We start from the raw sequence: 111666 nt of genomic DNA on the forward strand, positions 1-111666 counted from the left end.
ATGCGGCTCCCTGCTTGCCCCCAGAAAAGCGAGCTGTGCCCGGTCGGGCAAATAAAAAAGACTGCAGACAATGTTTTGTCTACAGTCTGAAACCACGAGTCGCCTCGTGGTTCCCCATAATTATTTTTTCTCGGCGAGCCAAGCCGCGACAGCCGTGATCTCTTCTTCGTCCTCAATCACGTTCGCAGGCATGGCGCCTTTCCCGTTCTTGATGACTTCTTCGATTTCACTCGCCGATAGACGTGAACCGACGTCCGAAAGTTTCGGACCGCTCATGCCTTCTAGGTTTGCACCGTGGCAGGCCGCACAGTTTTGTGCGTAGACCGCTTCCGCGTCGACCGACGCCGTGTTCGCGCCGTCCCCGTTGCTCGTCGACTCTTCTTCATCGCCACCGCCGCACGCACCGAGCGTGAGCATGGCGCCAAGTCCAATCGCCATCATCCATTTCTTCATAATCAGGCTCCCCTCCTATGTCGTAGAAATAACCTACTTTTACCATTATAGCCGTTATGAACCGCTTTCTAACCTAACTCACGAAAAATACACAAAGATTCCACATGTTAGGGAACGTTGATATAGCGCTTATCGGACGTGAACCCTTGGCCCATCACCTCATGCGCCTCACTGAAGATGAGGAACGCGTCGGGATCGATACGGCGAATGATCTCTTTCAAACGACTCACCTCGTTCTGACGGACGACGACGAGCAACATCGGGCGGTCGAGACGCGAATACGCCCCGATCGCTTGAATCTCTGTCGCGCCGCGGTCGAGCTCATCGAAGACGGCGCGCGTGATGATGTCCCGCTTCTCCGAGATGACGTATGCCATCTTGTCCTGCGTGAAGCCGAGCTGGACGAAGTCGATCATCTTGATCGTGATGAACAGCGCGATGAGGGCGTACAGCCCCGTCGTGAACGAGAACGTAACCGCAGCGACGAGGACGACCGCCCCATCGAGGATGGCGATACAGAGATAGAGCGGGATGTGGGTGAACTTATGTAGGATCTGCGCGAGCAAATCCATTCCTCCGGTCGAGGCCCGTCCCCGGAAGATGAGGCCGAGACCGATCCCGACGCCGGCCCCGCCGAAGATGGCTGCGAGCAGCGTGTCATTGACGGCCGCTCCCGCGTCAATCGCTTCATAAAACAAGATCACGCCCGGCAAAAAGATCGACCCGACGAGCGACTTGACGCCGAAGCCGAGCCCGAGGATCATCCAGCCGACGAGGAGGAGCAACACGTTCGACACGAGCTGGAACGCCCCTGGCGAGATGTTGAACAGCTCGTACGTGATGATCGAGATCCCGCTGACGCCGCCCGAGGCGAGGTTGTTCGGCAATAGGAACAAGCTGAACGCCGAGGCGACGAAGACGGACCCGGTCAGTAAATAGATGTAGTCTTTGACGATTTGCTTCATTAAAGGTTTTCTCCTCTACATACAATGTGGCCCAAAGACGTCAGTCCTTGAGCCACTTGCATCACATATTTGTCTTGCGGAGGTAAGCGTCGACGAAGCCCATGATGTCCCCATCCATGACGCCGCCCGTGTTCCCGACCTCATAGCTCGTGCGGTGGTCTTTGACCATCGCGTACGGGTGGAAGACGTACGAGCGGATTTGGCTGCCCCAGCCGATGTCTGTTTTCTCGCCGCGGATTTCATCGAGCTTGCGTTGCTGCTCGTCGAGTTCGCGTTGATACAGTTTCGCTTTGAGCATCTTCATCGCCGCTTCGCGGTTCTTGATTTGCGAACGTTCAGCCTGACACGAGACGACGACACCTGTCGGCACGTGCGTGATCCGGACGGCCGAATCGGTCGTGTTGATGTGCTGACCGCCGGCACCTGACGCGCGGTACGTGTCGATGCGGAGGTCTTCCGTCTTCACTTCGATTTCAATGTCGTCATTGAACTCCGGCATGACATCGCACGAGACGAACGACGTATGACGGCGGCCTGACGAGTCGAACGGCGAGATGCGGACCAATCGGTGAATCCCTTTCTCCGCCTTCAAATAGCCGTAGGCGTTATGCCCGACGATACGGAGCGTGACCGACTTGACGCCGGCCTCTTCGCCCGCAAGGTAGTCGACCGTCTCGACTTTCCAGCCTTGCTTGTCAGCGAAACGTTGATACATGCGCAGCAGCATCGACGCCCAGTCTTGCGACTCGGTACCGCCCGCCCCCGGGTGCAACTCGAGGATGGCGTTGTTGGCGTCATACGGTCCGTTCAAGAGGATCTCAAGTTCGAACGCGTCGAAGTCGGCTTTGAGCGCCGTCACCATTTCCGCGAGTTCTTCTTGCATCTCGGCGTCCGGCTCTTCTTTGATGAGTTCGAGCGTGACTTCGCCGTCCTCATGGCCGTCCGCAAGCTGTTGATACTTGTCGACCATCGCTTTGAGCGCGTTCGACTCGTCGATGACTTTTTGCGCCTTCTCTTGGCTGTCCCAGAAGTCTGGGTACGTCATCTCGTTCTCAAGCTCGGCGATGCGGGCCTGCTTCTCTGTCAGGTTGAGCGATTGGCGATAATTCTCGAGGCGTTTCGCCATCGCCTCGAGTTCGTTACGAATATCTGAAATTTCCATAGTGTAGGTCACCTTTCCGTAGGAAAGAGGCGAGCGGGCTCGCCTCTTTCAAAATTAAGCCTGTTGTTTGCCGTGGCAGTTTTTGAACTTCTTGCCTGAACCACACCAGCACGGGTCGTTGCGCCCGAGCCGTTGGTCTTCAGAGCGACGGACCGGCTTTTTCTTCACCGGCGTGTCGTCCTTGCCAGACACCGCCACTTCCTCCTCGACGACTTTCTCGCGTCGGAGGTTGTCGCCGACTTCGGCACGGAGCACGAAGCCGGTCACTTCTTCGGAGATGGCCACGTTCATCGCATCGAACATGTTGATCCCTTCCGCCTGATACTCACGGAGCGGGTCGTTCTGCCCGTAAGCGCGCAAGTGAATCCCTTGACGAAGCTGGTCCATATGGTCGATGTGCGCCATCCAGTGCGAATCGACGGCCCGGAGAACGATGATCTTCTCGAACTCGTTGAAGCGTTCCGGCGGCGCGAGTTGGCGTTTCGCCTCATACTGCGCGTTCGTACGTTCGCTCAACAGCTCGATGATCTCTTCGCGCTCTTTGCCGAAGAAGTCCTTGCCTTCGACCGGTTGCTCGAGGGCGAGCGTCTGGTTGGCCCAGTGCGCGAGTTCCTCGATGTTCCACTCTTCCGGCACGAGTTCGAGCGGCGTATATTGCGCCACGCCCGTCTCGACCGTCTCTTGAATCATCGAACGGACGATGTCCGTGACCGATTCGTTCTCGAGGATGCTGGCCCGGTCTTTGTACATGACTTTCCGTTGGTCGGCCATGACGTTATCGTAGCCGAGGAGCTGCTTCCGTGCGTCATAGTTGTTGCCTTCGACACGTTTTTGAGCCGACTCGACCGCTTTCGAGACCATGCGGCTCTCGATCGGTTGCGTGTCGTCCATGCCGAGGCGCTCCATCATGCTCTGGAGGCTGTCAGTACCGAAGCGGCGCATAAGCTCGTCTTCGAGTGACAAGTAGAACTGGGATTTACCCGGGTCCCCTTGTCGTCCGGCCCGTCCACGGAGCTGGTTGTCGATCCGGCGCGATTCGTGGCGCTCGGTCCCGACGATGTATAATCCGCCGAGCTCGATGACGCCTTCGCCGAGCTTGATGTCGGTACCGCGTCCGGCCATGTTCGTCGCAATCGTGACCGCACCTTTTTGTCCGGCGTTCTCGACGATTTCGGCCTCACGAGCGTGGTTCTTCGCGTTCAACACTTCGTGTTTGACCTTCTTCTTCGAGAGGAGCTTGCTCAAATACTCCGACGTCTCGACGGCGACCGTCCCGACGAGGACCGGTTGTCCCGTCGCGTGGGCTGCCATGATTTCGTCGACGACGGCTTTGAACTTGCCTTCCATCGATTTGAAGATGAGGTCCGAACGGTCTTCCCGAAGGATTGGTTTGTTCGTCGGGATCGTCACGACCTGCATGTTGTAGATGTTACGGAACTCTTCTTCCTCCGTCTTCGCCGTCCCGGTCATCCCGGCCAGCTTCTCATACATGCGGAAGTAGTTCTGATACGTGATCGTCGCGAGCGTCATCGATTCGCGTTGAATCTCGACGCCTTCTTTCGCCTCGATCGCCTGGTGCAACCCTTCCGAGTAGCGACGTCCGTCCATGACCCGACCCGTGAACTGGTCGATGATCATGACTTGGCCGTCGCGGACCATATAGTCGACGTCATGATGCATGACGGCGTTGGCACGAAGGGCGAGCCCGACGTGGTGGTTGACCGAGACGTGCTCGATCGCGAACAAGTTGTCGATGCCGAAGAACTTCTCGGCGAGGTCGACCCCTTTGTCCGTCAAGAGGACCGATTTCGTCTTCACGTCGACCGTGTAGTCGTCCTCGATCTTGAGCGTCCGCACGAACGCGTCGGCCCGTGTATAGAGTTCTGTCGATTTTTGAGCCGAGCCCGAGATGATGAGCGGGGTCCGCGCCTCATCGACGAGAATCGAGTCGACTTCATCGACGATCGTGAAGTAGAGCTCGCGTTGGACACGGTCTTCTTTATAAAGGACCATGTTGTCACGCAAATAATCGAAACCGAGCTCGTTGTTCGTCGAGTACGTGATGTCACAGTTGTATGCCGCCTGCTTCTCGACGCGGTCCATGTTCGACACGTTGAGGCCGACCGAGAGACCGAGCGCGAAGTAGAGCGGTTCCATGAGTTCTTTGTCACGGCGGGCCAAGTATTCGTTGACCGTCACGACGTGGACGCCGCGGCCCGTGAGCGCGTTCAAGTACACCGGGAGGGTCGCGACGAGCGTCTTCCCTTCCCCAGTCTTCATCTCGGCGATGTCGCCGTTATGGAGCACGTAGCCCCCGATGAGCTGGACACGATAGTGGCGCATGCCGAGCACGCGCTCGGACGCCTCGCGGCAGACCGCGAACGCTTCTGGCAAAATATCGTCAAGCGTCTCGCCCTTGTCCAAACGCTCCCGGAACTCAATCGACTTCGCCTGAAGTGCTTCATCAGACAATGCCTTGATTGGTTCGGCGAACGACTCGACGAGGTCGGCCGCTTTTTCTGCTTTTTTCAATACTCGTTTCTGTGGAGCAAATAAATCTTTCAAAAAGTTCGCCATACGCTTTATCTCCTCTGCATTCACTGAAAAAATGCATGTTTTTTCCCTAATGTACAGTTTAACCGAAGTGACCCTTGCTTTCAAGGAAAGGCAAAAGGAAACGGCCCTCCGAGTCGGAGGGCCGTGTGGTTTCAAGGTTGAATTATTCAGGTTCGATCAAGCCGTATTTGCCGTCTTTACGACGGTAGACGACGTTCGTGTTGCCCGTCTCTGCGTCTGAGAAGACGAAGAAGCTGTGTCCGAGCATGTCCATCTGAAGAATCGCTTCTTCCGTGTCCATCGGTTTGAGCGTGAAACGCTTCGTCCGCACGAGTTCGAGTTCTGCCTCGTCCTCGTCATAGACGACCACGTCTTCGGGACCTTCGAGTGATTTGAAGTACTCGCCGATACCGCCATCTTTGGCACGCGATTTACGGTTGAGTTTCGTTTTGTGTTTACGGATTTGACGTTCCAATTTGTCGACGACGAGGTCGATTGCCGCGTACATGTCGAGGTTGGTCTCCTCAGCACGGAGCAACAAGTTCGGCATCGGGATCGTCACTTCCACTTTTTGTTTCTCATTGTACACTTTCAAGTTGACGTAAGCCGTCTGTGCATCCGTAGGAGTTGTGAAATACCGAGTCAATTTGTCCAGCTTTTTCTCGACATAGTCTTGGATGGCTGGTGTGACTTCAATGTTTTCGCCGCGAATGTTATAAATCATCTGAACTCCTCCTTAAAATAACCGCTTGACCCAATGATTCGTCAGATTGGACCGAATCTCCTGCTTCATTTCTGAAAAGAAAGTGGAACCAGGTGGCTCATATATAGTATACCCCGAATCCGAATCGTTTGAAAACGTTATCATCAGAAAATAATGACAATTTTGTTCCGACAGGTCCGTCTCTCACGTGAATCAGTGGTATAGAAACAAACTACCCGTTCTGTCCGTTCTTAAACGCGATTTTGATTGGGAAGGACATTATGTGAGAAAAACAAAAAAGTCGGCCCCGTTAGGAGCCGACTCGTGGTTCGAAATTATAATTTTGTAACGTTAGCCGCTTGTGGGCCACGCTCGCCATCAACGATTTCAAACTCTACCTCTTGACCTTCGTCAAGTGATTTGTAGCCGTCAGTTTGGATTGCTGAGAAGTGTACGAATACGTCTTTGCCGCCTTCTACTTCGATGAATCCAAAACCTTTTTCTGAGTTAAACCATTTTACTTTACCTACCATGTGTAAATCCATTCCTTTCACCATTGAAGAATACAGAGGCTTTCCCTCTATCGGTAATCTTACCACCTTCTTGCAGGCGTGACAAACACTTTCTCAAATTTTTGTAAACGAATTCTCATATGGCTTACATTGGAATTATATTTCCCTACTTTTCATATCGCCTTATTGAATTTACATATTTTGTGATATATCATGGAAGGGATGATTTAGGTTTGTGTTCCATCTGTTATGGCCGAGCCTGAAAATCCAATACGAAAAGGACGGTGCAGCTGTATGCGCCCCTACCATTCCGAGGAGAAATACCGTATCACGAAACGGACGGTGGCGATTTTGCCATGTCGAGACATGACGATGCAATCGCGGATCATTCTCGAGGACGGATCTGAGATCATGACGCCGCTCCGGCCCTACCAGCTGTTGCAGCTCTCGTGCCGCCAGTACAGCAGTTCGATCGAGGAACGCATCTTCGTTGCCAAGCGCGTCGCCGGTGTCAAAGGCAAAGTGCCTGTCGTCATCGAACCGACGTCCGGGCTCGTCTTCTTCCCGACGAAGTCCCCGAAGCGCCCTGATTGCGAATGGTACGCCTGGTCCCACATCCGTGACATCTCGAGTGACTCGCTAGAGCCGAACGGCTCGGTCGTCACCCAGGACGGTCACCGAATTCAAACGAACGCGACCGCGTACGTCCTCCGCAACCAGCTGAAAGCGACGGGCGAACTCGTCGCCCGGTTTCAACAATTGAACCAGAACGCCTTGCTCGAATCCTGACCCTTCCGTCGTCCGACGGGAGGTTTTTTTCTGTCGGTTTCGCTTCACTTTTTGAAAAAGAGGTCGATATATTGGTCGAGGTGACAACTATGCAAATCCAAGCCCCATTGACCGCGGCCGTCGCGGTCACGGCCGGTATCCAAACGAACCGGGTCTATAAGGCCGAACTCGTCAAACAGACCGGACCCGACTCCGGCATCGTTAAAATCAACGGCGAGCACGTCGAGGTCACGTTCGAAGGCGGGCTCCCGAAGACGAACCCGTTCCAATTGACGCTCGCCGAACAAGACGGCCAGCTGATCGGGACGATCGTCGTCAAGCCTGAGCCGGAGACGCCGGAGACTTCGAGCGGCCAACCGGTGAAACTCGATACAAAAATCCAAGCGTTGCTCGCGTCGCTACCGCCCGAGGTGCGGAGCGCCGTCAGCCGCCTGCTCCAATCAGGACGGTTACCGATGAACGAGGACACGGTGCGACTGCTCGAAACCGTCTTTAAAGGCGACCTGCGCGATGCCGTCCTTTGGCTAAAGACGATCGAGGCACCGACGCTCCCGCGTGACGTCGTCCGCGACATCGCCGTCGCGTCATTAGATGAAGCGAGACAACTGGTGACTCGTCCGGCGCCCGACGCCCCCTACCCGCAGAAAGAACGCTTCATCGAGCACGTCAACTTGTCGCGTCCCGTCAGCGAGCGTTTGACACCGACACCGGAGACGGTCGACCGACTCATCAATGAATTGCCGGAGCCGCGCCCGACGCGAATCGAGCCGCGCGAGGCGTTACCGCCCGTTCTCGGCCGACCGGTGCTCGTCAAAGAAGTGACGACACATCTCGCGACCGTGACGAACACGTTCCGAAACGAGCAAGTGACGGTCACGAAACAGCTCGGCCAAGTCGCCGCCCTCGTCGAGACGAACCCGCATCAGGCGCGCCCCGCGCTCGAGACGGTGTCGACCCGGCTGACACAACTTATCCAAAAGACGGACGCCTTGCTACATACGAGCGCGACCCAAGAGAAGGCGCTCGTCGCGATGACGGCGAAGCTCGACGTCGCCCTCGGGTTGCTGTCGACGAAACCGGCCGAGAGCGCCGCGCTCATTAAAGAAGTTCGCGCCAGCTTGAACGAGTTCCGCTACGTGCCGAACCATGTCCGGCTCGAATACATCCCGCACCAGGCGACCCGCGCCGGCGAACTGCCGCGCGTCACGCCGTTCAAGGTCGACCCGAACTTATCCGGCCGCGTCATCCAAGAGACGGCGCAGCGCGTCCAGGCGTCAACATTGTCATTGAAAGCTGACGCGGCGACACCTGAAGCACAGCGGCTCGCCTCGTTCTTCCAAGTCCAACAGACGCTGAATCGGCTCGACGGCGGACAGCTACAGCAGCTCATCCTCGCCTTGCCGGCGAAAGTCCAAGAGATCGACACCGGCATCCACGTCCATATCCAAAACCGTGAGGCCGGGGACGTCGTCGACTGGGAGAACAGCGTGCTCTATATCCGACTCGAGACACCACGTCTCGGAGAGATCGGCGTCAAGCTCGAGGCGATCGACCGGAATCTTCGGCTCACGCTCGAACACGATGACCCGGTCGTCGAGACGCTCGCCAAGCCGCTTCTCGGCAAAATCGAGACGACGCTCGAAGCGATCGGTTACCGGAGCGTGACGACCCAGTTCCGCCCACTGACGAAGACGGACCGACCGGAGACCGAGCGTCCGACGCTCGAGACGACCGGCTATGATTTCCGCATCTAGGAGGCTGTTATGTATCAACGTATGGATTTGACGAAACGCAAGACGGCCGCCGTCGTCCGCTATGACGAGACGATCGACCGGGCCCCGGTCATCGTCGCCCGCGGCACCGGCGCCGTCGCCGATAAAATCTTAGACGAGGCGAGATCACGCGGCGTCGCCATCGAGCATGACCACTCGCTCCTTGGCCACCTGCTCGACCTCGACCTCGGGGACGCGATTCCGCCCCAACTGTATGACGTCATGGCCGAAGTGCTACTACTGATCGAAGAACTCGACACCATCAAAGGAGACCCATCATGAACCCGAACCGACTATACGAAATGAGCCCGCAAGAGCTGACCCAAGCGATGCTCCACGCGCTCGTCTACCACTATGAACAAGCCGGGACGGCGACGATCGCCGAACGCAACCGCCACTTGCGTCAAGCACGCGAACTGCTCGCGAAGCTCCATCAAGGACTTCACGACGGCGGCGGCATCATCTCGGCTCAACTTGACGAGCTTTATCTCTATATGGCGAAATCGAGCCTCGAGGCGTTGATCGAACAAGATATGGACAAGATCGAGGAGCTTCACGGCCTCGCGACCGAGCTTGACAAGACGTGGGGCGAGGCGATTGAGAATGCCCGACTTCAACCCGTACCTGCAGGAGGAAACCGTTATGAAAATTACCAATAACGTGCAAGCACTCAAAGCGTACTCGTCGCTCACGCTCAACCAGGCGACGATGAAAAAGACGATGGACCGCCTCTCGAGCGGTGTTCGCATCAACAAGGCGTCCGACGACGCGGCCGGGCTCGCCATCTCCGAGAAGATGCGCATCCGTCTCGACTCGCTGTCGATGGCCGAACGCAACACGCTTGACGGCATCTCGCTCACGCAGACGCTCGAAGGCGGGATGAGCGAGACCCATTCCCTCCTGCAACGGATGCGCGAACTTTCGGTCCAAGCGTCGAACGGTACACTGAGTGGCGATGACGCCAAAGCGATTCAAGACGAGATCACGGCGCTCACGGATGAAGTGACCCGGATCGCCGAGACGACCGAGTTCAACTCGAAGAAGATCATGAACGGGGACTTTATCGCCGGCAATGAGACGCTCTTCTTCCAACTCGGGGCCGGTAGCGGCGAGGGCGTCGTCTTGAACGTCGACGACATGCGCGCCGCCGCGCTCGGGATCGACGGACTGAACGTGACGACGCAAGGTGGCGCCAATGACGCCATCGCCAAGTTCGACGCCGCCATCCAAAAAGTGTCGCTCGAACGCTCGAAGCTCGGTGCCATCCAGAACCGGCTCGAGGCGAACGTGAGCGTCGTGACGATCGGTTCCGAGAACTTGACGGCGTCCGAGTCACGCATCCGCGACGCCGACATGGCGCGCGAGATGATGGACTTCGCCCGCCTCAACATCTTGAACCAGTCCGGCATGGCGATGATTGCCCAATCGAACGCATTGCCGCAAGGCGTGCTACAATTGTTGAACTAACTTAAGGAAGGACGGATCCTATGGACATTCGTCGCATCATGGAGACACAGTCGCTTCACGGCGCCGGCAAGGCGAAACGCCCCGAGGCCGAGCCTGGCGTCTCGTTCCAGAACGTCATCGGTCAAAAACGGGAAGACCGCGAGCACGAGCGTTTCCAGCGCCAAATCGCGGCCATCCACGAGAAAGGCGAGCTCCTCGCCGAGAGCCAGACGGTCGAGTCGCTCGCCGAATATAAACAGCTCATCAAAGACTTTATGAAAGACGCCGTCGATGCGGCGCTCCGCCTCGAGGACAAACGCGGCTTCAACCGCCGCGGTCGCGCCAAGATTTATAAGATCGTCGAACAAGTCGACCAGAAGCTGCTCGCCTTGACCGATCAAGTCATCTCGGGTGAGGCGTCTCGTTTGTCGCTCCTCGACCAAGTCGGTGAGATTCGCGGCCTGCTCGTCAACGTATACGTGTGAGGTGAGATGATGGCAGAACATATCTTTTCAAAAAAAGTGAAATGCCCGTATTGTTTGAAACAGAGCGAGACGCCACGTGTCTTGTCGCGCCACATCCGGCCACAGGAAGTCGCGAAGGACGGATATACGACATACGATGGCGCCAACCCGTACTTTTATGAGCCGACTGTTTGCAGTCATTGTCACCTCGTCTTCCACGATTCGTTTGACAAGGTGCGAAAGACGCATCGCGAGGCGCTCGAGACGGGCTACTTCGACCGGGTCAACGCCGAGGCGCTCACCGGCGACCGTTCGGCCGAACACGTCATCCGGCTCTACAAGTTCGCCGTCGTGACGGCCCAGCTGAGCGGCCAGAAACCGTCCGTCGTCGCTATGCTCGGTATGCGGCTCGTCTGGATGTATCGCCTAACGGGGAATGAGGCGTCTGAGAAGGAATGGATGAAACGGACGCTCGACAAGTACAACGAGGTGCAGGAGGCGTACACGGATCAAATCCGGACCGGCCTCCCGTACGACCAGCTCATGTTGCGGATCGCCGACTTGTCGGCCGCACTCGGTCTGTATGAGGACGCAAGGCGTTGGTACGGAATTTTGCTCGGCAGCAAGGAAGTGTCGGAGCGGATCAGGACCCAGGCCCGGTCACACTGGGAAGATTTTAGAATCGAGCACGCCTAAAAGGGAGAGCCACGGCTCTCCCTCAGCTTGTTGACTAACATGATTGATATCGCTCGTCCTTCCGGTGCCCACGCTTTCCGCAGGCAATCCCGGAGCCGCATCGCGACTAGCGTCGCTGCTGGGTCTCCGTTGGATTGCTCTCCTGCGGGAGTCGGGGCGCCATCGGACGAGCAACGCAAACGGTCGCCATCTGGCGGCCGTTTGTCTTTTTCTGAGGCCTCGATGGCCGAAGAAAAAGCCCTGATATGTTCTTCGAACCGATGAAAACGGGAAACGGTATGTATGGACCGTCACCGCCTCCGAACAGGAAGGGGAATCAATCATGTACCGAGCCCACATCGCCAAACGCCATGAACCGATCCACACCGCGGCCTCGTTGGACCAGTTGGTCCCGAAAGACCATCTCGTCCGCAAGATCGACCGCCATGTCGACTTCTCCATCGTCCATCGTCTGTGCGCACCACTCTATTCGAACACCGGGCAGCCCGGCATCGATCCGGAGATCCTCATCAAAATCATCCTCCTCGGCCCTTTGTTCAACATCCGATCCGTCCGCCAAACCATCAAAGAAATCGAGACAAACCTGGCGTACCGATGGTTCCTCGGGCTCGGAATGGACGAGAAAGTCCCTGACCATTCGACGATCAGCCAAGCCTACCGGCGACGGTTCGCCGGGACGGACGTCTTTCAACAAATTTTTGACGACATCATCCATCAGGCGGAGGCGCATAACCTCGTCTCGGGACGGATCCTCCTCACGGATTCGACACATATCCGGGCGAACGCCAGCAAGAAGAAGTTCGACAAGACCGAGGTCGACGCGGTCGTCACCGCGGTCGAGGATGAACTGTTGGCGCGCGTGAACGAGGATCGGTCCGCGCACGGAAAAAAGCGCTAGAGCCCGCCGAGCCCGGCGAACCTAAAAAGAAGGTGAGCAAGGTGAGCCGTACCGATCCCGAGGCGGGCTACATGTATCGGACCCGGAAGCCGGAAGGCTTCTTTTGGCTCGTCCACCGAACGGTCGACGCAAAGTATAACTTCATCGTCGATGCCTACGTCACGCCGGGGAACGTGCATGACAGCAGCGTCTATCTAGAGCGTCTGGACTACATTCTTCAGCATTTCGCCTTCCCGCTCGAGGCGGTGGCGCTCGACGCGGGCTATTTCTCAACGGAGATCGCCAAGTCGCTCGTCAATCGTGGCATCTATAGCGTCATCTCGCGACGCCGCTTCGGCGGCAAGAAAGGGAAGTTCCGAAAGTCCAAATTCACCTACCTCCCAGATGAGGACGCCTATCGCTGCCCGGCCCGCCAAATCCTCCGTTACAGCACGACGACCCGCCAAGGATACCGCCAATACGTGTCCGACCCGAAAGTCTGTCAAGACTGCCCGCTCCTCGAAAAATGCATGGAGAACGAGACGAACCGTCGGATCATAACGCGCCATTTGGACGAGCCGTTCCTCGAAGCGGTGAACAGGAATCGATTGACCGCATCCGGTCAATACCTATACCGTCTCCGGCCACAGACGGTGGAGCGCTCGTTCGCCGACGCGAAGGAGCTTCATGGGCTCCGCTTCACGTTCTACCGGGGCCGTGAGGCGGTCCAGCGCGCCAACCTGGTGGCAGCCACCGCACAAAACATGAAGAAGCTGGCCAACCTGTTGGCCTGGAGAGACCGTATACATACCAGTTTTTCAATCTTGTGCCGGGCAGAGCGCCTCAAGCTCATCGAACCTAAAAAAAGACGAACCAATTCGCTTTTTGCGAATTGGTTCGTCAACAGCCTGAGGGAGAGCCACGGCTCTCCCTTTTCGCATACAAAAAACCGCGCTCATCTACTCACGGACAAACGCGGTCGGTTCTCTTCACGGGTGAACCCCCAAACCGAAAGGAGATATACGCGACATGACTCACGTCAAAGCCTAAACAGGGCACCCAAGAACCGATCGCGCGGTTTATTCTCAACTATTTTTATCACGTTCAGATTGGGGTATGCTTAGTAGGAATCCAAAGGAGGTCATTCCATGTTTGAAACCCGCTATATCGAAACGGTACGCTCGATTTTCCAAGAACAGAAACAACTTGCCGAGAACGCGTTGAAGCAAGTGAACGATGAGGACATGCACCGCGTGCTCGCGAAGGACACGCTCTCGCTCACGGTCATCGTGCAACACATCTCGAACAACATGAAGTCACGCTGGACCGACTTTTTGACGACGGACGGCGAAAAGCCGGACCGGAACCGTGACGCCGAGTTCGAGGACCAACAACAGTCTCGCGCTGAACTGATGGCGACATGGGATGAGCGTTGGCAGCTGTTGGACGATGTCTTGGCGAGCCTCACGCCGAAAGACCTCGGCAAGACCGTCTTCATCCGCGGCGAGGAGAAGACCGTCATCTGGGCGATCGAGAAGCAAGTGTCGCACTATAGCTATCACGTCGGACAGATCGTCTTTCTCGCGAAAGTTTTCGCCGGTGAGAACTGGAACGTGCTGACAATCCCGTTGCCGCATCAACGGAATGACTGACGTCTCGTAAGCAATACTTAGAGCACAAACTCGCCCGCTCCTGGCAGACGTTGTCGACGCTTGGAGCGGGTTTTCTAACGGTTAAACAACAGGACTGCTTTCCTGGTCAAGTAGATGGAGACCAGGACGATTGTTCCTTGGCGAGTGTCAGAAGCCGTCGTTCAAGTGACCCGTCGAACGGAAACGCACCCGAATCGATTCGCCGTTTCACGTCTGCGATCGTGTTCCAAACATGTGCCACGACATCGTCCGGATAGCCGAACCGGACCCGATTGACGGCAAACTCATCTTCATCGACAAGCCGCCATTCGCCTCCTCTGTCAGCCACGAGGTCGAGGTCTAAATCAATGAACGTGATGACGTCTTCGTTTAGTCGAGGAACGAGCCCGATGTTGCAGTAATGACGAATCGACCCGTCCTTCTCTAAATCGAGTTGGACCGTGAATCCGTCTCGGCGCATGAAACATTCGAGCGAATGTGATTCATACGTATAACAAGCTTGGCGGGTATGGTGTTGCAACGTCCGCCCTGGTCCAGCGTATAGCAGGATGCGTTCGTCATCCTCGTCGATGAGTCGGCTTGTCCATTCGTAATGCAGGCTTCCATCATACTTTTCCACTTGAACGGTGCGTGTTTCACTCATCCCAATTTCCCCTTTTGCGATATCGATTACTTTCATCATGTCTGAAGCTGAAGAGAGAGACAACTCATTTATGGATGATCCATACAAGAACGGCCGCACCAGTTCCCTGGAGCGGCCATTGCTTATTTCTCGACGTTGATTGTATATTCGTAACGGGATTCCCCGATCGACTGATAGTTCTCGTCAGATGGGCCGTCGATGACGACTTTCACGTCTGCCAGTTCGTCCGGCATCGCCTTGACGAAGAAGAGGACGTTCCCTTCCTTCTTCACTTTGCCCAGGAACTCCCCACCGACGTCATCCGAGAACCATAAGTCGGCTGATACTTGTTCCCCCGTGTTCGTCACGAGCGTCGCTTGATTCGGGTGGAAACTAATCGTGGCGTCAATCGTGTTTTCGACGATGACATTCATCGCAACGACCGTCACTTCTTCTTGTCCGTCGAATGAATCGCGATACATCTCGTTCACAGTGAGCCGTGACGTCTGGACCTTATCGATGGCGAAGTTGACGGAGCCGATCGTCTCTTTGATGTCGAGCGCCTTGTTCTTCATGTAGATGTGGTTCGAGCCGAGTTCACTCTCCTGTACTTCTGCTTCTTCTGTTTTGTCTGCCGCCGGTTCTTCCGTCGTTTCGGCCTCGACGACTTCCTCCATGTCGGTCGCCGTCGTCTTCAGTTCATCCGCTTCCCCGCAGCCGACAAGTAGCGTCAATGGTAAGGCTAGCAACAATCCGTATCGTTTCATGTTCATCTTCATTCTCTCCCTTTTCGTATGAGTGGTGGTTGATAAGATGAGCATACTGGATTGTCTAGCCTGACCGGTGTAAGAAAACGTATAGGGTCGTCACCCTAAACAAATAAAAGCCAAGGTCATAGAAACGACCTTGACTTCGACTGATTTATCCTCGTGATTTGAGCTCTTCTTCTTCATACGGATCGGGACCGTCTTCGAGCGGCGCATCGTCTTCGACATACGCCTCAATTTTCGGGTCGCGTTCCACATACTCATCGTACGCCCCTTCTGGACCGTAGACGAAGTAACGACGGTCTTTCGCTGACTCAGGTTTCACTTTTTTCTCATTCATCTCGTTTCCCTCCCCTTTCCAGAAAAGAAGCAACGGTTACAGTGGTATTTACCCGGTTTTCTACCGGTTTAAATGGTATTGAGTCGATTGTAAATGAAATCAGACGTCTTTGCATCCCTATCAAATGGAATGAAACTTTATCGGAGTTGGGTCGTAAATGATGATAACGAATAAATGAGGGGACGATATGGATGAGTTTATTGAAAACAGGATTCGTTCGTGGCGTGAAGTGGTTCGCGCTATTCGGATTGCTGGTGACGTATCAGTGGTGGAACGAAAATGTGGAAGGTGTACATAATATGTTCGTCTATGGCGGGATGGCGTTCTTCCTCGGTCTGACGAGCGTCATCTATGAAGTGAGACGGTGGTCATTCCCGAAACAGATTCTGATTCATTGGGCCACGATGCATGTGACAATTCTACCGCTCGTCATATTCAGTGGCTTTCTGCCGGTGACGTCGCTTTAAGATGCCTTGATGGTTTATTTGAAGTTTAATATGAGCGGGCTGGTGTTGTTCACGCTATCAAGAATGCTTTTGAAAGTGCGACAACAAATCAAAATCTCATAAATAAAAACAGCTCGAAGGCGCGCCTTCGAGCTGTTTCATGTCTGTTGATCGAATAATCCCGAGAAGTTCGAATCGACGTCTTCGTACGGATCGACATACGACTTGACCGTCTTTCGTTCTTGCCGTGCCGTCCCGAGCGTCATCCCGAGTCGTTGATGTTCGGCTTCGATTAAGCGGGCAATCTGTTGGCTGTCATCGACGAGCTGACGAATCACCGTCTGGTCGGCGTCCTTTAAGTCCGGTCCGTGCGCCGCAAGCAACTGCTCGCGGTCGTCGAGCAACTCATGGATTTGATCCATCCACGTGTCATAAGTCGGCTCTTCCGGTACTTTCGCCAATAGGTCTTTTAATCGCTGTGTTTTGAAGATGATCTCATCGATGGGTCTCATGCTTGCTTCGCGAGTTTCATCGCTTCCTTCCACGTGTCGCGGAGTTCCGTTGTGAAATCGAGTACTTCGTCGAGGATGGTCGTGTCGTTTTTGACGTTCGCATCGACGAGACGGCGCCACATGTATTCGTACAGCGAGTCCAAGTTCGCTGAGATGGCAACGTCCTTATTCAACGTCAAGCGCATTTCTTGAAAGATGGCTTGCGTCTTTTGGATGTTCGTGTTCTTCAAATCTGGATTTCCTTGCTCAATGGCGAGTTTGGCGAGGCGCATGAACTTGAGCGCACCATCGTAAAGCATGAGCGTCAGTTCCTGTGGGTTCGCGGTCGTGACCGCGTTGTTTTGATATGCTGCATATGGGTTGGCTACCATTTAATTTCCTCCTCTTACATGCCTCCGCCTAAGAACTGTTGCAGTGAGGCGGCTTGCGAGTTCGCCTGGTTCATTGCCGTCTCCATCGCTGCGAAGCGACGGTAGTAGGCGTTTTCTTTATCAACAAGTAGTGCATTTAATCGCTGGATACGGGTATCGATAGCTGTCATTTCTTTCCCCATCGAGTGTGAATGTGAACCCGATCCATCAGCACCGGCAATACGCGTAATCGTCTCACGTGAGTCGGTTGAAGCATCACGAATCTTTGGAAGAAGGCCAGTGTCAGCATCCGTGAACAGTTTGTACACTTGTTCTGGGTCTTTCTCGATGGCGGCTTTCAACTTTTCTTCATCGATTTCGATTTTACCGCCGTTCGTGAAGTCGGACCCGGTAGAGAGACCGATTTGGAACAAGCGATCCATATCTTTGTCGACGGTCACTACCGTCGTACTCGACCATTTGCCACGCAAGGTGTCCATCGCGCCACGCAAGATGTTGTCACCGCGCAGCATTCCGCTCATCGCCTTCTCTTCCCATTTCTTGATTTCGTCTTCAGACAATTCATCACGTTGCGCTTTCGTCAGTGGTTCGAATGAACGGAACTTATCTTCACGAACCTTCTTGTTCATCAGGTCAATGGTTTCATTATATTTGTCAACGAATCCTTTGATGTTGTCAAATATTTTTTGTGTATCGGTGGCAGCTGAGAGCGTGACAGGACCTGTTAAAAATTCAGATTTTAACGTGAGGGTCATATTATCAATTGTGACAGTATTTGAACTTTGCTCCATGTCAATGCCGTTTACAATGAATTTTGCATTTTTCCCCTCTACAGGAAGATCCGTTTCTAAAAGGCCAAACACTTGTTTCGTAGTCGCATCAAACTCAATAATTTCATTTTTACCAGTCTGTTTTTGCGTAATTGACATTTTGCCTGAAACTGGTTCGAAGAAAGCAGAGATGCCTGTATCTTTCCCATTCAAGGCAGTGACTAAGTTCTCCATCGTGGCGTCTGTTGCAACTTTAACAGTTTTAAAGTTGCCCCCCACCGTCGTTCGAACTTGGACTTCGTATCCTGATTTATACGTTGCAGTCGTACCTGCTGCAATGTCAGACCCATCGTTCATTGTCACTTTTCCGGTCGTCTCATTGTACGTATATAAGTCTGAAGTAATCGTAGCCCCACCAGATGTTTTTAAGACGATACTTTCTGTCGTATTCGGTTCCGGCGTAATTGTCCATTCCTTAGCAACCGTCTCTAATTTTATTTCTTGTGTCGTAGCTCGGAAATTCATGTCGGCGACTTTCGTCGCTTTCGTTACGTTATTTCCATTTTTATCTTTAGGTATAACGACTTGCGTGGCGGCTGTTGCGAGATCTGATACAGATTCAATCTTAATTGCTGTATTCCCACTAGATGGTCCTGCCACGACCGAAACACGTGATTCATCAGATGAACTTGACGTCTTCGCATAGAAGTTACGACTGAACATAAGATCGACTGCACTATTACGAAGCGTCATAAGGGAGCGGTTAATCTCACGGTAAGCGTCACGCTTCCATTCGGTCATTTGCTTTTTTTGCTCTAATTTATCAACGGGTGCTCGTTCAACTTGCATTAATTGTTTAATGATTGTATCGGTATCAATTCCACTGGCGAGTCCGCCAAATCGGATTGGTGATGTCATAGTTAGCCTCCTTTAAACACGTTCATCGAATAGTTGATTGAACTCCATGAACGCGGCGAAAAAGTCGAGTGACTTCTTGCTTGGGATTTCGCGAATGACTTCGTTGTTCGTATCCACGATTTGAATATAGAAGTCGTTCAGTTTCTCATGTTTCATGAACTTCAAACCGGTACGTTGTCGCTCGAGTACCAGATTCGCCTTCTCGACGGCTGCCTCTAATTTTGTCACGTGTTGAGGCGTCGGGAGAATAACGATGCCTTCGTCAGCGAGGGCATTTTGATTCGCTTCGACGAACACGTTTTTCGTTTGTTCATACGGCAAGACGGAAGAAGGTAGGTGAAGCCGGACTTCAGAAATGGTCGGGTTCATATGCGTCTACTCCTCTACTCATTGTTCTCATGGATTATATCGGTCGAAAGCAGTTCAGTTTGTAGTGCTTTGGCGAAATGATTGATGTTTCTTTACTTCTAAATAGTTGACCTAGGCTTATAGATTTTGAAATTGTTCCTGCAACTGTACTCTTTTTTCGGCTTCACAAGTCGTTACTTCAATCGCGATGGATTACATATTATCATCAAAAACTCTTCTAATTTGTCCAATCGCTTTTCTTCAGTGTAGACAGCTTTGAGCCCCTTTAACAAATCGTTGACCGTTCAAGCACCTTTTTTCTTCCTATATATCGACTTGTCAATCAAAAACTTTAGATAAGCTAACAAATTATTGAATCAGGTCATTAAGATAAATCGGGGATTACTTCTATAAGAAGATTACTATGTAAAGGAGAGAATTGAGATGGACTGGGAAGGATTATCCGACGAACAAGTAGCGATTCTAGTTGCTAGTATTTTGGGGGATGGAGAAATCACGAAGTGCTATCCGTATGATCGACGGGTGAACAACAGTTACCGGGAGCATTTCGGGATGGGACAGTTAAGTTACCGCCAATGGAAACAACAAAAGCTATCTAATTTATTGTACTTACGGGGAAACAATCTCGTGTCGCGCTCAATTCCTCTGATGACGAAAATCTTCCCACTTTTTTATCCGAACAACAAAAAACACATTCCATTCGAGTTGCTTAAAGATATCCATCATCCTTCATTTCTGCTCACACTCTACTTAGACGATGGATCCCTTCTCCTCAGTAAGCGTTTCAATCATGATAAGAAGGAAATTCAATTCACTCCTCATATCGCTTTCTACTTACAAGCCTTTTCAAGACACCAGTTGGAACAGTTAGCCACCTGGATGAAAGCGCGCTACGACATTAACGTTCGAACATCAGGCACGCCGAGCGGCACCGGCTACTATTTGAAAACGACAAAAGTGACTGACACGTTCGACATTTTAAATTTATTCGAGCCTTACATTGCCGAACTACCTGACTTCATATATAAACTGTCATGGGGAACACGTCTACAGACCGAAGTAGAGACGTATAAACAAACACATCCGGACTACAAGATTCGTGTCTCCATCCCCGCTAGACCGTATAGTGACGAAGACATCGCTTTACTCATCAATTGGAAACAACAAGGAGTCACGGACAAAGAGATTGCCCGACGATTAAATCGAACATACTGGTCGGTCGTTTATAAATGGCAAGACGTGAAAAACCGTGAAGCATAAGCTCCACGGTTTTTAATATAATGTTCAGATAGTCAATTGCTATATTAACGGAGCAATTGAAGTACAGCTTGCGGCTGTTGGTTTGCTTGCAGATACCCATATCTTTCAATATGGTCTAGACTATATCTTCACCCTTTTACAATTTTTATATAATATCAAATATTATTGTAAAGTAGGGGCTGGGCACTTCCCTCGCCGTTGCCGAGGTACGGATCTCATAACCATGGACGTGAAGTCGGTAGGTCGTTCATCCTAGTCGTTGAACCTTCATCACAGTTTCCTGACAGATGCTTGGCTGCTGATTGTCCAATCCCTTCCTTTTTTCATAACGCTCACGCTCACCGTTTCCAGTCACGTTGTCGTAAGGAGGGCTCTAAGGAGTCCCAGCAATTCACCCAGTGGTACTCTTATCCGTTACCAGATAAGACGCCCGTAAATCTTACCGAAGAAGTTGAAGGACCGCTTCTGGCTGAGATTTCGATTGAGCTAACATTGCTTGCGCAGCTTGGTTAAGAATGTTGTTCTTCGTGAAATTCATCATTTCTTTCGCCATGTCAACGTCACGAATGCGCGATTCAGCCGCTGTTAGGTTTTCAGCAGATGTTTTAAGGTTGTTGATTGTGTGCTCGAGGCGGTTTTGGCTCGCACCAAGTTTAGAGCGTTGTTCCGAAACTGTCTTGATTGCATCTTCAACAGAAGTAACGGCATTTTGTGCGTTAGTTGTATTACTTACATCCAATGAGTCTACTCCAAGAGCAGTAGCTCGCATATCATCTACACCAATAGTCATGTTCTGACCAGCGTTAGCACCAATCATTAAATTAATCGATCCACCACCTGCAACCTCAAATGTATTCGTTGCAGCAATATCAGCTGTTAATCCTTCATTGATTTCTAATGAAATTCCTAACTCAGTGAAGTTAATTTCTTTAGACTCCATTGACCCAGCAGCAGGAACATCTCCTGATACATTGATAGTCGAAGATTTACCAAGAGTCGTACTTGAAACAGTAAGGTCACCTGTAGCTGCATCGAATGCTACTGTATAGTCAGTTGCTGCTTCAGCACCAGAAGAACTAATTTTTGAAATACCTGCACCTGGTCCGATACCAGCACCAACAGCAGTAATACTTGAAGCTAAATCACCATTTAAGAGTTTTTGTTTGTTGAACTCTGTGTTATTTCCAATTCTTGTGATTTCAGTTGACAATGCATTGATTTCCTCTTGAATTGCATCGCGGTCTGCGACAACGTTAGTATCGTTTGCACCTTGAACCGCAAGTTCACGCATGCGTTGAAGGATTGAATGTGTCTCATTCAATGCACCTTCAGCCGTTTGAATCATAGAAATACCGTCTTGTGAGTTACGTGTCGCTTGGTCTAAACCGCGAATTTGTCCGCGCATTTTTTCAGAGATTGCAAGACCAGCAGCATCGTCCCCCGCACGGTTGATGCGAAGACCTGAAGATAATTTCTCCATCGCTTTACCAGTATTCGAAGTGTTGAACGACATATTACGATGTGCGTTCATTGCGTTTAAGTTGTTATTGATAATCATTGTAATTTCCCTCCATAGGTTTAAGTTTTTTCCGCTCTTCCAAATCCATTTGTCCGAGCATACAAGGTTTAGGCCGGCCCCTCACCTTGTATTAGTTGGAACGTTTTATCGTTTCCATACTCTATATCGGAGCCATCTCGCATCTGTTTAGTCTTTTTCAAAAATAATTACACATTTTGACTACTTCTTTTTAAATCGCATAGAAAAACGACCCATCGCTGGGTCGCTCCTCCTTACACCTCTACCTTCACTTGCTCCGTCTCGTTCTGCAAACTCTCCGCGACCCGGACAAGCTCCGTCATCGCACCATTCACTTCACCGAGACTCGCCGCTTGTTGGCTCGCCGCTGACGTGACTTCTGTCGCATAGCGTGACGCCTCTTCGACCATGCCGACGATGCCGGCCGAGTTCGTGACGACCGAGTCAATCTGTCCGCGCGACTCATCCAAGAGCGCATCGACCGAATGGACGTAGCTGTACACTTCGTTCGCCGAGTTGTGAATCGACGCGAACGCACCGCCCGCCTTCTCGACGAGACCGACGCCCGTCTCCACTTCCGCTTTCACGTTCGCCATCGATGACGACGTGTCGCCGACGAGACGTTTGACGTCGACAATCAAATCCGTGATCTCTTGCGTCGAGTTCGCCGTCTGTTCGGCAAGCTTCTTGACCTCGGCCGCGACGACCGCGAAGCCACGTCCATGTTCGCCAGCCCGAGCCGCTTCAATTGACGCGTTCAAGGCGAGCAAGTTCGTCTGCGCCGAGATGTCGCTGATGACGTCCGTGATGCGCGAGATTTCGCCTGTCATCTCTGTCAACTTGCTGTTGAGCGTCGACGACTGCTCAACTTTGCCGGCAATCGCATGCATCGCATCGACCGACGACGAGGCAAGGCCTTTGCCGCTCTCGGCCTCTTGTTGCATCTCACTCGCTGATTCAAGCGCCGAGCCCATTTCTTGACGAATGTTCTCCATCGTCCGAGCGACGGCACCGAGTAGGTCCATCGAGCTGTACGTCGCGTTGACGTTGTCTTCAAGCATCTTGTTCAAGGCGTCCATCGCTTGGCGGATATTCTCGCCGGCGATATTCCCTTCTTGGACCGCTGCCGCGATCTCTTGCGCCGAACCGGTGAGCTGGTCCGCCGTGTAGCGCATGTTCGTCCCTTGTTCCCGAAGATGTCCGACCATATTGTCCATCGACAGAAGCAGACGCCCCATCTCCGAACGGTCTGTCGTCGTTTCGCTCGCAAACACGACCGTCAAATCGCCATTGCCGACCTCGACTGCCTTATCTGACGCCGATTCGATCGCCTTGAGCGGGCGACGGGCGATCAAGTAGATGACAGCTCCACCTAAACCTGAAATGAGCAACGCCACGGCCGTCCCGACGAGCATGACCTGACCTTTCGCCATCTCAAGCTCCGTGAGCAATAAGAGCGTGATCCAGCCGACCGCTCCGCCCGTGATAAAGGATGTGACCAAAATCCAAGCGAGCAGTTGGGTCGTAAAGTTTTTGAATAGCTTCACTATGAGTTCCTCCTCTGTGTAATTCATCACCTACTATATCGTCCGATTGCCAGCTTTTGTATAGCGTTTTCAGTTGAAGTTTTGGTCAATGAAAAAACGCCCCCGTCTCCGAGAGCGTTCATTTCAAAATCGGTCTTCTTCTTTTGTCATGTGTACCTGTTCGCGCGGTGTCAAAAGCGCATCGATTGCGAGCGCGAGCGCGGCCGCCCAGTGCAACATCATGCCGAGGAACGGGATGAACCCGAGCACCGACGCCGTGATGCCGACGATCGGTCCAACCGAAATCCGCTTCAGCCGCGTGATCGACAAGACGAGCACCACGATGTGGAACACGAGCATGAACCCGAGCGGTGTGTAGCCCATGCTGATGATGAACAGCCCACCGAGCGCCGGGATGCCGAGGAGCGCCTCAAAGGCGGCACCCATCCATTTTAAATTTCGAACCATTTGTCTCACCTCACAGTTCTAACAAATAAAACTCATAGCCGCCGTTTTCAGCGAACCCAGCCCGCTTGTAAATCTCGAGCGCGGCCTTGTTTTCCGTCTCGACGTCGAGCTCGAGTTTCGTCCGTCCCATGCGGAACAGTTGCTGGACCATCTGTTTCAACATCTTCGTGCCGTATCCCTTCCCTTGCTCGTTCGCCTTGACGCCGAACGCGTGAATGCTGCCGGCATCGTCGCCTGACAGGAGCGCACGGATGATTCCGACCGGACGACCGTCGACTTCACCGATGTACGTCACACGGTCCGGTGTGTCGATCTGTTGATAGATGTTCTCTGTCACGTCGACCGGGTCACCGAACGCTTCAGAGAGCGTCTCGATGATGAGCGAACGGTCCGCTTCGGTCGCCTCGCGGAGCGACACCTCGTCCGGCTTCAAGAACAGCTCGGCTTTTTTCAGTACCAAGTTGTACTCCGAAAACTGATACGCCGCGCCAAGACGATCAATGACCGCCTTGCCGTCTTTCGACTTCCGGTCGATGACGAACGTGAACGCCTCACAACCGTTCTGTTTCGCATCCTGTTTCGCCGTTTCAAAGAGTGCCGTGAAGACACCTTGCTTCCGGTAGTCCGGATGCACGAGCGCATTCACTTCATACTCGTTCGGGAGATATGGGAAAAGCACCATATACCCGACGAGCGTATCATTGTCATAGACGGCGTAGTCGTTCTGACCGACCGCCACATGTCCGAGTTTCACGTCAATCTTGTCAAATGCATTGACCGCTGCCTCGAGCGCCGCCACCTGTTCTGCTTGTCTCACTTCTTCTACTGTCCAATTCATGTGATCACCTCACGTCATATTGTAGCATAACCGAAAAAGCCCGCCGTAGCGGGCAGGCTCATAACGTACGGAACTCGAGCTCCGGAAGCGTCTCAAGCAGCTCCGCGATCTCATCCGTGTGCGCCTCGGCACCCGGGACGGCCTCGGTCGGTTCGACCCAGAAGAACGTCTTGTCGCTCGCTCCGAGGTAGTTGCCGTAGCCGACTTCCTCCGCGAACGCCGCTTCCGATAGTTCACGGTCAATCAAGTCCAAATGGAACAACAACTGGTCGTCGCCGTCCTCGACGTTATAGTAGAGATCGAACGTGCCGTAGCTATTCTTGTCGCCGACATCGACGACGTCCTGCGCCTTCTCGATATAGACGTCCCCACGCTCAATCGCCTCGACGATTTTCGACGGGAGAATGATCTCATAACCGAGCTCACGGTCACGGATCGTCTGCGTCGTATCGTCAGTCCGTCCCCGGGACGAGACGACACCTACCGTTGCGACGAGGGCACCCGTCACGCCGAGCGCGACGGCCCATTTCATTGTTTTGTTCATGTGGATTCACTCCTCTTTAGTCTTGCCATGAGACGATTATCGCACAAAATGTCCTTAAATCATTAAATATTCTGAAAAAATGTTTAGCGATGCGTTGACGCACGTTCCGCAATCCCATACGATAAAAGTATCGCATTATAGAAAAGAGGAACCGACATGTCAAACGAACAACAATTGTCACGCGCACAGCTCGACGCGCTCTTGAAAAACGTCTTCGCCCTTCAAATCCCGGTCATCGAGAAGTTCATGACCGACCTATTTAAAAAGTACGTCTCGACGGCGTCCACGTTCAAGCAGGACATGGACACGATGAAAGCGACGGAGTGGCATAAGCAGTTCTTCGGCCAAAAAGTGATGCCGCACTTGTTCATCGAGAACCTCGGCTTCGGCGCCTCGTTCCGTCACCAGGAACAAGACAAAGTCGTCAAAATCCCGGACAACATGACGGTCGTGAAACCGGACTCGGACGACCAAATCGAAGAGATCCTTCAAAACCTCGACAAGACGCTCGCGTCGATGGACGGGATCAAAAACAAAGGACTCGTCAAAAAGTTTTATAAAGAGACACTCGAACTCATCTGCCAGCTCGGTAGCCGTACCGGGATGATGGACGAGTTTTATGAGAAAGTCAAAGGCAGTTTGACGAAAGCTTGACCCGCCATCCACGTCCTCGGACGTGGATTTTTTAATTTTTGCTTCTCGGCTCGAACACGGCCAAGCGTTCGATGTTGGCCAAAATCGGCTTCGCCCGTCCAATCAACGTCTGCGTCGTCTCAAGCGACAGCGACTGTTGATGCGCCTCGACACTCTCCCATACCTCATAGACGACGACCGACTCGTCGTCGAGCGACGCCGCGACTTGATACACGCAACACGTCGCCTCTCGTTCCATCGCCTCGGCCGCCTCGAGCAAGATGGCGAGAAGCATCTCGTGCTCGCCCGGAACGGCCGTCAATTTGCCGAACAATCCATACGGTTTCATCTTCATCCCTCCTTGTCGTATCGATTCGCCGCCGGCACCGTCTTCTCCTTTACACGAAACTGGCTACGGCTGTGGAAGACGACCCCAATCATGACGAGCGAGATGCCGACGAGCGACAGCCCGGACGGCAGATGTGCCCCGAGGAAAATCAATTCCCCGATAAGCGCGAACAACACCTCGAGCGCCTGCGTCGCCTCGACCGTCGCCAGTCTCCCCATGTCGTGTTTGACGAGGTCGGTCGCCTTGAAGAAGAGTACCGTCGCGACGACGCCCGACAAGAGTGCGACGAGGAGCGTCTGCGTCAGTTGCGAACCCGTGGGCGCACCGGTCGTCAACCCGTAACCGAACAAGAGGAGCCAGACCGGGAGTGAACCGATACACATACCGAGGATGCGCTCGAACACGTCGAGGTCGGTGTGGGCCATCATCTTCCGATTGCCGAGCGGATAGGCGAACGCAGCAATCAGTACCGGAAGCACACCCACCGCCAAGAAACGTGGCTCGAAGTCGGCGAGGAACTCGACTTGCATCAAGACGACGCCGAACAGGATAAGCCCCGAGAAGCGGAGCGCCGTCCACGGAATCCGTTCCCGCGTCCCGTCACCACGACGGAAGAGGGGCGACAACAGCGCCCCGGCGATAATCGTCACTTGCCACGTGCCCGCGATGAGCCAAGGCGGGGCGACCTCGGCGGCGAGACAAATCGGTACGTAAAACAGACCAAAGCCGACCGTTCCCCAGACGAGCCACGGCCACGGCTGTTCGACGAGCGCCTGGCGCACCCGGGTCATCCCGCCCCGGACGTAGACGACGAAAACGAGGAGCGGGATCATGAACAGGAAGCGGAGCGAGGCACTGTACGCCCAGTGACCACCTCCGACTTGCATCGATTCGTTCAACACGAACGTGCTCGCAAAAAACAAGGCGGCGAATACACCTAACAGAAGCGGACGCATATGTACTCTCCTTTCCGAATCCTCATGTGTTCCATAACTTGTGTCAGATTTCCTGCCTCATACACTAAATTCCGTGTGAGGTTTGCTATACTAAAAAGAAAAAAGGGAGTGAACCCCGATGCAGCGTCCACCGATGCCTTCCCCGACCCCGGAGGAAGTGCTCCGTTTGAAACGTGTCCACAATCCGATCAAACCAACCGAACTCCTCGCCAAGGGGCTGCTCCTGTTGCTCGGCGCCTTCATCTTCGCGGTCGGGCTCGAGGCATTCCTCGTCCCGAACCAGATCATCGACGGCGGCATCGTCGGCGTCTCGATCATCACGTCGTATTTGACCGACACGAAGCTCGCCATCTGGCTCGTCTTGTTCAACATCCCGTTCATCTTCTTCGGCTATCGCCAAATCGGGAAGACGTTCGCCGTCGTCACGTTGTTGGCGATCACGCTCATGTCCGGCTTCACGATCTTGCTCCATTCGGTCGAGCCGTTCACTGACGATTTGCTGTTGTCGACCGTGTTCGGCGGCTTCTTGCTCGGCGCCGGGGTCGGGCTCGTCATCCGGGCCGGTGGGTCGCTCGACGGGACCGAGATTTTGGCCGTATCGTTCACGGACCGGTTGCCGTTCTCCGTCGGTGAGATCGTCATGTTCTTCAACATCTTCATCCTCGGAATGGCCGGGTTCATCTTCAGCTGGGACCGGGCCATGTACTCGCTCCTCACGTATTTCATCGCCTTCAAGACGATCGATATCGTGCTCGAAGGAATCGATCAGTCGAAGGCCGCGTGGATCATCACCACCTCACCCGATGACGTCGGTCAAGCCATCATGGACCGACTCGGCCGGGGTGTGACGTATTTGCACGGGGAAGGGGCCTATACGGGCGACGGCAAGAAAGTCGTCTTCACCGTCATCAGCCGACTTGAAGAGACGAAACTGAAAGACATCCTCGACGACTATGACGAGAAGGCGTTCCTCGCTATCGGCAATATCCATGACGTTCGAGGTGGCCAGTTCAAAAAGAAAAATATCCACTAAAAAAATCGGCCTCCCTCGGACCGATTTTTTATTTATCCAATTTTCGCTTGATCGCGCCCGTTCATCTTTGCCTGATAGAGCGCGGCGTCGGCCCGTTCGAATACGACCGTGCCGGGCTCCGCTCCTGCAAGCGTGGCTCCGATCGACACCGTCATCGGGATTGTTGTCCCTTCGAACGAGAACGGTGTGTCCCGGACGACGGTGACGATGTCGTCGGCGATCGACCTCACGTCTCCGACGTCCTCGAGCACCATCAAGAACTCTTCCCCACCGTAGCGGCCGACGAAACCGTCCGGCGGACAGTTCGCCTGTAACGTTTGGGCGATGTGGTGAAGCGCCGCGTCACCGGCCCGGTGCCCATATGTATCGTTCAACTGCTTGAAGCGATCGACGTCGATGACGAACAGCGCCCAAGGGAGACCCGACATCTCGACCTCGTTCAACCGCTCGAGCGTCATGTATCGGTTCGGAAGCCCGGTCAGCTCATCAATCGTCGCCCGCTGCGTATGGAGCCGGAACATGCGCAGATGTGTCTCGATTTGTTTCGCGACCCAGTAGCACATCCAGCCGCCGAGGAACGTGATCGCAAAATACGGCAAGAACACGGTCGTGAACGCGTGCATCGGGACGTTGCCGGCGATGCGGAACAAGACGAGCACCGTCCCGAAGACGAGATAGGCCGAGTATAAGTGGCCCCGCCGCAGCACGAGTCGACTCAACCCGAGCGACAAGACGAGAAACAGGCCGAGCGTACCGAACGAGCTGACGAACTGCTCCGTCATGCCATCGAGGGCGAAGCGACCGAGGAGCGTCAAACCCGTCGTGACAGTGACCCCGATCGGTCCGGCATAGGCCGCTGAAAGCGCGAGCGGGATGATTCGTAAATCGACTCGTGCTTCCCCGACTTGGAACGAGTTGACCGTCAACAGCACGGCCGCGAGCCCCATGGCGAGACCGAACCAGATGCGGACCGCGTAAGGAGAACCCGTCTGGATCGGCAACAATTGGCGCATGAGGTACAACGTCAGCGACAAGACGAGATAGATGATACTGATATTGATAAAAAAGATATTGATGACTTGACCCAAACTACCTCGTCCTTTCCCGCCGTTTCTTTCCCCCTATCCTATCGTACAAAAGTGACGCATGTCACCCTATCCAAATTTTAGGACAGCTAAAAAGCCGGAAGCTCACGCCTCCGACTTGTTTTGCATCATCTGTTTCATCAAGTTGGCGCTGTCCCGAGCCGATTCGTTCTCGGCTTGCATCTGGACGTACACCTCATGGCGATGGATATCAATATGGCGCGGGGCATCGATGCCGAGCTTGACCTGGTCGCCTTCGATGGCGAGCACGGTGAGCGTCACATCGTCCCCGATATGGATCGCCTCGCCTTGTTTTCGTTTCAATACGAGCATCAGCGCACCTCTTCTTTCTGACCGCCGAGCGGGAACCGGGCCGGGTAGACGTCATCCAAGATGACTTGCTTCCCGCGGCGCTCTTTCGTCTCGATGACGATCGGTGCCTTCAAGTTGAGCGTCGAGGCGTCGAACGGCTCACGGAGCGTCACGATGGCATATACCGAGACGTGCTCCGCCTCGTCGATGCCGAGCTGTTCTTTCGCGCCGTCGGTCAATTCGAACGCATAGTCCGGCTTGTGCCAGAACGGGTTCGTCACGACGAAGGCGCAGGCCGGGTCCTCGAGCGACTGGAGCGACCAAAACGGGAGCTCGTCCCCATACGGGATGAGGGTGAACGTTTTCGAGTCCGGGAATCCGGGAATCTCGCTGACGAACGAGATCGTCTCTTCTTCATTTACTTCGATTTTGCCAAAATAGTCTGTCTCAATGAACATGGGTTGTCCTCACTTTCAACGCGTCTCATCATACATGCCACCGACCGGCCACATCTCGAGCGACGCCTGCTGACGGAGCGAGATGTCCGTCGTCCATGGCGTGAACGAGATGTCGGCCGGGGTGAGTGATACATCAATCTGTGCCGGCGTCAGGTTCCACTCGATTTTGACATCCGCCGGCGTATACGTCAACTTCACGCGGTCGAGCGATTTCGGCATGAAGTCCATGTCGACGACCGGGTACGGCGCGCTCGTCTTCTCAGCGGCCATCGCGGCGATCGGGTTGCCGTTCTCGATGCGCATGAGCCGGTCCCCGTCCCGGGCCGTGGTCGATGTCGCTTCCCGCGCCGCCTGTTCCCCGAGCTGACCGAAATGGCGCCCGAGCTCGAGCGCAGCCTTCAAGTTGCTTTCACTGCGCGCGACCGACGAGTCGACCTCGAGCGTACCGCCTGTCGTCTGTTGGGTCATCTCGACCTTGCCTTGTCTCATCGACACATCGGCCCGACCTTGCCTCATCTCGAGGTGGGGCCGGTTCGACGTGATTTGAATCGCGGCCTGCGTCTGCCGCATCTCCAGCCGGGCGATGTTCATCGCTTACCGGAGGAAGTCGAGGAGCGTCGGTTGAATGATTCGGGCGCCGGCCGATAGCGCGGCCCGGTGCACCGTCTCGTGAGACTTGAGCTCCATGATGACTTTTTCGATGTCGATGTCTTCGTTATCAGACATGATCGTCTTGGCGATGATCTCATGTTCTTGCAGGCGGTTGTCGACGAGTTCTAGCCGATTGGCGCGCGCCCCGAGCTCGGCCCGTTCCGTGATCAAGTTTTGGGCGATGACGTCGAGGTCGGCGAGCTCGTTCGAAAGAACCTCACCGGTCGTATTCGGATCGGCCAGTTTCGAGACGAGGTCGTGGAGTCCGGCGAACACGTCACTCCCGAATACCGTCTCCGGCTGCATGTTCACTTGGACGGTGATGCCTTTCGACACTTCAAAGGCGACTTTCCCGCTCACTGCCGGCGCCCCGTCCGGATAGATGCTGTTGACGTCTCCGTTCGGGTCGGCAAGGAACGCCTTCAAGGCGTCCATGTCGACGAGCGGTTGGTCCGTCTTCGTGCCGTTGTAAATATATTTCTCGCCCGACTTCGCGTTCGCGAGTGAGCCGATATGTTCGATCAACTGATTGACCTCACTTTGGATGATTTGACGTTGTGACGACTCGTACGTGTCGTTCGCCGCCTGCGTCGTCAGTTCGCGAATCCGTTTGACGGCCTCCGTCACTTCGTTCAACGTCGAGTCGGTCAAGTCCATCCAGCTCGTCGCTTCGCTGACGTTGCGGCGGAATTGGTCGACCTCGCGCACCTCGGTCCGGTAGCGCATGCCTTGCATGGCGACGACCGGGTCCTCCGAGGCCCGTTGAATCCGTTTCCCGCTGATGAGCTGTTCTTGCACTTGGGCGAGCTTGTTATAGCTGCTCGATAAGTGTTTCAAGTTCGTCTGTGTGAGCATCGTCTGTGTGACTCGCATCAAGCATTACCTCCCTACGACACCCATGCCGTTGATGATTTTGTCGAGCATCTCATCGACGGCCGTGATGTTTCGGGCCGCCGCGTTATAAGCGTGTTGATATTGAATCATCATCGTCATCTCTTCGTCGAGCGAGACGGCGCTCACTGCCTGGCGTCGCTGGTCAGAGCTCGCCATGAGGGCGAACGTGCTGGTCGCGAGTCGTCCGCTCTGGTCGGCGGCGACAGCCATGTTCCCGATGACGTTCTGATAGTACTTCCCAATCGACGTCTCTGTCTGGACCGATCCGTCGAAGCTGAGCGTGGCCGACTTCAAGTTCGCCAACGCAAGTGCCCCGCTGCCGTCCCCGATGTTGCCGTCTTGAGACGCGGCAATCAAGTCGAGGTTGTTCATGACGGCGTCGCTCACTTTGATCGTCGCGGCGCTCGCCGTCCCTTCGAAGAAGTTCGCCGTCCCGGCGTTGCCTTTGGCGTCCATGTTGTTGCTGTGGGCCGAGTTGAACGCCGAGGCGAACTTGCCGGCCATCTCGTCCAAGTCTTTCAGCATCGTCGCGTAGACACCGTTCACGCTGCCTGATTCGGGCGTGTCCGTACCGTACATCTCGACGAGCGCTTTCCATTTCCCGTTTGGCATCGATGCATGCGTGAGGGCCACGTCCGCTCCGCTCGCATCGGTCATGTCGAGGCCGTCGAACGAGCCGACCGTGCCGTTGATCCCATCGACGAGCTTATGGTCGACGCCACCGATTGTGACGACGATGTCGATCCGGCCTTCCGCGACTTTCTGTGAGTTCCCGCGCGATTCCCCGTTCGTATAGTCGACCGGGATGCGTTTGAAGTCCATATATTGGGCAAGCTCGTCCATGTAGCGGTCACGCTCGTCATACAGCTCGTTCGGGAGCACGCCGAGCGGCTCCGCGTCACCGATTTGACGGTTGACCTCACTGATCTTCGTCATCAAGTCGTTCACTTTCTTGACGACGACGTCCGCCTCGGACGCCAAGTCGGCCTGCACTTTTTGGAGCGAGGACGACATGTAGTTGAACGTTTCCGCGAGCGTCATCGCCCGTTGCCGCACGACGCTCCGCGCGCCGGCGTCGTCCGGGTTGACCGACAAGTCTTGGAGCGAGGCCCAGAACAAGTCGAGCGATTTGGCGAGGCCCGTTTCGGACGGCTCATTGACGATGTCCTCCATCCGGCCGAACGCCGCCTCTTTCGTGGCGTAGTAGGCGTTCTTGACCGATTCGTCACGATATTGCTGGTCAATCATCAAGTCACGGATCCGAGCGAGCGTCTCCCCGCGGACACCCGTTCCGAACTGCCCGGCCTTCGTTCCGCCGAAGTTGACGCTGAGTTGTTCGGTCATGCCGAGCGATAGGCGCTGGCGTGAGTAACCCGGGTTCGAGGCGTTGGCGACGTTGTTCCCTGTCGCCTGGAGCGCCCACTGGTGCGTCGTCAAACTGCGACGCGCCGTCTCTAATCCCATAAATGTTGAGCCCATTAAACTTCCTCCTTATACATCCCGGCTGAACGAGCGCGTCTCGAGCGCCTGTTGACCGTACGTGAAATCATCTGCCTCTGGCAGGAGCATATCCAAATGCCATTCGATATACCGGAGCGACTGTTCGAGCAAGACGGCGTTTAATTCATTTTGCCGTTTCAGCTCGAGGACGACCGGTCGTAACGCTTCTTTCTCTTCATCGTCCAAAACGAGCGTTCCTTGAAGTCGTTCCGCCTCTTTTTGTTTGATTTGTCGGACGAGCGTCGCCTCTTCCTTGACGAGCGCGCTGAACGCGGGCATATCCCCGTTGACGAGCAGTCGTTCTTTTTCATAAGCGATTTCGAGTAACCGTGTATGTAATGTGAGCATAAGTCTCTCCTTTGTCCAAAAAAAGAGCCGACTAAAGAAAGGGTGTCCCTTGTTTAGTCAGCTTCCGTGCCATCATATTTATGCGAAGGTCTCCCTCGGACCTCGCTTTCATTCATCCTTGTAGAAAGCGTTTGGCGATCTCGCGCGCGTCCCGTGAATACGTCCCGGTGTTGATTTCCGCCTTCAAGGCGTTAATCTTCTCCAGACGCTCCGGATGTTTCACCGGTTCTTCAAACCGGGCGCGGGCTTCGGCCGATATCGATAGTTGGTCCGTTTGGCGTGTCAGCTCGGGCTTCGTCTCAGGTTGCGTTTTCTTCTCATAAGTGTTCGGTAAGTGTACCCACTTTGCAGAATCGATGCGCATACGTGTCCCCCCTCTTCTCAGTTGTTAGTCCAAACGATAAGCGCGAACGCTTTGTTTCGTGACGGTGGCTTGTAGCCCTTTCAGTTCTTGCTGCATGTCGGTCTGACAGTCCGCGCATACCTTTCCTTGGTTCGTCGGATTGCCGCAGCGCACGCAGGCGATGTTCAGAGACGGGTTGTCCTTGATGATCAAGCGTCCTTCATGGATATATCGCGTGATATCAAGTTCGGAGACGCCTGTCGCTTCGACAAGGGCCCCGATCGTCGTCTGTTTGTTAGCGGGTTCGCGGATGAAGTCCCGGACTTTCAAGAAGTTTTGGAAATCGACTTCCGCGCAGGATGGGCAGTAAGGCGAGCGGCTTTGTTTCATGAACAGCCGTCCGCACGTTTGACAAGTTGTTGCTTCCACAGTCATTCACCTCTGCCCTTTATATCGGACGCATTTTTAATTTGTTTAGCGTCCGGAACAGGCAAACGGCAGAAACTTGTTCCACCCCGGCCCGACGTAAAGTGAGCGCCGCTTGATGCAACGTCGTCCCGGTCGTGTAGACGTCATCGACGAGGACAATTTTGCCACAGCGCGGTAACCGCTGTACAGTGAACGGGTTCGCACGGTGCCGCCTTTCTTCTTTCCCAAGTTCGCGCTGACTTGAAACCTCGGCTTTCACGAGCGTTCGTTCCATCGGTCCGATCAATCGGGCGAGCACCTCGGCCTGATTGAAACGCCGCGTCCGTAACCGCTCCTCGCTGAGCGGGATTGGCACGTAGACGACATCCGGTTCTCGCAGCTGCCTTAGTACCGGACGCATCTGATTGGCCAGGACGACGTCACCGCCGAACTTGTAGCGGTGGAGCCAGTTCACACCCGCCTCGTCATATAGGTAGAGCGAGCGCACGGTCAAATCGAGACCGAGGGCAAGCCACCGGATGCAATCGTCGCATGTCGCCCCGTCCTCGGTCGGATGGCCGCAGCGCGGGCAGCCCGAGATGATCGGGGTCAATCTCCCCTCGCAGTCCGGGCAGACCCAGTCCCGTTTTAAGAGCGTCGCCGGGCTCCACGGAATAGCGAACGGTTTTCGGCAGACGAGACAGTTCATCGCCGGTTCGCCTCCTCGATTTCGCGGATGGCCCGGTCTTGCCGGAACGTGCGCTCGTGGTAGAAGAAGACGACATCCCCGGTCGGCGCATTCGGTTTCCGACCGGCCCGCCCTGCCATCTGGACGAGGGCGCGGGACGAGAACAAGGCGTGGCTGCTGTCGAGGACGGCGACGTTGACCCCGGTCACGGTCATGCCCCGCTCCCAAATCGACGTCGCGAGCACGATCCCGTTCGTCTCCTCGAGCCATTCGAGCGTATCCGTCCGCTCATTGGTATCTGCCGAGACGGCCTGGTAGCCGAACCCGTTCGCCGCGAGCAGTTCCCCATAACGGACGAGGTCCGGCTTCGTCGGGACGAACAGCAAACGTGGGGACCCCTCGTATTGCCGACAGAAGTCGAGGATCGCCTGCCCCGTCTCACGCACGAGTCGCGGCACCGGCAAGTCGTGGCCGTGATAGCGACGCGATAGATGCACGGTCGGGAACTGGCGCTGCCAGACGGTCGGCGTCGCCGTCACGAACAAAAATAGACCTTTTCCGGCTCGGCGGAGCGTCCACCAAAGTGCCAAATCGAAGGCGAACGGGAAGGCATCAGACTCATCGACGAGAACGTAATCGAAGACATGTCGTAAGTTCACGAGCAGCGGCGCCGTCGCGACAGTGATCATCCCAATCGTGTCCTTATCCCCGCCCCCGTAGCGCCGGGTGACCGGGACGGAGAAGGCGGCCTCGAGCCGGTCGACCCATTCGATGGCGACGTCACGGCGCGGCGAGACGATGAGGACACGCTTCCCTTCATTGACGACGCGCGCGATGACCGGGAATGTCATCTCCGTCTTCCCGGCCCCGCAGACGGCATGGACGAGCCCGCTCGTCCGGGATTCCCACCAGGTGAGCAACTGCCGGCTGATGTGTTGCTGGTCGGCCGACAGCTCGAACGGCATGACGAGTTCCGTCGGTTCGACCGGTGTCGTGATGTCTTCTTCCCCGAGACGGTCGCACTGACAGACACGGCCGAGATGGAGGCAATTCCGACAATAGCGACACGCACCGTGGTGGCACGTGAACGAGCGGGTGTCCGCGCTCAGACAGCGTTGACAGATGCCGAAGCGGATGGCGGGCGTGCCGGTCGGAGCGATGATGAGTTGTCCCAATACAATCAGTCCTTTTTGAATGAGGATATCATGTGAGAAGCCGCCGGACATGAGGCGTTGTCATCATGTAGCGTCACCATTCCCGTACGGAACCTGAGCCATTTGCGACTTACGACCGAGGCGAACGGTGCAACATCTCTTTTATACTAAGCGTAGCCCAATAATTGGAAAGCAGGTGTCCGATGCACAAACGACCGCTTCATAACGTCTTGACCGTACTCGGAATGATGGCCGTGTTCTGTCTCGGTTGGTGGGTGTGGTATGTGTTGAACGGCAGTGAGGCGGCCGAACAACGAGCCGTCCGAGCAGCCGAAACGTATGTCGACACGACGTATCCCGAGATGGAACTCGTCGTGACCGATGTGACGTACTTATCCCTGTACGATGCGAAATATTACGTCTTGTTCGCGTCCCCGTCCCATGCCGAAGCTGAGTTGTGGGTGCGCGTCACTCGAGCCGGAGACGTCGTGGACGACAATATCGGGGATGTCGCGAACGTCTCACGGTCATTGGACCGACGCGACGCCTTCGACTAACACCTATAATCAAAAAACTCGCCAGACGATTTTTCGTCTGGCGAGTTTTTCTCGTTATGCGTTCCGTTTGTAGAACATGATCGCCTCATACGCCCGGAGCGACAACGTCGTCCCGTCGAGCTGCGGCACGTCATAGTTGTGGCTGACGACCTCGGCCTGCGTGAAACCTGCCGGAATCTCATACGTCGTCTCAGGGCCGTAGAAGTTGGCGACGACGAGCACTTCCTCGTCTGCCGTCTTCCGCGTGTACGCCCAGACATCGAGCGCGTCCGGTGTGAGGAGCGTGTAGTCCCCGTCCGTCAACACGTCGAACTCTTTCCGGAGCGAGATCAAGTTCTTGTAGTGGTAGAACACCGAGTTCGGATCGTCGAGCGCCGTCTCGACGTTCACGTCCGGATAGTTCGGCGCCACGTTGATCCACGGCGTCCCGCTCGTGAAGCCGGCGTGCGGCGTCGCGTCCCACTGCATCGGCGTCCGCGAGTTGTCGCGCGACTTCTGTTTGATGGCGGCCATCATGTCCTCGTGTGACACACCTTGTTCGCGCTTCAACTTATAGACGTTGAGCGTCTCGATGTCACGATACTCGTCGAGCGAGTCGAAGCCCGGGTTCGTCATCCCGATCTCCTCGCCTTGATAGATGTACGGCGTCCCTTGGAGGCCATGGAGCACGGTCGCGAGCATCTTCGCGCTCTCGACGCGATGGTCGGTGTCGTTGCCGAAGCGGCTGACGACGCGCGGCTGGTCGTGGTTGCACCAGAAGATGGCGTTCCAGCCCTTGCCGTGCATCCCTTCCTGCCACGTCGACATGATGTCTTTCAGTTGGATGAAGTCGAACGGGGCGGCGACGAACTTCTCGCCGTTCGGATAGTCGACTTTCAAGTGATGGAAGCTGAACGTCATGCTGAGTTCACGTTCGTCCGGGCTCGAGTAGCGGACGCAGTGGTCGAGCGTCGTCGACGACATCTCGCCGACCGTGATGACGTCATGCCCGCCGAACACCTCGCGGTTCATCTCTTTCAAATATTCATGGATACGCGGCCCGTCCGTGTAGAACTTGCGGCCGTCCGAGTCGTCTTCCGGGAAGTCCTGCTGCTTCGAGATCAAGTTGATGACGTCGAGGCGGAACCCTTTGATGCCCTTGTCACGCCAAAAGCGCATCATCTCATAGACGTCCTCGCGCATCTGCTCGTTCTCCCAGTTCAAGTCGGCCTGGGTCACGTCGAACAAGTGGAGATAATATTGGCCGCTCTTCTCATCATACTTCCAGGCGTTGCCGCCGAACTTCGACTCCCAGTTCGTCGGTTCGTCGCGCCAGATGTAATAGTCGCGGTAGCGCTCGTCGCCGGCGAGCGACTTTTGGAACCACTCATGCTCAGTCGACGAGTGGTTGACGACGATGTCCATCATGAGCCCGATGCCGCGCGCCTCGGCCTCACGGACGAGCTCGTCAAGGTCATCCATCGTCCCGTACGAGGGGTCGATCGCATAATAGTCGCTGACGTCATAGCCGTTGTCGTTTTGTGGTGACTTGTACACCGGCGTCATCCAGATGTATTCGATGCCGAGCTCGGCCAAATAGTCGAGCTTGGCCGTCACGCCTTTGATCGAGCCGGTGGCATTGCCTTCCGGGCTATAGAAGCTTTTCGGATAAATTTGATAGACGACAGATTTGCGCCAGTTTGATGGTGTCATAGGTGTAGTCTCCTTTTGTAAGAGTTTTCATTTGTACAGGAAAAGGGGAAGAACCTCCGTCCCTCCCCTTGTCAGTCATCTTCTTATGCAACTTTGTTTTCTTCGATTTCACCTTTCTTCATATAGCGCTTCGACAAGACGAATGTGAGCGCGAACGGCACGACGATCGCGATGATCATCCCGACGATGAAGAGCAAGATCTTATCAGTGAAGATGGAGAGGAAGCCAGGCAGACCCCCGACCCCGATCCCAATCGCTTGGACATCGTTCAAGGTGATGAAGACGGCGGCAATCGCCGACCCGATCATCGCCGAGTAGAACGGGAACTTGTTCGGCAAGTTCACCCCGAACATGGCCGGCTCGGTGATCCCGAAGTAAGCCGAGATGGCTGATGTCGATGCCATACTCTTTTGTTTCGCGTTGTGCTTATAGACGAAGAACATGGCAAGTGCAGCAGAGCCTTGGGCGATGTTCGACAAGGCGAGCATCGGCCAGATGAACGTACCGCCTGTTTCCGCGATGAGCTGAAGGTCGATCGCGATGAACAAGTGGTGCATCCCCGTGACGACGAGCGGTGCGTAGAACAATCCGAACAAGAGCGCACCGACGACCGGTACGACTTCGAACACGTTGACGAGGCTCGTCGCGATGACGTTCCCGATTCCGCGTGTGACCGGTCCGACGATCGCGAGCGCGAGGAAACCGGTGACGACGATGGTCGTGATCGGTACGACGAGCAATTGAATCGCGTTCGGGACGTGTTTTTTCAAAAACATCTCAATATGGCTCAAAATGAAGGCCGCTGCCAAAATCGGAAGAATCTGACCTTGATAGCCGACTTTCTCGATTTCGAACAAGCCGAGGATGTTGAACGTCGGGATGTCGCCTTCAAGCGCCGCCTGCCCATAACCCCAGGCGTTCAAGAGGTCCGGGTGGACGAGCAAGAGACCCATGACGATCCCGAGCACTTCGCTGCCACCGAACCGTTTCGTCGCCGACCAACCGACAAGCGCCGGGAGGAAGACGAATGCCGTGTTCGCCATCATGTTGATGAGGTCCCAGAGTCCTTGCAGGTTCGGGTACGCCTCGATCAGCGTCGCATCATCGACGAACAGCCCTTCCGACGCGAGCAAGTTGTTGATCCCCATCAATAGACCGGCGACGATGATGGCCGGGATGATCGGCATGAACACGTCCGAGAACACTTTGACGAGTTTTTGGAGCGGGTTCATCTTCTTGCCGCCGGCCGATTTGACCTCGGCGACCGTCGCCGCTTCGATCCCGGCGAGTTTGATGAATTCGGCGTAGACGCGTTCGACGTCACCGGCCCCGATGACGACTTGATACACACCCGAGTTTTCGAATGCCCCTTTGACGAGATCAGCTTCTTTCACTTTTGCTTCATTGACGAGCGACTGGTCTTTCAACGAAAGACGGAGCCGCGTGACACAGTGTGCCGCTTTGTCGACGTTATCCTTGCCCCCGATGGCTTCAAGGATATCCGCGGCGATTTGACGATAATCTGCCTTCATATTTGTTGGCCTCCTTTGTTTGAAAGCGTTTGTTGAAAACGGTTACTTATGAGTACAAACAAAGTTTAACTTATATAGACGAGTTCTGTCAACAACTTATCTATATAAGTTATGCGTGACAAATTCGTGACAGGCGTTCACTATTTTTGTTCCCTCTCCCCTCGATTCAAAACGAAAAAAAAGACCCCTTCGAAAGAAGGGGCACTAGCGGCGCGCCACGTCACTGAACTGAAACTTGTCGAGCCGGTGGCGGGACTCGGTATACTCGAACTGTCTGCCCTCATAGAGGAACGTGTCGTTCGTGATGACGATGACGTACTCGTAATCGTGGAGGTCGAGCCGCATCCGGTCGAGCTCGGTCACATCCTCGGCCGCGATCTTCCGCTTGGCGTAACTGATTTGGAGCCCAAGCTCATGCTCGACGTACTCATAGATCGAGCGGGCGGCGATCTCTTCCGTCAGTCCCGGAACGAGGTCTTTGACGAAATAGTTCACGTCTAGGATGACGTCCTCCCCGTCGAAGTTCCGGACCCGTTCGATCCGGTACATCCGCGTCCCCGGCTCCAGGTTCATCCGGTCGGCGAGCCAAGTCGGCGCCTCGATGTCCTCGAACGAAGCGACCGACGTCTGGATCGAGCGGCCGAGCAAAGAAGCGTACACTTCCGAGAAGCTGACGATGCCGTTGAATTGGAATTCGATTTGGTCGCGCCGGAGCACGAAGACGCCTTTCCCGTGATGCTTCCGGACGTACCCGTGCTCTTGGAGCAGGTCGAGCGCTTTCCGGACCGTGCCTCGGCTCGCCTCATACTCATGCATGAGCTCGGTCTCGGATGGCAGCTTCGACTCCGCCGCATATTCCCCGGTCTTCATCCGCTCGGCGAGGCGCTCATAGATTTGACGATATTTGGCCACAGGCTCACTCCTCTCTATCGAAAAAGACGACCGGATGGCCGTCTTTTGTTTACCACTCGCGGCGATACCACGTGATGCCGATCGCACCAGGTCCAAGGTGTGTCCCGATGACCGGTCCGAAATGACCGCCCGTGACATGGGCCTGTGGAAACTTCTGTTTCATCGATGCGATCTCCTCGGCCTGACGGTCCGGGCAATTGGCGTGGATGATGCCGATACAGTAGCCTGCACCGTCGCCCTCGATCGATTGTTCCATCATCTCTTCGATGCGGCGGACCGCCTTCTTGTACGTCCGAATCTTTTCGAACGGGACGATCAACCGGTCTTGGAAATGCAACACCGGCTTGATTTGAAGGAACGATCCGACGAGCGCCTGTGCCGCGCTGAGTCGTCCGCCTCGTTGGAGGTGGTCGAGGTCATCGACGACAAAGTACGCACGAATCAACTCGCGCATCTTTTCAAGGTGAGCCATGATCTCCTGTGCCGACGCGCCTGCGTCACGCAGATGAATCGCTTCTTCGACGAGGAACGCTTGAGGCATACATGAGATCTCCGAATCGAACGCGTGGACGTTAACGTCGACCATACCGTTCAAGGCGATCATCGACTGGTACGTGCCGCTGATCCCGCTTGAGAGGGTGATCGCGATCACATCCGTCACCTCGTCCGGCAAACGTTCAATCAATTCGATCGTTTCCCCGATGCTCGGTTGGGAAGTCGTCGGCAAGTTCCCTGCCTCGATCCGGTCATAAAACGCCTCGGTCGTGATGTCGACGGCTTCGCGGAATGACTCCCCGTCAAAGATCACGCTGAGCGGGGCGACGTGGATGTCGTGCCGCTCACAAAATTCGGCCGGCAAATAGGCAGTACTGTCGGTCAAAATGGCTATGTTTCCCATGCTATATCCTCACTTTACATCGTTTCGTTTTCCAATTGAATGTGGATTCCATTCCATATTGTAGCATAAAAACGATGTATTGCATCGGTAGAGGTCAAATCTCAACCCATCCGCGGCGGATGGCATCGACGACGGCTTGCGTCCGGTCGTTCACTTCCATCTTGCGAAGCACCGACGAGACGTGGTTCTTGACCGTCTTCTCGCTGATGAACAGCATGTCGCTGATGTCGCGGTTCGAACGACCTTCGGCGAGCAGGTGCAACACTTCGACTTCACGGCGCGACAACAATTGGTAGACAGGGTCGTCCGTGCGGTTCTCGACGTTACGGCCGGCCTGTTCGCCTTTGAATTGGAGCAGACGACGGTATTCCTTCAAGACGTTCGTCGTCACTTTCGGGTGCAGGTACGCCCCGTCTTTCGCGACCGAACGGACCGCCGAGATGAGCTCGGTCGAAGCCACTTCTTTGAGCAGGAAGCCCGATGCGCCCGCTTCGAGCGCGTGCGTGATGTACGACTCGTCGTCGTGGATCGACAGGATGAGGACACGCGTCTCCGGTGACAGCACCGACAACTGTTTCGTCGCCTCGATCCCGTTTAGTTCAGGCATGTTGATATCGAGAATCAAGATCTCTGGTTTGTGGTCGGCGGCGATGCGAATCGCCTCGGTACCGGTCCGCCCTTCGGCGACGACCGTGAATTCGTCCTCTAAATCAAAGATCCGTTTCAAGCCTTCTCGAAACAGTTCATGGTCATCCACGATCGCGATGCGTGTTTGTAATTGTTCCATCTGGATACTCCCCCTTGTTCTTGTCTTACGTGATTGGAATCGACATGCGGACGACCGTCCCTTTGCCGACTTCCGAATCAATGGTCATGCTTCCGTTCACCAGCTCGATCCGTTCCCGCATCCCAACGATCCCGAACGACTCCTCGCCAATCGTGCTCGGCACGAATCCGACCCCATGGTCCCGTACATGAATATGTATCGCGTCGTGCGCTTGCTCGACGTTGACGATGATCTCCGCCGTCTTCGAGTGTTTGATCGCGTTTTGGACGGCCTCTTGGACGAGCCGGAACACGTTGATCTCCAGTTTTTCAGGCAATCTGGCCCGAGACCCCCGGTAGTTGAGCCGTGTCTTGATGGTCGTATATTCCTCGGTCTGGTGGAGGTATCGTTCGAGCGTCGGCAAGAAGCCGAGGTCGTCAAGTGACATCGGACGAAGATCGTAGATGAGCCGCCGGACGTCGACGAGTGCGCCGCGGATGAGGCGTTTCAGCTCGTGCAGTTCGGCGAACGCCTCGTCTTTCCCGCGCTTGTCGAACGTCTTCTCGATCAAATCGGCTCGAATCAAAATATGAGCAAGCGATTGCGCCGGTCCGTCGTGCATCTCACGGGCGAGGTGGCGCCGTTCCCGTTCGGCCGCCTCGAAGACGCTGATCGCCATCTCTTGTTTCTTCATCATGTCGGAGTACTCTTGCTGCAGGTCGTCCCGAAGGAAGTTCAGCACGACGGAGACACGGCTGACGAGTTTGTCGGCCCGTTCGATCGTGTCCTCGAGGACGAGCAGGCGGCGTTCGAGGTCGTTGCGACGCTGTTGGCCGGCCATCTCTTCTTTTTGGATGAGAAAGCGCTCGAGCTGCATTTGGTTGGCGCGTTCATACGCCTCTCGAATCTCTTGCTCGCTATGTATATGAAACTTCTTGCTCACTTGGACGAGTTTGTTCTTCGCCGCTTTCACGAGCAGGTCGAGCCGTTCCGACTCCTCGATATAAAACTCGATCTTTTGCGTCAACTCTTTCAGTTCGTTTTGAATCAACGAATACTCGTTGGCCGAACTCTCGGTAATCCGGACGATCTCCTCTTTACTTTCCGTCACCGTATCAATCATATTTGTTATGATATGTTCTAAAGCTGTACGATCGGTAATATGATTCACGATGCCATCCCCTAATAATTCGGTAGTAAGTCTTCATCTATTCCTATTATCGACTGCGGAACGTTCGTTTACAGTAAAAAATGGAGGCTCTCCTTCCCATTCGCCGCACCAGGCGTTGACGCCTACTTGAATTTTAAAAAAAATATTCAAAAATAGAAAGGAGAATTTTCAGAAATGTCTACTGAACAAAATTATACTATAAAACAAGACGGAGAATACGAGGTCGTCATTCAAAAGTCAAAATTTATCGCCCACTTCAAACGGGTCACGTCTGAAGCAGAGGCGCAGTCGTTCATCCAAGCCATCAAGAAAGCGCATTGGAGCGCCAATCACAACTGTTCGGCCTATATCATCGGCGAGCGCAACGAGTTCCAAAAAGCGAACGATGACGGTGAACCGAGCGGGACGGCCGGGCTGCCGATGCTCGAAGTGCTTCGGAAACGCGAGTTGAAAGACACGGTCGTCGTCGTCACCCGCTACTTCGGCGGCATCAAGCTCGGCGGCGGCGGATTGATTCGCGCTTACGGCGGCACGGTGAGCGAAGGGCTCGACGCGGTCGGCATCGTCGAGCGCATCCCGATGCAACGCTTGACGCTCACGGTCGATTACGGCTGGATTGGCAAGGTCGAGAATGAACTGCGGCAATCATCGTACCTTCTCGACGACATCGTCTACGCGGACACCGTCACGTTCCACATCTCGGTGCCGGTCGAAGAGGCCGAGGCCGCAATGGCATGGCTCGTCGATTTGACGAACGGACAAGGGGGACTCGAGACCCAGGACCAGCGCATCATCGAACGTGATTTTGTGCGGTAGATCACGTATACTAAAGGAAACGAATGAAATGAGGAGACGACATGGAACAAGACTCCCGCAAGAAACGCCCCGTGTGGAAGATCGTCCTGCTCGTGCTCGGCCTCGTCCTGTTGATTGGCGGGTCGGCCTTCGGCTACTTCGTCTTTAAGGCGAACGAGACGGCGGAGAACACGAACAGCGAGCTGACACGAGGTGACAAGTCGGACCGTCGGGAAGAGACGGTCGACCTGACGAAAGATCACTTCTCCGTCCTACTCGCCGGCGTCGATGGCGGTGCCTCGCTCGAGGAAGGACGGACCGACTCGCTCATGGTGGCGACGTTCAACAAGGAATCGCGCCAAGTGACGCTCGTCAGCATCCCGCGCGACTCATACGTCGACATCGTGACGACGGACGGCGAGTTCAAAGACAAGATCAACCACGCCTACGCCTACGGCGGCATCGACACGACGATCGCGACGGTCGAGAAGCTGTTCGACATTCCGATCGACTACTACGCGACGATCAACTTTGACGGCATCGAGGATCTCGTCGATGCGGTCGGCGGCGTCGAGGTCGATGTGCTCGTCCCGATCTCGGGCCGGGCGACCGGTAACGTCGAACTCGAACCCGGCGTCCAAATGTTAGATGGAAAAGAAGCACTCGCCTACGCGCGCATGCGCAAAGACGACCCCGAGGGTGACGTCGGACGGGCGAAACGTCAACAGCAGGTGCTCGAGGCCATCATCAACGAGGCGACGACGATCAATTCGTTCACGAAGCTCAACCGGATCATGAATGCGGTCGGCGATAACATCCGAACGAATATGTCCTTGTCCGAGGCGTCACAGCTCCAGCCGTACACGAAGTCGCTCCGGTCGTTCAACCAAGAGACGCTCGCAGGCGGTGACTTGACGCTCGGCGGTGTGTATTACTACGAACTCGACCCGGCCGACTTGAGCGAGAAACGCACGCTCTTGAAGAGCGAGCTCGGCCTGCCGGTGACGGCGGAAGACAGTGACAACGGAACCGGCGACGGCTTGAATGAAACGGAAGACGGTTTCAGCGAGACGACGACGTACTGATACCAAAAAACGACCGGGGACGCGTGTCCCCGGTCGTTTTCATATGGTCACATCAGGCCTTCGGCCGGCCGAGCAGGCGTCGTGACGTCTGGATGATCGGCTTATAGTTCGGATGGATCAACTCGGTCGATTCGACGATCAGCTCGATGACGATGAGCACGATGACGAACGTGATGACCGCCCCGAGCATCGTCGTCTTGGCGAACAGAATCGAGGCGATGCCGAAGAAGAATGTCATCCCGTACATGAGCAGAACGGCTTGCCGTGTCGTGAAGCCCATGTCGATCAACTGGTGATGCATGTGCGACTTATCGGGCGACATCGGCGGACGGCCTTGCACGAGCCGGCGGACGATCGCGAAAATCGTGTCCGAGATCGGCAGACCGAGCAAGAGTACCGGCACGACGAGCGAGAACAACGTCACGTTCTTGAACCCGATGAGCGAGAACACGGCGAGCATATAACCGAGGAAGAGCGCCCCGGTGTCTCCCATGAAGATCTTCGCCGGATAGAAATTATGGACGAGAAAACCGAGCGTGCTCGCCAGGAGCAACAAGGCCATCATCGTCAAATAGACGTTGCCTTGGATGATGGCGAGCAGGGAAATCGTCCCGAGGGCGATGCTTGAGACGCCCGCGGCGAGGCCGTCGAGCCCATCGATCAAGTTAATCGCGTTCGTGATCCCGATCAGCCAGAGCACCGTCACCGGGATGCTCCATGAACCGAGATAGAGCTGCTGGTCGAACGGGAGGTTAATCAATTCGATGCGCATACCGGCGTTCAAGACGATGACCGTCGCGATCATCTGCCCCATCAGCTTGACGCGGGCCGTCAACTGGAACCGGTCGTCGATGAAGCCGGTCAAGATGATGACGACCGCCCCGATCAAGATGGCATCGTTATATCGACTCGTCGGCAGCAACAAGGCGTAGCCGATGAAAAAAGCGATGAAGATGGCGAGGCCGCCGATCCGTGGCATCGTCCGTAAATGTACTTTTCGGGCGTTCGGGTGATCGACCGCTCCGATCAGAAAAGCAAACCGGCGAACGAGCGGCGTGATCAAGATGGCCATCACAAAACTGACCAACATGGCAATCCATAGCATGGGCCAACGTTCCTCTCTCATAAAAAAATAGACTCTGGCGAATTATAGCATATTTCCCTTGAGGCGAGACGTATCAGAAATGTTACAACGAAAAAATCCCGACGAGGTCGTCTCGTCGGGTCACGTTCAGGCGTGGGCCGGATGCGTCGTCACTTCATCCGTGGCCTCGTATGTATACAAGCCGCGGCCAATCTTTTTGATGTCAGGATTGACCGATTCGATTTTCACCATCAATTGGTAAATATTGCTAATGTGATGCCGATAGCGCAATTCGAGCTCCATTTGGATGTCCCGCACGCTCATCGTCTTCCGTTCTTTCAACAGGTCTGTTACCTGATGGACGTAGACCTCGAGCGGATAACGTTGATTGACGCGACGCGGGCGCAGTCGTTTCGCCGGATCGAGGAGTGATTCCTCTTCGCGCTTGTTTCGGTTCAACTCTGAAATCAAGTATTCCGCCCGGCGTTGCAACTGACGATATGACTCTTCGATCTCCATCAGTTCCCGATAGATATTCTCATTGACGTCCGTAGATTCCATGCACAAGTCCTCCTCTACACTTAATTGATGTTCCCCATTACCCAATTTCATCAATTATTGCCAGTTATTACTTATTCCCAATTAAAAGTGTAACGGTTTTGTAATGTGCTTGTCATCTGTTTTTAGGCACTTTTATCTATTTAGGCCTTTTGACCCAACACAAAAAGATGACGACTGTTCGGGGCAGTCGTCATCTCACGGAAGATGATCGTAGTCTTTACACGCCGACGCGTTCGAGGATGCGTGCGAGCGAGAGTTCGTCGGTCGAAGCGACGATGAGGTCTGCATGACCAAGCATCGATTCTTCCCCGACGGCGACAGCAAACATGTTTGCCGCTTTGATTGCAGTCACGCCTGCGGCTGCGTCTTCAACACCGATGGCATGTTCGGGTTTCACGCCAAGGGCAGAGGCAGCCTTCAAAAACACTTCGGGATGTGGTTTCGATTCGGCGACAGTTGCTGCATCGACAATGTGATCGAAGTAATGACGGACACCAAGTGCGTCTACGACCGCAAATGCGTTTTTAGAAGCCGAGGCCATTCCGATTTTGAGACCAGCCTCTTTGATTTCATCGAGGAATGAAATGATGCCCGGCAACAAATCGTCTGAAGAGATGTGTTGAATGAGTTCAACGTAATGCTCGTTCTTCTTCTGTGCGAGTTCCGCTTTTTCATCCGGTGTGAAATCGTCCTGTCTTCCACCGAGCGCGAGGATGCGCTCGAGCGAGTCCGTCCGACTCACGCCTTTTAGCGTCTCATTGAACTCGCGGTCAAACGGAATATCGAGCTCTTCTCCGAGTTGTTTCCAAGCGAGGTAATGGTACTCCGCGGTGTCAGTGATGACACCGTCCAAATCAAAAATGACTGCTTCAATCGTCGACATACATGCTTTCCGCCTTTCCTTCTAATGTTTCTGTCGTCAGACTACATTAAGGGAACTTGACAAGTACCCGTTGCACGATTGGTCATTGATGCAAACGGTTGCACTTGTTCGATTTCTATTATAAATGAAAAAGCCATCATCATGCAACCGCTTTCGCAAAAAAATAAAAAAGCAGGAGAAGCATTCGCCTCTCCCACTGCTTACAACTGGATGCCGACGACTTTCACGTTGACCGATAGCGGTGTCATCGCGAGCATCGTATCCATGTCTTGCGTGATGCGTTCTTGTACGGCTGTCACCGTCTTGACGATCGATTGACCGTAAGCGATGTAGAGCGACAAGTTGATCGTGACGCCTTCTGACGATTCGTCGACTTTGACGTGCTTCATGAGCGCACGCTCCGACAGTTTCGTATCTTCTTGCGTGAACGACACGTGTTTCGTCTCTTTGACCGCGACTGCGGCGATCATTTCGACGACGTGACGTGAGACGTTGACGTCTCCTTCTGTGCTATGCATTCCATTTTCGTATGGCATGGTGTCACTTCCTTAACTCTAGTTTCGCTTCCCTTTATAAAGTGTAGCGGAAAACGTCCGTTTAGAAAAGGGTTTACGGTTTTGCATCTTTCACATCTTGGGCACGGCGGACGTCGATCTCGACGAGCGGCTTCAATAGCTTGACGACCGGCGGGCTGATGATCAATAGGACAATCAAGAAGGCGACACCGAACAAGACGAGCAATTGGAGCCATGACGTCGGCATGAACCCGGCCGGCACGAACGCCTTCCAGGCGACGACGAGGAAGACGTGCACCAAATAAATGTAGAGACTGTACTTTCCGGCCCGAGTGATGACCGGTAGCTCGCGCCCCGGGATGATGAGTGCGAAACTGATCGCCATGAGAATCGATACCGTATAGACGATCAAGAAGGCGAACGGCCCGCTCCAAATCGCCTCCGGCACCGCCGTCTCATAGGCGAACCGGAACTTGAACAAGTTGCCGATATGATAAAACGCGCTCTCGTTCTGAAGACTCATCGAGGCGAGCAGCCCGAGCGTGAGCGTCGTGAAGACGGCGAATCCGCCGATCCGATACCGGTTCCGTTGCTCGGCCCGCTTCGGCAGTTCGAAGAAGTTCATCGTGTTCCGCGCGCTCATCCAGTTCCCGATCAAGAAGAACGGATAGAACATGATGACTTTCCGCAGGGCGAAGAACCCGGTCGATTCAGCTTGGAAGCCGAACAAGAGCGCGAATAGGAGCGCGTACAGCACGTATCCTTTCAACTGGGTCACATACGGGGTGATGACGTACCAGATGATGATCGCCATCAAGTACCAGAGCGCCCAATACGGCTTCAATAGAATCAATCCCGGGTTCTCGAGCGACAAGAGCGGGATGCCCTCGGTGAAGGCAAACCATGAGCCGAGGATCACTTGCCAGATGACGTAGACGACGAACAGCTGGATGACGCGCAAATAGCGGTTCTCCCGGAAGAAGTAACCGCTCAGCATAATGAATAACGGCATGTGGAACGTGTATAAGAATAAATAGACCCATTTCGGCAAGATGTCGTCATAAGCACCGCGCACATCGGTCAACAAGTGACCGAACACGACGAGTAAGACGAGCACGCCTTTAATATTATCGTACCAATGATTTCGCATGATATTCCCTCAAGTTCTATAAATCAATATTGTTGTTTAGCCAATTCTTTTTGACGATTCCAAAAAGCAATCGTTTCTTTCTTCCGTTCAATTGGAAACTCCTCGAGCATCTCCCCCACTTCGTCTTCGAGTGGCAACAGCAATCCGGGGTTTTCCTGAGCGCACCGCATAATCTTTTCAAACTGCGTAAAGAACACCTCGAGTTCGCGAGGAGCCTGCGTTTCGAGCAGCTGTCCAGCTTCCGCGACATATCCGCCAAAATAAGTGAGATAGAAGATGCGCACCCGTTCCGTGAGCACCGGATCCGTGAAACGTTCTGCTTCTTTGACGATGGCCGCCCCTTCACGCAACATGTTAAAGTTCATCAAAAAACGATTCGTTCCCTTGTCCCCTAGTCGGACAATCTCTTTGATGAGCCGAAGCATCTCTTCAGCTTCGAAGCCTTCGCTGAAATAACGGTTCAACGTCGTCTTCACGTCTGCATGCTGTTTATACAGACCGACGATGAGCTCAATCAACTCGTTTTGGTCGAATTGCTTGAGCTCGGCCCGCAACTCGCCCACCTTCATCTTCTTCATCCAATTCCCTCGCTTCATTTTTTGCCTCATTCATCATAGCCGATTTTTTGAACTGGTGAAATTACGTTTCCACAAAAAAATGATGACGTCACTGTCATCATTCCCCGGATTTGCCCTTCGCAAGCCGAAACGTCAAGAAATCTTCATCCGACAGCATGTTTCAAGCGTATTCAAATAGACGAGAGTGGGTACAGTATAGTATAGTAGTCTTACCAAATAATCAGAATATTCTAATAAAAGGAGGTGTGGAGAATGGCTTCCGTCATTCGTAACCGTCACCACATGGTACATGACCCGAAACGTTCATTCTCTAACTTCGGATTTTGGTGGTTCACCGGCGCCTTTTCCGTCGGACTGCTCATCGTCGCCTTCGAACCAATCCGGGAACGATTCACCGCCATCCATCCGATTCTGTCCGTGCTGTCCTTTGTGTTCCTTTCGTTCTTCATCGGTGTCGCCATGAAACTCGCGCGTGACGTCTGGTGGCTCAACTACCTGCTCGAACGCACATCGAACCGATACATGTACATCGGGGCCGACACGCTCCGTAGCTGGCAGTACACGCTCGACTCCATCTGGTTATTGACCCGCACGTCACAAAAAAAGCTCGGCCGATTGTATATCCAAATCGACCGAACTGTCCGTTCTGAAGAGGCGAAGCGTCTGTTCGCCGCCTATTTGATTGATCGTGGTGTGCTCGTCGTCTACTCGAGACCATCGAAACCGAAGAAGATGGCTTAACCGAGATACGGCGCCAGCCAGGTCTGCGCTGCCTCGACTTCTTCCATACGTAGCTCGTGCCCGCCTTCGTGATAGAAGAGTTCAACGTCCGCTCCGGCACTTCGGAGCGTCGATGTGAGCTCTTCTGTTTCTGTTTTCGGGCAAATCGGGTCACGCTCCCCGGCCGAGATGAACACGTTCGCCCCCGTAAGGTCTGGCAACGTGAGTGAACGGTCGGGCACCATCGGGTGGAACAAAAGTGATGCGTGGAACGCATTCTGCCGGTAAAGCGCCGATCCGATCAAATTGGCCCCGTTCGAATAGCCGAGCGGGATCATCTTGTCGCGGTCGATGCCATATTCCGCCGCCGCATCATCCAAGAACGTCAAGAACCGTTCCGTCTGTTTCTTCAAGTCCTCGAGGTCGAGGACGCCTTCCGCGTGACGGCGGAAGAAGCGGGACATGCCGTTCTCGAGCACGTCCCCGCGGAGCGTCAAAATGTTCGCCTCGGGAGCGAGTCTTCGTGCGAGCGGGATCAAGTCCTGCTCCGTCCCTCCTGTGCCGTGCAATAAAACGAGTGTCGTCTCGGTCGTGCCTTGAATGAATTGATGTATCATGTCATGTCTCCTCTCGGGATTGTAATTGTCGGTAACGTACGGGTGATCGCGTCACGGTCTTGTTCGAACCATGCCGGGAGCTGGAGCGTCGAGCCGAGGCCCTCCAAACTCTCATCGATCAAAAAGCCGGGCGCATCGGTCGCCAGTTCATGAAGAATTCGGCCGGCGTCATGGAAGTAGACCGAGCGGAAGTAGTGGCGCTCTTTCACTTCGGTCGGACGGAGCCCGAGCTCGAAGATGGCGTCTTGCCACATCGTGTAGTCTTCCCCGTCATTGACGCGCCACGCGATATGATGGACCGTCCCCGAACCGGGCACCCCGTTCGGCAGGATGGTCTTTTTCACGTCGATGACGTTGCCGTAGTCGGCCGAGGCTTGTAGGCGAATCCATTCTGAATCTTCCCCTACCGTCTCAAAGCCAAACAGTCCCGTCAACAAGCGGACCGTCGCCTCCGGGTCTTTCGACAACAGCGTCGCCCCGGCAAAGCCGGTGATCGCTTCAGCTGATGTCACGCCCGGCACGACCCAACTCGTCTGTTTCGAACTCGCCCGGGCGACGAGCTCGACGACGAGTCCGTCCGGGTCTTCAAACAAGAGCGACGGCTCGCCGAACCGTTCGGTCGCGACCGTGCCGACGCCATGGTCGTTCAATCGTTTCTCCCAAAATAAGAGACTGCCTTCCGGGACGAGATAAGCCGTGACCCCGACTTGTCCGCTGCCGACGCTGCCTTTGCCGATCCCTGGAATCGGGAAGAACGTGATGACCGTCCCCGGTGACCCTTGCTCGTCCCCGAAATAGAAATGGTACGTGCCCGGGTCATCGAAGTTGACCGTCTGTTTGACGAACCGGAGTCCGAGGACATTCCCGTAAAAATCTAATGTGCGTTGTGGGTCTTTCACCATCGCCGAGATGTGATGGATACCCGCTGATTGCTTCGTCATCTCATGTCCTCCTTTTTATTATCTTGATTTCAAGATAAATCATTTTCGAAGAAATGTGAAACTTTTTGCTCAATATGGCGTACGCTAATAGTAGACACCTATAAGGAGGTACATATATGACGTTACAAATCGATCGTGTGTCAAAACAGTTCGGCCAATTCACGGCTGTCGACGACTTGAGCTTCCACGTCCCGAAAGGCGAGATGTTTGGCCTGCTCGGGGCGAACGGGGCTGGGAAGACGACGACGTTCCGCATGATTCTCGACATCCTAAAACCGAGTGACGGGACGATTCTCTGGGACGGCCGAAAAGTCGACCACCGCATCGTCGGCTATCTGCCGGAAGAACGGGGCCTCTATCCGAAGTCACCCGTCCGGGACCAGCTCGTCTTTCTAGCAAGCTTGAAAGGAATGCGCCAAGCCGAGGCGAAACGGGCGGTCAAGTCATGGCTCGAACGGCTCGAAATCCCGCAGTATGAGACGATGCGCGTCGAACAACTGTCCAAAGGGAACCAGCAGAAGATTCAACTCGTGGCCGCCCTGCTCCACAACCCGGAGCTGCTCATCCTCGATGAACCGTTCAGCGGGCTCGACCCGGTCAACGTCGAGATCTTGAAACGTGAAGTGCTCGCCCTCCGCGACGCTGGGACGACGATCGTCTTCTCGAGCCACCGGATGGAGCACGTCGAGGAGCTGTGCCAACACATCGGCATCTTGAAAGGCGGCCGCGCGGTCGTCAGCGGCGACGTTCCGACGATCAAGGAACGTTACGCTGAACCGGTGCTCTTTATCGAGACGGACCGACCTGACGTGCTCCAAGCCCTCCCGGTCGTTCGGGCGATCGAGTCGCATAAAGATGGTCTTTTCGTCCGACTCGACTCATTTGAAGACAGTGATGCGGTGCTCGGGGCCCTCGTCTCGAACGGCGCCACCGTCAAGACGTTCATGCGCCAACCCGTCTCATTAAACGACATCTTCATCAAGGAGGTCGGTCAACATGTTTCATAACTTCGGACCACTTTACTCGTTCACGTTACGCTCGAAGCTGCGCTCAAAGGCGTTCCTCATCTCGACGATTTTAACGATCTTGTTCATCCTCGGCTTCACGAACATCGACCGTCTGCTCGCGAACTTTGAGGATACCGACCAGGCCCAAGCCATCCTCGTCACTGAAAACAACGACCTGACGACGCTCATGCAGTCGCTCGGTTATGAAGACATCGAATCGGCCGCGATTTCCGAGTCCGAGGCGCGTGCTGGCCTCGACAATGGGGATTATGAGATTGTCGCTTTCATCGAGGGCGATTCGGCCCGCGTTCTATCGGAACGTCCAGAACCGGACTTCACGACGGTCCTCCAGACGGCACTCCGCGAAATTCGGAACGCCGAACTGATCGAGACGTCGAACATCGATCCGGCCGTCCTCGCGGCATTGAATGAGCCTGTCACGGTCGAAGAATCATATCTCGGCCGCGGCGGAGAAAACTCGGACGAGCTGTTCTCGTCGTTCGCGTTCGTCTACGTCATGCTCATGTTACTCTACGTCTCAATCATCACGTACGGCTCGATGATTTCGACCGAGGTCACGACCGAGAAGTCGTCACGCGTCATGGAGCTAATCATCTCGACGACGCATCCGGTGACGCACATGCTCGCCAAAATCTCGGCCATCGGGACGCTCGCGTTGCTTCAAATCGCGATTTTCCTCGGCTTCGGGTACTTCAGCGCCCGCAGCAACGAGATGGCACAGTCGGTCATCGATAACGCCGGCAACGTCCGCGCCGTCGTCTATCTGTTGACGTTCTTCACGCTCGGCTATCTGCTCTATGCGGCCATGTTCGCCGTACTCGGCTCACTCGTCAGCCGGGTCGAAGAGTCGCAACAGATGACGATGCCGGTCATCATGCTGCTTGTCGCCGGGTTCCTCGCCGCCATGTTCGGCTTGAACAACCCGGAAGCACCGATCGTCACGATTTTGTCGTACGTACCGTTCTTCACGCCGATGCTCATGTTCCTTCGTGTCATGCTCGTCGATGTGCCGGCATGGGAAGTCGCGTTGTCAATCGGCATCATGATTGCCACGATCGGTGTGATTTTGTGGGTCGGCTCGAAATTTTATCGCGGCGGCGTCCTATTCTACGGCAACAACGCGATTAAACAATGGCGACAAATATTACAGAATCGACAATAACGTTTACAGCATTTTCGTTTTCGTATACTCTAAAGAATGTGCAAAATGAGGAGGAAACGAACAATGCGATCACGATTACTCGCAGCTTTAATCTTTACTTTCATGACGACGCTCACGACGTTCATCTGTTATACCGTCTTCTTGGACGCCGATGCGCTGTGGCAAATCTTGCTCGCATACGCGGGAAGCACGTTCCTCGGGACGCTCGCTTTTTGGTATCCGGTCAGCCGGCGTCCAGAGACGTCGCGGTTCGGCGGCGCGTGGATCGGCATCTTGATCACGACGACGACGCTCATCGGATTCACCGCGATCCGCTTCACCGTTCGTGGTGACGCCGCGTCCTTACTCGACTGGCAGACGATGCTCGCGAGCCTCGCCTATACGTTCGGTTACGTCGGTTGGGTGCTCACGATTCTCAACATCGTGCTCGGCTTCCTACTTGCCGGGACACGACCGAAAGTAAGATATGACTCGCGCATGGCGCGTTAATATCGACAAAAGGAGCCAAGACAATGTGTCTTGGCTCCTTTTGTATTTATCCTTTGCTCTGTTCCTTTCCAATTTGCTGATGATATAACATCGACGCATCAAGTAGTTCATCAAGTTTAAGAGATAGCATCATTTTCTCTCGTTTGCTTAATTTCTGTCCATAAAACATCAAGTCTCTAAATTCACTATCCGCACTTCGATAACTTTTACCTAATTGCTCCCTAGAGCTTTTCATTGTTTCCACCATCTCCATATCTGTACCTCCTCCCTAACTAAATTAAAAAAACACGAACTTTTAGTCCGTGTTGTTCACTGCAATTTATACGATTTATCGACGACCCCGAACTCCGTGTATTGGAACGAGTTGTCGACGAACTGGTCCGGTACGAGCTGCTCGATATAGCGGGCGAACGGCACGATCCGATGCGTCGGTTCGTGCGAGCGTCCCAGGTCGAGCACAGCATCGACGAGCGCCTCGAGCGCATGATGTGACGTCGGTTCCTCGTCCTCGGCGAAGATGCGACGGAGTTCTTCCTCATGCATGAGGTCGAAGATGCGCATCCGCGCCTCGAGCTGCCGCTGCATGTCCTCGGTCGACTTGCCGTGCATCGCCTCATCGTAGGCGAGCTTCATTTGTTCAAGTTCTGGGACCGTCCCTTTCATGAGCACTTTGAGCGACTCGCCCGTCCAAATATGGCGGGCCAAATAGTTCGCGTCGATCTTGAGCGCCTCGGCGAGCGCCTCTATGTAAGGCATCGTCGGGTAGACTTCACTCAGTTCGGTCCGGCGAATAAAGTACGGGGCGACGCCGATGCGGTCGGCGAGTGCCTCGACCGAGATGCCGGCCCGCTCACGTAATATTCGAATCCGATCCCCATAACCCCGGTACGGTGCGTTTTTTCCATCCATGTCTCTCTCCCCCTCTCTTTTTAGTATAGTTCCCGAATCCATAAAAAAATACTCGGAAGCATACGCCTCCGAGTAAAATGTTCAACTTATTTTTTCGTCAATTCGACGACTTCTGTAGAACCGGCTGTGACCGTGTCGCCTTCAGCAACGAGTTTGTTCACGCCGAAGCTGTCGTGGTTCGTGATAATCACCGGTGTGATCGTCGACGGCGCGTTCGCTTTGATGAAGTCGAGGTCGAACGTGACGAGCGTGTCGCCAGCTTTGACGGCTTGACCTTCTGTCACGTGCGTTTCGAAGCCTTCACCTTTAAGGTTGACCGTGTCGAGACCGATGTGAATCAAGTACTCTGCACCGTTGTCAGCGTTGATTCCAATCGCGTGTTTTGTCGGGAAGACAGTCGCGATTGTACCGTTGACTGGCGAGACGACTTTGCCGTCTGTCGGTTCGACGGCGATGCCGTCACCCATCATTTTTTGCGAGAACACTTGGTCAGGAACGTTCGTGATGTCAATGACCTTCCCTGTAAGCGGTGAAACCGCGTTAAGTTGTTCTTCTTTACCACCAAATAGTTTTTTAAAGAATCCCATAGCTTAATCCCTCCAACATGTTCTGTTAATCAAAGTCTTAGCTTTTATACCCGAAAAGCTTCCTCTTCAATCCCTACCCTATAAACGGTATAGTTGTAATAAGGTAGTGCGAATTCGTTTACACATCGTAAGAATACGAGTGTGCAATCGCTTTTGCAAGCCCTTTTTACACTTTATAAAAATTTCACATGATGGAGGCGCTTACAATGACGACTTTCACAAAATTGTCATATGAACGGCCCGACTTGGACGCTTTGAACAGCCGATTGTCGGACTATTCAGTCGAATTGCAACAAGCGAGCACACTCGAAGAGGCGAACGAATTGATTCGCCAAATCAACCAGGAACGGAACGCGTTCGAGACGCAAAGTCAACTCGTCGCAATCCGCCACTCGATCGATACGCGTGATGCGTTCTACGAGGCTGAGCAGACGTTCTTTGACGATGCGTTACCGGTTTACGAGAAAGAGGTCCAAGCGTATTATCGCGTCTTGACCGAGCACGACCTGCGCAGCCAACTCGAACAGGAATGGGGCAGCCAGTTGTTCGAACTCGCCGAGCGTGCACTCAAGACGTTCGAGGAGTCGCTCATCCCGAAACTGCAGGAAGAGAACCGATTGGCGACCGCCTATCAGAAAGTCATGTCGGCGGCCCAAATCGAATTCGACGGCAAGACGCTCAACTTGTCCCAGTTCGGCCCGTATCTACAATCCCCTGACCGTTTGGTACGAAAAGCGGCATCCGAGGCCCGTTATACATATCTGGCCGACAACGGGGACGAACTCGACCGCATCTACGGCGAACTCGTCCGCGTCCGGACCGACATCGCGCACGCGCTCGGCTTCCCGTCGTTCGTCGAGCTCGGTTACGCCCGGATGCAACGCGTCGGCTATGACGAGTCGAACGTCGACAACTTCCGCAAACAAGTGCGCGACGTCATCGTCCCGCTCGCGACGACGTTAAAAGAGAAGCAGGCGAAACGGATCGATGTCGATTCGCTCACGTACTACGACGAGTCGTTCGTCTTCCCAGACGGCAACGCGACGCCACAGGGCGACGAGGCGTTCATCATCGAAGGCGGGAACACGATGTATCGTGAACTCTCAAAAGAGACGGACGAGTTCTTCCAATTCATGCAACAGCGCGGCGCCCTCGACTTGACGGCGAAACCGGGCAAGGCCGGCGGCGGTTACTGCACGTACCTCCCGTCGGAAAGTCTGCCGTTCATCTTCTCGAACTTCAACGGGACGGCCGGCGATATCGACGTGCTCACGCACGAGGTCGGTCACGCCTTCCAAGTGTACGAGAGCCGTCATTTGACGACGCCAGAATACGCGTTCCCGACATACGAGGCGTGTGAGATCCACTCGATGTCGATGGAGTTCTTCTGCTGGCCATGGATGGAACTGTTCTTCGGCGATCAAGTCGACAAATACAAGTTCAATCACTTGGCAGGAAGCATCACGTTCCTCCCGTACGGCGTCCTCGTCGACGAGTTCCAGCACGTCGTCTACCGCAACCCTGACATGACGGTCGCTGAGCGGCGCCAGGCATGGCGTGACCTTGAGAAGGTGTACTTGCCACACCGTGACTATGAGACGAACGACTACCTCGAGTCAGGCGCTTGGTGGCACCAACAAGGACACATCTTCCAGAGCCCGTTCTACTATATCGACTACACGCTCGCACAAGTGTGCGCCTTCCAGTTCTGGGTGCGCATGCATGAGGACCGTGAGGCGGCGTGGAGCGATTATCTCACGCTCTGCCAAGCCGGCGGCAGCCGCTCGTTCCTCGAGCTCGTCGAATTGGCCGGTCTCAAGTCACCGTTCGAGGACGGCGTATTGAAACAGACGGTCGGACAGATTGAAGACTATCTATTGAAGCATCCGCTCGCGAACTAAAACGAACCCACTCACGTCAGCGTGAGTGGGTTTTCTCGTTCTAGATTTAAGTGTACTTCCACATCGAGACGCAAAAACAGGTGAGCCCGTGAGCCCACCTGTGTCTTCAAATCACATCTAATGGTTCTTTTTGGCTCGGTGGCGGGAACGCCTCGTCGAGCGCATTAAAGTCGTCCTCGGTCAAGTTGAGGAGCAACGCCGCGCCGTTCTCTTCGACGTGCGCTTTCTGACCCGCTTTCGGGATGGCGATGACGTTTCCGCTCCGCACCGTCCACGCAAGCAAGATTTGGGCCGGTGTCGCACTGTACGCCTCGGCGATCCGGTTCACCGTCTCGTCGTTGAAGACTTTCTCTTTCACGTCGCTTCCTTCGGCGAGCGGGGCGTAAGCCATCATCGGGATTCCTTGCTCCTGTAAAAATGGCAACAAGTCGTATTCGACGCCGCGGCTGCCGAGATGATAGAGCACTTGGTTGACCGCGCAATGTTTCCCCTTCGGCAAGGCGAGCAGTTCTTTCATGTCGTCGACATCAAAGTTCGAGACACCCCACGCTCGGATCTTACCGTCCGCCTTCAACTGTTCGAGCCCGTCGACCGTCTCCTCGAGCGGGATGTTCCCGCGCCAATGCAGGAGATATAAGTCGAGGTAGTCCGTACCGAGCCGTTCGAGCGTCGCGTCACAAGCTTGGACGAGTTTGTCGCCCCCGGCGTTATGCGGATACACTTTCGAGACGAGGAACACGTCTTCCCGCCGGTCTTGAATCGCTTCACCGACGAGCGACTCCGATTTCCCTTCCCCGTACATCTCCGCCGTATCGATGACGTGCAACCCGCAGTCGAGTCCCGTCCGGAGTGCCTCGATCTCGGCTTCCCGTTTCGATTCGTCTTCTCCCATGCGCCATGTGCCTTGCCCGAGGGCCCTCATCTCACGCCCGTCTGGCAATTCAGCCACGTGTTGTTTCAGTGTCGCCAAAATTAATGTATGTGGAATGCGGTTCATGCCATCTCCTCCTTCGTCCATTGTTCATGTAACGGTCCGGTCGTCCCAAAGACGGGATCAGTCGCCGGTTTGTCGACTCGTTCGATCCGTTGCACACTGTCCGGTCGTTCTTCCGGTTTCCCTGTCAACGTATCATAATCGCGTCCTTCCGGATAGGCACCGACGATGGCAAAGTCTTCACTCGCCTCGAGACGGCGATGTCCCGTCCCGGCCGGCAAAATCAAGACGTCTCCTGCTTGAAGCGAGACGAGGTCCCCGGTCGCACCGCCAAGTTGGACGGTCGCCCGGCCCGACTTCACGCCGAGCACTTCATGCGTATTGCTATGGTAATGGTGATAATCGAACACCCCGTTGACCCAGCTGTTGCCCCAACCGTTATGTTCGAACGTCGCTTGCATCCCGTCCGTCTCATCGAACACGCCGCGATACAACAACACCGGGAAATCCGGATTGTTCGGGATCGAGCCGTCGTCTTCAAATCGATATGTCAACACATCCATATTGTTCCCTCCTTGTCTCTGTCTTTGTACCCGAGTTGACGCCCGATTAACCTGTGAGCCAACTCACGGTGAAAAAGTTCAAAAAGATAATTCAAAAAACTTAGTTTGTTCGATAGACAAACTAAAAAGTTTGATGTATTCTATTCCTGAAAACGATTACAGAAATGAGGAGGATGAATCGCATGTCACAAACTCAAACGAAAAAGGAATACTATCAAGGTGTCGGACAAATCAAATTTGAAGGTACTTCTTCTACAAACCCATTCGCCTTCAAACACTACAACCCAGAGGAACAAATTGGTGGGAAGTCGATGGAAGAGCTGCTCCGTTTCGCCGTCTCGTATTGGCATACGTTCACAGCCGATGGAACCGATCCGTTCGGCAAAGCCACGATGATCCGACCTTACGACCGCCTTTCAGGAATGGACCTCGCCAAGGCCCGTGTCGAAGCGGCGTTCGAGTTCTTTGACAAGTTGAACGTGCCTTACTTCTGCTTCCATGATTTCGATATCGCCCCTGAAGGAAGCACCCTCGCTGAGACAAACCGAAATATCGATGTCATCGTCTCGATGATGAAAGAATATATGAAAACGAGTAAGACAAAATTACTTTGGAACACAGCGAACATGTTCTCGCATCCGCGCTGGATTCACGGAGCCGCCACTGCACCGAATGCAGATGTGTACGCCTACGCAGCAGCGAAAGTGAAAAAAGGACTCGAAGTCGGTAAAGAGCTCGGGGCCGAGAACTATGTGTTCTGGGGAGGTCGTGAAGGGTATGAAACGTTGCTCAACACCGACATGGGACTTGAGCTTGATAACTTGGCCCGCTTCTTCCACATGGCCGATAGCTATGCCAAAGAGATCGGCTTTGATGCCCAGTTCTTGATCGAACCGAAACCAAAAGAGCCGACGAAACACCAATACGACTTTGACGTGGCGACGGGTCTCGCCTTCTTGCAAAAATATGACTTGGCGGACCGCTTCAAGTTCAACATCGAAGCCAACCATGCGACGCTCGCCGGACACACGTTCGAACATGAGCTCCGCGTCGCCCGCGTGAATGGGATGCTCGGGTCTGTCGATGCAAACCAAGGTGACCCGCTCCTCGGCTGGGATACGGATGAATTCCCGACCGACCTCTATTCAACGACGCTCGCCATGTATGAGATCTTGTTGAATGGTGGGCTCGGAAGCGGTGGGCTCAACTTCGATGCGAAAGTCCGCCGCGGTTCATTCGAACCTGAGGACTTGTTCTATGCCCACATCGCAGGCATGGACAGCTTCGCCGTCGGTGCGAAAGTCGCTCAACGCTTGATTGATGACCGTGTGTTCGAAAACGTCATCCAAGATCGCTACGCAAGCTACAATGAGGGAATCGGAAAAGACATCGTCTCCGGTCAAACCGACTTCCACAAACTTGAAGCCCATGCGTTCACGCTTACTGACATCCAAAATAAATCGGGACGTCAAGAACAGCTCCGTCACATCCTCAACCAATACTTGTTGGATGTACAACGCCCTTAATCGCGAAGCCCAGACTCCATGATGGGGTCTGGGCTTTTAAATCAAAACCGGAAAGGATGAACCTAATGAAATACGTCATCGGAATCGATTTAGGGACGAGTGCGGTCAAAGCCATCCTCGTCGACAAAAACGGGCAACTCTGCGGGGAAGCGAGTCGCGCCTACCCCCTCATCCAAGAACGAGAAGGCTACAGCGAACAAGATCCGTCAGCCTGGGTCGAACAGACGGTCAACGCCTTGACCGAGCTCGTTCAACAGTTCGAAGGACGTCCTGAAGACATCGAAGGCATCAGCTTCTCGGGACAAATGCACGGGCTCGTCTTACTCGATGCGCAACATCAGTTGCTTCGCAATGCGATTCTTTGGAACGATACGCGAACGACGGCTGAATGTGAGGAGATCAAAGATCGACTCGGACCGCTTCTCCTCGACCTCACTAAAAACCCAGCGCTCGAGGGCTTCACGCTCCCGAAACTTTTATGGGTGAAGCGGCATGAACCTGACCTGTACCGTCAAGCGGCCGTCTTCCTGCTCCCGAAAGACTATGTCCGCTATGCGTTGACAGGTCAACTGCATATGGATTATTCCGATGCAGCCGGAACGCTTCTCCTCGATATCGCTAAAAAGGAATGGAGCGACGAAATCTGTGAACGGGTCGGTGTGCCGAAATCCCTCTGTCCCCCACTCGTCGAGTCGTCTGATCAAATTGGGACGCTCAGCTCTTACTACGCGACGCGCACCGGCCTTTCTTCGAGCGTCAGCGTGTTCGCCGGAGGTGCGGACAATGCCTGTGGTGCCATCGGGGCCGGTATTTTGAACGATCAACAAACGATGTGCAGCATCGGCACATCGGGTGTCGTCTTGGCCTATGAACCAACCGCCCGGCTCGATTTCAAAGGGAAAGTCCATTATTTCAATCATGCTAAGCCAGGTGCCTATTATACGATGGGTGTCACCTTGGCAGCAGGACATAGCTTATCCTGGTTCAAGGATACGTTCGCACCAGATCAATCATTTGAGACGTTGCTCGCCGAAGTGAAAGACGTACCGATCGGGTCGAACGGCCTCTTGTTCACTCCTTATCTCGTCGGTGAACGGACCCCTTATGCGGATGCCATGGTGCGAGGAAGCTTTATCGGAATGGACTCCACCCATCGCTTGGCCGATTTTTCACGGGCCGTGCTAGAAGGAATCACGTTCTCCTTAAAAGAGTCCCTCGAGCTGTTCCGTGCGGAAGGGAAAGTGATCACGTCGATTGTTTCGATTGGAGGGGGCGCCAAAAACGAGGCGTGGCTGCAAATGCAGGCAGACATCTTCGACGCCACCATCATCAAGCTTTCCAACGAGCAAGGCTGTGCGCTCGGTGCCGCCATGTTGGCTGCTTACGGCTGTGGGTGGTTTGATAGTCTCGAGGCCTGCAGTGAGGCGTTCATTCAGGAGGCGAAGCGATACGAACCGATTCCAGAAAACGTCACACGCTACCACGCCTTGTTCGCACTCTATCAACAAGTCTATCCGGCCACGAAACAGCTCTCTCATGGCCTGTCCGCATTTCGGAGAAAGTGAGACGACGATGAACTATACATCCGACCATTACGGGACCGTGGACGGTATCCCCGTCTCGCGTCACCGCGTATCGACAGACTCGTTCAGCTTTTCTTGTATCGATTATGGGTGTACCATCACGGAAATTGCCGTCCCCGATCAACTGGGGAACATCGAGAACGTCGTATTAGCGCTTGATTCGCTTGAGGATTACGTCCGTCACGATTATTATCTGGGTTGCGTGGTCGGACGGGTGGCCGGAAGGATACAGAATGGTCAGTTCACACTCGACGATCAGACCGTTCAACTGCCTTTGAACGACGGTCCCAACCACCTTCACGGTGATCACTTCCATAAGGTCGTATGGAACCCATCCATCGAACAGACGGATGATGGCGTGACCATTCGATTTGAACGGTCGTTTCCTCATGGCCATCACGGATACCCTGGGAATATTGACGTCTCGGTCGAATACACGATTACTCCCCACGCTGTGGCGATTCGCTATGAGGCGAAGACCGACGCGCCGACCGTCATGAACATGACGAATCACACATACTTCAATTTATCAGGGACGTCCCTGCCGATTTCTGACCATACGCTTCAGCTTATGAGTGACTCGTTTTATGAACTAGACGAGACCCTTATTCCGCGCCGCGTGAAGTCCGTCATGACCTCCCGGGCATTCGATTTTAGAGCGGCGAAACGAATCGAAGATGGCCTAAATGATACAGATGCGCAACTTGACCTCGCCGGAGGCTTCGACCACCCGTTTTGCCTGTCCCAAACGGAACGTCCTCAAATCGAACTTCGTCATGCTTCCGGTCGCAGGCTTTCCGTCCATACGACCGAGCCGTGTGTCGTCTTCTATTCGGGCAATATGCTTCCGAACGGGCTGAGACGGACCGGCCTTTGTTTAGAGACGCAACAGGCACCGAACCTGCTGGACCCTCGTAGTGTGTTACGTCCCGGCGAGACGTACGTCGCCGAGACGACGTGGACGTTTGCCCCATAACAATAGCCCGCCACCTGAAGGTGACGGGCTATTCGTCATTGCATCATTCGACGCTGTAAAAACTGCTCGATGGCAAGCGAGGCCATCCCGATCGCTGAAGCGTGGTCGCTCAATTTCGACGGGATGAGCTCGAACGAGTGGTCGGCTTGCGCATACACGCGCGATGAGATCGCCGTGCGAATCATGTTGAGGACCATCGGATGCGACTCGATGACCCGACTTTGAATGATGATCGCTTTCGGATTATAGACGTTTAGTACCGTATTCAACCCGACCCCGACGTAAAAGCACCATTTTTGTAGTTCATTCAACACCGATGCCTCATTGTCCTGTAAACTTCGTTGGAGCGTCTCGACCGTGTGCCCCGGCAAATACTTGTCCCATAGTACTTTTTCCGAGGCATACAACTCCCAACACCCGCGGTTGCCACACGTACATTTCGGTCCATTGTATTCAATCGACATATGCCCGAACTCGCCAGCGAACCCGTCCTCGCCTCGATACAATTCTCCGTGTAAGATGATGCCCGTTCCGACACCGGTCCCGAGACTGACGAAGACCATCTCTTCATTGTCTTTCCCGGCCCCGAACCGTCGTTCTCCGTAAGCCCCCGCATTGGCCTCGTTCTCTAAATTGACGGGTACATCATAACGATTCTCTAAATCTTGCTTCAAACTCGTCACGTCAGGACGGAGGTTCGGGACAAAAATGACTTGTTGCTCGCGATTGATGAGTCCAGGCACCGAGACACCGATTCCAATGAGCCCATATGGAGAGGACGGCATCTTACCAAGCAACACATCGATGGCAGCTCTTACTTTCGGTTCTGCCTCCTGGTCCGCCTCGGCCCACTCGGTCGTCAACGACTCCACAACGTTGCCTTTTAAATCGGTCAATACCGCATTGATCGCTTTCACGCCTAAATCGACTCCGATCGTGAATCCTGCCTGCTGGTTGAACACGAGCATGACCGGGCGACGCCCCCCGCTCGAATCGCCTTGTCCGATTTCAAAGATGAGTTCTTCGTTCAATAGAGCGCCAATTTGCGCAGATACCGTCGATTTGTTCAATCCCGTCACTTCTGACAGTTTTGCGCGTGAAATTGGGTAACTACGAATGATTTCATTCAACAATACGGTTTTATTCATTTTTTTCACAAGCTGTTGATCAGCGGTCACATCTAATTTTGCCAATGACTTTGTCTCCCCTTTATACGAAGTGATGTCTCATCCATCGTTTAACTTTCGTTCCATTCCGTTTTACTCTCAAATTCATTATACAAAAACTGCAAAAATATAGTTGAGAATTCGAGCCTCATTTTGTATGATAAGGATAGTTAGTTTATCCGTCAAACAAACTAACTTATTTTTAACTTGATATTGTAAGCGTTACCAATTCCAAGGAGGGCAAAACGTGATGAAACAAAATCAGAACACGCTATACCTCATGACCATCACACTCGTCGCGACATTAGGTGGCTTGTTGTTCGGTTATGATACTGCTGTCATCTCAGGCGCAGAGAAATCATTGGAGAAGTATTTTATTGACGGGCTGAATTTAAGTTCGCTCGTACACGGGGCGACCACTTCCTCGGCATTGATCGGTTGTATCATCGGGGGGATCATCTCCGGTATATTCGCAAGCCGATTTGGTCGTAAAAAATCATTGATTTTCGCGGCCACTCTTTTCTTCTTGTCCGCACTGGGATCGGCTTATCCCGAAGTCCTCTTCTTTACGAGAGGCGAACCGACGATTGCCCTTCTACTTACGTTCAACTTGTATCGCATCATCGGCGGAATCGGCGTCGGACTTGCCTCGGCCATCACGCCGATGTATATCAGTGAGGTCGCGCCAGCTGCGATTCGAGGACGGCTCGTGTCGCTAAACCAATTTGCCATCATCCTCGGGATGCTCGTCGTCTACTTCGTCAACTGGTCGATCACAAGTGGGCAAACGGTCGCCTGGATCGATGACATCGGTTGGCGGTATATGTTTGCCTCTGAAGCCATCCCGGCCCTCCTTTTCGGTTCGCTCTTATTGATTGTTCCGGAAACACCACGGTATTTGGCGCTCCAAGGTGAGGAAGAAAAGGCTCTCCACATCCTCAGTCGAATCAATGGCAAAGAACGTGCCGAAGCAATCATGCAAGACATCAAATCGTCTGTCAGTCATTCTTCAGCCAAGCTGTTCACTTACGGAAAACTGGTCATCACCATCGGGATTCTCTTATCGGTGTTCCAACAATTTGTCGGCATCAATGTCGCATTGTACTATGCCCCACGAATCTTTGAAAGTATGGGTGCCGCTAAAGATGCTTCCATGATGCAGACCGTCGTCATGGGGCTCGTCAACGTCGTCTTCACCATCGTCGCCATCTTGTTTGTCGATAAAGTCGGTCGAAAACCACTGCTCATCATCGGTTCGGTCGGCATGGCAATCGGGATGTTCGGTGTCGCTTCGATGGCCTACACGAATGCAATCGGAATCGGTACACTCATCTTCATCATCATCTACACAGCCTCATTCATGATGTCATGGGGACCGATTTGTTGGGTACTCATTTCGGAAATCTTCCCAAATAAAATTCGAGGGCAAGCGGTCGCAATCGCCGTCGCCGCTCAATGGACCGCCAACTACTTCATTTCATCGACCTATCCGATGATGATGGAATTTAGTGGTACGATGACATACGGATTTTACGGGGTGATGAGCGTATTGTCCGCCTTGTTCGTCTGGAAGCTCGTACCGGAGACGAAAGGCAAAACGCTCGAAGAGATGGAGACGTTATGGAGTCGCAAACAAGCTGTCTCAAAAGACGTATCCGCCTCATAACGATAAAAAGACAGCGGTTCTCTCATTGAAGAGCCGCTGTCTTTTCTGATTTAGGAAATGACGTCTTCCCCGGTCTGTTCAATATGCCCTTCTCCCCAGGCACACATCGCATCCAAAATCGGTTGGAGCGACCAGCCGTAGTCGGACAGGGAATAGACGACTTTCGGTGGGACTTGTTCATACACCGTGCGAATGATGACACCGTCCGCCTCGAGCTCGCGCAACTGTTGCGTGAGCATTTTTTGCGTGATGTTCGGCATGAGCTTTTTCAATTCGCTCGTCCGCCGTTCCCCTTTAATCAAATGACACATGATGACGACTTTCCACTTGCCGCCGATGACGTCGAGCGTCGCCTCGACCGGGATGTTGTATGGCATGATGGTTCCTCCTTATGGACCGGGATAGGTACTTTTCGGTGCCTATCGTACTTGAAAGTGCGTACTTCCCAATTAAATTCGATGGACTTATGATAGCAACTGTAGCTCAGTTATACAAGTTCATCTCACCAGTAACCGCTTCTTGAGACAGTAAGGGTCTTTTTCGACCGTACTGGACAATAAAGAAGATTGAGATGCTCGAGCTGCCTCGAGACGAAGGGCCCTCGTCTCAACAAACATTCTTTAGGAGGAACTACACATGAATCAACCGTACACCCAGCCTGTCGACGAACAGGCACCGAAAAACGGAGGGCTGGCCTTGCTCGCCCTCGCCATCAGCGCCTTCGGCATCGGGACGACCGAGTTCGTCCCGGTCGGCCTGCTCGCATCCATCGCCAGCGACTTGAATATTGGCATCACGCTCGCCGGTCTTATCATCTCCGGTTATGCCATCGGCGTCGCCGTCGGTGCGCCGATCTTGACGGCACTCACGAACCGGATGAATCGCAAGACGTTACTCATGGCACTCATGGTCGTCTTTATCGGCGGAAATTTGGTCTCTGCCCTGTCGACCAGTTTTGAACTGCTGATTGCCGCCCGATTTATCACCGCGTTCGCACACGGTGTCTTCTTCTCCATCGGGGCGACGATCGCCGTACAGCTCGTGCCACCGCATAAAAAAGCGAGTGCCATCGCACTCATGTTCACCGGCTTGACGGTCGCGACCGTGACCGGCGTCCCGCTCGGCACGTTCATCGGTCAAGCGTTCGGATGGCGCGCCACGTTCTTCGCCGTCGCCGCACTCGGGATCGTATCGATCATCGCCAGCTTCTTCTTGATCCCGAAAGATTTGAAACAGTCACCACCAGCGAAGTTCTCCGATATGAAGAAATTGCTCACGAACGGCCGAATCATGCTCGGCTTCTTGATCACAGCACTCGGTTACGGCGGAACGTTCGTCGCCTTCACGTACTTGACACCAATCATGCAGGACGTGACGAACATCAGTCCGAGCTTGATTAGTATCGTCCTACTCGTCTACGGGATCGCCGTCGCCATCGGCAACTGGGCAGGCGGAAAACTCGCCAATGAAGACCCGGCCAAGGCGTTGTTCTATATGTTCATCGTCCACGCCGCTGTCATGATCGTCATGTCGTTCATGATTCCGTTCAAAGTCGCGGGACTCATCGCCATCGTCTTGATGGGACTGCTCGCCTTCATGAACGTACCTGGCCTTCAACTATATATCGTGCAGTTGGCAGAGAAGTATGTACCGGCCGCGGTCGATGTCGCGTCGGCGCTCAACATCGCCGCCTTCAATATCGGTATCGCGCTCGGTGCGACCATCGGTGGGATTGTCGCGGACTCGATCGGTCTCGTGCATACGCCTTGGGTCGGTGGCATCATGGTCATCATCGCTGTCATCTTGACCGCCGTCTCACGTCGTTTGGAAGCGAGCTAAGGAGGACACCATGTTCAACAATCATGTCAGCTACAATCGGATGTATCGGGAGGGCGAGCTCACGCTCGGCCTCCACATCCCGTTAGAAAATTTCAAGATGCGCACCCCGACGCTCGAACGTCAAGTCGAGCTCGCCCAACGAGTGGACGACTATGGCTTCACGGCGCTCTGGCTCCGAGACATCTTGCTGAAAGACCCGAACTTCTTGGACCCGGCCGTCGGACAGATTTATGACATGCTCATCTATGGGACACACTTGCTCGGTCAGACGAAGCGCATCGCCCTCGGCACGTCCGCCCTCGTCTTGCCGCTCCGGCACCCGCTCCGTTCGGCGAAAGAAGTCGCGACGATTGAAGCGTTGTTCCCGGAACGTTTGATTCTCGGCATCTCGTCCGGCGACCGTCGGGCCGACTTCAAAGGACTCGGGGTCGACCATGCGACACGGGGCGAGCAGTTCAAAGAATCGCTCCGTGTCATGGAACAGGCGCTCTACCACAACTATCCGACCATCGATTCGTCGTACGGCGAGGTCCATGAGGCGACGCTCGTTCCCCGTCCGAAAACACGCATCCCGACGATGATCACCGGGTTCGCGCAGCAGGACATGGACTGGCTCGGGCAACACGGGGACGGGTGGATGTATTATCCGCAGGCCCCATTCGCCCAACAGCAAGTTCTGAGCGATTGGCGCGAGTCAGGTCAGACGCATGGAAAAGGGTTCCGCCCGTTCTCGATGCCGATGCATCTCGATTTGGCGCATGACGCGGACGAGCTTCCGACTCCAATCCGGCTCGGCTTCCGTGTCGGTCGCAATCAATTGATCAAACTGCTCGAGGCGTATCGGGCCATCGGCGTCAATCATCTGTTCTTCGCCTTGTTCGACGGGCAACGTCCGGCCGACGAGGTCATCGAGGAGCTCGGGGAATATGTGCTCCCCCATTTCCCGCCGCTTTCGTAAACTCCAGGTATTCAAAAAGACGACCTCCCCCCGTGGAAGTCGTCTCTTGCGTTACAGCCAGTGGCTCGGTCGCGTGTAAACGGGCGCCAATTTCGTATGCCGGTCCCCGTTCATCGCGTTCACTTGCATCTGTGTCAAAAACAGACTGTCGGTCAACGTTGCTCCTCGCACATCCAAATCTCGTACGTCGGCCCCCATGAAATCGACATAGGACAGGTCTTGCCCACGTAAGTTAGCACCAATCAACAAGGCGCCTCGATAACACGTCCCTCTCACGTCATGCTGACTCACGTTTCGACCAATCAAATCGGCCCGGTCTTGCTCGTGGCGTGACGTCAACGTCAGGCCGTTATGTTTCAACCCTTCCGCTCGAATGTGCCGACTGAGTCGGACAAACAATGGGCGGGCCCGTTGTCGGAATGCCATCAGTGCCGTACCGCTCAACTGTTCAGGCGGTAACTCACGGAAAGCCAGTAGCTCTTCCAATAACGTCTCGAGTAATCGTGCATCGCGCTTTGGGATTACTCGGCTCAGGATGTCGCTTATGTAGAACAACAGCTCATGGACTTGACTCATGATGGGTAGCACCGTGAACATACGCGTATCGTCGACATCCGCCTCCCGCCAGCTTCGTCCGTGAAACGTCACTTGTGACACGAACTGCCCGGCCCCGAGACAGTCGTACACCGTACATCCTTTGAAGCCCCGCTCGCGCAGTTCGGAATGGATGTTGCAGGCATACGAATCTGCCAAATGGACGCACGGCTGTCCTGCGGGTTTATCAATCGGGAAATCCTCAGATTTCAAGTAGTGGAACGCCACACAACAGAGACCGAAACAATTCGCACAATCCGGTTTGAGCGATTCACGCAGCATATGTAAATCGGGCATCGCCATTCATTGTCACTCCTTCCTTGTATGTCTTGACTCTATACGTAAAAGTATAAGGAATGTCCCTATTTTTCCATAGCCTTTATTCAATCAATTAGCGTTGCCTTCATCCTTTTCCCCATAAAGCAGTTGCTCCCTCGTTCGCCTTTTCTGCTCTGCCTCGGATATTTCTTTGTAAAGAGCAATCACGGCATCGAACGAGCTTTCGACGTCGATTCGTTGTTCCAACAGTTGATCAACATAAAATCCGTGACGCAAATCTTCGAGATAGAGTTCCGTTGCTTGATCGAACATCATCTCAAACTGCTCTTTTGCGTCTCGAATCTCGTCATAGGGTTCCTTATCCGTTAAAAGTTGCTGGTCGAAAGGGTCTGTTGAATGAATGAGCTCGTCCCACGCTTCCGGTGACAGTCTGGCTTTCCAATAATCATAGCCCGATTCAAAGCGTTGCAATGGTTGACCGGACGGAAACGACTTTTCGGCATACGCTTCGTACAGCTTAAGCCAATGCTCGAAAAACCACTTGATGATCGCCATGTCCCAATCCATAAACATCTCTGATTTGTCATGTTCGACATATTGGACCCTTCCGCCTTGATACTTCACCTCGAAACGAATCGTCCCTTGAATGGACTCGTCGCGATAAAACATGTCATCGCGATACTCGATGTCATCTAAATCGAGGTCTGCCGGTTTCTCATACGCTTCGAGTGCACTCGCAAGCGATTGGACCGCTCCTGTCGTCAAATCGGTGAACGTCACTTCAATCCGCTCGATAGTTCGGGGTGTCTCGATGATTCCTTCGTTGTAACAGACGGCCAACACGAGCGGTCGTAGGCTGTCCGTCGAATCGGGAATGACAATCCATTTCTGCAGCAGCGGGTCATGGTAATATCCCTCTTTGATTAACGCTTCTGTGTTGTGGGCATCATTTTCAATAATTGAATACAACAGAACGTCAAGTGGTTGAACTTCACCGTAAGGGATGATCCCATAGAAGTTCTCTTCTATCTCGTCACCTGTCCGGAAGTCTCGACCACTGCGCCACTCCACGACAAAACGCCATCGTTCGATGAGCCACCATACCCACTCACCGCCGCTCATACCGGTTTGCCATTCATTCCGTTCATGGGCGACCCACTCGTCTTTATCGTACAAGACGGACTGAGAAGTCCCATCTTGGTAGCGGACCTGATAGGTGAAGATGCCATGTAACGTGTCTCGGTGAAGCAAAGAATAGGCGGATTCATTCAAAAACAACATAAAGTCGATGAAGTTCACCGTTTCCTCAGACCCTGCCTCTTGAAACCATAGCTCAATCGATTCAATGACTTGTGCTTCCATCTATAGCTCGCCTCCCCGTTGCTTGTACTCACACATACAAAAACCAACCCGCTTTCACAGGTTGGTCCATTCGTTCAGTTCACTTTATTCTCGAGCTGTTGCAACTTCGTCGAGTAATACTCGATGATGTCGCGGCGCCGGATGATGCCGATGAAATACTTCCCGTCATCGACGACCGGCACGAAGTTTTGATCGGTGATCGCATCGACGAGCTCCTCGATTTGCGCCGTGATGGCGACCGGCTTATACCGTACGCGTTGCTTGATGTCTTTCAGGCGTGTCCGGAGCACTTTTTCGTAGTCTTCTTCCCCGCGAAGCTGTTCGGCGAGTGCCCAGAGCAAATCTCCTTCCGTCATCGTGCCGGCGTAAAAGCCGTTCTCGGATACGAGCGGCACCGAGGTGAAGCGATGATGTTTCATCTTCTCGAGCGCTTGACGCACCGTCGATTCCGGGTCTAAATATTTGACGTCTTCTTTCGGATATAAAAAGAAAGCGATATTCATGTACAATCTCTCCTCAATCTAAAAATCCACCTCTCCATTGTACCATGTATTAAGGTCTAGTCAGCACAAATTGACCATCTAAATGTCATCCGTTCTAGCAAAAGGAGGCTTATTTCTTTTTTCTTGTGAAGCGTTTCCAGACGAGCTATTCGAATTGTGTGAGAACACAAAAACAGGCACGGTCCCGAGCGGCTTTTCCATAGCCATCCTTGACCGTGTGACGAACACCAACGACTCTATGTCAAAACCTCGACATACAGCAAACTTGTTCAATCTCAACTCGAATAAAGTGCTTCATTTTAGCTATACCCGTGTACAAGTCGTTCTAGCCTCAAAATCCGTAACAAACATGCTACAGATGGCCATCAAAAAAAGCCTAGGAACGTCCTAGGCTTGTCACACACTCAAATAAATTCGAGCAACGTCTTGTTGAACTTGTCCATCTCGTCGAGGACGGTACCGTGACCGCTCTCCTCGAATCGCTCGATCCGGGCGTTCGGGATCCCTTTTTCCATCTCGAGCGCGAACTCGAACGGACAAATCTTGTCATGGACGCCATGGATGATAAGCGTCTCGACATTGACTTTCGGCAAGTCCTCGCGCAAATCCTCATCACGGAGCGCTTTCGCCGAAGCAATCGTCCCGTGGCTCGACGCGACGAGCGACAGATGATGGAACCAGTTTTGCATCGGTTTCGAATGTTCTTTCTCGAAGAAAATCTCACCGAACCCTTCGAGCATCTTCGGACGGTCTTTCAGCGTATCCTCAATCAACGCGTCGACCTCGGCTTGCGTCATCCCGTACGGATAGTCTGGACGTTGCGTGAACACTGGTGCCGCTGCGCCTGAGAGGACGAGTTTCTTCAACCCGTCATCCGGGAAATCGACGGCGTAACGGATGGCGATGGCCCCGCCCATCGAGAAGCCGACGAGCGTGAAATCTTTGATGCCAAGCCCGTCAACGACCATGTGCACGTCCGACGCCATCGTCGCATAGTCATAACCTGTCGCCGGTGCATCGGACTTGCCGTAGCCACGATAGTCGATCCCGACGTAGCGATAGCCTGCTTCGAGCAATGCATTCTTTTGATACTCGAACATGTTGTTGTTTGCCGGCCAGCCGTGCAAGAAGACGACGGCATCGCCTGTCCCGACGTCTTCCACGTAAATACTCGTTCCGTCATGTGCGGTAATATAATTCCCCATTGGTCAAAACCCCCAGTTGGATTGTTGAGCGGCATGCTTGTTTGCCCACAACCCAACTTTTCCCGTTTGACCGATGTGGAAACCTATCAACTGTCGCGCCAGAGCGATTCGCCTTTCAAGACATGCTCAATCGCCGCCGCTCCTTCGCGTAATACGGACGTCCGCCACGACTCGTCTTCCGGATAAAACATCGCCATGAACTCTTTTCGAATGCCGTTGCGGGCTTCCGGGTCTTTCGTCCCTTCAAAGTAGAGCCGGTTCTCGAGGATGATCGTCAAGAACTCGCGAATCGTCGCTTTCGTCGACGTCCCGAATGTCCCGAACTCGAACAACGCCGAGACGAGTTGTTTTTCCGGGTGATGTGTGTCGCGCACATAGTAGAAGTGGTTCGTCGAGTCCCCGAGGACGTCGGTCGGGTCATACGTCTGGATGTTCTTCAACCCGTAAGTCCGTTTCAACTCGTCGACGTCACGCCCGTCGCGCTCACTGATGACCATCGTCACTTCGTTCGTCGGACCGAGCGCCGTATGCCAATCCATGTGGACGACGCGGTCATAGCGATCAAGCAGGTCATGTTGAATCTCCTTCAAAAAGATGGCGGACGGCTCATCCGACTCACCGCCATAATAGACGCCTTTCGGGAACTGATATTGTCCCATCCCTTTCGCCTCGGTCATCGCCTCGAAGCCGTCGAGCTTGATACCAGAACCGAGGAACGAGTAAATATGTTCGCGCGATTCATGGTAGTCATCGATGACGCCGTCCGGGACGAACAAGTGCCGCATAACTTCATACTCTTTATTGACGTTACGCGGGAGTGATTCCCGGTCGATGACGTAGTTGCGGTTCAAGTCAACGTTATGTTCATTGACGCGGCGGAAGTGCTTCATCCCCCACGGATTGACCGCATGGATGAGACAGATCCCTGTCGACTCGTGCCGAAGGTTTTCGAGTTGCGTCTCGATGAACTGGTGTGTCACCGCGGCCCCGGCGTATCCTTCGATGCCGTGCTCCCCGATTGTCATGAGAAGCACCGCTTCGCGTGATCCCGCAGGTTCACCGATGATGACATCAATCGTGTCCTCCCCGATCGAGTGGGACATCACGCGGGCCGTCGGATAATAGGGTTTGATGCGGTCGAGCAGGGCGAGAAACTTCTCGCGCGACTCTTCGTATGACGATGAAAAATACTGACTCATAGCGACTCCCTCCATTCTAATCTTCTGTATCCCATTCCCATTCCACGCCAGACTAAAAACGCCTCCCTAAGGAGACGTTTTCTAAATTTAGTGGGCCCCGGCTTTCGTTCCACGGTTTTGACGCCGGAACTCGAACAAGTAGACGAGCGGAGCGAGCAGAACGGCGCCGAACACCCAATACGCGCCCGGGCTCACAAACAACATCTCGAACGCCCGGAAAAACCAGGCGACGAGCGAGAAGCCGACGACGAGTTCGGCCGTCCAAATGACACTACGACGAACAGCAAGCGTAAGCGTGTTCGTTTTTTGGAAGAGGGCCGCGAGAAAGGCGATCAAAAAGGCCGGGAAGCTACTGAGCCAAAGCATCCGGTTCATCGTGGACTCGGCAAAATACGTGTTGCCGAGTGATACCGTGATCACATAATGCGCAACGAGCACCAATAAGACGACAATCCAACCCATGAGGACGTCACGTTCCCATTTTTTCATCATTCTCCCTCCGTTCCACACAATAGAGCTACCCTTATATTTACCCGTTTTGCGAACGCTTCGGACAATTCTGCGTCAAAAAAGACGCGTCCCGTAAGGAACACGTCAGATTATTTGTCCATCAAGTGACGGGCCCATTCGGTCGCCCGCTCGAGCTCTCCGTCTTTAAGTGGTCCTTCTTTATCAAGGACGATGAACGATTCTTTCAGCACCGGCTCCGCTCCTTTTTCGAGCAATAACTGCTCCATCCGGGTCGAGGCGTGACCGAACCATTTGACGATTTTCCCGACGAAAAAGCCTTGATCTTCTTCGGCCATACTCGTATCGAAGGCTGCAGCTCGCGTACCACGCAGTGCATGGTCCGATAAGCCGTCGAGAAACGTCTTCACATCCTCGGTTTCGCGCCCTCCGTGAGTCGGCGAACCAACGATGAACAAATCAAGGTTGGCGAGGTCGCCGTATCCGACGTGGCTGATCTGCATGATGTCGACGCGGTGTAAGTCGCTGAATCCGTCCTTGATGGCATATGCGACTTTTTCGGTACACCCGTACATCGAGTCAAAGATGATGAGGATTTTCATGTTTGTCCCTTCTCTCTCCAAGACTGGGTAACCCCTACATGAATCTGTTCCCCATTTCCATACTTGATTATCAACTTACCAACTTTCTTCTGTTAACACTTTCGTGAACTCGTCCAGGTGCTCCAAATCACTAGCCTCGGCGTGCGTGCTTCTAAACCGATTGATTTGGTCGATGAGAAACGTCTTATCTCCTTCATAGATGGGGACAATCACTTTCAACAATTGAACATGAACGTCATTGTAAACGGCTAGATGCAGTTCATGCCACATCAAAATGAAACGTTGAAAAACCATGTCTCGTTCCGCCTCTGGGATTTCCTCAATGGCTGACACCATCAAATCAGTGACTTCGTCCCGCACAGCGAACAACAAGTGAAGAAATATATCACATCTCATGATTGTCGGAGTGACTGTATCAAGAAATGAAATACTATTGAATAAGCGTGATACAGGATTTTCATCTGACTGAATCACATCTATTTTACGAAACAGATAACGTTTCAAGGTCTTCATTTCTTGTTGATTAATCGTGCCGTTTGAAAACTTTTCGGCAATTTCTCGCTCACAGACTTGAACGAATGTTTCTGGGTTGCTTGATGGCGGTCCGAGGTCGTGTGCCAAACGATGGTGAATATCCGGGTCATGCGCTAGCTTTATCATCACATCGATGAGGTCGGCTTTCTTCAGCTTACCGAGTTCTTTTGCTAAATCAAATGGTGCCCCCGGTGTAAGCCGATCGCGTAACCAATAATAAACTGCGACTTCATGTTTACACGTTCCTTGATTATAGGGGCAATCGCATGACGATTGAATCATCCACTCGTTCGCACATGTAACCCCCACTCGATAAACGCTACTGCCATATACATCAAACCAGTACGTATTTCGAGTTTGTGACACTAATTTGAGGTTCCCACTCATATAATAACCGTAGCCACGGTCCTCGATTCGCCGTGATACATATCTTTCAAACTCAAATAAATTCATCTTGTCCCCCTAAATCGATACATAACAAAAAATACGAGGCCGAGTCCGACGAATCCATATGCCACCTTATCCAAATGGTCACGCATGCTGAACGGGGCGTCATGCCGATATTCGGCCCGCTTCCACCCAGACCCATCCTCGACCGCGAGCACGTCCTCCGTCGCTTCCCCGTTCACTTTTCGATAGGTCGTCCCGACCGGATACATGTTCGAGGCGTCCCCATAATAGCTGCCATCCATATCGTCGGCCATCGTCTTGACCTCGCCGACGACTTCTCCCAAGTCAGCCTCCAATACCGCGACGTCCATCACTTCATACACCCGTCCATCCAACACGACGAACGCATACGCCCAAGATAAGGCTTGGGCTGACATTGAAACCGATAGGAACAGCAGCACCAATCCGATGATACGCCTCATCGAATCGCCCACACGAACGTCGCCGAGTCACTCAAGTCAATCTCATCCGGCTCGAGTTCTGGCATTGCCGCCTCCGAGAAGAGAACCTCGTCATGGAGCGTGAGACGCGTCGGCGAATAAAGATGAAGCTCGCCCCACGTGTAATCGATTTGAAGCAAGTCACCGAGCGTCGCCCCGGCCCCTTTCGCCAACAGTTCGGCCCGATGACGCGCGTTCGCCGCCGCGCTCGCGAGCAGTTCGTCTTGGATTGTGTCCGCATCCTTGATCGTAAACGAGATGGACAGCTTCGGCTCGGCTAGCGAGTTGCTGACATGTTCGATGACCGCTGACAATTGTTTCGTATCGAGCGAAAATTCGAGTTTCGTCTTCTGCTGACAGACGTAACCCCGGAAACGAGACTTGTAGTTACCTTGTTTGTCGCGGTAGCTCTCATAGTCGGTGTCAATCGAGAAGTCGGTCGTCTTTAAATCCGTTTTCGCGAAGCCAGCCTGCTCAATCGCTTTTTGCAGACGTGTGACGGCGAGTGCCGCCCCGTTCATCGTCTCCTCATAGCGGACGGCTCTTGACGACAAATCCATTCTCACGACAATCAAATCAGGCTTGGCCGATACTTTCCCTGTGCCTTTGACAGTGATGGTGCGGTCCATATGATTTCCTCCTTCATTGTTGGCGATTTAAAAACGGCACACTGCTTTTAGTTCACGAAAATGCGCAATAACGCATAATTTCGATATTTACGATTTCTCCGCTCTGTGTTCGAAGCGTATAAAAGTTCTTTTTCCACAAGTTGATGAAGTGCTTTTCGAACCGTGTTCGGTGAATAGCCTGTCATTTCGACACCTTTCGCCACCGTCAAGATTGGTTGTTCAAAGCTCGTAATCCATAGTTTACGTTCCGCTTCGTTTTCAATTAGCTGTTCACCTTCTGACAGCAAGCGATTGGCTTTATTCAATTGATCCAACAACTTTGTCGCCATTCGTTCTGAAGCATCAACGAAAAACAGTAACCATTTCCCCCAATCCGACTGGTCTCCACGAACACCGTTGAGCAAATCGTAGTAGCGGGCTTTTTCTTTCTCAAGTTCTTCACTCACAAAAAAGATGGGGTGCGTAATCACTTTTTGCTGCAGGAGGTAAAGCACAATTAGAATCCGCCCTAAACGCCCGTTCCCGTCCAAAAATGGATGGATGGATTCAAATTGAGCATGCATAATTCCTGTTTTAAGAAGTGGAGCCGCTTGTTCATTAATGACATATCCGTCTGACTTTAAGTGGTTCTGCGGTAGCAATCGTCCGTAAGAATCAGTATTGATAAATTTTTCTAAGTTCTCCATGTATTCGTTAATCAAATGAGCCTCTACCGGAATATAAGAAGCATCTTCTAATCGATTCGTCGGCCCGATAAAATGTTGAATTTTACGGAACTCACCGGCTGAACTGACTTCGCCTCGACTTCCTTTCATCAAAATCTCATGTAACTGCTTGATCAATCGCGTCGTCACCGGATAACCATTTTCGACAGATTCATACCCAAACTGCAAGGCCCTCATATAGTTCTGAATTTCGATAACATCGGAATCGTCACTTTTCTTCAGCGAAGACTCCATCATATCCGTGAACGTCACCTGTGATCCTTCGATTTTCGTTGATTCAACGGATTCTTGAAGCGATAAGAGTTGCATTAATTGCTTACTTGCTTTCGAATGCGTCAATTCACCATCGAGTTTTCCAAGTAGCGTATTCACATGCGCCAGACGTTCAAGTAATTTGATGGCTTGTGTGATTTCTATTTTGACAGGTAATTTGGTTAATCCTTGTATCGCCATGACACTCATCCTTTAAGTCATATTTATTATAATATTGACTTAATAATAATCTATCAGCTTTTAAAAATCAAATATACATGAAATGTGACTTATTTAAATTTAGTCATCATGAACTCCTCTATGTCATCAAGTGTTTCAGCGCCACGTAGCGACGGATAGGCATCTCGACTGAAGACGAGTCCTTCGTCCGTGTTCAAGAACATGTACCGCTCACCGTCCGGAAATCCGTAATCACTCACATCCATCACTTGAAGCGTGGCTTCGTTTTGTGACCAGATGTGTGACGCATCGTATGGGATCGGCATAAAAATCCCTTCCATCCCAAGGCGAAGTTCAGAGATGACGTCCGCATCCGACTGAAGCACTTCAGAACCGACACCGGCAACGGTAAGTACTTTCATCTCACTCCCAGGCTCAACCTCACCCCGATAGACGTCTGTCACGCTAATCGTCACAATCGACTGATATTCCGCTTGTCCGTTGAAGTCGAGCTCGATGTGGTCAATCTGTTGCACGACGCCCCGTACCACCGCAGGTTCCCATTTCGAGAACAGCTCGTCTTCACTCATCTCGGCAAGGTTTGCCGATGACATCCCGACGTCGATGTCCCCTTCATCGATATAAGCGACCGACATATTGCTCGAGCTGTCCGACAGCGGAATCAATTCTTTAAAACTGTCCCATGTCACGACAAAGAGTGTGACAGCGGCTGCTGCGATGAGACCGCCCATCCAACGCCAATGTCTTCGTTTCTTTACCTCGACTTCCATCGATTCCTCGACGAAACGATCATCGACGTCCCCCATCAAACGTGTAAGTCGATCTCCATTCATAGCGCCACCCCTTCCGCTTCGAGCGCTTGCTTCAAGTCATTACGGGTCCGCAGCAGCACCATCTTGACCTTGCTCTCACTCACCTGGTGCATCTTCGCGATGTCTTTGATCGATTGAAAGTAAAAGTAACGTCCCATGAAAATCTGCCGGGTCTCTTGCGATAACTGGGCCAAAAAGTCGTTCAACAACTCGACGACTTCTGAATCGGTCGCGACGGAGGAGGCGAGACAGTGCTCGAGCTCACTGACAATGAGCGGGACTTGCCCCGCTCCACGCTTCTTGGCGTTCGCCTTCTCATACTTATGGAGCGAGACGTTACGAACAAGCTTCGCCAAATAGGCGGCGAGTCGTGCTGGACGTGTCGGCGGAATCGCTTGCCACGCCTTCATGTACGTATCATTGACGCACTCGTCCGCGTCCTCTCGGCTATTCAAAATATTATAGGAAATCGTATGACAATAGCCGCCGTACTTTTGGGCCGTCGCCTCAATCGCCCGTTCGGAACGTTGCCAATACAAATCGATAATCGCTTGATCGTCCAATCGAATCCCCCTCTCGATGTACTTACATCTTTATGGACCGGAAATGAAGTCCATCGGTCACAACTTCTGTAAAAGTTTTTTGGAGCGGCTCTTCACGGCCGGACTCCCTGTCTCGAGCTGCGACTCGAGCAATGCTTTCAGCTCGTCACGGAATCGCGGATGCACGGCGCTCAAGTCGAACATCGCCTGTAGGGAGTTGACGATGACGATGTTGCTCGTCTCCGTGGCAATCCAATCGGTGAGCACATGAACGATGTCGGCCGCCTCGTCTTCCGTCCACGTCAGCCGTGGCATCACTTGCGCCAAGTGCCACCTCACTTCTTGTTGAGTGGCACGATGTAACTGTTGGAATAAGGACGCTTGATGCGCTTGAAGCAGCTTTGGATGACGGCGTGTCACTTTCTCCATCGCGTCTGCGCTCCGCATCCGAACGACGGGACGGTCATCGGTCAAGCCGGTCATCAATTCGCTGAATCGGTCCGGGTCGTTCCCGACGTAGGCGACGACCGCATCGACATGGCCAATCGAGCGCAAATCCCCACCACTCAATACTTCTCGGATGTCCATTCTCCCACCTCTTTCTTCTCTCTCATTTTACAGAAAAAGGGACTCAGTAGACACTGAATCCCTTTGCATGCATATTAGTTATTCTCTTGCTTCAACCGGTCGATGATATTATCCGACTTCACTTTCGAAATCGCGTACAGCATCGAAGAACCAACGATGAGGAAGATTACGACCGTGACGAACAAGATATCGCCCCACGGCAACGTGAACGCTGCTTCGAACGTGTTGATTTGCGCTCGGTAAATGAGGTACATGATGAGAATACTGATCGGCACTCCATACGCCAATGCTTTCATGCCGTAGAAGATGCTCTCATAGTACACCATCTTGTTGAACCCTTTCGGTGTCATCCCGACCGACCGTAGCATCGCGAATTCGCGGCGTCGGAGTGAGACGCTCGTCGAGATTGTGTTGAAGATGTTCGCCACCGAGATGAGCGAGATCAAGACGATGAATCCATAGACGAAAATCGATAACAGCAACAAGACCTGCTCTTGTTGTTCACGCTGCTCCGACACGTTGAAGATGTATTGGTCCATATTTTGTTCCGCCTCAATCACTTGTTGCGTCGCCTCAGGATTACTCGTGTTCAAGGCGATTGATGGACTTGATTGTTTCATCAATTGACCAATCGCATCCTCTTCAAACGTCCCTTCCCGAACGATCACATCAAGCCATCCAAGTGAGCTCGTCATCACACCGGTCGGGGGGACGTCGGTCATGGCGCCGATTTTGATTGTTTTGAGCGGTGCCGTCTCGTCCGTTGCGTTCTCGTCCCGGAGTTCAAGCGTATCGCCGATTTCGGTCTCAATCGTCTTCGAGTTCACAAATTTCTTCTTGTCGACGTCTTGATACGAAATTTCATCAATCAAGACGGCACCCGGCATCTCCCCGTCTTCAAAATTGCTGGCGGATGCCCCGATCTGCTTCAAGTACGCATCGAAACTTTCATCATCTAATTGATAAAGAGAAACGTAGTACACAAATTTCCCATCGACGAACGTGGACACCAAGTCTTCATTCTCGGTGACCGCGCTCGGTAACCGCGCTTCGTCAACCACCGTCTGGACGGTCGTGTTCTCGAAGTACGTCCCGCTCGTCACATGGTCCAACGTCTCATAGCGACGTAAGTCATCTTTACTGAGATGCGACCCGTTCACGAGAATGTCGAACTCGTACGTGCCTTGTGACATCTCGAGTGACTGTTCGAGTCGATCCGTGAAGTAACTGACGACTAAAAACAGCACGATACTGATGACGAGCGAGAACACCGTCGCCAAATACCGTTTCCGGTTGCGTTTTGTGTTTTTCAGCCCAATCTCCGCTTCCAATCCGAAGATCCGTCGCACGAGTTTCGAGGTCTTCACGTTCTTCGACGTCAGTCGCACGTCCTGGGTCTGACGAATCGCGTCAATCGCAGAAATCTTTGATGCGCGGCGAGCCGGCAGATAACACGAGATGAAAATCGTCACGCTCGAAATGAGCACCGTCAACAGGAGCGTGATTGGTGTGACGACGACTTCAAACTTCTCCGTCACGTTGAGCGCCTTCTCCGCAAAGGCATTGATGAACAGGAACGTGACCCCGATTCCGGCCACCCCGGCAATGATACCGATTGGGATGCTGATTCCTCCGATAATCAATCCTTCAAAGAAGACCGAATTTCGTTTTTGCCGTTTCGTCGCCCCGACACTCGCGAGCATCCCGAGGTAGCGTGAGCGCTCAGATACGCTGATGGCAAAGGCATTATAGATGAGCGAAATCGAGCCGATGACGATGACCGCCATGATGATGCCACCGAACCCGTACAGCGTCTTGCGCAAGCCGTCATCATCGGTCACCCCATAATAGCGAAGCAACGACGCGTTATAGGCAATTCCTTCAATTTTCTGTTCGCGCATCAGTTGTTTCGTATCTTCATAAATCGAACCGTTCACGTCGTTCAAGGCGACGAACGTATCGACGGTCGCACCGTTCAACGCTTTGTCGTCAATGTATCCGACGACCGTATACCCCGGCGACCAAGTCGGCTCCCAGGCCGGGCGCGTCATTGTGCCGACGACGGTCAACGTTACCGTATCTTCGACCTTCAACTGTTCAAGCATTGTCTCCCCTTCGCGGATCAATCCATCGTTTTGGGTCAACACCCGACCGGACGACTCGTCCACGCGCTCACCGACATCAAGCGTCAATTGATCACCGATGTTGTACGTGACTTGCGCATTTTGACGGATGGCCTCGGAAATGACGACTTCGCCTTCTTTGTTCGGCAAACGCCCGTCCGTCAATTCGATGGGAAAGTTTTTCAGCCCCGACGTGTTATAGTTCCGGACGTATAAGTAAGGTTTATACGCATTCTGCGATTCCTTTAATTCCGCATAGCCGTCACTTGATAGGATGACGTCCTTCGTCGATGCATCATTCCGGATCGCCTCGACCTGCTCCTCATTCGTGTTGATGTATTGGACGTGCCATTCCCCATTGTCCGCGATGTCTTGACGGATCATCAAGTCCAGGAACGACGAACCCAGTGTCGTCACGGCCGTGATCATCGCCACCGAGATGATGACCCCGATGATAGTGACGAGCGAGCGCCGCTTGTTCTCGCGCAAGTGGCGAAGCGTCATTTTATTGATGATGTTCATGAGCGGACGACCTCGTTCTTCGCAATCTTCCCATCCTCAATCGAGATGATGCGGTCGGCCTGCAAGGCGATTCGTTCGTCATGCGTGATGATGATCAGCGTCTGATTGAACTTCTTGTTGAACAGTTTCAGGAGGCTCATGATCTCTTCACTGTTTTGACTGTCTAAGTTCCCCGTTGGCTCATCGGCCAAGATGATGGCCGGGTTGCTGATGAGCGCCCGACCGATGGAGACCCGTTGTTGCTGCCCGCCAGACAGTTGGTTCGGCAGATGCGTCAACCGGTTCGATAGCCCGAGGATGCCGATGATGCGCTCCAAATGGGCGGCGTCGACTTTTTGTTCGTCCAACAACATCGGCAACGTAATGTTCTCCTCAACCGTCAAAATCGGAATCAAGTTGTAAAACTGATAAATCAAACCGATTTGACGGCGACGGAAGATGGCGAGCTGCGTCTCGTCCAATTTATAAATATCCGTGTTGTCGATCAACACGTGTCCACTCGTCGGGACATCGACGCCGCCGAGCAAATGTAACAACGTCGACTTTCCCGAGCCCGACGGTCCGACGATACAGACGAACTCACCTTTTTTCACGGTGAACGACACGTCATCGAGCGCCCGGACTTCCATCTCGTCTTTCCCGTATACTTTTGATAAATTTTGCACTTCTAATATATTCATGGTTGCACCCTCCAGTACTTGATCTACTTTGAGTGTACCGAGCGAGTGTGACACGTCCGTGACTCGAAAGTGACTGTTTCGTCACTTAAGCGATTAGACGATTGCTTTGTAGAATCGAATTTGAAACGCAGCCCCAGCTCCGCGTTCACTGCGGACGGTCAGTTCACCTTGCTGGCTCGTGATGATGCTGTGAGCCATGGCGAGCCCGATGCCGACGCTGTCGTCACTCGCATTCATACCCTTATAAAAACGTTGGAAAATATACGGGATGTCTTGCTTGGCGATGCCATTCCCCGTATCGCGAATGACGATTTCCGTATACAGTGTGTTCTCACTGTAATCGATGAACAGCTCGCCTTGTTCCGGTGTATGCTCGACGCAATTCTTTAAGATGTTGATGAGCGCCTCGGTCGTCCACTTTAAATCGCCTTCGAACGTGACGTCGCCCTCACCCGCGATTTGGAGCCGTTGCATTTTAATATCGATCGGCACGAGCATCGGTTCCGTCACGGCTTGAACGAGCACGGGGACGGACACCGGTTCCTGTTTGAACTGAATCGTCCCGGCATCGATTTTAGACAGCTTGAGCAGTGACGAGACGAGCCACTCCATCCGCTCGAGCTGCACCTGCACGTTATGCGTGAACTCTTGACGCTTGTCATCTGACAGCCGTGGGTCACTGAGCAAGTCCGCCATGACGGTCATCGAGGTAAGCGGGGTCTTCAACTGATGGGAAATGTCGGAGATAGCATCCGTCAGCTTCTGCTTGTCCTCTTCGAGATGCGTCCCTTGCTCGGACAGCATCTTCGTCACTTTATAGATTTGGCTCTTCAATAGACTAAGCTCGCCTTCACGATTGTCGCGGACATCGAGTTTATAGTTACCGTTGCTGATTTCTTGCAGGTAGCTCGACAGCTGATCGATCTCCCGATAGCGCCACGCCGTGAACCGATATGTCACGATCAAGAACGCAACCGACAAAAGGAGGACGAGAATGACGGCCTCCATCGATAGGAACAAAGCTGCGACGATAGAAGCCACCCCAATCAGCAGCAACAGACTGACTAAATAGATACGGATTTCTCGATTGCGCAACATGTCAGCGTTCCACCTTATAGCCAATCCCGCGAACCGTCTTAATCAACGTCGGCCGTTGCGGGTCATCTTCGAGTTTCTCGCGTAATCGTTTGATGTAGACGGTCAACGTATTGTCATTCACAAAGTCCCCGCCCATGTCCCAAATCTGGTCGAGCAGCTGGGCCCGTGACAACACTTGGCCCGTATGTTTCCCGAAGATGAGCAGTAAACGATACTCGAGCGCTGTCAACAGGATCTCGCTTCCATCTTTTTTGACTTTCGCGTCTTGCGTGTTGATTTCGACCGACCCGATTGTCAAAACGGGCGAGCTGACCTGTTTATGGTAGCGGCGCAACACCGAATGAATCCGCGAGATAAGCTCACGGACCCGGAACGGTTTCGTGATGTAGTCGTCCGCTCCCATATCGAGTCCCATGACGACGTTCACTTCATCATCGAACGCCGTCAAAAAAATGACGGGCGTATCCTGTTGTTGCTTCACGAGCCGACACAAGTCATAGCCGCTCCCGTCCGGCAACGACAAGTCGAACAGACACAGGTCGATCGTATGTAACTGTTGTTCAATCAAACGTGTCGCGTCGGTCGCATTCTGGCACAACGTCGTCGTGAATTGTTCTTGTTCGAGCGAATATTGGAGACCGGAGGCGATTGTCCGGTCGTCTTCAACGATTAAAATGTGCATCTGATTCCCTCCTGACTCTTCTCTTCATAATATAGCAGTCTTTTTCAAGTGAGGAGACAAAACAAAAAACCGAACGAGACATCTCGTTCGGTCAGGTTATGCTTTTGTCACGCGAAGGCATTCCGGCCGATCGAACCCATCTGTACCTAAAAAACTTAGCGCATCAATCGTTAACGCATCGAGCGTGATCGATTGAACGTTTGGTGCTGTCTGTTCATCGACCCACACTTTCCAAATCTCGACTTCCTCCGCCGTCTTCAAGTGGTCGGTTATATACTCGATGAGCTGTTCGGCTCTCACATCGGAATAGCGCCAACGCAACTCAACGACGTGCGGTTTTATGGAATACGCCTCGACGTTCTCCACGTCATAGTACAAGTCTCGCTTGATCTCAATGTCGTCGAGCTGCTCTTCCGACTCGACGTTCATCAAAATCTTTTCGTCACGATCGAGGTCCTCGTCGTCTGTGAGCATCTCAGGCAAGATGACGCCTTTTTTGATGGCCTCGTTGATCGATAAGAACTCGATATATGGATTTTCGACTTCTTTCAGTGGTCGATCGCTCGTTATAAATTGAAATTCACTCATGTAAAAACCTCCTGATCTTTGATATCCTGCTCGTTATCGCTTCATCGCACGAATGGAAATGAGGAGTCCAATCCAATATCCAATGATTGAACCGATGACAATACCATACATGGACGGAAAATCGAGTAAGACAGAGATGAGTAGTCCGCCCGCCGTTCCAAACGCAAGGCCAAGACCGACCGCTGATTCACGCCATTCGTTCATGTTTACCCTCCCCTTCCACCCACTTCATACGAAGCAGCCCGTCCAAACGTTTCATCGCCCATCTACTATTTTTCATATAAAAAAGGGACCCAGTATACACTGAATCCCGGTAAAACTTATTCAACTGTCGACGCTGCCTCGGCAAGCGCAGCTTCTTCTTTATGATAGTTCTCGACGAACGCATCAAGGTGCGCCCGCACTTCGTCTGTCGATTTCGTGTCCATCAGTTTCACACGGAGGTCGCTCGCCCCACGGAATCCTTTCACGTAAATCTTGAAGAAGCGGTGCAAGTTTGAAATCGAACGCGGCACTTCTTCTTGGAACTTATCTTGCAAATCGAGTTGGAGACGAAGCAAGTCGAGGTACTCTTCCATCGAGTGCTCACGCGGCTCTTTCTCGAACGCGAACGGGTTCTTGAAAATCCCGCGGCCGATCATGACGCCGTCGACGCCATATTTCTCGACGAGTTCTAACCCCATTTGACGGTCGAGGATATCGCCGTTGATCGTGATGAGCGTATCCGGTGCGATCTCGTCACGCAGTTTGACGATATCCGGAATCATCTCCCAGTGCGCATCGACTTTACTCATCTCGTTGCGTGTGCGCAAGTGAATCGACAAGTTGGCGATGTCTTGCTTCAAGAGATGCGTCAACCAGTCGCGCCACTCATCGAGTTTCGCGAAACCGAGACGCGTCTTGACGCTGACCGGGATGCCGCCGGCTTTCGCCGCTTGGATGAGTTCCGCTGCGACGTTAGGACGGAGGATGAGCCCGCTCCCTTTCCCGCGCTTCGCCACGTTCGGCACCGGGCAACCCATGTTGATGTCGAGGCCTTTATAGCCCATCTTGGCCATGCCGATGCTCATCTCGCGGAAGTAGTCCGGATTGTCACCCCAAATGTGGGCGACCATCGGCTGCTCGTCTTCGGTGAACGTCAAGCGTCCACGCAGGCTGCCTTTCCCTTCCGGATGACAGTAGCTGTCCGAGTTGGCGAACTCGGTGAAGAACACGTCCGGTCGGCCGGCATGGGCGACGACGTGGCGGAAGACGACATCGGTCACGTCTTCCATCGGGGCAAGTATAAAGAATGGACGCGGAAGGTCGCGCCAGAAGTTTTCGTTCATCGTAAAATCAGTTCCTTTCATCCATACAGTCCAACAAAATCACTCATCTATTCTATTATGTCTGTCGGATTGTATCAACTGTTTCACCACACCGTTCGATATAATAAAGGAACAATGACAATGAAATGAGGAGTAGGAATGATAATATGGATTAACGGTGCATTCGGTTCGGGTAAAACAACATGTGCCAAGATACTCGAAAAACAGTTGCCAAACGCGTTTCTGTATGACTCCGAACAGGCCGGCTTTTTCATTCGGGACCAATTACCGAAGAGCCTCCAACAGCCTGATTTTCAGCATCATCCGGAATGGCGTGAGTTCAACTATCAGATGTTGTTGAAGATTGCCACATCCTTTGATGGGGTCATCCTTGTTCCGATGACACTGGTGAACGCAACGTATTTAGATGAGATTATAGGTCGTCTGCAACGGGACGGCATCGATGTACGACATCTAATCCTCGAAGCAAATCGACAGACTCTTGTAAAACGCTTGAATAAACGATTCGAATGGTTCAACTCCTGGGGGAAATCTCAAATCGACCGCTGCCAATTCGCATTCGAATCTGAAATCCATGCAGAAAAAATTATAACGGATTATCAATCAAAACAAGACGTCGCGAGAGCAGTCGCTCAGCATGTAGGACTTAGGCTTTCTTCAAAGTGATTCAGATTCATATATTTCTTCCACGGGTTCGTCTTCCCATTGGATGACGAGGTCGCTTGCATGGGAGAGATTCAACTCCACCGTCTCACATGTCGTATCGGTCAACCACATGCAGCGGAATAACAGCTGGCGATAACCATACAACTCATCGACAATCTCGAAACGTCCACGTTTTACAAAGTGGCTCAACTGTTCAATCGGACCCACAGTATAAGTCGATTCATCAAATCGTGTAAGTGAAGAAGAATCTCGATCTACGTTCGAAATCGTGACGATGGCACGTACTCTCCAAACCGCTTCATTCTTGAACAAATCACGGATTCCATCTGCAAATACGAGACGTATCGTCGAACCCATCACGGTCGCTTCCGTGATGACAGCGTCATGTAAGGAAATCGGGACGCTTCGGTTTCGAATCGTATATATCATTCTACAACCATGATTGTTTTCAGAAACGACTAAACGGCTTGAGCCCTGTCGAATATAGGGCTCAAGCCGCCTAGGCTAGTTTTCATTATTTGCCCTGTCTACTTGACGGGGAGCAGTTCAGAATCAATCGAAGGCATGATAAATTGATCTTATTCTACTTTCTTCATCACGCAAGTCTCTACATGCGAAGTCACATTAGTTTTATACAAATTATCAAATCAAAGTTCACAAAAGGTTTAATTGACTGCCTCCCCCAGTTCTTGATTAAATATAGTCTATTTATTAGATTAATCAAACTATCAGTTTTCCAAATACTGAATATATTCCTCGTACCATCCTGTATCCCAACCTAGTTCTTCACATAAAGCATAAAGCTCTTCCTCATCATTTATTGAATTTTCCGTTATAATATCATGTGTACTTTTGTTGACTACATGTCCATTAAAAATATTATCCATCAAGTTGGGATATACGCTACAGCTTCTAATATGAGAAAACTCGCTTGTTTTTTCAATTAATGGTTTATTTGTTAATTCATCGTATTTTATGTTAAATTTCTTAATACGCGCCTTTTTAAGTTTTTTTACACAATTTTTTATACTTTCATAGTACTCTGCTCTCAACAATTTTGCAGTGTCTGAATCTCTTATTGCTGAATACATATGATAAGAATATCTTAAATTCTTTTCCTTACCTGTCCCACCAGCATTTTGTAATCTTGAATCTATAAAAGGAATTATTGCGAATCCTCTAATATAAGTAACCCCACCATCTTTAAACTTATTCGATTTTTCTATTTGTTGAACATAATACTTAGCATTATCTTTTGTTGTCCGTAATATCGAATGTAGATGTGTGTCTACAATCCATAAATTACCCCCTTTATCAACTACACAGGAATTATCCCACGCGTCTTTAATTTCTTTTACAACTCTTTTATTTTCTATATACTCGTCATTTGGCGAAATATACTCAATATCTTTAGCAAATGAATGTATAGGGTTTAAATAGTTGCCGCTCATTTAATCATCTCCTTATACATTTCATTTAACTCAGCCGTCGCTTTTCCCGCTTGAGGATGCATACAAACATCAGGATGTATTACTTTTAAAATCTCATTTCTCCATTTATCAGAAACCTGCTTCTTGCTATAATGAATTCTATTAACCCCAAGTTTTTTTAATCTCTGTTTTCCATCCATCTCAAGAAGTATATAGATATATTTTTCAGCATTACCTTTAAAATATAAATCATCATAAAAGCTGTCTTTCAGCTCGTTACCTGAAATAGAATTAAACAGATTCTTCAAACTTTGAATACTACTAAACAAATCTTCCCAACTTCTTGTTTTCACCTTAATATTATCACCCAAAATATTATTCACTTGCTTTCTTACATCAATTATATTTCCAAATGTTTTAAGTTCATCTACAGATTTCACATTAAATATTTTCACAATAATCGCTCCCTAACTTTTATTTTAATCACCTTGAAATAGTTATGTCCCTGTTATAAAATCATCTTATTTTAACAATAGAAAATTAAAATACCCATTTTTTTATAATCGAATTTTTTATAACCGAATCAAAATTATCCTTATATTTTGACTTGTCATATAAATCACTGTCAGTGGAATATAGAACTCTCTTATGTGTACTGTTTTTCTTACTTGAATATCACTCTAAATTAAGAACGCATATATCTTAAATAACTTCTTTATGTTCCTCTAACATCTTGAATACTTCACCACTATATATACCATCAAATTCGCAATGACGATTTTCCAACGATGTTTAAAAATGCGCGATATCCGTTCTTACCAATACTTATGTTATACCAATTTTTTCTGATTTTCTCGAACCAATATCTTTATTTATTCCCATCTCTTCACAATAACTCACAAAGCTGGCCCAAAACTCTATTTGTAATTCTGAAATTGAAGCTGGACCTTCACTAATTTCACAAGAATGCGTCGATCATTCATTGGATGCTTCGTATATATATACTCTTAAGTCTTCTAATTCTTCGAACTTATTGATCGCGACTGCATTTCCTTTCATCAGTTCCATGGCTCGCTCGTCAAACGTCTGTATTTTCTCAGAAACGATAGCAAAATCACCACAATGCAAATGAGCAACTACATCCGGTAGTTCCAAATCATCATAAATTTTTCTGTCCTCTTTATAGATGCGAAGGCTTGAATGGTACGTTTCATCAAAAGAAGTGGAAAGCATCAAAGACACTTCATTCTGTATTTTTGTCGCAGCTGCGAACATAGCGATTTCATTTTTCTTGTTGCATGCTGAACGTACTTTATTTGTATATGCAAAAACTCCAGGATAATAACCCTTGAATACCTCTTGAAACGGTTCTCTTTCCCCGAGTCGTTTTTGTTCGGCCAACAATAATTCCCTCATCTCTTCCTTTAGCCTCAGCGCAGTTTCTTCAATTTCATGCAAATTCTCAGAAGTTGATATTATTGTCCAAATCGATTCCAATAGTTTTTCAGGTCTAATTTCAAAGGATTGAAGTTTTTCGTCGTTCGCCCACCACACTCGGTTGAAGTAGGTTTGATTTATGAGAGCCAGACAATCTACGGATATATCAATAAACTCTAATACGGCCATCCTGATCGAAGTGACATCGTTCTCTTACATTCTCAACGAGTACTTCTGTCAACAGCGGTTTAAAATTGGTTCTTGCTCACTTTTGATGAAGCCCGTCTTCGGGAATTAGTTCACTAAAAGGATTGAAGGGATCAATCATGTTAAACGAGTTTCTTCCAGAACTAGAAGTGGTCGAGGTGAACCGTCGTGATGAAACATATCAGTTCATTTGTCATGGAAAAAAGTCGTGCGCACCCTGTCCCCATTGCACTAAAAGCTCACATCGTGTCCATAGCCGATACATCAGGACATTGTACGATGAGCGTGTGTTCGGATTTGATGTGCAGCTACGGATTCAGGCAAGACGTTTCTTTTGCGACGAACCAAGCTGTCCCTCAAGCATCTTTACGGAGAGATTTCCTTCCCTGTGTCGACCACACTCCCGCAGAACAGTCCGTTTAGAACGTGGGCTACTGAGGCTCTTAAGTGGAATGAGTGCGATCGGGCTGGAACGTATCTTGAACAATATCAGCGATAGTACGCTACTCCGACTGTTGAAACGCTCACAACATCATCGGAAAACGCCTGACCCTCGCGTGGTCGGCATTGATGATTGGGCCTGGAGAAAACGAAAAAAGTACGGGACAATCATCTGTGATCTAGAGACACGACGCCCGATCGCCTTACTTCCTTCTCGGGATGTCAAAACCGTCTGTGCTTGGATTCGTTCGCATCCCACCATCCAGGTGGTGGCACGTGACGGGTCCATGGAGTTTCGGGAGGCCATCCGTTTGGCCGATTAGACGATTCAACAGGTGAGTGACCGATGGCACTTGTTTCATAACTTAGGAAAGAAAATTGAAGACATCTTGAAGCGACGTCTTCCATATAGCGAAAAAATCCTTCTCGAACCGGATGGCCTTAACGCCGAACGTGAACTGACAGACGCTGAAAGAAGAAAATGGACGCTTATTCTCGCAGTACAACAGGATGCGAGACAGGGTGTTCCGATTTCCGAGTTGATTAGACGTCACCATATCGACCCAAAGACGTGCCGTAGATACCTACAGATGACAGAGCCACCAAGAATCAGTCGGTCACATCGACGACACAGCGCAGACATCTACAAGGGAGACATCGTCAGATGGATCCGTCAAGGTAGGACGACCGAATGGATGTACCGGACGTTGAAACGGAAAGGATATCTCCGTGGAATCAGTACGTTTCGACCTTATGTGGCAAGATTGAAAAAAGCAGTCCCACACGAGATTAACATCAATCGACGAATCATCCAGAAAGTCCTCTGGGAGGACGAGCCTTCTAACAAACCACTTCTCATAAAGATACTGGACATCCATCCTTTCTTGAAGGTATTGAACGAGCTCGTCCGTTCGTTCAAAAATCTTTTCAGCGAAGCGACGTCTGAACAAGATATCTTATGGTGGTGTGAACAGGCGCAAAGGGCGAACGAAGCCCCACTAGCCTCTTTCGCAACCTATATACGAGGGGACATCGACGCTATCCGGCTCGGGATGACGCTGCCCTGGTCGAACGGCATGGTCGAGGGACAGGTCAACCGACTGAAGACGATCAAACGCCAGATGTATGGTCGGGCGGGATTGGAGCTGTTGCGCATCAAAATATTGAATGTCACTTGAGGCTCGTTGTTCTACTGAAATATAAATCGATGTCTACATAACCACAGGGATGAGGCGTTTCACCAAAAGTGAGGAAGAACCATTTTAACAGCGTTGATTACATACTTCTGCAACTTTAAAAACGTCAACCACTTATATTCACCCCTTTTCAACCATTGAAATCAGATTCATTTTGTAACATTATGGATTATCATCTATAAATAATGGTGAATTAAGGATAAGTAAAACGCAAGGTGAAAATCTTTGCGTTTCTTGTTCCTCGTACAAATTTGCACAAAAATAAATTCCCCCAAACTACCTGTTTGGGGGAACATACAACACGCTTCAATATATACTTTTTCTACTCTTTCTCCATCCACGCCACCGTCTCCACATGCGCCGTATGCGGGAACATGTCGACCGGTGTGACTTCGACAAGTCGGTAGCCGCGGTCGGCGAGATAACGCATATCGCGCGCTTGCGTCGCGACGTTACACGACACGTAAACGATCCGCTTCGGTGCCATCTCGACCATCGTCTCGAGGAACGACTCGGCACAGCCTTTACGCGGCGGGTCGACGACGATGACGTCTGGATTGATGCCATCCTGCTTCCACTTTGGCAACACATCTTCTGCCGCTCCACACGCGTATGTCACGTTGTCGATTTCGTTGACGAGCGCGTTCTGTTTCGCGTCCTCAATCGCTTCCGGTACGACTTCGACGCCGTATACGTGCGCCGCTTTCCGGGCAAGGAACAGACTGATCGTCCCGATGCCGCAATAGGCGTCGACGACTTGCTCGGTCCCGGTGAGTTGCGCGTATTCAAGCGCCTTGCCGTACAGCTTCTCCGTCTGGACCGGGTTGACTTGGAAGAACGAGTGCGGGGAAATCGTGAACGTCAGTCCACCGATTTTATCCTCAATCGTCTCATGGCCATATAACAATTTGTTCGTCGACCCTAAGATGACGTTCGTCTTGTCCGGGTTGACGTTTTGCATGATCGACGTCACGTCCGGGAGACGCTTCAAGATGTCGGCGACAATCTCGTTGACGCCTTTGATTTTCGTCGTCTTCGTGATGAGGACGATCATCAATTCACCCGAATGGTAGCCGTAACGGGCCATGACGTGGCGGATGACGCCGCGCCCTGTCTTCTCATCGTACGCCGGGACACCATGGGCCGCGAGCACGTCACGGACGACTTGGACGGCCTCATCGTTGCGCTCGTCTTGGATGAGGCATTCCTTCATCTCGACGATATCGTGCGAACGTGGACGATAGAAACCGGCGACGAGGCGACCGGCCTCGTCTTTGAACGGCACTTGCGCCTTGTTGCGGTAACGCCATGGTTCCGGCATGCCGATCGTCTCGTGGACAGGCACATCGAATTGGCCAAGTCGCTTCAACGCATCGACGACACGGTCCCGTTTTTGACGGAGCTGGCCGTCGTAGCTGAAGTGTTGGAGCTGACAGCCCCCGCACTGATAGAAAATCGGGCACGGTGGCTCGACGCGGTCCGCACTCGCTTGTTTCACATCGATCAAGCGGGCGAATCCGTACTGTTTATTCGTCTTCGTCACGACGATCTCCACGGTCTCCCCCGGAAGTGCGTTCGGGACGAACAACGTATAACCGTCGACCCGTGCCACGCCCGCGCCTTCGTGCGTGAGGTCGTGGATGTGGACGTCGAGACGGTCATTTTTTTGGACTGGTAACATGAGTCTCTCCTTTCCCGATTCAAAAAATAGTGTGTATTGGTTCATACCCGTTCCAAGCGAACGAAAAGCTCGGCGTGTGCGCCACGCCGAGCCGACTCATTCTGCTTTCTCGTTTGACACGTTGAACAGCTGTTTGATCATCTGTTCGCGTTCATACTGGGCGTTCAAGTCTTCCATCTCACGGATGCGCGCGTTCGGCGCGAGCACCGTCAAGTGACGGAACAAGTTCCGCATCTCGCCTGTGCATTCGCCGCCGTACTCGCCGTCGATGTTGAGACTCATCGGTTCCGTCGTCGTCTTCATCTTGACGCGTCCCGTCTTGACGTGCTCGACGAGCGGACTCGACAAATGTTCGCCACGGAGCAGCAAGCGGACGACGTGGATGAACTCGAACAAGTTACACTTGCGCAAGATGAACAAGTCAAACAGTCCGTCGTTCAATGACGCGTGCGGTGAGATTTTCTCAAAGCCACCGACCGAGTTCGAGTTCGACGTGAGGAAAATCATGACCTCGCCGCTGAACGTGCCCTCGTCGTGTTCGAGCTCGATATACGTCGGCTTGATGAGTGGAAGCTTTTCCATCCCTTTGACGTAATAGGCGAGCTGGCCGAGCGCCGTCTTCAGTTTCGAAGGGACCTCATACGACAGCTCCGTCATGATGCCTCCGCCGGCGATATTGATGAAGTAATGGATGTCGCCTTTCTCCCCTTCAATCTCACCGAGGTCGACCGGCATCTCGAACCCGTCACAGATGACGTCGAGGGCGCCGACAACGTTGAGCGGGATTCGCATCGCCCGGGCGAAGTCGTTCGTCGTTCCGACCGGGATGAGTCCGATCGTCGGACGCGTGTCGAGCGGAGCGAGTCCCGAGATGACCTCGTTCAGCGTCCCGTCCCCACCGGCCGCGATAATCAAGTCGAACTCGGCCTCTGCGGCCCGAACGGCCTCGAGCGTCGCGTCGCCGATCGCTTTCGTCGCGTACGTCGACGTCTCATAACCCGCATCCTCGAGGCGGTTCAAAATGTACGGGAGTTCCCGTTTGATCACTTCTTTTCCAGATGTCGGGTTATAGATGACCCGTGCGCGTTTTCGTTGCATAATGTTCTCTCCCCATGCTCAAGTCGAGCGAAAAGCGAGACACAAGTGCCTCGCCGCTTGTTTAGCGTTTGGCGATCTCTTCGTGGAACAAGCCATCGAGGAGTGCCGGGTTCGCCATCCCTTTCGTCTGCTTCATGATCTGCCCGATGATAAAGCCTTTAGCACGGTCTTTCCCGTTCTTAAAGTCTTCAATCATCTGCGGATGCGCTTCGAACAAGTCGAGGATGTAGCCGCGGAGCAAGTTCTCGTCCGAGATTTGGGCGAGACCGTTCGCTTCGACGTACGCCTTCGGCTCGGCGCCTTCTTCGATCATGGCTGTGAACACGCGTTTGGCGATCTTCGAAGAAATTGTACCTTCTCCAATCAAACGAATCAACTCCGCAAGCGAGCTCGGCGTCAATTTCATCGTCTCGATTGTATCGTCCGATTTGTTCAAGTGACCGAGCACTTCGCCCATGAGCCAGTTCGCGGCCGCTTTCGGTTCGGCACCGGCCGCAGTCGTCGCTTCGAAGAAGTCCGAGAACTCCCGCGTCGACGTGAGCGCCTTGGCGTCATAAGCCGACAAGCCGTAGTTGTTCATATAACGTTCGCGACGTGCGACCGGAAGTTCCGGAAGCGTGGCGCGGATGCGTTCTTTCCATTCCTCATCGATCTCGAGACGGACGAGGTCCGGCTCTGGGAAGTAACGGTAATCGGCCGCCCCTTCTTTGACACGCATGAGGATCGTCTTCTTCGCCGCTTCGTCAAAACGGAGCGTCTCTTGACGCATGACGCCGCCTGTGATGAGCAGTTTGCGGTGACGGTCTTCCTCATACTCGAGCGCCTTCAAGACGTTCGAGAACGAGTTCAAGTTCTTGAGCTCCGTCTTCGTGCCGAACGGCTCTTGACCGAACGGACGGACCGAGATGTTACAGTCGCAACGAAGCGACCCTTCTTCCATCTTGACGTCCGAGACGCCCGCGAACGAGAGCACTTCTTTCAAGCGCTCGAGGTAGGCAACAGCATCTTTCGGTGAGCGCATGTCTGCCTCACTGACGATCTCGATGAGGGGTGACCCGGTCCGGTTGAAGTCGACGACCGAATGTTTCTCGCCCGTGTGGTTCATCTTCCCGGCATCTTCCTCGAGATGGACGCGTTCGATGCGGAACCGCTTCATCTCACCGTCGACTTCGACATCGACGTGACCGTTGAAGCCGATCGGCTGGTCGAACTGCGAGATTTGATACGCTTTCGGCGTATCTGGATAGAAGTAGTTCTTGCGGTCGAATTTCGTATCGGTCGCGATTTCGCAGTTGAGTGCCATCGCGGCCTTAATGGCGAGATTGACCGCCTCTTCGTTCAATTTAGGCAAGACGCCCGGGTGTCCGAGACAAATCGGACACGTCTGTGTATTCGTTTCGGCACCGTATGTGCGCGAGCAGCCACACCAAATCTTCGACTTCGTGCTCAGCTCGGCGTGCACCTCGATCCCGATGATCGTTTCAAAGTTCATCGTACGTCCTCCTTAGAGCTGTGGCATCTTGAAACCGCCGTTTGCTTGTTCAAAAGCATGGGCCACGCGGTAGAGTGTTGGTTCACTGAAATGGTTCCCGATGATCTGTAAACCGACCGGGAGACCTTCTGACAAGCCAGCCGGTACCGAGATGGCCGGGATGCCCGCCAAGTTGACCGGAATCGTCATAATATCGTTGGCATACATCGTGAGCGGATCTTCGAGCTGGTCACCGAGTTTGAACGCGACCGTCGGCGCAGTCGGTCCGATAATTGCATCGTAGTCGGCGAATACGTTCGCGAAGTCTTGCTTCATGAGCGTGCGGACCTGTTGCGATTTTTTGTAGAACGCATCGTAATAACCCGAGCTGAGTGCGTACGTCCCAAGCATGATGCGGCGTTTCACTTCTTCCCCGAAACCTTGTTCGCGCGAGTACGTGAACACTTCTTCGAGCGCATCGGCCTCGGCGCGGCGCCCGTAACGGATGCCGTCAAACCGGGCGAGGTTCGAAGACGCTTCCGATGACGCGAGCAAGTAGTACGTCGGGAGCGCATATTTCACCGTCGGGAGCGAGACCGTCTCGACCGTCGCACCGAGCGACTTGAGCGTCTCGACCGCTTCTTCAATCTGTTTACGGACACCTTCTGACACGCCTTCGGCCATGAACTCTTTTGGAAGTGCGAGCTTCATACCTTTGATATCGCCGTGAAGTGATTTCGTGTAATCCGGTACGTCGACCGTCGCTGACGTCGAGTCCATGTCGCAATGACCGGCAATCGCGTTCAACAAGTAGGCGTTATCTTCGACCGTACGAGTGAGCGGACCGATTTGGTCGAGCGACGAGGCGAATGCGACGAGACCGTAACGTGAGACGAGACCGTACGTCGGTTTCATCCCGACGACGCCACAATAGGCCGCCGGTTGACGAATCGAGCCACCCGTATCCGAGCCGAGGCTGAACAAAACTTGACCGGCCGCGACCGTTGCCGCTGAACCGCCTGACGAACCGCCTGGTACGCGGTCTGTGTCCCACGGGTTGCGGACGACTTTGAACGCCGAGTTCTCGTTCGATGAACCCATCGCGAACTCGTCCATGTTGAGTTTCCCGATTGTGACGGCACCGGCATCATGGAGACGCTCGACGACCGTCGCGTCATGGGCCGGGACAAAGTTCTCGAGGAACTTCGAGGCACACGTCGTGCGTGTCCCTTTCGTGACGATGTTGTCTTTGACGCCGATCGGCAAACCGAAGAGCGGGTTGTCCGAGGTCTTGGCGAGCTCGTCCATCCGTTTCGCCTGTTCGAACGCGTCTTCGTTGAGCGTCAAGAAGGCACCGATTTTCTCGTCGGTCGCCTCGATGCGGTCAAATGATTCTTTGACGAGGTCGGATACCGTGACTTCGCCTTCTTTTATAAGCGTATGCAGCTTGGCTACACCGTGATCAAATAAACTCATGAAGGGCCTCCTTATTCAAAGACCGCTGGGACACGGACTTGGCCGTTCTCCCAATCAGGTGCCATCCGTTCGACTTCCTCGCGTGGAAGTGAAGGACGAACCTCGTCTTTGCGTAGTACGTTTTTCAAATCTAGGGCATGGGTCGTCGGGATGACGCCCGTCGTATCGAGTTCATCGAGTTGCTCGGCGAACTCGAGGATTTTTGTCAATTGCTCCGTGAAGTGCGTCACTTCATCTTCTGTGATCGCAAGTCGGGCGAGTCCGGCGACGTGCCGAACTTCAGCTTCTGTGATTCGAGCCAAAGGTTCCACCTCCAACAGTTTTCAATACATCGTCCATTATCATACCACTTTTTTATAAGACAAAAAAGAAAATCCCATCTCGCCAATCTTGATGTCTTTTTTGAAAAGTTAGGGAATGTCCCTGTAATATTGACTCGTTTCCAAAAACGCCTATTCGGTCCGTCCCTCAATCTCATTATGCTTAGAAAGAAGCATTCTTTTTTTCGAGGAGGATCCCTATGTCAATCCGTAACAAACTGATCGTCGCCTTCACCGTTTTGCTCGTGTTGTTGCTCGGGGTGAGCGGTTACTCGTTCTATGCGCTGAACGCGTCCAAGGCCGCCCAGCAAGATATGAACGTCTCGTGGGTGCCGGGAATGGACCAAATTCATCAAGTCGATAAACAGCTGCTTGAGATTCGCCAACAGATGATGCGTCACGCCTTGGTCGAAGACGAGGTGACGAAGCAAAATGTCGAAACGAACCTCGACACGGGCATCACGATTCTCGAGCAACAGATGAGCGGTTATGAGTCGACCATCATCACGAAAGCCGACCAGGAGCTGTTCGATCAAGCGACGGACCAATGGACGACATTTAAAACGAATATCGAGGAGCTCGTCCGCATCTCGAACACGGACGGTCAAGCCGCGGCCGATGCCTATATCCGGGACACGGCGACACCGGCCGCCGACGCCCTCTCGAACACGCTCGGTCTGCTCGTCAACTTGAACCGCGACGCGATTCGGTCTGACACGGAATCCGGTGCGGCGCTGTTCGAGCAAGTCCAGTTCACACTCATGGTCATCATGGCCGCGGCTGTCGTGTTCACAGTATTGATGATGGTATTCATCTTCCGCTCGATCTTCGAACCGCTCAACGAGTTCAAACTGAAGATGCGCGAACTCGCCACGAGTCAAGGCGATTTGACGACCGCCATCCCGGTGAAGCGACACGACGAGTTCTCGGGACTCGCCCGCGACTTCAACCAATTTCTCGCCAACCTCCGTCAACTGATTCTCCAAGTGAACGGTGTGTCACGCGGGGTGACCGAACAATCCGCTCATATGTACGACGAATTGAAAGCGCTTGATACGTATATGACGACGACCGCCGCGACGACAGAGGACTTGACAGCCGGCATGCAACAGACGGCCGCGAGTGCCCAAGAGATGAACGCGTCGGCCTCCGACATGGAACGGACGCTCCACCATATCGTGACGATGGCCGCCGAGCGAAAAGCCGAGGCCGCACAAGTCGATGCCCGTGCCGTCGCCTTGCGTGACCATGCCGTCGAGGCGAAAGCGTCCGCACTCAGTGTCCTATCGTCGACACGTGTCAATTTAGAGAATGCGATGCAGGACGCCAAAGCCGTCCGGGAAATCGCGACACTCACGAATGACATCCTCGACATCGCCGCCCAGACGAATCTCCTGTCCTTGAACGCCTCGATCGAAGCCGCTCGGGCCGGTGAAGCGGGACGCGGGTTCGCCGTCGTCGCCGATGAGATTCGAAAACTGGCGGAGACGAGCCGGACGACCGTCGAACGGATTCAAGCCATCTCGACGACCGTGCTCCACTCCGTCGACCATTTAAATGACACGTCGAGCGAGATGCTCGGTTTCCTCGATACGAACGTATTAAAAGACTATGATCAGCTTGAGGAAGCAGCCGAGCATTACAGTGAGGACGCCAGCCGATTCGAGACGACCGCATCAGAATTCGCCGATGCCGCCGTCGAACTCGAACAGTTGACGTCGAATATGATCGGGGTCATCCAAGATGTCGCCGTCACAGTCAACAACGGGGCGCTCGGCACACAAGAAATCGCCGAGAAAGTGACGATGTCCGTCGACCGGTTCAGTGAGTTGAACCGGGCCACCGAGATGTCCCAACAAAAAATGGATGAGTTGAACGAATTGATCGGTCAATTCAAAGTATGAAAAAAGGAAGCGTCCTCGCATGAGGATGCTTCCTTTTGATTAGGCGGCCGCTTGCCGCAATTCTTTTTTCCGTTCCAATTCGAAGCGCTTCGTCTCGGCGACGACGACACCCGACAAGAACAAGAGACCAATCAAGTTCGGGATTGCCATCAGTCCGTTGAAGACGTCCGAGATGGCCCAAATCAGATTCAAGTTCGTCGTCATCGCACCAAGTCCGGCGACGAGGATATACATCATCCGATACGGCACGATGGCTTTCTCCCCGAGCAAGTAATAGACCGACCGTTCCCCGTAGTAACACCACCCGATCACCGTCGAGAAAGCGAAGAAGACGAGCGAGATCGTGACGATCAGTTCTCCAATCGGACCGAGGAAATAAGCGAACGACGCTTGCGTCAACTCGATGCCTTGGAGCCCACCCGTATATTGACCGCTCATAACAATCGTCAATCCGGTGATTGAACAGACGATGAGCGTATCGATCAATACTTGCGTCATCGAGACGAGCGCTTGCCGTCCCGGGAAATCGGTCTTCGCCGCAGCAGCTGCGATCGGCGCCGAACCGAGACCCGCCTCGTTCGAGAACACGCCTCGGGCAACTCCGTAACGGATGGCCGCACCGAGCGCCCCGCCGCCGATGGCCTCCGCACTGAACGTGCTCGAGAAGATGGTCGCGAACGCCGATGGGATCAACTCGTAATTGGTGACGAGAATGACGAGACCGCCTCCGACGTATGCGAAGATCATGACCGGCACGAAAATGCCGACGACTTTCCCGATTGATTTGACGCCGCCGAGAATGACGAACGCCGTCAAGACCATCATGCCGATTCCCGTCGCGATCATCGGTACCCCGAACGACGTGTTCAAGGCAAGACTGATCGAGTTCGTCTGGACACCGTTGCCGATTCCGAACGCAGCGATTGACGCGAACAAGGCGAACGTCATTCCGAGCCACCGTTTTTTCAACCCGTGCTCCAAATAGTACATCGGTCCGCCGGCGATTTCTCCCCGCTCATCGACGACACGATATTTGACGGCAAGGATCGCTTCGGCGTATTTTGTCGCCATCCCGATAAAACCGGAGAGCCACATCCAGACGATGGCCCCCGGACCCCCGAGGACGACCGCCGTCGCGACACCGACCATGTTGCCGGTCCCGACCGTGGCCGCGAGCGCCGTCATGAGTGCTTGGAAATGTGAGATATCCCCGCGCTGTCGCTTCTGCTTCGCGACCTCTGCGTCCGTCTGCTGTTTCGGGATGAACGCTTCTTTCAAACCGACACCGAGACGTGTCACTTGGATAAATCCGAGCCGGAACGTCAAGTAAATCCCGGTCCCGATCAATAGAATCAACAAATGTGGTCCCCAGACGAGATTCGATAGACTCGTCAAGACCGCTTCAAATTGTTCCATGCTACTTATGCCCCCTATGTATTTCTTGAATTCACTGTTCCTTCATATTTTTCAGAACATTCTCAACTTCGTCAAGTTGACGGGGCACGAAACCGCGACGTTGCCGTGTAATATTTTTGTAATATACCTCTCTGACGCTTTGAATGACCTTGATTCTAAATTTAGTATTTGAAATAAATTTGTAATGAGAAACTATAAACAAAAACGGCCTCCCCTCAAGGAAGCCGTCGCCATTTATGATGTGAGCGCCGCGACGACTTCGTCGACGTGCCCATTCACTTTCACACTGCGCCATTCCTGTTCGATGTAGCCGTCCTCATTGATGAGGAACGTCGAGCGGACGATGCCGTAGTACTCTTTCCCGTAGTTCTTCTTCAACTGCCAGACGCCATATAACTCCGACACCTCATGCGTGTCGTCGACGAGCAAATCGAACGGAAGCTCGTGTTTGGCGATAAAGTTTTGGTGCTTCTTCTGGCTATCGGCCGAGATGCCGAGGACGACGGCCCCGTTCAATCTTGGTGTCGCGTCACGGAAATCACACGCCTCGGTCGTGCAGCCCGGCGTCGCGTCCTTCGGGTAGAAATAAAGGACGACTTTCTGACCACGATAGTCCTCGAGCGAGATCATGTCCCCGTTTTGGTTCGGTAATGTGAATGTCGGTGCTAACATATTGTTTCCTCCTTATCCGAACGACGGGTCGACGAGGTTCTCGTCATAACCGTCAATCGCTTGTTCTAATTTTTGTTTGAGTGGTTCGAGCACTTCGAGATACTCGACCGGGTCTTCTGTCGCGGCCGCTTTTTGGAGCTCCGCCTCATTGTCGGTATACCACGTCCGGTACGCCTCGAAATAGTCGGTCATCGTGTCTTGATTCTCTGGTACGGTGAGTGTCTCAGACATGAGCAAGAAGACGTTATTGTCGGCTTCGAGCGCCATATAGTCGGTTTGGGCGTTCACTCGGTCGTAAATCGGACCGGCCTCATCTTCCGGCACGTCGGCGAGACGGGCGTTCGCTTCCGGATTCACCCCGTACTCGTTCGCCTCGATGCCCGTCAGCATGACTCCGACTTCTCCGATCACGTCGGCCGGGAGCAAGGCCGGTGTGACGACGAGCTTCCACTCATCCTCTTCTTTAATGGCGACTTTCGAGAGCCGGTTCGGCAGTTCATTGCCGTCCGCGTCTTCCATCTCGTGGACGATGAAGGCGACGTCCCCGTCCTCGTTCACCCAACTCTCGTACATATCGCCTGGTGTGAGCTCGCGCGTCTTCGCGCCTGTCGCCGGGATGGCGGTCAACTCGCCCGCATAATCGATTGCTTTAAGCGCGGCCGCATCCCCGTCTTCGAGTGCTTGTTGATACGACGCATATACCGTCTCAACCGCTTCCGGGAGCGGCGCTTTCGTCTCTTCGGTCGTCTCCTCGACCGGCGCCTCTTCTCCCGTGCCGCACCCCGCAAGCAGGGCGGTGAGGGCGAGTGGCAATATCCACTGTTTCATCGAATCATTCCCTTCACAAGACGTCCTGTACCCCCATCCTACCACGACTCGATTTCGAGCGAAAACGACAAGCTTTTTTGGAAAATTGTTTCACTAGGATTTCACCAAGATTTTCGATACAATACAGACGTAAGCGCTTAACTGCTTGATCACTTTTTAAGGGGGAACGAGAATGATTCCATACAAACATGAACCATTCACAGACTTTACAAACAAAGAGAACGCCGCAGCCATCCAAGCGGCAATCGAGAAAGTGAACGGTGAGCTCGGGAAAGACTATCCGCTCGTAATCGGTGGGGAAAAAGTTACGACGGAAAGCAAAATCACGTCTTACAACCCAGCTAACAAAGAAGAAGTCATCGGACACGTCTCGAAAGCGAACCAAGAGCTCGCGGAGCGTGCGATGCAAGAAGCGCTCACTGCGTTCGACTCATGGCGTCACGTCGACCCGGCCGTCCGTGCCGACGTCTTGTTCAAAGCGGCGAACATCGTCCGCAAGCGCAAGCACGAGTTCTCGGCCTACCTCGTCAAAGAGGCAGGCAAGCCGTGGAACGAAGCAGACGCGGATACAGCGGAAGCGATCGACTTCATGGAGTACTACGCACGTCAAATGCTCGAACTCAAACCAGGTAAAAAAGTCGAGAGCCGTCCGGGCGAATACAACCGCTATGACTACATCCCACTCGGGGTCGGGATCGTCATCAGCCCTTGGAACTTCCCGTTCGCGATCATGGCAGGGACGGCCGTCGCGGCCATCGTCGCCGGTAACACGATCCTCTTGAAACCAGCTTCGACGACACCGATCGTCGCTGCGAAATTCGTCGAGGTCATGGAAGAAGCAGGCTTGCCGAAAGGTGTCCTCAACTTCATCCCGGGACCAGGCGCTGAAGTCGGTGACTACCTCGTCGACCATCCGAAGACACGCTTCATCAGCTTCACAGGTTCACGTGACGTGGGCTTGCGCATCAACGAGCGCGCCTCGAAATTGAACGACGGCCAAATCTGGCTCAAACGTGTCATCGCTGAGATGGGCGGAAAAGACACGATCGTCGTCGACGAATCAGCGGACCTCGAACTCGCGGCCCAATCGATCGTCAAATCGGCATTCGGTTTCTCAGGTCAAAAATGTTCGGCTTGTTCACGTGCCGTCATCGTCGACAGCGTGTATGACACGGTGCTCGATCGCGTCGTCGAATTGACGAACGAACTCTCGGTCGGCAACACGGAGCAGAACGAACACTTCATGGGACCGGTCATCGATGCGGCCGCGTTCAAGAAGATCACGTCATACTTCGACGTCGCCAAAGAAGAAGGCAAGATCGTCGCCGGCGGAAAAGCTGACGACTCGACAGGCTACTTCGTCGAGCCGACGGTCGTCGCCGACGTCGCACCGAAAGCACGTCTCATGCAAGAAGAGATCTTTGGACCGATCGTCGCCTTCACGAAAGCGAAAGATTTCAAAGAAGCGATCGACATCGCCAACAACACGGAATACGGCTTGACGGGTGCCGTCCTCACGCGTGACCGCTCAAACCAAGAGTACGCGCGTCAGAACTTCCACGTCGGCAACTTGTATTTCAACCGTGGCTGCACAGGCGCCATCGTCGGCTATCAGCCGTTCGGCGGGTTCAACATGTCAGGCACAGACTCAAAAGCAGGCGGACCGGATTATATCCAACTCCACATGCAAGCAAAAACGACGTCTGAGACGTTTTAATCCATCAGCCCGGCTCATTTGAGCCGGGCTGAAGGAGCGCCGACGCAACCGTCAGCGCTCCTTTTGTCATGCCCTCATCCGAGCGCCACGTCTAAAATCATCATGATCGTGAAGCCGAGCATCAATGCCATCGATGCCATATCTTTATGCCCGTTCTCTTGCGACCCAGGGATGACCTCTTCGACGACGACGAAAATCATCGCCCCGGCGGCAAAGCTGAGCGCGAACGGCAACAGCGGCTCCATGACGAGCACGGCCCAGACACCGACCAAGGCAGCCGCCGGTTCGACCATGCCCGATAACTGACCGTAGAAAAAACTTCGGCGCCGGGAGAGCCCGTCTCGTCTGAGCGGGAGCGACACGGCGGCACCTTCCGGAAAGTTTTGAATGCCGATCCCGATGGCCAACGCGATGGCACCCGTCAGCGAAGCGGACGGGAAATCGGCCGCGACCGCCCCGAAGGCGACGCCGACGGCCAGTCCTTCCGGAATGTTGTGCAGCGTGATCGCCAAGACGAGCAACGTGCTCCGCTTTCGTTTTTGCGGGCGGATACCTTCCGCGTCCTCAATCGGAGATGTCGGATGCACGTGCGGGATCAGTTTATCGACGACCGCCAAAAACAGACCGCCCGCTAAAAAGCCGACGGTGGCCGGCAACCAAGCCGGCATCGCGTCTTGCTCCGCCATCTCAATGGCTGGCGCAAGGAGTGACCAAAAACTAGCGGCAATCATGACCCCGCCGGCAAACCCGAGCATACTGTCCATCAACCGCGCGTTGATCGACTTCGTCATAAAGACGATGGCCGCCCCAAGCGCGGTCATCCCCCACGTGAACATCGTTCCGAGCAGCGCCTGCATGGCCGGGCTCAGTTGAGCCACCCATTCCCACATCACCGTCGCCCCCTTTTCACCTTATTCTTTTCCCGGGACACACGCGTTGCTAACGACAAAAAAAGAGGAGAGCCGTTTCGCTCTCCTCCATCCTATTAAAACGCGCGCATCAAGTTCGCCATCTCGATGGCCGCCGTTGCCGCTTCCCAACCTTTGTTCCCGGCTTTCGTGCCGGCGCGTTCGATGGCCTGCTCGATCGTCTCGGTCGTCAAGACGCCGAAGATGACCGGTACTTCTGACTGATAACTTGCTTGGGCGACACCTTTCGCCGCTTCGCTGCAGACGTAGTCGAAGTGCGGCGTCGCGCCGCGGATGACCGCCCCGAGCGTGATGACGGCATCATATTTCTTGCTCATCGCCATCTTTTTGGCGACGAGCGGGAGTTCGAAAGCGCCCGGGACGAACGCGAGTTCGACATCGTCTTGTTCGACGCCGTGGCGCTTGAGCGCGTCTTTCGCACCGTCCAGCAAGCGCATCGTGATGAGATCATTGAACCGTCCGACGACGATTCCGACTTTCAAGCCTTTTCCGACCAAGTTTCCTTCAAATGTATGCATCATGATTCTTCTCCTCCAAAATGGTTCATTTTTTGTTGTTTCGTCATTCGATATTTCTCGTTCGCCGCATGGGCGCCGACGATAATCGGGACACGTTCGATGACCGTGATCCCGCACGCTTCCAAGGCGTCGACTTTTTCTGGGTTGTTCGTCATGAGCCGGACGTTCGTGATCCCGAGGTCACGAAGCATCGCCGCGCTGACCCGGTAATCGCGTAAATCGGCGTGCAGACCGAGCGCAACGTTCGCCTCGACCGTATCTAGCCCTTGTTCTTGTAGTTCGTACGCCTTCAACTTGTTGAGCAGACCGATGCCGCGCCCTTCTTGTCTCATATACAAGATGACACCACCTTCGGCTTCCACTTTCTCCATCGCTGTATCGAGTTGTGGCCCGCAGTCGCAACGATATGAGCCGAACACGTCGCCGGTCAGACACTCGGAATGGATACGGACGAGCGGTGCGTGTTCGAGCTCACCTTTTAGGAGTGCGACGTGTTCTTCCCGGTCGAGGACGTTCCGATACCCGATCAATCGGAAGTCCCCTTTCACCGAGGGGAGCGAGACGTCCGCCTCTCGACTGACGAGGTCCGTCTCCATATAGCGGACGAGCGCCTCGATCGTGATGAACTTTAAACCATGCGCTTCCGCGACGCGTTCAAGGTCCGGCACCCGGGCCATCTCGCCGTCCGGGCGGATGATTTCACAGATGACGGCGACCGGTTCACTTCCGGCGAGGCGCGCCAAGTCGACCGACGCTTCTGTATGTCCGCGTCGTACCGAGACGCCTCCTTTTTTGGCGATGAGCGGGAAAATATGTCCCGGACGTTGGAAATCAGCCGGACGGGCGTTGATGTTCGCGAGTTCGCGAACCGTATGGGCCCGTTCGCTCGCCGAGATGCCCGTCGTCGAATCGACGTGATCGACGCTGACCGTGAACGCCGTCCCGTGTGGATCGGTGCTGTTTGCGACCATTGGCTGCAAATCGAGTCGAACGGCCACTTCTTCGGCCAGGGAGGCGCAGACGAGCCCTTTCCCTTCCGTGATGAGGAAGTTCATCGTCTCTGCGGTCATTTTATCCGCGAGCACGACGAAGTCTCCTTCGTTCTCACGGTCCTCATCGTCGACGACGATAATCGGTCGTCCCATCTTCAAATCTTCGACTGCTTCTTCAATCGTGTGGAACATTACCATCCCGCCTTTCCATACCCTTGCGACGCCAGAGATTCAAGCGTCATCGGTTTTTGACTTACGAGTTTTTCCATATATTTAGCCAACATGTCACATTCCAAATTGACCGCGTCTCCTGCCTGTTTCATCCCGAGTACCGTCTCACTGTACGTATGCGGGATGAGCGACAACGTGAACCCGCGTTCGGTGACATCAAATACCGTCAAGCTCGTCCCGTCGACCGAAATCGAACCTTTTGGGACGATATAGCGGAGGAGCGACGGCTCACAGCTGATGTCGACATAGACGGCGTTCGCGAGCGCCCGTTTTTTCACGATGCGCCCGACCCCGTCGACGTGACCCGAGACGAAATGGCCGCCGAAGCGTCCGTTCGTGGGCATGGCCCGCTCCAAGTTGACGTTCGTGCCGGGGCGGACCCCGTCGAGACTCGACGCTTTGAGCGTCTCCGGCATGACATCGACCGAGAAACTGTCACGGTCGAACGTCGTCACCGTGAGACAGATGCCGTTGACGGAGATGCTGTCACCGAGCTTCACGTCCTCGAGGACGACCTTCCCGCTCAGCGTGAGCCGAAGTGACGGACCGTTCCGTTTCACTGCCTTGACACTGCCAATCTCTTCAACGATTCCCGTGAACATCGGACTCCTCCTTTCGCATGATCAGTTTGATGTCGGTGCCGACCGTCTCGACCGATTGAACCTCATACCGTTCGACCGCATCGAGCGGCCCATCATGATGCGAACGGTAAAAACCGCCCTTGCCGCCGAATACGCGTGGCGACTGGTACATGACCCACTCGTCGACGAACTGTCCGTCCAAGAGTGAAGTGACGAGTGTCGGTCCCGCTTCGACGAGCATACGACCGATGCCGCGTGCGTAGACGTCTTGCAGGACAGCTTCGAGCGACGTATAGTCGGCAATTTCGACGCCATTCGCTGCCAGCGCGTCACGTTTTGTTTGGTCATCCGACGTCGTGTACAGAAGCACCGGTACGTCGTTTGCCGTCCGGACGAGCTGGCTCGAGAGCGGCGTACGCAACTCACGGTCGAGCACGATTCGGAGCGGTTGTGTCGTCTCGCGGTCGAGCCGAACGGTCAAGCCTGGGTCATCGGCGAGGACGGTGCCGACACCGGTCAAAACGGCGTCGACCGTCGCACGCAGTTCATGGACGTCCCGTCTGGCTGCTGTCCCGGTCACCCACTTGCTGTCACCGTGATCGAGCGCGACTTTGCCGTCGAGGCTCGTCGCCGTCTTCAAGATGACGTATGGCCGCTTCGTCTCGAGTGAACGCAAGAACGCCGCATTGAGCGCCCGCGCCTCTTTTTCGAGTAGCCCGACCTCGACGTCAATCCCGGCCGCTTTCAACCGAGCGATGCCGCGCCCTGAGACGAGCGGATTCGGGTCTTCCATCGCGATGACGGCACGCTTAATCCCGGACTCAACGAGCAGGTCGGCACACGGCGGCGTCTTGCCGTGATGCGAGCACGGTTCGAGCGTGACGTACATCGTCGCACCGTAGGCGGCAGCGCCGGCCATGCGGATGGCATGCACCTCGGCATGCGCTTCCCCGGCTTTCAGATGAGCGCCGAACCCGACGACCCGGCCGTCTTTGACGACGACGGCGCCGACGCGCGGGTTGATGCCGGTCGATGAGGCGGACTTGGCCAATTGGATGGCTTGTTGCATGTACTGATTCATAATCTCCCTCCTTGTTTCGCACAAACAAAAAGACCTCAAGGAATGATCCTCAAGGTCTCGGTGGGAGGTGTCGGTCGTCATTTGGGCAAACCAAATAAGCGTTTTCTTTACAGAAAAACGTACGACGAACTACAGGTCGCGTGGACCTGTTCTGTTTCCTTCTCCCATCCAGACTATACTGTCGGCTCTAGAATCGCACTAGATCCACCGTTCGCACACATGCGCCCGGGTCACGGACTTAAGGCTCGCGCCCATCACCGCCGGTTGGGACTTTCACCCGACCCCGAAGGAATATTTGTTTGTACGATTCCACTTTAGCGCAAAAATAAATCGATGGCAAAACGAAATGCGCAAAAAGGCACCGCTCGAGTGAGCAGCGCCTTCAGAATCATGCCAAGAATAGGACGACGAGGAGACCGACGATCCAGCAATAGAACGAGAAATACTTGAGCTCGCCTTTCGCCATGATGTGTTGGAACCATTTGAGCGAGATGGCCGTGAGCGCATACGAGGCGATGAACGCCAAGATGAGCGGTCCGAACAGTTCACGCGTTTCCGGATTCGTGAACAAGGCGGGCCCATCTAAAATCATCGTCCCGAGACTGACCGGGATGAAGAGGAAGAACGAGAAACGGAGCGCCGACTCTTGTTTGATGCCGAGGAGCATCGCCATGACGATTGTGGCGCCGGAGCGGCTGATCCCTGGAATGAGTGCGACCGCTTGAGCAAGTCCAATCAAAATCGCGTCGCGGAGCGTGATGCCGCCGTCCCCTTTGTTCCCGCGCATGTTGCGGATGAACCAGAGCGCGAGCCCAGTCAAGATGAGCGTGTAGCCGACCGTGGCGACTCCACCGAGCGTCTCCCCGATCCAATCACCGAACAAGACACCGAGCAAACCAGCCGGGACGGTCGCGACGAGCAAGAGCCCGATGAACTTAACATCAATCATCGTCTCGTCGCTGCGATCTTTCTTAAATAAGAACGTCCACAGACTGACGACGAGACGGACGACGTCTTTCCGATAAATCGTCAAGACGGCGAGCAGCGAGGCAAAGTTCACGAATATCTCGAACGAGA

Annotated in this window: 122 protein-coding genes, 2 pseudogenes and 1 riboswitch (1 of these 125 only partly in view); of the genes and pseudogenes, 33 read left to right on the forward strand and 91 right to left on the reverse strand. The window is 53.3% G+C overall.

Translation table 11 applies throughout. The annotated features are described in order from the left end of the window. Positions 1-120 precede the first annotated feature (120 nt). From cccB to cspD, 6 genes are all read right to left on the reverse strand, one after another. Positions 121-453, reverse strand: coding sequence for a cytochrome c551 (gene cccB / locus KNP86_RS08870; RefSeq protein WP_021065416.1), 333 nt, complete (start codon positions 451-453; stop codon positions 121-123). Between the two features lie 107 nt (positions 454-560). Beyond that, positions 561-1418, reverse strand: coding sequence for a YitT family protein (locus KNP86_RS08875; protein WP_214753857.1), 858 nt, complete (start codon positions 1416-1418; stop codon positions 561-563). 61 nt (positions 1419-1479) lie between these two features. Beyond that, positions 1480-2580 (reverse strand): peptide chain release factor 2, encoded by a 1101-nt coding sequence (prfB, locus tag KNP86_RS08880; protein WP_214753859.1) that lies wholly within the window; start codon positions 2578-2580, stop codon positions 1480-1482. 54 nt (positions 2581-2634) lie between these two features. Then, positions 2635-5157, reverse strand: a complete 2523-nt coding sequence (secA, locus tag KNP86_RS08885) for a preprotein translocase subunit SecA (RefSeq protein ID WP_138859058.1) — start codon at positions 5155-5157, stop codon at positions 2635-2637. Positions 5158-5299: 142 nt separating this feature from the next. Further along, the gene (gene hpf / locus KNP86_RS08890; RefSeq protein ID WP_021065412.1) at positions 5300-5860 is read right to left on the reverse strand and encodes a ribosome hibernation-promoting factor, HPF/YfiA family; all 561 of its coding nucleotides are present in this window, start codon (positions 5858-5860) and stop codon (positions 5300-5302) included. 314 nt (positions 5861-6174) lie between these two features. Beyond that, a complete protein-coding gene (gene cspD, locus KNP86_RS08895) occupies positions 6175-6372 on the reverse strand; it encodes a cold-shock protein CspD (RefSeq protein ID WP_021065411.1) in 198 nt (65 codons plus the stop codon). A gap of 273 nt (positions 6373-6645) precedes the next feature. Between cspD and KNP86_RS08900 the strand changes: the two genes are divergently transcribed. From KNP86_RS08900 to KNP86_RS08940, 9 genes and pseudogenes are all read left to right on the forward strand, one after another. Continuing rightward, positions 6646-7140, forward strand: coding sequence for a competence protein ComK (locus KNP86_RS08900; protein WP_138859057.1), 495 nt, complete (start codon positions 6646-6648; stop codon positions 7138-7140). Between the two features lie 89 nt (positions 7141-7229). After that, complete coding sequence (locus KNP86_RS08905) at positions 7230-8894, forward strand: hypothetical protein (protein ID WP_251130481.1); 1665 nt, start codon at positions 7230-7232, stop codon at positions 8892-8894. Between the two features lie 9 nt (positions 8895-8903). After that, the gene (locus KNP86_RS08910) at positions 8904-9194 is read left to right on the forward strand and encodes an EscU/YscU/HrcU family type III secretion system export apparatus switch protein (RefSeq protein ID WP_029595031.1); all 291 of its coding nucleotides are present in this window, start codon (positions 8904-8906) and stop codon (positions 9192-9194) included. Continuing rightward, entirely contained in the window at positions 9191-9571 is a 381-nt protein-coding gene (locus KNP86_RS08915; RefSeq protein ID WP_214753861.1) for a flagellar export chaperone FliS, read from the forward strand. Before KNP86_RS08910 ends, KNP86_RS08915 begins: the two co-directional genes overlap by 4 nt. Beyond that, positions 9555-10379, forward strand: coding sequence for a flagellin N-terminal helical domain-containing protein (locus KNP86_RS08920; protein ID WP_214753863.1), 825 nt, complete (start codon positions 9555-9557; stop codon positions 10377-10379). The genes KNP86_RS08915 and KNP86_RS08920 overlap by 17 nt, the downstream gene beginning before the upstream one ends. Positions 10380-10399: 20 nt before the next feature. Beyond that, complete coding sequence (locus KNP86_RS08925) at positions 10400-10843, forward strand: YaaR family protein (RefSeq protein ID WP_029595028.1); 444 nt, start codon at positions 10400-10402, stop codon at positions 10841-10843. Positions 10844-10852: 9 nt separating this feature from the next. Continuing rightward, positions 10853-11518, forward strand: coding sequence for a DUF2225 domain-containing protein (locus KNP86_RS08930; RefSeq protein WP_214753865.1), 666 nt, complete (start codon positions 10853-10855; stop codon positions 11516-11518). A 322-nt stretch (positions 11519-11840) separates the two neighbouring features. Continuing rightward, a pseudogene (locus KNP86_RS08935) lies at positions 11841-13183 on the forward strand (IS1182 family transposase); the annotation flags it as partial. 360 nt (positions 13184-13543) lie between these two features. Continuing rightward, complete coding sequence (locus tag KNP86_RS08940; RefSeq protein ID WP_214753867.1) at positions 13544-14047, forward strand: DUF1572 family protein; 504 nt, start codon at positions 13544-13546, stop codon at positions 14045-14047. A 106-nt stretch (positions 14048-14153) separates the two neighbouring features. On the opposite strand, the gene KNP86_RS08945 is transcribed toward KNP86_RS08940, so the two are convergent. The 3 genes from KNP86_RS08945 to KNP86_RS08955 all read right to left on the reverse strand — a co-directional run bounded on the left by KNP86_RS08945 (position 14154) and on the right by KNP86_RS08955 (position 15776). Continuing rightward, positions 14154-14690, reverse strand: a complete 537-nt coding sequence (locus KNP86_RS08945; protein WP_214753869.1) for a DUF402 domain-containing protein — start codon at positions 14688-14690, stop codon at positions 14154-14156. A gap of 122 nt (positions 14691-14812) precedes the next feature. After that, on the reverse strand, positions 14813-15442 hold the full coding sequence (locus KNP86_RS08950) for a DUF4352 domain-containing protein (protein ID WP_214753871.1): 630 nt from the start codon (positions 15440-15442) through the stop codon (positions 14813-14815). Positions 15443-15590: 148 nt separating this feature from the next. Beyond that, a complete protein-coding gene (locus KNP86_RS08955) occupies positions 15591-15776 on the reverse strand; it encodes a hypothetical protein (RefSeq protein WP_214753873.1) in 186 nt (61 codons plus the stop codon). Between the two features lie 191 nt (positions 15777-15967). On the opposite strand from KNP86_RS08955, the gene KNP86_RS08960 reads away from it, so the two are divergent. Next, positions 15968-16243 (forward strand): DUF3021 family protein, encoded by a 276-nt coding sequence (locus tag KNP86_RS08960; RefSeq protein ID WP_214753875.1) that lies wholly within the window; start codon positions 15968-15970, stop codon positions 16241-16243. A 137-nt stretch (positions 16244-16380) separates the two neighbouring features. Here the strand turns inward: KNP86_RS08960 and KNP86_RS08965 are convergent, their stop codons facing one another. From KNP86_RS08965 to KNP86_RS08980, 4 genes are read right to left on the reverse strand one after another with little or no spacing between them, the layout of a single operon-like run. After that, positions 16381-16734 carry a flagellar protein FliT gene (locus KNP86_RS08965; protein WP_029595022.1) on the reverse strand — a complete coding sequence of 118 codons (354 nt, stop codon included), beginning with the start codon at positions 16732-16734 and terminating at the stop codon, positions 16381-16383. Beyond that, on the reverse strand, positions 16731-17105 hold the full coding sequence (gene fliS, locus KNP86_RS08970; protein WP_214753877.1) for a flagellar export chaperone FliS: 375 nt from the start codon (positions 17103-17105) through the stop codon (positions 16731-16733). The genes KNP86_RS08965 and fliS overlap by 4 nt, the downstream gene beginning before the upstream one ends. Before the next feature lie 14 nt (positions 17106-17119). Further along, entirely contained in the window at positions 17120-18793 is a 1674-nt protein-coding gene (gene fliD, locus KNP86_RS08975; RefSeq protein ID WP_214753878.1) for a flagellar filament capping protein FliD, read from the reverse strand. Positions 18794-18805: 12 nt separating this feature from the next. Then, entirely contained in the window at positions 18806-19162 is a 357-nt protein-coding gene (locus tag KNP86_RS08980; RefSeq protein WP_214753879.1) for a flagellar protein FlaG, read from the reverse strand. A gap of 423 nt (positions 19163-19585) precedes the next feature. Between KNP86_RS08980 and KNP86_RS08985 the strand changes: the two genes are divergently transcribed. After that, positions 19586-20422, forward strand: coding sequence for an endonuclease (locus tag KNP86_RS08985; protein WP_214753882.1), 837 nt, complete (start codon positions 19586-19588; stop codon positions 20420-20422). 439 nt (positions 20423-20861) lie between these two features. On the opposite strand, the gene KNP86_RS08990 is transcribed toward KNP86_RS08985, so the two are convergent. The 5 genes from KNP86_RS08990 to KNP86_RS09010 all read right to left on the reverse strand — a co-directional run bounded on the left by KNP86_RS08990 (position 20862) and on the right by KNP86_RS09010 (position 25335). Beyond that, complete coding sequence (locus KNP86_RS08990; RefSeq protein ID WP_214753884.1) at positions 20862-21980, reverse strand: flagellin N-terminal helical domain-containing protein; 1119 nt, start codon at positions 21978-21980, stop codon at positions 20862-20864. A 233-nt stretch (positions 21981-22213) separates the two neighbouring features. After that, positions 22214-23506, reverse strand: a complete 1293-nt coding sequence (locus KNP86_RS08995; protein ID WP_214753886.1) for a methyl-accepting chemotaxis protein — start codon at positions 23504-23506, stop codon at positions 22214-22216. Positions 23507-23629: 123 nt separating this feature from the next. Continuing rightward, positions 23630-23953 (reverse strand): hypothetical protein, encoded by a 324-nt coding sequence (locus tag KNP86_RS09000; RefSeq protein ID WP_214753888.1) that lies wholly within the window; start codon positions 23951-23953, stop codon positions 23630-23632. 10 nt (positions 23954-23963) lie between these two features. Then, the gene (locus tag KNP86_RS09005) at positions 23964-24791 is read right to left on the reverse strand and encodes a GNAT family N-acetyltransferase (protein ID WP_214753889.1); all 828 of its coding nucleotides are present in this window, start codon (positions 24789-24791) and stop codon (positions 23964-23966) included. A gap of 58 nt (positions 24792-24849) precedes the next feature. Continuing rightward, on the reverse strand, positions 24850-25335 hold the full coding sequence (locus KNP86_RS09010; RefSeq protein WP_214753891.1) for a hypothetical protein: 486 nt from the start codon (positions 25333-25335) through the stop codon (positions 24850-24852). A 156-nt stretch (positions 25336-25491) separates the two neighbouring features. Between KNP86_RS09010 and KNP86_RS09015 the strand changes: the two genes are divergently transcribed. Next, positions 25492-25989, forward strand: a complete 498-nt coding sequence (locus tag KNP86_RS09015; RefSeq protein ID WP_034778604.1) for a hypothetical protein — start codon at positions 25492-25494, stop codon at positions 25987-25989. Positions 25990-26020: 31 nt separating this feature from the next. On the opposite strand, the gene KNP86_RS09020 is transcribed toward KNP86_RS09015, so the two are convergent. Together KNP86_RS09020 and KNP86_RS09025 are read right to left on the reverse strand one after the other, a co-directional pair. Next, the gene (locus KNP86_RS09020; protein ID WP_214753894.1) at positions 26021-26317 is read right to left on the reverse strand and encodes a putative quinol monooxygenase; all 297 of its coding nucleotides are present in this window, start codon (positions 26315-26317) and stop codon (positions 26021-26023) included. A gap of 2 nt (positions 26318-26319) precedes the next feature. Then, positions 26320-27273 carry a DMT family transporter gene (locus KNP86_RS09025; RefSeq protein ID WP_214753901.1) on the reverse strand — a complete coding sequence of 318 codons (954 nt, stop codon included), beginning with the start codon at positions 27271-27273 and terminating at the stop codon, positions 26320-26322. Between the two features lie 118 nt (positions 27274-27391). On the opposite strand from KNP86_RS09025, the gene KNP86_RS09030 reads away from it, so the two are divergent. Further along, complete coding sequence (locus KNP86_RS09030; RefSeq protein ID WP_214707187.1) at positions 27392-28306, forward strand: YitT family protein; 915 nt, start codon at positions 27392-27394, stop codon at positions 28304-28306. Positions 28307-28338: 32 nt separating this feature from the next. On the opposite strand, the gene KNP86_RS09035 is transcribed toward KNP86_RS09030, so the two are convergent. The 11 genes from KNP86_RS09035 to KNP86_RS09085 all read right to left on the reverse strand — a co-directional run bounded on the left by KNP86_RS09035 (position 28339) and on the right by KNP86_RS09085 (position 36168). Next, the gene (locus tag KNP86_RS09035; RefSeq protein ID WP_214753903.1) at positions 28339-29394 is read right to left on the reverse strand and encodes a GGDEF domain-containing protein; all 1056 of its coding nucleotides are present in this window, start codon (positions 29392-29394) and stop codon (positions 28339-28341) included. 102 nt (positions 29395-29496) lie between these two features. Next, positions 29497-29724: a carbon storage regulator CsrA gene (gene csrA, locus KNP86_RS09040; RefSeq protein ID WP_021066562.1), complete on the reverse strand. Its 228-nt coding sequence runs from the start codon at positions 29722-29724 to the stop codon at positions 29497-29499. Then, positions 29724-30161 (reverse strand): flagellar assembly protein FliW, encoded by a 438-nt coding sequence (fliW, locus tag KNP86_RS09045; protein ID WP_138859041.1) that lies wholly within the window; start codon positions 30159-30161, stop codon positions 29724-29726. Before fliW ends, csrA begins: the two co-directional genes overlap by 1 nt. Before the next feature lie 15 nt (positions 30162-30176). Next, positions 30177-30752, reverse strand: a complete 576-nt coding sequence (locus tag KNP86_RS09050; protein ID WP_034778621.1) for a DUF6470 family protein — start codon at positions 30750-30752, stop codon at positions 30177-30179. 3 nt (positions 30753-30755) lie between these two features. After that, positions 30756-31685: a flagellar hook-associated protein FlgL gene (flgL, locus tag KNP86_RS09055; protein ID WP_214753905.1), complete on the reverse strand. Its 930-nt coding sequence runs from the start codon at positions 31683-31685 to the stop codon at positions 30756-30758. A 6-nt stretch (positions 31686-31691) separates the two neighbouring features. Then, positions 31692-33185 (reverse strand): flagellar hook-associated protein FlgK, encoded by a 1494-nt coding sequence (flgK, locus tag KNP86_RS09060; RefSeq protein WP_214753907.1) that lies wholly within the window; start codon positions 33183-33185, stop codon positions 31692-31694. Between the two features lie 12 nt (positions 33186-33197). Next, positions 33198-33554 carry a flagellar export chaperone FlgN gene (gene flgN / locus KNP86_RS09065; RefSeq protein WP_214707180.1) on the reverse strand — a complete coding sequence of 119 codons (357 nt, stop codon included), beginning with the start codon at positions 33552-33554 and terminating at the stop codon, positions 33198-33200. A 112-nt stretch (positions 33555-33666) separates the two neighbouring features. Further along, entirely contained in the window at positions 33667-33918 is a 252-nt protein-coding gene (locus KNP86_RS09070; RefSeq protein ID WP_214753909.1) for a flagellar biosynthesis anti-sigma factor FlgM, read from the reverse strand. A 24-nt stretch (positions 33919-33942) separates the two neighbouring features. Beyond that, positions 33943-34326 carry a flagellar protein gene (locus KNP86_RS09075; RefSeq protein ID WP_034778630.1) on the reverse strand — a complete coding sequence of 128 codons (384 nt, stop codon included), beginning with the start codon at positions 34324-34326 and terminating at the stop codon, positions 33943-33945. A gap of 19 nt (positions 34327-34345) precedes the next feature. Further along, positions 34346-35014: a ComFC family protein gene (locus KNP86_RS09080; protein ID WP_214753911.1), complete on the reverse strand. Its 669-nt coding sequence runs from the start codon at positions 35012-35014 to the stop codon at positions 34346-34348. After that, on the reverse strand, positions 35011-36168 hold the full coding sequence (locus KNP86_RS09085) for a helicase-related protein (RefSeq protein WP_214753913.1): 1158 nt from the start codon (positions 36166-36168) through the stop codon (positions 35011-35013). The genes KNP86_RS09080 and KNP86_RS09085 overlap by 4 nt, the downstream gene beginning before the upstream one ends. 182 nt (positions 36169-36350) lie before the next feature. On the opposite strand from KNP86_RS09085, the gene KNP86_RS09090 reads away from it, so the two are divergent. Further along, positions 36351-36704, forward strand: coding sequence for a hypothetical protein (locus KNP86_RS09090; protein ID WP_214753915.1), 354 nt, complete (start codon positions 36351-36353; stop codon positions 36702-36704). Positions 36705-36758: 54 nt separating this feature from the next. On the opposite strand, the gene treC is transcribed toward KNP86_RS09090, so the two are convergent. From treC to KNP86_RS15780, 6 genes are all read right to left on the reverse strand, one after another. Continuing rightward, a complete protein-coding gene (gene treC, locus KNP86_RS09095) occupies positions 36759-38396 on the reverse strand; it encodes an alpha,alpha-phosphotrehalase (RefSeq protein ID WP_214753916.1) in 1638 nt (545 codons plus the stop codon). An 83-nt stretch (positions 38397-38479) separates the two neighbouring features. Beyond that, positions 38480-39928, reverse strand: coding sequence for a PTS system trehalose-specific EIIBC component (treP, locus tag KNP86_RS09100; RefSeq protein ID WP_214753918.1), 1449 nt, complete (start codon positions 39926-39928; stop codon positions 38480-38482). A 204-nt stretch (positions 39929-40132) separates the two neighbouring features. Beyond that, entirely contained in the window at positions 40133-40798 is a 666-nt protein-coding gene (gene treR, locus KNP86_RS09105; RefSeq protein WP_052090231.1) for a trehalose operon repressor, read from the reverse strand. 91 nt (positions 40799-40889) lie between these two features. After that, positions 40890-41738, reverse strand: coding sequence for a DegV family protein (locus tag KNP86_RS09110; RefSeq protein ID WP_034778644.1), 849 nt, complete (start codon positions 41736-41738; stop codon positions 40890-40892). Positions 41739-41832: 94 nt separating this feature from the next. Then, entirely contained in the window at positions 41833-42525 is a 693-nt protein-coding gene (locus KNP86_RS09115; RefSeq protein ID WP_034778646.1) for a response regulator transcription factor, read from the reverse strand. Positions 42526-42550: 25 nt separating this feature from the next. Further along, on the reverse strand, positions 42551-43675 hold the full coding sequence (locus KNP86_RS15780) for a sensor histidine kinase (protein ID WP_200881489.1): 1125 nt from the start codon (positions 43673-43675) through the stop codon (positions 42551-42553). Positions 43676-43849: 174 nt separating this feature from the next. Here KNP86_RS15780 and KNP86_RS09125 point away from each other — a divergent pair, with 174 nt between their 5' ends. Together KNP86_RS09125 and KNP86_RS09130 are read left to right on the forward strand one after the other, a co-directional pair. Beyond that, positions 43850-44491 carry a YigZ family protein gene (locus tag KNP86_RS09125; RefSeq protein WP_214753919.1) on the forward strand — a complete coding sequence of 214 codons (642 nt, stop codon included), beginning with the start codon at positions 43850-43852 and terminating at the stop codon, positions 44489-44491. Positions 44492-44532: 41 nt separating this feature from the next. After that, complete coding sequence (locus KNP86_RS09130; RefSeq protein WP_029594991.1) at positions 44533-45555, forward strand: LCP family protein; 1023 nt, start codon at positions 44533-44535, stop codon at positions 45553-45555. A gap of 52 nt (positions 45556-45607) precedes the next feature. Here KNP86_RS09130 and KNP86_RS09135 read toward each other — a convergent pair whose 3' ends face one another. From KNP86_RS09135 to KNP86_RS09160, 6 genes are all read right to left on the reverse strand, one after another. Continuing rightward, entirely contained in the window at positions 45608-46660 is a 1053-nt protein-coding gene (locus KNP86_RS09135) for a glycosyltransferase family 4 protein (protein ID WP_034778651.1), read from the reverse strand. A gap of 126 nt (positions 46661-46786) precedes the next feature. Then, positions 46787-47200, reverse strand: coding sequence for a Rok-like winged helix domain-containing protein (locus KNP86_RS09140; protein WP_034778654.1), 414 nt, complete (start codon positions 47198-47200; stop codon positions 46787-46789). A gap of 217 nt (positions 47201-47417) precedes the next feature. After that, positions 47418-48083, reverse strand: coding sequence for a beta-phosphoglucomutase (pgmB, locus tag KNP86_RS09145; RefSeq protein WP_034778656.1), 666 nt, complete (start codon positions 48081-48083; stop codon positions 47418-47420). Positions 48084-48283: 200 nt separating this feature from the next. Continuing rightward, positions 48284-48619 (reverse strand): Asp23/Gls24 family envelope stress response protein, encoded by a 336-nt coding sequence (locus tag KNP86_RS09150; protein WP_034778659.1) that lies wholly within the window; start codon positions 48617-48619, stop codon positions 48284-48286. Between the two features lie 73 nt (positions 48620-48692). Next, the gene (locus KNP86_RS09155; RefSeq protein ID WP_084592844.1) at positions 48693-49748 is read right to left on the reverse strand and encodes an acyltransferase family protein; all 1056 of its coding nucleotides are present in this window, start codon (positions 49746-49748) and stop codon (positions 48693-48695) included. A 23-nt stretch (positions 49749-49771) separates the two neighbouring features. Continuing rightward, positions 49772-50326, reverse strand: a complete 555-nt coding sequence (locus tag KNP86_RS09160) for a hypothetical protein (RefSeq protein ID WP_214753921.1) — start codon at positions 50324-50326, stop codon at positions 49772-49774. Positions 50327-50578: 252 nt separating this feature from the next. Here KNP86_RS09160 and KNP86_RS09165 point away from each other — a divergent pair, with 252 nt between their 5' ends. Then, positions 50579-51067: a hypothetical protein gene (locus KNP86_RS09165; RefSeq protein WP_034778666.1), complete on the forward strand. Its 489-nt coding sequence runs from the start codon at positions 50579-50581 to the stop codon at positions 51065-51067. On the opposite strand, the gene KNP86_RS09170 is transcribed toward KNP86_RS09165, so the two are convergent. Further along, positions 51064-51663, reverse strand: a complete 600-nt coding sequence (locus KNP86_RS09170; RefSeq protein WP_034778669.1) for an alpha/beta hydrolase — start codon at positions 51661-51663, stop codon at positions 51064-51066. The genes KNP86_RS09165 and KNP86_RS09170 overlap by 4 nt on opposite strands. After that, on the reverse strand, positions 51660-52604 hold the full coding sequence (locus KNP86_RS09175; RefSeq protein WP_214753923.1) for a VOC family protein: 945 nt from the start codon (positions 52602-52604) through the stop codon (positions 51660-51662). The genes KNP86_RS09170 and KNP86_RS09175 overlap by 4 nt, the downstream gene beginning before the upstream one ends. Before the next feature lie 116 nt (positions 52605-52720). Here KNP86_RS09175 and KNP86_RS09180 point away from each other — a divergent pair, with 116 nt between their 5' ends. From KNP86_RS09180 to KNP86_RS09190, 3 genes are all read left to right on the forward strand, one after another. After that, a complete protein-coding gene (locus tag KNP86_RS09180) occupies positions 52721-53611 on the forward strand; it encodes an ABC transporter ATP-binding protein (protein WP_214753925.1) in 891 nt (296 codons plus the stop codon). Continuing rightward, positions 53601-54794 (forward strand): ABC transporter permease, encoded by a 1194-nt coding sequence (locus KNP86_RS09185; RefSeq protein WP_214753927.1) that lies wholly within the window; start codon positions 53601-53603, stop codon positions 54792-54794. Before KNP86_RS09180 ends, KNP86_RS09185 begins: the two co-directional genes overlap by 11 nt. 63 nt (positions 54795-54857) lie before the next feature. Beyond that, on the forward strand, positions 54858-55283 hold the full coding sequence (locus tag KNP86_RS09190) for a hypothetical protein (RefSeq protein WP_214707114.1): 426 nt from the start codon (positions 54858-54860) through the stop codon (positions 55281-55283). A gap of 46 nt (positions 55284-55329) precedes the next feature. Here KNP86_RS09190 and KNP86_RS09195 read toward each other — a convergent pair whose 3' ends face one another. The 3 genes from KNP86_RS09195 to KNP86_RS09205 form a co-directional block, all read right to left on the reverse strand. Continuing rightward, a complete protein-coding gene (locus KNP86_RS09195; RefSeq protein ID WP_214753929.1) occupies positions 55330-55536 on the reverse strand; it encodes a hypothetical protein in 207 nt (68 codons plus the stop codon). 56 nt (positions 55537-55592) lie between these two features. Next, positions 55593-56192 carry a helix-turn-helix domain-containing protein gene (locus KNP86_RS09200; protein WP_021066527.1) on the reverse strand — a complete coding sequence of 200 codons (600 nt, stop codon included), beginning with the start codon at positions 56190-56192 and terminating at the stop codon, positions 55593-55595. An 86-nt stretch (positions 56193-56278) separates the two neighbouring features. Next, the gene (locus KNP86_RS09205; RefSeq protein WP_021066526.1) at positions 56279-56779 is read right to left on the reverse strand and encodes a PTS sugar transporter subunit IIA; all 501 of its coding nucleotides are present in this window, start codon (positions 56777-56779) and stop codon (positions 56279-56281) included. 206 nt (positions 56780-56985) lie between these two features. Here KNP86_RS09205 and KNP86_RS09210 point away from each other — a divergent pair, with 206 nt between their 5' ends. Next, positions 56986-58680, forward strand: coding sequence for a M3 family oligoendopeptidase (locus KNP86_RS09210; RefSeq protein WP_214753931.1), 1695 nt, complete (start codon positions 56986-56988; stop codon positions 58678-58680). A gap of 106 nt (positions 58681-58786) precedes the next feature. On the opposite strand, the gene KNP86_RS09215 is transcribed toward KNP86_RS09210, so the two are convergent. Together KNP86_RS09215 and KNP86_RS09220 are read right to left on the reverse strand one after the other, a co-directional pair. Then, entirely contained in the window at positions 58787-59677 is an 891-nt protein-coding gene (locus KNP86_RS09215) for an aldo/keto reductase (RefSeq protein ID WP_285800906.1), read from the reverse strand. Next, positions 59674-60177, reverse strand: a complete 504-nt coding sequence (locus tag KNP86_RS09220; protein WP_034778690.1) for a cupin domain-containing protein — start codon at positions 60175-60177, stop codon at positions 59674-59676. The genes KNP86_RS09215 and KNP86_RS09220 overlap by 4 nt, the downstream gene beginning before the upstream one ends. Before the next feature lie 182 nt (positions 60178-60359). Between KNP86_RS09220 and xylA the strand changes: the two genes are divergently transcribed. From xylA to KNP86_RS09235, 3 genes are all read left to right on the forward strand, one after another. Beyond that, positions 60360-61703, forward strand: coding sequence for a xylose isomerase (gene xylA, locus KNP86_RS09225; protein ID WP_034778691.1), 1344 nt, complete (start codon positions 60360-60362; stop codon positions 61701-61703). A gap of 65 nt (positions 61704-61768) precedes the next feature. Beyond that, positions 61769-63268, forward strand: a complete 1500-nt coding sequence (xylB, locus tag KNP86_RS09230) for a xylulokinase (protein WP_214753933.1) — start codon at positions 61769-61771, stop codon at positions 63266-63268. A 7-nt stretch (positions 63269-63275) separates the two neighbouring features. Further along, positions 63276-64262, forward strand: a complete 987-nt coding sequence (locus KNP86_RS09235; RefSeq protein ID WP_214753935.1) for an aldose epimerase family protein — start codon at positions 63276-63278, stop codon at positions 64260-64262. A 35-nt stretch (positions 64263-64297) separates the two neighbouring features. On the opposite strand, the gene KNP86_RS09240 is transcribed toward KNP86_RS09235, so the two are convergent. Next, positions 64298-65410: an ROK family transcriptional regulator gene (locus KNP86_RS09240; RefSeq protein WP_214754185.1), complete on the reverse strand. Its 1113-nt coding sequence runs from the start codon at positions 65408-65410 to the stop codon at positions 64298-64300. Between the two features lie 268 nt (positions 65411-65678). Here KNP86_RS09240 and xylE point away from each other — a divergent pair, with 268 nt between their 5' ends. Continuing rightward, positions 65679-67094: a D-xylose transporter XylE gene (gene xylE / locus KNP86_RS09245; protein WP_214754187.1), complete on the forward strand. Its 1416-nt coding sequence runs from the start codon at positions 65679-65681 to the stop codon at positions 67092-67094. A 50-nt stretch (positions 67095-67144) separates the two neighbouring features. Here xylE and KNP86_RS09250 read toward each other — a convergent pair whose 3' ends face one another. Beyond that, on the reverse strand, positions 67145-67474 hold the full coding sequence (locus tag KNP86_RS09250) for a winged helix-turn-helix transcriptional regulator (RefSeq protein WP_200881502.1): 330 nt from the start codon (positions 67472-67474) through the stop codon (positions 67145-67147). Positions 67475-67730: 256 nt separating this feature from the next. On the opposite strand from KNP86_RS09250, the gene KNP86_RS09255 reads away from it, so the two are divergent. Further along, complete coding sequence (locus KNP86_RS09255; protein WP_214753937.1) at positions 67731-68933, forward strand: MFS transporter; 1203 nt, start codon at positions 67731-67733, stop codon at positions 68931-68933. A 10-nt stretch (positions 68934-68943) separates the two neighbouring features. After that, positions 68944-69891 carry an LLM class oxidoreductase gene (locus KNP86_RS09260; protein ID WP_214753939.1) on the forward strand — a complete coding sequence of 316 codons (948 nt, stop codon included), beginning with the start codon at positions 68944-68946 and terminating at the stop codon, positions 69889-69891. Positions 69892-69942: 51 nt separating this feature from the next. On the opposite strand, the gene KNP86_RS09265 is transcribed toward KNP86_RS09260, so the two are convergent. The 21 genes from KNP86_RS09265 to KNP86_RS09365 form a co-directional block, all read right to left on the reverse strand. Then, the gene (locus tag KNP86_RS09265) at positions 69943-70788 is read right to left on the reverse strand and encodes a pentapeptide repeat-containing protein (RefSeq protein WP_052090152.1); all 846 of its coding nucleotides are present in this window, start codon (positions 70786-70788) and stop codon (positions 69943-69945) included. 84 nt (positions 70789-70872) lie between these two features. After that, on the reverse strand, positions 70873-72126 hold the full coding sequence (locus KNP86_RS09270) for a hypothetical protein (protein WP_214753941.1): 1254 nt from the start codon (positions 72124-72126) through the stop codon (positions 70873-70875). A 74-nt stretch (positions 72127-72200) separates the two neighbouring features. Continuing rightward, the gene (locus KNP86_RS09275) at positions 72201-72629 is read right to left on the reverse strand and encodes a CBS domain-containing protein (RefSeq protein WP_021066516.1); all 429 of its coding nucleotides are present in this window, start codon (positions 72627-72629) and stop codon (positions 72201-72203) included. Positions 72630-73033: 404 nt separating this feature from the next. Beyond that, positions 73034-73834 (reverse strand): alpha/beta fold hydrolase, encoded by an 801-nt coding sequence (locus KNP86_RS09280; protein WP_034778702.1) that lies wholly within the window; start codon positions 73832-73834, stop codon positions 73034-73036. Between the two features lie 86 nt (positions 73835-73920). Continuing rightward, complete coding sequence (locus KNP86_RS09285; RefSeq protein ID WP_214753943.1) at positions 73921-75033, reverse strand: M14 family metallopeptidase; 1113 nt, start codon at positions 75031-75033, stop codon at positions 73921-73923. An 87-nt stretch (positions 75034-75120) separates the two neighbouring features. Then, entirely contained in the window at positions 75121-75522 is a 402-nt protein-coding gene (locus KNP86_RS09290) for a hypothetical protein (protein WP_214753945.1), read from the reverse strand. Positions 75523-75632: 110 nt separating this feature from the next. Continuing rightward, entirely contained in the window at positions 75633-76103 is a 471-nt protein-coding gene (locus tag KNP86_RS09295; RefSeq protein WP_214753947.1) for a flavodoxin family protein, read from the reverse strand. Between the two features lie 75 nt (positions 76104-76178). Next, a complete protein-coding gene (locus KNP86_RS09300) occupies positions 76179-77090 on the reverse strand; it encodes an SWIM zinc finger family protein (protein ID WP_214753949.1) in 912 nt (303 codons plus the stop codon). After that, a complete protein-coding gene (locus KNP86_RS09305; RefSeq protein ID WP_214753951.1) occupies positions 77087-77509 on the reverse strand; it encodes a hypothetical protein in 423 nt (140 codons plus the stop codon). Before KNP86_RS09305 ends, KNP86_RS09300 begins: the two co-directional genes overlap by 4 nt. Then, complete coding sequence (locus tag KNP86_RS09310; RefSeq protein ID WP_214753953.1) at positions 77506-78156, reverse strand: SIMPL domain-containing protein; 651 nt, start codon at positions 78154-78156, stop codon at positions 77506-77508. The genes KNP86_RS09305 and KNP86_RS09310 overlap by 4 nt, the downstream gene beginning before the upstream one ends. Before the next feature lie 47 nt (positions 78157-78203). Continuing rightward, complete coding sequence (locus tag KNP86_RS09315; protein WP_214753955.1) at positions 78204-79334, reverse strand: Fic family protein; 1131 nt, start codon at positions 79332-79334, stop codon at positions 78204-78206. Between the two features lie 89 nt (positions 79335-79423). After that, positions 79424-80167, reverse strand: a complete 744-nt coding sequence (locus KNP86_RS09320) for a hypothetical protein (RefSeq protein ID WP_214753957.1) — start codon at positions 80165-80167, stop codon at positions 79424-79426. After that, positions 80164-80709 (reverse strand): RNA polymerase sigma factor, encoded by a 546-nt coding sequence (locus KNP86_RS09325; RefSeq protein ID WP_214753959.1) that lies wholly within the window; start codon positions 80707-80709, stop codon positions 80164-80166. The genes KNP86_RS09320 and KNP86_RS09325 overlap by 4 nt, the downstream gene beginning before the upstream one ends. A 57-nt stretch (positions 80710-80766) precedes the next feature. Next, entirely contained in the window at positions 80767-81276 is a 510-nt protein-coding gene (locus tag KNP86_RS09330; protein ID WP_214753962.1) for a HEAT repeat domain-containing protein, read from the reverse strand. A gap of 74 nt (positions 81277-81350) precedes the next feature. Next, entirely contained in the window at positions 81351-83921 is a 2571-nt protein-coding gene (locus tag KNP86_RS09335) for an ABC transporter permease (RefSeq protein ID WP_214753964.1), read from the reverse strand. Continuing rightward, the gene (locus KNP86_RS09340; protein ID WP_214753966.1) at positions 83918-84601 is read right to left on the reverse strand and encodes an ABC transporter ATP-binding protein; all 684 of its coding nucleotides are present in this window, start codon (positions 84599-84601) and stop codon (positions 83918-83920) included. The genes KNP86_RS09335 and KNP86_RS09340 overlap by 4 nt, the downstream gene beginning before the upstream one ends. A gap of 93 nt (positions 84602-84694) precedes the next feature. Then, a complete protein-coding gene (locus KNP86_RS09345) occupies positions 84695-85699 on the reverse strand; it encodes a sensor histidine kinase (RefSeq protein ID WP_214753968.1) in 1005 nt (334 codons plus the stop codon). A 1-nt stretch (position 85700) separates the two neighbouring features. Then, the gene (locus KNP86_RS09350; protein ID WP_214753970.1) at positions 85701-86381 is read right to left on the reverse strand and encodes a response regulator transcription factor; all 681 of its coding nucleotides are present in this window, start codon (positions 86379-86381) and stop codon (positions 85701-85703) included. Between the two features lie 96 nt (positions 86382-86477). Continuing rightward, entirely contained in the window at positions 86478-86969 is a 492-nt protein-coding gene (locus tag KNP86_RS09355) for a hypothetical protein (RefSeq protein ID WP_214753972.1), read from the reverse strand. A gap of 33 nt (positions 86970-87002) precedes the next feature. Then, positions 87003-87173 (reverse strand): hypothetical protein, encoded by a 171-nt coding sequence (locus tag KNP86_RS09360; RefSeq protein ID WP_214753973.1) that lies wholly within the window; start codon positions 87171-87173, stop codon positions 87003-87005. Positions 87174-87289: 116 nt separating this feature from the next. Beyond that, a complete protein-coding gene (locus tag KNP86_RS09365; RefSeq protein ID WP_214753975.1) occupies positions 87290-88318 on the reverse strand; it encodes a tRNA dihydrouridine synthase in 1029 nt (342 codons plus the stop codon). Between the two features lie 117 nt (positions 88319-88435). Between KNP86_RS09365 and KNP86_RS09370 the strand changes: the two genes are divergently transcribed. Further along, positions 88436-88963 (forward strand): AAA family ATPase, encoded by a 528-nt coding sequence (locus tag KNP86_RS09370; RefSeq protein ID WP_214753977.1) that lies wholly within the window; start codon positions 88436-88438, stop codon positions 88961-88963. On the opposite strand, the gene KNP86_RS09375 is transcribed toward KNP86_RS09370, so the two are convergent. After that, positions 88955-89392, reverse strand: a complete 438-nt coding sequence (locus tag KNP86_RS09375; RefSeq protein WP_214753979.1) for a hypothetical protein — start codon at positions 89390-89392, stop codon at positions 88955-88957. The genes KNP86_RS09370 and KNP86_RS09375 overlap by 9 nt on opposite strands. Between KNP86_RS09375 and KNP86_RS09380 the strand changes: the two are divergent. Further along, positions 89377-89466: pseudogene (locus tag KNP86_RS09380) on the forward strand (IS3 family transposase); the annotation flags it as partial. The gene KNP86_RS09375 and the pseudogene KNP86_RS09380 overlap by 16 nt on opposite strands. Positions 89467-89691: 225 nt before the next feature. On the opposite strand, the gene KNP86_RS09385 reads toward KNP86_RS09380, so the two are convergent. From KNP86_RS09385 to KNP86_RS09395, 3 genes are all read right to left on the reverse strand, one after another. After that, positions 89692-90414 carry a hypothetical protein gene (locus KNP86_RS09385; protein ID WP_214753981.1) on the reverse strand — a complete coding sequence of 241 codons (723 nt, stop codon included), beginning with the start codon at positions 90412-90414 and terminating at the stop codon, positions 89692-89694. Beyond that, positions 90411-90848, reverse strand: coding sequence for a hypothetical protein (locus tag KNP86_RS09390; RefSeq protein WP_214753983.1), 438 nt, complete (start codon positions 90846-90848; stop codon positions 90411-90413). The genes KNP86_RS09385 and KNP86_RS09390 overlap by 4 nt, the downstream gene beginning before the upstream one ends. Positions 90849-91368: 520 nt before the next feature. After that, positions 91369-92019 carry a hypothetical protein gene (locus tag KNP86_RS09395; RefSeq protein WP_214753985.1) on the reverse strand — a complete coding sequence of 217 codons (651 nt, stop codon included), beginning with the start codon at positions 92017-92019 and terminating at the stop codon, positions 91369-91371. A gap of 137 nt (positions 92020-92156) precedes the next feature. On the opposite strand from KNP86_RS09395, the gene KNP86_RS15785 reads away from it, so the two are divergent. Together KNP86_RS15785 and KNP86_RS09405 are read left to right on the forward strand one after the other, a co-directional pair. Next, positions 92157-92801, forward strand: coding sequence for a transposase family protein (locus KNP86_RS15785; RefSeq protein WP_214753987.1), 645 nt, complete (start codon positions 92157-92159; stop codon positions 92799-92801). Between the two features lie 372 nt (positions 92802-93173). Beyond that, positions 93174-93656: a transposase gene (locus KNP86_RS09405; RefSeq protein WP_214753989.1), complete on the forward strand. Its 483-nt coding sequence runs from the start codon at positions 93174-93176 to the stop codon at positions 93654-93656. Positions 93657-93996: 340 nt separating this feature from the next. Here the strand turns inward: KNP86_RS09405 and rlmD are convergent, their stop codons facing one another. The 5 genes from rlmD to gatC form a co-directional block, all read right to left on the reverse strand. Beyond that, a complete protein-coding gene (rlmD, locus tag KNP86_RS09410; RefSeq protein WP_214753991.1) occupies positions 93997-95355 on the reverse strand; it encodes a 23S rRNA (uracil(1939)-C(5))-methyltransferase RlmD in 1359 nt (452 codons plus the stop codon). Between the two features lie 96 nt (positions 95356-95451). Continuing rightward, positions 95452-96453 (reverse strand): diacylglycerol kinase, encoded by a 1002-nt coding sequence (locus KNP86_RS09415; protein WP_214753993.1) that lies wholly within the window; start codon positions 96451-96453, stop codon positions 95452-95454. A 61-nt stretch (positions 96454-96514) separates the two neighbouring features. Further along, positions 96515-97945: an Asp-tRNA(Asn)/Glu-tRNA(Gln) amidotransferase subunit GatB gene (gatB, locus tag KNP86_RS09420; RefSeq protein WP_021066489.1), complete on the reverse strand. Its 1431-nt coding sequence runs from the start codon at positions 97943-97945 to the stop codon at positions 96515-96517. 12 nt (positions 97946-97957) lie between these two features. Beyond that, positions 97958-99400, reverse strand: coding sequence for an Asp-tRNA(Asn)/Glu-tRNA(Gln) amidotransferase subunit GatA (gene gatA / locus KNP86_RS09425; protein WP_214753995.1), 1443 nt, complete (start codon positions 99398-99400; stop codon positions 97958-97960). 11 nt (positions 99401-99411) lie between these two features. After that, the gene (gene gatC / locus KNP86_RS09430; protein ID WP_021066487.1) at positions 99412-99702 is read right to left on the reverse strand and encodes an Asp-tRNA(Asn)/Glu-tRNA(Gln) amidotransferase subunit GatC; all 291 of its coding nucleotides are present in this window, start codon (positions 99700-99702) and stop codon (positions 99412-99414) included. A 218-nt stretch (positions 99703-99920) separates the two neighbouring features. Between gatC and KNP86_RS09435 the strand changes: the two genes are divergently transcribed. Beyond that, positions 99921-101624 carry a methyl-accepting chemotaxis protein gene (locus KNP86_RS09435; protein WP_214753997.1) on the forward strand — a complete coding sequence of 568 codons (1704 nt, stop codon included), beginning with the start codon at positions 99921-99923 and terminating at the stop codon, positions 101622-101624. A gap of 39 nt (positions 101625-101663) precedes the next feature. Here the strand turns inward: KNP86_RS09435 and KNP86_RS09440 are convergent, their stop codons facing one another. From KNP86_RS09440 to KNP86_RS09450, 3 genes are all read right to left on the reverse strand, one after another. Beyond that, entirely contained in the window at positions 101664-103040 is a 1377-nt protein-coding gene (locus tag KNP86_RS09440) for an alanine/glycine:cation symporter family protein (protein WP_214753999.1), read from the reverse strand. Between the two features lie 234 nt (positions 103041-103274). After that, positions 103275-103712, reverse strand: a complete 438-nt coding sequence (gene bcp / locus KNP86_RS09445; RefSeq protein ID WP_034778758.1) for a thioredoxin-dependent thiol peroxidase — start codon at positions 103710-103712, stop codon at positions 103275-103277. Between the two features lie 12 nt (positions 103713-103724). Further along, a complete protein-coding gene (locus tag KNP86_RS09450; RefSeq protein WP_214754001.1) occupies positions 103725-104540 on the reverse strand; it encodes a nuclear transport factor 2 family protein in 816 nt (271 codons plus the stop codon). Positions 104541-104712: 172 nt separating this feature from the next. Between KNP86_RS09450 and pruA the strand changes: the two genes are divergently transcribed. Next, the gene (gene pruA, locus KNP86_RS09455) at positions 104713-106257 is read left to right on the forward strand and encodes an L-glutamate gamma-semialdehyde dehydrogenase (protein WP_034778762.1); all 1545 of its coding nucleotides are present in this window, start codon (positions 104713-104715) and stop codon (positions 106255-106257) included. 74 nt (positions 106258-106331) lie between these two features. Here the strand turns inward: pruA and KNP86_RS09460 are convergent, their stop codons facing one another. From KNP86_RS09460 to KNP86_RS09485, 6 genes are all read right to left on the reverse strand, one after another. Continuing rightward, positions 106332-107147, reverse strand: a complete 816-nt coding sequence (locus KNP86_RS09460; RefSeq protein WP_214754002.1) for a ZIP family metal transporter — start codon at positions 107145-107147, stop codon at positions 106332-106334. Between the two features lie 95 nt (positions 107148-107242). Continuing rightward, positions 107243-107707: a 6,7-dimethyl-8-ribityllumazine synthase gene (gene ribH / locus KNP86_RS09465; RefSeq protein WP_285222545.1), complete on the reverse strand. Its 465-nt coding sequence runs from the start codon at positions 107705-107707 to the stop codon at positions 107243-107245. Next, the gene (gene ribB, locus KNP86_RS09470; RefSeq protein WP_214754004.1) at positions 107704-108888 is read right to left on the reverse strand and encodes a 3,4-dihydroxy-2-butanone-4-phosphate synthase; all 1185 of its coding nucleotides are present in this window, start codon (positions 108886-108888) and stop codon (positions 107704-107706) included. Before ribB ends, ribH begins: the two co-directional genes overlap by 4 nt. Continuing rightward, positions 108888-109529 (reverse strand): riboflavin synthase, encoded by a 642-nt coding sequence (gene ribE, locus KNP86_RS09475; RefSeq protein ID WP_214754006.1) that lies wholly within the window; start codon positions 109527-109529, stop codon positions 108888-108890. The genes ribB and ribE overlap by 1 nt, the downstream gene beginning before the upstream one ends. Further along, entirely contained in the window at positions 109510-110589 is a 1080-nt protein-coding gene (gene ribD / locus KNP86_RS09480) for a bifunctional diaminohydroxyphosphoribosylaminopyrimidine deaminase/5-amino-6-(5-phosphoribosylamino)uracil reductase RibD (protein WP_214754008.1), read from the reverse strand. Before ribD ends, ribE begins: the two co-directional genes overlap by 20 nt. Positions 110590-110741: 152 nt before the next feature. Further along, positions 110742-110884: riboswitch (FMN riboswitch) on the reverse strand. A gap of 93 nt (positions 110885-110977) precedes the next feature. After that, positions 110978-111666: the 3' portion of an undecaprenyl-diphosphate phosphatase gene (locus tag KNP86_RS09485; RefSeq protein WP_034778775.1), read on the reverse strand. The gene runs 124 nt beyond the window's last position; 689 of the gene's 813 nt are visible here — the last part of the coding sequence; its start codon lies off the right edge, out of view; the stop codon is at positions 110978-110980.

Origin of the sequence: Exiguobacterium sp. s16, from assembly GCF_018618115.1 — a bacterium.
In the GTDB taxonomy this organism is placed as follows: domain Bacteria; phylum Bacillota; class Bacilli; order Exiguobacteriales; family Exiguobacteriaceae; genus Exiguobacterium; species Exiguobacterium mexicanum_A.

What these genes read in the sequence shown, in the direction of transcription:
- KNP86_RS09165 (WP_034778666.1), top strand. Translation starts at nt 50,579, where the DNA reads ATGGCTTCCGTCATTCGTAACCGTCACCACATGGTACATGACCCGAAA.
- KNP86_RS09190 (WP_214707114.1), top strand. Translation starts at nt 54,858, where the DNA reads ATGCGATCACGATTACTCGCAGCTTTAATCTTTACTTTCATGACGACG.
- KNP86_RS09340 (WP_214753966.1), bottom strand. Translation starts at nt 84,601, where the DNA reads ATGAATATATTAGAAGTGCAAAATTTATCAAAAGTATACGGGAAAGAC.
- flgN (WP_214707180.1), bottom strand. Translation starts at nt 33,554, where the DNA reads ATGCTCACATTACATACACGGTTACTCGAAATCGCTTATGAAAAAGAA.
- KNP86_RS09110 (WP_034778644.1), bottom strand. Translation starts at nt 41,738, where the DNA reads ATGGGAAACATAGCCATTTTGACCGACAGTACTGCCTATTTGCCGGCC.
- KNP86_RS09440 (WP_214753999.1), bottom strand. Translation starts at nt 103,040, where the DNA reads ATGGAACAATTTGAAGCGGTCTTGACGAGTCTATCGAATCTCGTCTGG.
- KNP86_RS09160 (WP_214753921.1), bottom strand. Translation starts at nt 50,326, where the DNA reads ATGAAGAAGATGAAGGTGGGCGAGTTGCGGGCCGAGCTCAAGCAATTC.
- ribH (WP_285222545.1), bottom strand. Translation starts at nt 107,707, where the DNA reads ATGATGCATACATTTGAAGGAAACTTGGTCGGAAAAGGCTTGAAAGTC.
- KNP86_RS09450 (WP_214754001.1), bottom strand. Translation starts at nt 104,540, where the DNA reads ATGAAACAGTGGATATTGCCACTCGCCCTCACCGCCCTGCTTGCGGGG.
- prfB (WP_214753859.1), bottom strand. Translation starts at nt 2,580, where the DNA reads ATGGAAATTTCAGATATTCGTAACGAACTCGAGGCGATGGCGAAACGC.
- treR (WP_052090231.1), bottom strand. Translation starts at nt 40,798, where the DNA reads ATGAAGACCGGGGAATATGCGGCGGAGTCGAAGCTGCCATCCGAGACC.
- KNP86_RS09305 (WP_214753951.1), bottom strand. Translation starts at nt 77,509, where the DNA reads ATGAGGCGTATCATCGGATTGGTGCTGCTGTTCCTATCGGTTTCAATG.
- KNP86_RS09115 (WP_034778646.1), bottom strand. Translation starts at nt 42,525, where the DNA reads ATGGAACAATTACAAACACGCATCGCGATCGTGGATGACCATGAACTG.
- KNP86_RS08985 (WP_214753882.1), top strand. Translation starts at nt 19,586, where the DNA reads ATGGACTGGGAAGGATTATCCGACGAACAAGTAGCGATTCTAGTTGCT.
- KNP86_RS09350 (WP_214753970.1), bottom strand. Translation starts at nt 86,381, where the DNA reads ATGCACATTTTAATCGTTGAAGACGACCGGACAATCGCCTCCGGTCTC.
- fliD (WP_214753878.1), bottom strand. Translation starts at nt 18,793, where the DNA reads ATGACATCACCAATCCGATTTGGCGGACTCGCCAGTGGAATTGATACC.
- KNP86_RS09435 (WP_214753997.1), top strand. Translation starts at nt 99,921, where the DNA reads ATGTCAATCCGTAACAAACTGATCGTCGCCTTCACCGTTTTGCTCGTG.
- KNP86_RS09335 (WP_214753964.1), bottom strand. Translation starts at nt 83,921, where the DNA reads ATGAACATCATCAATAAAATGACGCTTCGCCACTTGCGCGAGAACAAG.
- KNP86_RS09260 (WP_214753939.1), top strand. Translation starts at nt 68,944, where the DNA reads ATGTTCAACAATCATGTCAGCTACAATCGGATGTATCGGGAGGGCGAG.
- KNP86_RS09370 (WP_214753977.1), top strand. Translation starts at nt 88,436, where the DNA reads ATGATAATATGGATTAACGGTGCATTCGGTTCGGGTAAAACAACATGT.
- gatA (WP_214753995.1), bottom strand. Translation starts at nt 99,400, where the DNA reads ATGAGTTTATTTGATCACGGTGTAGCCAAGCTGCATACGCTTATAAAA.
- KNP86_RS09185 (WP_214753927.1), top strand. Translation starts at nt 53,601, where the DNA reads ATGTTTCATAACTTCGGACCACTTTACTCGTTCACGTTACGCTCGAAG.
- fliS (WP_214753877.1), bottom strand. Translation starts at nt 17,105, where the DNA reads ATGGTAGCCAACCCATATGCAGCATATCAAAACAACGCGGTCACGACC.
- gatB (WP_021066489.1), bottom strand. Translation starts at nt 97,945, where the DNA reads ATGAACTTTGAAACGATCATCGGGATCGAGGTGCACGCCGAGCTGAGC.
- KNP86_RS09355 (WP_214753972.1), bottom strand. Translation starts at nt 86,969, where the DNA reads ATGAGTGAATTTCAATTTATAACGAGCGATCGACCACTGAAAGAAGTC.
- KNP86_RS09310 (WP_214753953.1), bottom strand. Translation starts at nt 78,156, where the DNA reads ATGGACCGCACCATCACTGTCAAAGGCACAGGGAAAGTATCGGCCAAG.
- KNP86_RS09125 (WP_214753919.1), top strand. Translation starts at nt 43,850, where the DNA reads ATGTCTACTGAACAAAATTATACTATAAAACAAGACGGAGAATACGAG.
- KNP86_RS08960 (WP_214753875.1), top strand. Translation starts at nt 15,968, where the DNA reads ATGAGTTTATTGAAAACAGGATTCGTTCGTGGCGTGAAGTGGTTCGCG.
- KNP86_RS09195 (WP_214753929.1), bottom strand. Translation starts at nt 55,536, where the DNA reads ATGGAGATGGTGGAAACAATGAAAAGCTCTAGGGAGCAATTAGGTAAA.
- KNP86_RS09265 (WP_052090152.1), bottom strand. Translation starts at nt 70,788, where the DNA reads ATGGCGATGCCCGATTTACATATGCTGCGTGAATCGCTCAAACCGGAT.
- KNP86_RS09005 (WP_214753889.1), bottom strand. Translation starts at nt 24,791, where the DNA reads ATGAATTGGACAGTAGAAGAAGTGAGACAAGCAGAACAGGTGGCGGCG.
- KNP86_RS09215 (WP_285800906.1), bottom strand. Translation starts at nt 59,677, where the DNA reads ATGAACCGCATTCCACATACATTAATTTTGGCGACACTGAAACAACAC.
- xylE (WP_214754187.1), top strand. Translation starts at nt 65,679, where the DNA reads ATGAAACAAAATCAGAACACGCTATACCTCATGACCATCACACTCGTC.
- KNP86_RS09395 (WP_214753985.1), bottom strand. Translation starts at nt 92,019, where the DNA reads ATGGCCGTATTAGAGTTTATTGATATATCCGTAGATTGTCTGGCTCTC.
- pgmB (WP_034778656.1), bottom strand. Translation starts at nt 48,083, where the DNA reads ATGTCGACGATTGAAGCAGTCATTTTTGATTTGGACGGTGTCATCACT.
- treP (WP_214753918.1), bottom strand. Translation starts at nt 39,928, where the DNA reads ATGAAGGCAGATTATCGTCAAATCGCCGCGGATATCCTTGAAGCCATC.
- KNP86_RS09175 (WP_214753923.1), bottom strand. Translation starts at nt 52,604, where the DNA reads ATGACGAAGCAATCAGCGGGTATCCATCACATCTCGGCGATGGTGAAA.
- KNP86_RS09365 (WP_214753975.1), bottom strand. Translation starts at nt 88,318, where the DNA reads ATGAAAGGAACTGATTTTACGATGAACGAAAACTTCTGGCGCGACCTT.
- KNP86_RS09385 (WP_214753981.1), bottom strand. Translation starts at nt 90,414, where the DNA reads ATGAGCGGCAACTATTTAAACCCTATACATTCATTTGCTAAAGATATT.
- KNP86_RS08990 (WP_214753884.1), bottom strand. Translation starts at nt 21,980, where the DNA reads ATGATTATCAATAACAACTTAAACGCAATGAACGCACATCGTAATATG.
- KNP86_RS08915 (WP_214753861.1), top strand. Translation starts at nt 9,191, where the DNA reads ATGAACCCGAACCGACTATACGAAATGAGCCCGCAAGAGCTGACCCAA.
- xylA (WP_034778691.1), top strand. Translation starts at nt 60,360, where the DNA reads ATGTCACAAACTCAAACGAAAAAGGAATACTATCAAGGTGTCGGACAA.
- ribB (WP_214754004.1), bottom strand. Translation starts at nt 108,888, where the DNA reads ATGTTCCACACGATTGAAGAAGCAGTCGAAGATTTGAAGATGGGACGA.
- csrA (WP_021066562.1), bottom strand. Translation starts at nt 29,724, where the DNA reads ATGCTCGTATTGAAACGAAAACAAGGCGAGGCGATCCATATCGGGGAC.
- KNP86_RS09240 (WP_214754185.1), bottom strand. Translation starts at nt 65,410, where the DNA reads ATGAATAAAACCGTATTGTTGAATGAAATCATTCGTAGTTACCCAATT.
- KNP86_RS08955 (WP_214753873.1), bottom strand. Translation starts at nt 15,776, where the DNA reads ATGAATGAGAAAAAAGTGAAACCTGAGTCAGCGAAAGACCGTCGTTAC.
- KNP86_RS09285 (WP_214753943.1), bottom strand. Translation starts at nt 75,033, where the DNA reads ATGAGTCAGTATTTTTCATCGTCATACGAAGAGTCGCGCGAGAAGTTT.
- KNP86_RS09280 (WP_034778702.1), bottom strand. Translation starts at nt 73,834, where the DNA reads ATGGGGAATTATATTACCGCACATGACGGAACGAGTATTTACGTGGAA.
- KNP86_RS09170 (WP_034778669.1), bottom strand. Translation starts at nt 51,663, where the DNA reads ATGATACATCAATTCATTCAAGGCACGACCGAGACGACACTCGTTTTA.
- KNP86_RS09020 (WP_214753894.1), bottom strand. Translation starts at nt 26,317, where the DNA reads ATGAAACCGTATGGATTGTTCGGCAAATTGACGGCCGTTCCGGGCGAG.
- KNP86_RS09180 (WP_214753925.1), top strand. Translation starts at nt 52,721, where the DNA reads ATGACGTTACAAATCGATCGTGTGTCAAAACAGTTCGGCCAATTCACG.
- KNP86_RS09050 (WP_034778621.1), bottom strand. Translation starts at nt 30,752, where the DNA reads ATGAACATCGCCCGGCTGGAGATGCGGCAGACGCAGGCCGCGATTCAA.
- KNP86_RS09460 (WP_214754002.1), bottom strand. Translation starts at nt 107,147, where the DNA reads ATGTGGGAATGGGTGGCTCAACTGAGCCCGGCCATGCAGGCGCTGCTC.
- KNP86_RS09375 (WP_214753979.1), bottom strand. Translation starts at nt 89,392, where the DNA reads ATGATATATACGATTCGAAACCGAAGCGTCCCGATTTCCTTACATGAC.
- KNP86_RS09345 (WP_214753968.1), bottom strand. Translation starts at nt 85,699, where the DNA reads ATGTTGCGCAATCGAGAAATCCGTATCTATTTAGTCAGTCTGTTGCTG.
- KNP86_RS09235 (WP_214753935.1), top strand. Translation starts at nt 63,276, where the DNA reads ATGAACTATACATCCGACCATTACGGGACCGTGGACGGTATCCCCGTC.
- KNP86_RS09330 (WP_214753962.1), bottom strand. Translation starts at nt 81,276, where the DNA reads ATGGACATCCGAGAAGTATTGAGTGGTGGGGATTTGCGCTCGATTGGC.
- KNP86_RS09200 (WP_021066527.1), bottom strand. Translation starts at nt 56,192, where the DNA reads ATGGATGGAAAAAACGCACCGTACCGGGGTTATGGGGATCGGATTCGA.
- treC (WP_214753916.1), bottom strand. Translation starts at nt 38,396, where the DNA reads ATGACACCATCAAACTGGCGCAAATCTGTCGTCTATCAAATTTATCCG.
- KNP86_RS09405 (WP_214753989.1), top strand. Translation starts at nt 93,174, where the DNA reads ATGTACCGGACGTTGAAACGGAAAGGATATCTCCGTGGAATCAGTACG.
- KNP86_RS09360 (WP_214753973.1), bottom strand. Translation starts at nt 87,173, where the DNA reads ATGAACGAATGGCGTGAATCAGCGGTCGGTCTTGGCCTTGCGTTTGGA.
- KNP86_RS09300 (WP_214753949.1), bottom strand. Translation starts at nt 77,090, where the DNA reads ATGAATTTATTTGAGTTTGAAAGATATGTATCACGGCGAATCGAGGAC.
- KNP86_RS09320 (WP_214753957.1), bottom strand. Translation starts at nt 80,167, where the DNA reads ATGAATGGAGATCGACTTACACGTTTGATGGGGGACGTCGATGATCGT.
- KNP86_RS09255 (WP_214753937.1), top strand. Translation starts at nt 67,731, where the DNA reads ATGAATCAACCGTACACCCAGCCTGTCGACGAACAGGCACCGAAAAAC.
- KNP86_RS08920 (WP_214753863.1), top strand. Translation starts at nt 9,555, where the DNA reads ATGAAAATTACCAATAACGTGCAAGCACTCAAAGCGTACTCGTCGCTC.
- KNP86_RS09080 (WP_214753911.1), bottom strand. Translation starts at nt 35,014, where the DNA reads ATGAACTGTCTCGTCTGCCGAAAACCGTTCGCTATTCCGTGGAGCCCG.
- KNP86_RS08900 (WP_138859057.1), top strand. Translation starts at nt 6,646, where the DNA reads ATGCGCCCCTACCATTCCGAGGAGAAATACCGTATCACGAAACGGACG.
- KNP86_RS08945 (WP_214753869.1), bottom strand. Translation starts at nt 14,690, where the DNA reads ATGAGTGAAACACGCACCGTTCAAGTGGAAAAGTATGATGGAAGCCTG.
- KNP86_RS09070 (WP_214753909.1), bottom strand. Translation starts at nt 33,918, where the DNA reads ATGCGCATCGATTCTGCAAAGTGGGTACACTTACCGAACACTTATGAG.
- flgL (WP_214753905.1), bottom strand. Translation starts at nt 31,685, where the DNA reads ATGCGAGTCACACAGACGATGCTCACACAGACGAACTTGAAACACTTA.
- KNP86_RS09130 (WP_029594991.1), top strand. Translation starts at nt 44,533, where the DNA reads ATGGAACAAGACTCCCGCAAGAAACGCCCCGTGTGGAAGATCGTCCTG.
- KNP86_RS08925 (WP_029595028.1), top strand. Translation starts at nt 10,400, where the DNA reads ATGGACATTCGTCGCATCATGGAGACACAGTCGCTTCACGGCGCCGGC.
- cspD (WP_021065411.1), bottom strand. Translation starts at nt 6,372, where the DNA reads ATGGTAGGTAAAGTAAAATGGTTTAACTCAGAAAAAGGTTTTGGATTC.
- KNP86_RS15785 (WP_214753987.1), top strand. Translation starts at nt 92,157, where the DNA reads ATGTTAAACGAGTTTCTTCCAGAACTAGAAGTGGTCGAGGTGAACCGT.
- KNP86_RS09015 (WP_034778604.1), top strand. Translation starts at nt 25,492, where the DNA reads ATGTCAAACGAACAACAATTGTCACGCGCACAGCTCGACGCGCTCTTG.
- KNP86_RS09030 (WP_214707187.1), top strand. Translation starts at nt 27,392, where the DNA reads ATGCAGCGTCCACCGATGCCTTCCCCGACCCCGGAGGAAGTGCTCCGT.
- KNP86_RS09295 (WP_214753947.1), bottom strand. Translation starts at nt 76,103, where the DNA reads ATGAAAATCCTCATCATCTTTGACTCGATGTACGGGTGTACCGAAAAA.
- KNP86_RS09275 (WP_021066516.1), bottom strand. Translation starts at nt 72,629, where the DNA reads ATGAATATCGCTTTCTTTTTATATCCGAAAGAAGACGTCAAATATTTA.
- KNP86_RS08905 (WP_251130481.1), top strand. Translation starts at nt 7,230, where the DNA reads ATGCAAATCCAAGCCCCATTGACCGCGGCCGTCGCGGTCACGGCCGGT.
- KNP86_RS09025 (WP_214753901.1), bottom strand. Translation starts at nt 27,273, where the DNA reads ATGCGTCCGCTTCTGTTAGGTGTATTCGCCGCCTTGTTTTTTGCGAGC.
- KNP86_RS09000 (WP_214753888.1), bottom strand. Translation starts at nt 23,953, where the DNA reads ATGGTTCGAAATTTAAAATGGATGGGTGCCGCCTTTGAGGCGCTCCTC.
- KNP86_RS09415 (WP_214753993.1), bottom strand. Translation starts at nt 96,453, where the DNA reads ATGCAACGAAAACGCGCACGGGTCATCTATAACCCGACATCTGGAAAA.
- KNP86_RS09290 (WP_214753945.1), bottom strand. Translation starts at nt 75,522, where the DNA reads ATGAAAAAATGGGAACGTGACGTCCTCATGGGTTGGATTGTCGTCTTA.
- KNP86_RS09140 (WP_034778654.1), bottom strand. Translation starts at nt 47,200, where the DNA reads ATGGAATCTACGGACGTCAATGAGAATATCTATCGGGAACTGATGGAG.
- fliW (WP_138859041.1), bottom strand. Translation starts at nt 30,161, where the DNA reads ATGTTCATTGAGACAGACTATTTTGGCAAAATCGAAGTAAATGAAGAA.
- pruA (WP_034778762.1), top strand. Translation starts at nt 104,713, where the DNA reads ATGATTCCATACAAACATGAACCATTCACAGACTTTACAAACAAAGAG.
- flgK (WP_214753907.1), bottom strand. Translation starts at nt 33,185, where the DNA reads ATGGGCTCAACATTTATGGGATTAGAGACGGCGCGTCGCAGTTTGACG.
- KNP86_RS09220 (WP_034778690.1), bottom strand. Translation starts at nt 60,177, where the DNA reads ATGGATGTGTTGACATATCGATTTGAAGACGACGGCTCGATCCCGAAC.
- KNP86_RS08980 (WP_214753879.1), bottom strand. Translation starts at nt 19,162, where the DNA reads ATGAACCCGACCATTTCTGAAGTCCGGCTTCACCTACCTTCTTCCGTC.
- KNP86_RS08875 (WP_214753857.1), bottom strand. Translation starts at nt 1,418, where the DNA reads ATGAAGCAAATCGTCAAAGACTACATCTATTTACTGACCGGGTCCGTC.
- bcp (WP_034778758.1), bottom strand. Translation starts at nt 103,712, where the DNA reads ATGTTAGCACCGACATTCACATTACCGAACCAAAACGGGGACATGATC.
- ribD (WP_214754008.1), bottom strand. Translation starts at nt 110,589, where the DNA reads ATGAATCAGTACATGCAACAAGCCATCCAATTGGCCAAGTCCGCCTCA.
- KNP86_RS08930 (WP_214753865.1), top strand. Translation starts at nt 10,853, where the DNA reads ATGGCAGAACATATCTTTTCAAAAAAAGTGAAATGCCCGTATTGTTTG.
- hpf (WP_021065412.1), bottom strand. Translation starts at nt 5,860, where the DNA reads ATGATTTATAACATTCGCGGCGAAAACATTGAAGTCACACCAGCCATC.
- KNP86_RS09155 (WP_084592844.1), bottom strand. Translation starts at nt 49,748, where the DNA reads ATGCGAAATCATTGGTACGATAATATTAAAGGCGTGCTCGTCTTACTC.
- KNP86_RS08950 (WP_214753871.1), bottom strand. Translation starts at nt 15,442, where the DNA reads ATGAACATGAAACGATACGGATTGTTGCTAGCCTTACCATTGACGCTA.
- KNP86_RS09010 (WP_214753891.1), bottom strand. Translation starts at nt 25,335, where the DNA reads ATGAACAAAACAATGAAATGGGCCGTCGCGCTCGGCGTGACGGGTGCC.
- xylB (WP_214753933.1), top strand. Translation starts at nt 61,769, where the DNA reads ATGAAATACGTCATCGGAATCGATTTAGGGACGAGTGCGGTCAAAGCC.
- KNP86_RS08940 (WP_214753867.1), top strand. Translation starts at nt 13,544, where the DNA reads ATGTTTGAAACCCGCTATATCGAAACGGTACGCTCGATTTTCCAAGAA.
- KNP86_RS09205 (WP_021066526.1), bottom strand. Translation starts at nt 56,779, where the DNA reads ATGGGATTCTTTAAAAAACTATTTGGTGGTAAAGAAGAACAACTTAAC.
- KNP86_RS09315 (WP_214753955.1), bottom strand. Translation starts at nt 79,334, where the DNA reads ATGGCGATACAAGGATTAACCAAATTACCTGTCAAAATAGAAATCACA.
- secA (WP_138859058.1), bottom strand. Translation starts at nt 5,157, where the DNA reads ATGGCGAACTTTTTGAAAGATTTATTTGCTCCACAGAAACGAGTATTG.
- KNP86_RS09135 (WP_034778651.1), bottom strand. Translation starts at nt 46,660, where the DNA reads ATGCTATGGATTGCCATGTTGGTCAGTTTTGTGATGGCCATCTTGATC.
- cccB (WP_021065416.1), bottom strand. Translation starts at nt 453, where the DNA reads ATGAAGAAATGGATGATGGCGATTGGACTTGGCGCCATGCTCACGCTC.
- KNP86_RS09210 (WP_214753931.1), top strand. Translation starts at nt 56,986, where the DNA reads ATGACGACTTTCACAAAATTGTCATATGAACGGCCCGACTTGGACGCT.
- KNP86_RS09150 (WP_034778659.1), bottom strand. Translation starts at nt 48,619, where the DNA reads ATGCCATACGAAAATGGAATGCATAGCACAGAAGGAGACGTCAACGTC.
- ribE (WP_214754006.1), bottom strand. Translation starts at nt 109,529, where the DNA reads ATGTTCACGGGAATCGTTGAAGAGATTGGCAGTGTCAAGGCAGTGAAA.
- KNP86_RS08910 (WP_029595031.1), top strand. Translation starts at nt 8,904, where the DNA reads ATGTATCAACGTATGGATTTGACGAAACGCAAGACGGCCGCCGTCGTC.
- KNP86_RS09270 (WP_214753941.1), bottom strand. Translation starts at nt 72,126, where the DNA reads ATGGAAGCACAAGTCATTGAATCGATTGAGCTATGGTTTCAAGAGGCA.
- rlmD (WP_214753991.1), bottom strand. Translation starts at nt 95,355, where the DNA reads ATGTTACCAGTCCAAAAAAATGACCGTCTCGACGTCCACATCCACGAC.
- KNP86_RS08965 (WP_029595022.1), bottom strand. Translation starts at nt 16,734, where the DNA reads ATGAGACCCATCGATGAGATCATCTTCAAAACACAGCGATTAAAAGAC.
- KNP86_RS09090 (WP_214753915.1), top strand. Translation starts at nt 36,351, where the DNA reads ATGCACAAACGACCGCTTCATAACGTCTTGACCGTACTCGGAATGATG.